This window comes from Mycobacterium shimoidei (genome assembly GCF_900417275.1).
GTDB classification, from domain to species: domain Bacteria; phylum Actinomycetota; class Actinomycetes; order Mycobacteriales; family Mycobacteriaceae; genus Mycobacterium; species Mycobacterium shimoidei.
This window is the reverse complement of sequence record NZ_UEGW01000001.1, coordinates 626,558-740,637: the sequence shown is the minus strand read 5'-3', so window position 1 is coordinate 740,637 and position 114,080 is coordinate 626,558. Positions and strand designations below refer to the sequence as shown.

At 66.1% G+C, this 114,080-nt stretch carries 110 protein-coding genes, 1 tRNA gene and 2 pseudogenes (2 of these 113 running past the window's edge); 66 read left to right on the top strand and 47 right to left on the bottom strand.

All coding sequences use genetic code 11. The features are described 5' to 3' along the window. The 4 genes from MSP7336_RS03670 to MSP7336_RS03655 form a co-directional block, all read left to right on the top strand. Window positions 1–472, top strand: partial view of a cytochrome P450 gene (locus tag MSP7336_RS03670; protein ID WP_113963068.1) — the final stretch only. The gene continues 905 nt to the left of window position 1, outside the view; 472 of the gene's 1,377 nt are visible here — the last part of the coding sequence; its start codon lies off the left edge, out of view; the stop codon is at window positions 470–472. 149 nt (window positions 473–621) lie between these two features. Continuing rightward, window positions 622–2,451: an Hsp70 family protein gene (locus MSP7336_RS03665; RefSeq protein WP_113963067.1), complete on the top strand. Its 1,830-nt coding sequence runs from the start codon at window positions 622–624 to the stop codon at window positions 2,449–2,451. Then, window positions 2,448–2,828 (top strand): hypothetical protein, encoded by a 381-nt coding sequence (locus MSP7336_RS03660; RefSeq protein ID WP_069396028.1) that lies wholly within the window; start codon window positions 2,448–2,450, stop codon window positions 2,826–2,828. Before MSP7336_RS03665 ends, MSP7336_RS03660 begins: the two co-directional genes overlap by 4 nt. Window positions 2,829–2,894: 66 nt before the next feature. Next, a complete protein-coding gene (locus MSP7336_RS03655; RefSeq protein WP_113963066.1) occupies window positions 2,895–3,710 on the top strand; it encodes a glycoside hydrolase family 16 protein in 816 nt (271 codons plus the stop codon). A 1-nt stretch (window position 3,711) separates the two neighbouring features. Here MSP7336_RS03655 and MSP7336_RS03650 read toward each other — a convergent pair whose 3' ends face one another. Next, window positions 3,712–5,223, bottom strand: a complete 1,512-nt coding sequence (locus MSP7336_RS03650; RefSeq protein WP_113963065.1) for a glycosyltransferase family 39 protein — start codon at window positions 5,221–5,223, stop codon at window positions 3,712–3,714. Between the two features lie 36 nt (window positions 5,224–5,259). Between MSP7336_RS03650 and MSP7336_RS03645 the strand changes: the two genes are divergently transcribed. Beyond that, a complete protein-coding gene (locus MSP7336_RS03645; RefSeq protein WP_069396061.1) occupies window positions 5,260–6,126 on the top strand; it encodes a glycoside hydrolase family 16 protein in 867 nt (288 codons plus the stop codon). A gap of 7 nt (window positions 6,127–6,133) precedes the next feature. Here the strand turns inward: MSP7336_RS03645 and MSP7336_RS03640 are convergent, their stop codons facing one another. Further along, the gene (locus MSP7336_RS03640) at window positions 6,134–7,717 is read right to left on the bottom strand and encodes a long-chain-fatty-acid--CoA ligase (RefSeq protein WP_113963064.1); all 1,584 of its coding nucleotides are present in this window, start codon (window positions 7,715–7,717) and stop codon (window positions 6,134–6,136) included. 132 nt (window positions 7,718–7,849) lie between these two features. On the opposite strand from MSP7336_RS03640, the gene MSP7336_RS03635 reads away from it, so the two are divergent. Together MSP7336_RS03635 and MSP7336_RS03630 are read left to right on the top strand one after the other, a co-directional pair. Further along, window positions 7,850–8,494 (top strand): VldE C-terminal domain-containing protein, encoded by a 645-nt coding sequence (locus MSP7336_RS03635; RefSeq protein WP_113963063.1) that lies wholly within the window; start codon window positions 7,850–7,852, stop codon window positions 8,492–8,494. Between the two features lie 237 nt (window positions 8,495–8,731). Further along, window positions 8,732–9,310, top strand: a complete 579-nt coding sequence (locus tag MSP7336_RS03630) for a hypothetical protein (RefSeq protein WP_069396023.1) — start codon at window positions 8,732–8,734, stop codon at window positions 9,308–9,310. A 76-nt stretch (window positions 9,311–9,386) separates the two neighbouring features. Here MSP7336_RS03630 and MSP7336_RS03625 read toward each other — a convergent pair whose 3' ends face one another. After that, window positions 9,387–10,244: a L,D-transpeptidase gene (locus MSP7336_RS03625; RefSeq protein WP_069396022.1), complete on the bottom strand. Its 858-nt coding sequence runs from the start codon at window positions 10,242–10,244 to the stop codon at window positions 9,387–9,389. 157 nt (window positions 10,245–10,401) lie between these two features. After that, the gene (locus tag MSP7336_RS03620) at window positions 10,402–11,154 is read right to left on the bottom strand and encodes an alpha/beta fold hydrolase (protein WP_113963062.1); all 753 of its coding nucleotides are present in this window, start codon (window positions 11,152–11,154) and stop codon (window positions 10,402–10,404) included. A gap of 88 nt (window positions 11,155–11,242) precedes the next feature. Between MSP7336_RS03620 and mtnA the strand changes: the two genes are divergently transcribed. Beyond that, entirely contained in the window at window positions 11,243–12,229 is a 987-nt protein-coding gene (mtnA, locus tag MSP7336_RS03615; protein ID WP_113963061.1) for an S-methyl-5-thioribose-1-phosphate isomerase, read from the top strand. 16 nt (window positions 12,230–12,245) lie between these two features. Here the strand turns inward: mtnA and MSP7336_RS03610 are convergent, their stop codons facing one another. Then, window positions 12,246–12,953: a mycothiol-dependent nitroreductase Rv2466c family protein gene (locus MSP7336_RS03610; protein WP_113963060.1), complete on the bottom strand. Its 708-nt coding sequence runs from the start codon at window positions 12,951–12,953 to the stop codon at window positions 12,246–12,248. Beyond that, window positions 12,950–13,750: a maleylpyruvate isomerase family mycothiol-dependent enzyme gene (locus MSP7336_RS03605; protein WP_069396018.1), complete on the bottom strand. Its 801-nt coding sequence runs from the start codon at window positions 13,748–13,750 to the stop codon at window positions 12,950–12,952. Before MSP7336_RS03605 ends, MSP7336_RS03610 begins: the two co-directional genes overlap by 4 nt. 257 nt (window positions 13,751–14,007) lie before the next feature. On the opposite strand from MSP7336_RS03605, the gene MSP7336_RS03600 reads away from it, so the two are divergent. The 3 genes from MSP7336_RS03600 to MSP7336_RS03590 all read left to right on the top strand — a co-directional run bounded on the left by MSP7336_RS03600 (window position 14,008) and on the right by MSP7336_RS03590 (window position 15,811). Beyond that, window positions 14,008–14,664 carry a LysM peptidoglycan-binding domain-containing protein gene (locus tag MSP7336_RS03600; RefSeq protein ID WP_069396017.1) on the top strand — a complete coding sequence of 219 codons (657 nt, stop codon included), beginning with the start codon at window positions 14,008–14,010 and terminating at the stop codon, window positions 14,662–14,664. A gap of 101 nt (window positions 14,665–14,765) precedes the next feature. Further along, complete coding sequence (locus tag MSP7336_RS03595) at window positions 14,766–15,284, top strand: LysM peptidoglycan-binding domain-containing protein (protein WP_069396016.1); 519 nt, start codon at window positions 14,766–14,768, stop codon at window positions 15,282–15,284. Window positions 15,285–15,325: 41 nt separating this feature from the next. After that, the gene (locus MSP7336_RS03590) at window positions 15,326–15,811 is read left to right on the top strand and encodes a DUF456 domain-containing protein (protein WP_069396015.1); all 486 of its coding nucleotides are present in this window, start codon (window positions 15,326–15,328) and stop codon (window positions 15,809–15,811) included. A gap of 217 nt (window positions 15,812–16,028) precedes the next feature. On the opposite strand, the gene MSP7336_RS03585 is transcribed toward MSP7336_RS03590, so the two are convergent. Both MSP7336_RS03585 and MSP7336_RS03580 read right to left on the bottom strand, forming a co-directional pair. Next, window positions 16,029–17,333 carry an adenylate/guanylate cyclase domain-containing protein gene (locus MSP7336_RS03585; RefSeq protein ID WP_181786535.1) on the bottom strand — a complete coding sequence of 435 codons (1,305 nt, stop codon included), beginning with the start codon at window positions 17,331–17,333 and terminating at the stop codon, window positions 16,029–16,031. Between the two features lie 407 nt (window positions 17,334–17,740). After that, window positions 17,741–17,814 (bottom strand) — tRNA-Gly (locus MSP7336_RS03580). A 77-nt stretch (window positions 17,815–17,891) separates the two neighbouring features. Between MSP7336_RS03580 and dcd the strand changes: the two genes are divergently transcribed. The 6 genes and pseudogenes from dcd (at window position 17,892) to rfbA (ending at window position 23,463) form a co-directional block, all read left to right on the top strand. Continuing rightward, window positions 17,892–18,470, top strand: coding sequence for a dCTP deaminase (dcd, locus tag MSP7336_RS03575; RefSeq protein ID WP_069396013.1), 579 nt, complete (start codon window positions 17,892–17,894; stop codon window positions 18,468–18,470). Window positions 18,471–18,653: 183 nt separating this feature from the next. After that, window positions 18,654–19,886, top strand: a pseudogene (locus MSP7336_RS24045) (DUF7159 family protein); the annotation flags it as partial. Between the two features lie 66 nt (window positions 19,887–19,952). Beyond that, complete coding sequence (locus tag MSP7336_RS03565; RefSeq protein ID WP_232321014.1) at window positions 19,953–21,395, top strand: DUF7159 family protein; 1,443 nt, start codon at window positions 19,953–19,955, stop codon at window positions 21,393–21,395. A gap of 54 nt (window positions 21,396–21,449) precedes the next feature. Beyond that, entirely contained in the window at window positions 21,450–22,205 is a 756-nt protein-coding gene (locus MSP7336_RS03560) for a maleylpyruvate isomerase family mycothiol-dependent enzyme (RefSeq protein ID WP_069396012.1), read from the top strand. 28 nt (window positions 22,206–22,233) lie between these two features. Next, window positions 22,234–22,587: a nuclear transport factor 2 family protein gene (locus tag MSP7336_RS03555; RefSeq protein ID WP_069396011.1), complete on the top strand. Its 354-nt coding sequence runs from the start codon at window positions 22,234–22,236 to the stop codon at window positions 22,585–22,587. A gap of 9 nt (window positions 22,588–22,596) precedes the next feature. Further along, window positions 22,597–23,463: a glucose-1-phosphate thymidylyltransferase RfbA gene (rfbA, locus tag MSP7336_RS03550; RefSeq protein ID WP_069396058.1), complete on the top strand. Its 867-nt coding sequence runs from the start codon at window positions 22,597–22,599 to the stop codon at window positions 23,461–23,463. A gap of 4 nt (window positions 23,464–23,467) precedes the next feature. Here rfbA and MSP7336_RS03545 read toward each other — a convergent pair whose 3' ends face one another. From MSP7336_RS03545 to MSP7336_RS03520, 6 genes are all read right to left on the bottom strand, one after another. Beyond that, window positions 23,468–24,760, bottom strand: coding sequence for a pyridoxal phosphate-dependent aminotransferase (locus tag MSP7336_RS03545; RefSeq protein WP_113963059.1), 1,293 nt, complete (start codon window positions 24,758–24,760; stop codon window positions 23,468–23,470). Window positions 24,761–24,780: 20 nt separating this feature from the next. Further along, on the bottom strand, window positions 24,781–27,537 hold the full coding sequence (locus tag MSP7336_RS03540; RefSeq protein ID WP_425325761.1) for a heterodisulfide reductase-related iron-sulfur binding cluster: 2,757 nt from the start codon (window positions 27,535–27,537) through the stop codon (window positions 24,781–24,783). A gap of 177 nt (window positions 27,538–27,714) precedes the next feature. Next, the gene (locus MSP7336_RS23665) at window positions 27,715–28,164 is read right to left on the bottom strand and encodes a hypothetical protein (protein ID WP_181786530.1); all 450 of its coding nucleotides are present in this window, start codon (window positions 28,162–28,164) and stop codon (window positions 27,715–27,717) included. Between the two features lie 106 nt (window positions 28,165–28,270). Next, window positions 28,271–28,795 (bottom strand): hypothetical protein, encoded by a 525-nt coding sequence (locus tag MSP7336_RS03530; protein WP_113963057.1) that lies wholly within the window; start codon window positions 28,793–28,795, stop codon window positions 28,271–28,273. 27 nt (window positions 28,796–28,822) lie between these two features. Continuing rightward, window positions 28,823–29,752, bottom strand: a complete 930-nt coding sequence (locus tag MSP7336_RS03525) for an LLM class F420-dependent oxidoreductase (protein WP_113963056.1) — start codon at window positions 29,750–29,752, stop codon at window positions 28,823–28,825. Window positions 29,753–29,778: 26 nt separating this feature from the next. Then, the gene (locus MSP7336_RS03520; protein WP_113964756.1) at window positions 29,779–30,333 is read right to left on the bottom strand and encodes a hypothetical protein; all 555 of its coding nucleotides are present in this window, start codon (window positions 30,331–30,333) and stop codon (window positions 29,779–29,781) included. Window positions 30,334–30,508: 175 nt separating this feature from the next. On the opposite strand from MSP7336_RS03520, the gene MSP7336_RS03515 reads away from it, so the two are divergent. Next, window positions 30,509–31,504: an LLM class flavin-dependent oxidoreductase gene (locus MSP7336_RS03515; protein WP_069396005.1), complete on the top strand. Its 996-nt coding sequence runs from the start codon at window positions 30,509–30,511 to the stop codon at window positions 31,502–31,504. On the opposite strand, the gene MSP7336_RS03510 is transcribed toward MSP7336_RS03515, so the two are convergent. Genes MSP7336_RS03510 through MSP7336_RS03495 form a run of 4 tightly spaced genes read right to left on the bottom strand, consistent with a single transcriptional unit; the run spans window position 31,501 to window position 35,798 of the window. Further along, a complete protein-coding gene (locus MSP7336_RS03510; RefSeq protein WP_069396004.1) occupies window positions 31,501–31,989 on the bottom strand; it encodes a (2Fe-2S)-binding protein in 489 nt (162 codons plus the stop codon). The genes MSP7336_RS03515 and MSP7336_RS03510 overlap by 4 nt on opposite strands. Then, window positions 31,982–32,857, bottom strand: a complete 876-nt coding sequence (locus tag MSP7336_RS03505; RefSeq protein WP_113963055.1) for an FAD binding domain-containing protein — start codon at window positions 32,855–32,857, stop codon at window positions 31,982–31,984. The genes MSP7336_RS03510 and MSP7336_RS03505 overlap by 8 nt, the downstream gene beginning before the upstream one ends. Next, window positions 32,854–33,462, bottom strand: coding sequence for an SRPBCC family protein (locus MSP7336_RS03500; protein WP_113963054.1), 609 nt, complete (start codon window positions 33,460–33,462; stop codon window positions 32,854–32,856). The genes MSP7336_RS03505 and MSP7336_RS03500 overlap by 4 nt, the downstream gene beginning before the upstream one ends. Before the next feature lie 14 nt (window positions 33,463–33,476). Beyond that, on the bottom strand, window positions 33,477–35,798 hold the full coding sequence (locus MSP7336_RS03495; RefSeq protein WP_113963053.1) for a xanthine dehydrogenase family protein molybdopterin-binding subunit: 2,322 nt from the start codon (window positions 35,796–35,798) through the stop codon (window positions 33,477–33,479). Between the two features lie 95 nt (window positions 35,799–35,893). Between MSP7336_RS03495 and MSP7336_RS03490 the strand changes: the two are divergent. The 5 genes and pseudogenes from MSP7336_RS03490 to MSP7336_RS03470 form a co-directional block, all read left to right on the top strand. Next, window positions 35,894–36,037: pseudogene (locus MSP7336_RS03490) on the top strand (XdhC family protein); the annotation flags it as partial. Between the two features lie 50 nt (window positions 36,038–36,087). Continuing rightward, window positions 36,088–36,624, top strand: coding sequence for a nucleotidyltransferase family protein (locus MSP7336_RS03485; protein ID WP_113963052.1), 537 nt, complete (start codon window positions 36,088–36,090; stop codon window positions 36,622–36,624). Between the two features lie 44 nt (window positions 36,625–36,668). Further along, a complete protein-coding gene (locus MSP7336_RS03480) occupies window positions 36,669–37,268 on the top strand; it encodes a TetR/AcrR family transcriptional regulator (protein ID WP_113963051.1) in 600 nt (199 codons plus the stop codon). Next, window positions 37,265–37,711, top strand: coding sequence for an MmpS family transport accessory protein (locus tag MSP7336_RS03475; protein ID WP_181786528.1), 447 nt, complete (start codon window positions 37,265–37,267; stop codon window positions 37,709–37,711). The genes MSP7336_RS03480 and MSP7336_RS03475 overlap by 4 nt, the downstream gene beginning before the upstream one ends. After that, a complete protein-coding gene (locus MSP7336_RS03470; protein WP_113963050.1) occupies window positions 37,708–40,608 on the top strand; it encodes an MMPL/RND family transporter in 2,901 nt (966 codons plus the stop codon). The genes MSP7336_RS03475 and MSP7336_RS03470 overlap by 4 nt, the downstream gene beginning before the upstream one ends. 41 nt (window positions 40,609–40,649) lie before the next feature. Here MSP7336_RS03470 and MSP7336_RS03465 read toward each other — a convergent pair whose 3' ends face one another. The 5 genes from MSP7336_RS03465 to MSP7336_RS03445 form a co-directional block, all read right to left on the bottom strand. Beyond that, window positions 40,650–41,321 carry an enoyl-CoA hydratase/isomerase family protein gene (locus MSP7336_RS03465; RefSeq protein WP_113963049.1) on the bottom strand — a complete coding sequence of 224 codons (672 nt, stop codon included), beginning with the start codon at window positions 41,319–41,321 and terminating at the stop codon, window positions 40,650–40,652. Then, a complete protein-coding gene (locus MSP7336_RS03460) occupies window positions 41,311–41,949 on the bottom strand; it encodes a TetR family transcriptional regulator (RefSeq protein ID WP_113963048.1) in 639 nt (212 codons plus the stop codon). Before MSP7336_RS03460 ends, MSP7336_RS03465 begins: the two co-directional genes overlap by 11 nt. Window positions 41,950–41,990: 41 nt before the next feature. Next, window positions 41,991–42,218, bottom strand: a complete 228-nt coding sequence (locus MSP7336_RS24415; RefSeq protein ID WP_113963047.1) for a hypothetical protein — start codon at window positions 42,216–42,218, stop codon at window positions 41,991–41,993. Further along, on the bottom strand, window positions 42,164–43,612 hold the full coding sequence (locus MSP7336_RS03450) for an amino acid permease (RefSeq protein WP_113963046.1): 1,449 nt from the start codon (window positions 43,610–43,612) through the stop codon (window positions 42,164–42,166). Before MSP7336_RS03450 ends, MSP7336_RS24415 begins: the two co-directional genes overlap by 55 nt. A gap of 199 nt (window positions 43,613–43,811) precedes the next feature. Further along, complete coding sequence (locus tag MSP7336_RS03445; protein WP_113963045.1) at window positions 43,812–45,584, bottom strand: hypothetical protein; 1,773 nt, start codon at window positions 45,582–45,584, stop codon at window positions 43,812–43,814. Window positions 45,585–45,937: 353 nt separating this feature from the next. Here MSP7336_RS03445 and dnaK point away from each other — a divergent pair, with 353 nt between their 5' ends. The 4 genes from dnaK (at window position 45,938) to MSP7336_RS03425 (ending at window position 50,099) form a co-directional block, all read left to right on the top strand. Further along, window positions 45,938–47,809, top strand: coding sequence for a molecular chaperone DnaK (dnaK, locus tag MSP7336_RS03440; protein WP_113963044.1), 1,872 nt, complete (start codon window positions 45,938–45,940; stop codon window positions 47,807–47,809). Next, the gene (gene grpE, locus MSP7336_RS03435) at window positions 47,806–48,462 is read left to right on the top strand and encodes a nucleotide exchange factor GrpE (protein ID WP_069395990.1); all 657 of its coding nucleotides are present in this window, start codon (window positions 47,806–47,808) and stop codon (window positions 48,460–48,462) included. Before dnaK ends, grpE begins: the two co-directional genes overlap by 4 nt. A 75-nt stretch (window positions 48,463–48,537) precedes the next feature. Then, window positions 48,538–49,725 carry a molecular chaperone DnaJ gene (gene dnaJ / locus MSP7336_RS03430; RefSeq protein ID WP_113963043.1) on the top strand — a complete coding sequence of 396 codons (1,188 nt, stop codon included), beginning with the start codon at window positions 48,538–48,540 and terminating at the stop codon, window positions 49,723–49,725. Then, the gene (locus tag MSP7336_RS03425) at window positions 49,725–50,099 is read left to right on the top strand and encodes a heat shock protein transcriptional repressor HspR (protein WP_113963042.1); all 375 of its coding nucleotides are present in this window, start codon (window positions 49,725–49,727) and stop codon (window positions 50,097–50,099) included. The genes dnaJ and MSP7336_RS03425 overlap by 1 nt, the downstream gene beginning before the upstream one ends. 1 nt (window position 50,100) lies before the next feature. Here MSP7336_RS03425 and MSP7336_RS03420 read toward each other — a convergent pair whose 3' ends face one another. From MSP7336_RS03420 to MSP7336_RS03405, 4 genes are all read right to left on the bottom strand, one after another. Then, entirely contained in the window at window positions 50,101–51,660 is a 1,560-nt protein-coding gene (locus MSP7336_RS03420) for a B12-binding domain-containing radical SAM protein (RefSeq protein ID WP_113964755.1), read from the bottom strand. Between the two features lie 92 nt (window positions 51,661–51,752). Next, the gene (locus MSP7336_RS03415) at window positions 51,753–52,643 is read right to left on the bottom strand and encodes an aldose 1-epimerase (RefSeq protein ID WP_113963041.1); all 891 of its coding nucleotides are present in this window, start codon (window positions 52,641–52,643) and stop codon (window positions 51,753–51,755) included. Between the two features lie 10 nt (window positions 52,644–52,653). Then, window positions 52,654–53,826: an FAD-binding oxidoreductase gene (locus tag MSP7336_RS03410; RefSeq protein WP_113963040.1), complete on the bottom strand. Its 1,173-nt coding sequence runs from the start codon at window positions 53,824–53,826 to the stop codon at window positions 52,654–52,656. 23 nt (window positions 53,827–53,849) lie between these two features. After that, a complete protein-coding gene (locus tag MSP7336_RS03405) occupies window positions 53,850–54,521 on the bottom strand; it encodes a GAP family protein (protein WP_069395985.1) in 672 nt (223 codons plus the stop codon). A 57-nt stretch (window positions 54,522–54,578) separates the two neighbouring features. On the opposite strand from MSP7336_RS03405, the gene MSP7336_RS03400 reads away from it, so the two are divergent. Together MSP7336_RS03400 and MSP7336_RS03395 are read left to right on the top strand one after the other, a co-directional pair. Beyond that, entirely contained in the window at window positions 54,579–54,947 is a 369-nt protein-coding gene (locus tag MSP7336_RS03400; RefSeq protein WP_069395984.1) for an ArsR/SmtB family transcription factor, read from the top strand. Beyond that, entirely contained in the window at window positions 54,944–55,396 is a 453-nt protein-coding gene (locus MSP7336_RS03395; RefSeq protein WP_113963039.1) for an SRPBCC family protein, read from the top strand. The genes MSP7336_RS03400 and MSP7336_RS03395 overlap by 4 nt, the downstream gene beginning before the upstream one ends. On the opposite strand, the gene MSP7336_RS03390 is transcribed toward MSP7336_RS03395, so the two are convergent. Beyond that, window positions 55,393–55,770, bottom strand: a complete 378-nt coding sequence (locus MSP7336_RS03390) for an Rv0361 family membrane protein (RefSeq protein WP_113963038.1) — start codon at window positions 55,768–55,770, stop codon at window positions 55,393–55,395. The two genes, MSP7336_RS03395 and MSP7336_RS03390, sit on opposite strands and share 4 nt — an antisense overlap. Before the next feature lie 460 nt (window positions 55,771–56,230). Between MSP7336_RS03390 and clpB the strand changes: the two genes are divergently transcribed. The 6 genes from clpB (at window position 56,231) to MSP7336_RS03360 (ending at window position 62,550) form a co-directional block, all read left to right on the top strand. Beyond that, entirely contained in the window at window positions 56,231–58,777 is a 2,547-nt protein-coding gene (clpB, locus tag MSP7336_RS03385; RefSeq protein WP_069395981.1) for an ATP-dependent chaperone ClpB, read from the top strand. 75 nt (window positions 58,778–58,852) lie between these two features. Further along, on the top strand, window positions 58,853–59,689 hold the full coding sequence (gene ttfA, locus MSP7336_RS03380) for a trehalose monomycolate transport factor TtfA (protein WP_069395980.1): 837 nt from the start codon (window positions 58,853–58,855) through the stop codon (window positions 59,687–59,689). Between the two features lie 24 nt (window positions 59,690–59,713). Next, window positions 59,714–60,490: an SDR family NAD(P)-dependent oxidoreductase gene (locus tag MSP7336_RS03375; protein WP_113963037.1), complete on the top strand. Its 777-nt coding sequence runs from the start codon at window positions 59,714–59,716 to the stop codon at window positions 60,488–60,490. After that, window positions 60,477–61,010, top strand: a complete 534-nt coding sequence (gene pyrE, locus MSP7336_RS03370; RefSeq protein WP_181786526.1) for an orotate phosphoribosyltransferase — start codon at window positions 60,477–60,479, stop codon at window positions 61,008–61,010. Before MSP7336_RS03375 ends, pyrE begins: the two co-directional genes overlap by 14 nt. 5 nt (window positions 61,011–61,015) lie before the next feature. Continuing rightward, the gene (locus tag MSP7336_RS03365) at window positions 61,016–61,906 is read left to right on the top strand and encodes a putative periplasmic lipoprotein (RefSeq protein WP_113963036.1); all 891 of its coding nucleotides are present in this window, start codon (window positions 61,016–61,018) and stop codon (window positions 61,904–61,906) included. After that, window positions 61,903–62,550, top strand: coding sequence for a TrmH family RNA methyltransferase (locus MSP7336_RS03360; RefSeq protein ID WP_113963035.1), 648 nt, complete (start codon window positions 61,903–61,905; stop codon window positions 62,548–62,550). Before MSP7336_RS03365 ends, MSP7336_RS03360 begins: the two co-directional genes overlap by 4 nt. On the opposite strand, the gene MSP7336_RS03355 is transcribed toward MSP7336_RS03360, so the two are convergent. Continuing rightward, window positions 62,551–63,516 carry a LysR family transcriptional regulator gene (locus MSP7336_RS03355; protein ID WP_113963034.1) on the bottom strand — a complete coding sequence of 322 codons (966 nt, stop codon included), beginning with the start codon at window positions 63,514–63,516 and terminating at the stop codon, window positions 62,551–62,553. 24 nt (window positions 63,517–63,540) lie between these two features. Here MSP7336_RS03355 and MSP7336_RS03350 point away from each other — a divergent pair, with 24 nt between their 5' ends. The 11 genes from MSP7336_RS03350 to MSP7336_RS24410 are packed head-to-tail and all read left to right on the top strand — an operon-like array spanning window position 63,541 to window position 75,222. Then, window positions 63,541–64,701 carry an XdhC family protein gene (locus MSP7336_RS03350; protein ID WP_069395974.1) on the top strand — a complete coding sequence of 387 codons (1,161 nt, stop codon included), beginning with the start codon at window positions 63,541–63,543 and terminating at the stop codon, window positions 64,699–64,701. Between the two features lie 60 nt (window positions 64,702–64,761). Continuing rightward, window positions 64,762–65,652, top strand: a complete 891-nt coding sequence (locus MSP7336_RS03345) for an FAD binding domain-containing protein (RefSeq protein ID WP_069395973.1) — start codon at window positions 64,762–64,764, stop codon at window positions 65,650–65,652. Between the two features lie 2 nt (window positions 65,653–65,654). Further along, entirely contained in the window at window positions 65,655–66,146 is a 492-nt protein-coding gene (locus tag MSP7336_RS03340) for a (2Fe-2S)-binding protein (protein WP_069395972.1), read from the top strand. Further along, a complete protein-coding gene (locus MSP7336_RS03335; protein WP_069395971.1) occupies window positions 66,143–68,542 on the top strand; it encodes an aerobic carbon-monoxide dehydrogenase large subunit in 2,400 nt (799 codons plus the stop codon). The genes MSP7336_RS03340 and MSP7336_RS03335 overlap by 4 nt, the downstream gene beginning before the upstream one ends. Window positions 68,543–68,561: 19 nt before the next feature. Then, window positions 68,562–69,455 carry an XdhC family protein gene (locus MSP7336_RS03330; protein ID WP_069395970.1) on the top strand — a complete coding sequence of 298 codons (894 nt, stop codon included), beginning with the start codon at window positions 68,562–68,564 and terminating at the stop codon, window positions 69,453–69,455. Then, entirely contained in the window at window positions 69,452–70,039 is a 588-nt protein-coding gene (locus tag MSP7336_RS03325; RefSeq protein ID WP_113963033.1) for a nucleotidyltransferase family protein, read from the top strand. Before MSP7336_RS03330 ends, MSP7336_RS03325 begins: the two co-directional genes overlap by 4 nt. Window positions 70,040–70,044: 5 nt before the next feature. After that, window positions 70,045–70,914, top strand: coding sequence for an AAA family ATPase (locus MSP7336_RS03320; RefSeq protein ID WP_113964753.1), 870 nt, complete (start codon window positions 70,045–70,047; stop codon window positions 70,912–70,914). An 18-nt stretch (window positions 70,915–70,932) separates the two neighbouring features. Beyond that, entirely contained in the window at window positions 70,933–71,538 is a 606-nt protein-coding gene (locus tag MSP7336_RS03315) for an SRPBCC family protein (RefSeq protein ID WP_069395968.1), read from the top strand. Then, window positions 71,535–72,803 carry a vWA domain-containing protein gene (locus MSP7336_RS03310; protein ID WP_113963032.1) on the top strand — a complete coding sequence of 423 codons (1,269 nt, stop codon included), beginning with the start codon at window positions 71,535–71,537 and terminating at the stop codon, window positions 72,801–72,803. Before MSP7336_RS03315 ends, MSP7336_RS03310 begins: the two co-directional genes overlap by 4 nt. Then, window positions 72,740–73,873: a glycoside hydrolase family 76 protein gene (locus MSP7336_RS03305; protein ID WP_069395966.1), complete on the top strand. Its 1,134-nt coding sequence runs from the start codon at window positions 72,740–72,742 to the stop codon at window positions 73,871–73,873. Before MSP7336_RS03310 ends, MSP7336_RS03305 begins: the two co-directional genes overlap by 64 nt. Further along, window positions 73,870–75,222 carry a 3-oxoacid CoA-transferase gene (locus MSP7336_RS24410; RefSeq protein ID WP_113963031.1) on the top strand — a complete coding sequence of 451 codons (1,353 nt, stop codon included), beginning with the start codon at window positions 73,870–73,872 and terminating at the stop codon, window positions 75,220–75,222. The genes MSP7336_RS03305 and MSP7336_RS24410 overlap by 4 nt, the downstream gene beginning before the upstream one ends. Window positions 75,223–75,303: 81 nt before the next feature. Here the strand turns inward: MSP7336_RS24410 and MSP7336_RS03295 are convergent, their stop codons facing one another. Next, complete coding sequence (locus tag MSP7336_RS03295) at window positions 75,304–75,987, bottom strand: VTT domain-containing protein (protein WP_113964752.1); 684 nt, start codon at window positions 75,985–75,987, stop codon at window positions 75,304–75,306. 98 nt (window positions 75,988–76,085) lie between these two features. Between MSP7336_RS03295 and fbaA the strand changes: the two genes are divergently transcribed. Continuing rightward, the gene (fbaA, locus tag MSP7336_RS03290; RefSeq protein WP_113963030.1) at window positions 76,086–77,123 is read left to right on the top strand and encodes a class II fructose-bisphosphate aldolase; all 1,038 of its coding nucleotides are present in this window, start codon (window positions 76,086–76,088) and stop codon (window positions 77,121–77,123) included. Here fbaA and MSP7336_RS03285 read toward each other — a convergent pair. Further along, the gene (locus tag MSP7336_RS03285; protein WP_069395963.1) at window positions 77,120–77,941 is read right to left on the bottom strand and encodes an Rv0361 family membrane protein; all 822 of its coding nucleotides are present in this window, start codon (window positions 77,939–77,941) and stop codon (window positions 77,120–77,122) included. The genes fbaA and MSP7336_RS03285 overlap by 4 nt on opposite strands. Window positions 77,942–78,056: 115 nt before the next feature. Here MSP7336_RS03285 and MSP7336_RS03280 point away from each other — a divergent pair, with 115 nt between their 5' ends. Next, window positions 78,057–78,473 (top strand): DUF3151 domain-containing protein, encoded by a 417-nt coding sequence (locus tag MSP7336_RS03280; RefSeq protein WP_069395962.1) that lies wholly within the window; start codon window positions 78,057–78,059, stop codon window positions 78,471–78,473. Here the strand turns inward: MSP7336_RS03280 and MSP7336_RS03275 are convergent. The 3 genes from MSP7336_RS03275 to MSP7336_RS03265 are packed head-to-tail and all read right to left on the bottom strand — an operon-like array spanning window position 78,470 to window position 80,773. Continuing rightward, window positions 78,470–79,330 (bottom strand): cation diffusion facilitator family transporter, encoded by an 861-nt coding sequence (locus tag MSP7336_RS03275; protein ID WP_244917405.1) that lies wholly within the window; start codon window positions 79,328–79,330, stop codon window positions 78,470–78,472. The two genes, MSP7336_RS03280 and MSP7336_RS03275, sit on opposite strands and share 4 nt — an antisense overlap. Before the next feature lie 48 nt (window positions 79,331–79,378). After that, the gene (locus MSP7336_RS03270) at window positions 79,379–80,158 is read right to left on the bottom strand and encodes a site-2 protease family protein (protein WP_113963028.1); all 780 of its coding nucleotides are present in this window, start codon (window positions 80,156–80,158) and stop codon (window positions 79,379–79,381) included. A gap of 9 nt (window positions 80,159–80,167) precedes the next feature. Beyond that, window positions 80,168–80,773: a peptidase M50 gene (locus MSP7336_RS03265; RefSeq protein ID WP_069395959.1), complete on the bottom strand. Its 606-nt coding sequence runs from the start codon at window positions 80,771–80,773 to the stop codon at window positions 80,168–80,170. A gap of 65 nt (window positions 80,774–80,838) precedes the next feature. Here MSP7336_RS03265 and MSP7336_RS03260 point away from each other — a divergent pair, with 65 nt between their 5' ends. The 7 genes from MSP7336_RS03260 (at window position 80,839) to MSP7336_RS03230 (ending at window position 88,147) form a co-directional block, all read left to right on the top strand. Continuing rightward, a complete protein-coding gene (locus MSP7336_RS03260; RefSeq protein WP_069395958.1) occupies window positions 80,839–82,137 on the top strand; it encodes an adenylosuccinate synthase in 1,299 nt (432 codons plus the stop codon). Then, window positions 82,134–82,769, top strand: coding sequence for a PaaI family thioesterase (locus tag MSP7336_RS03255; RefSeq protein ID WP_069395957.1), 636 nt, complete (start codon window positions 82,134–82,136; stop codon window positions 82,767–82,769). The genes MSP7336_RS03260 and MSP7336_RS03255 overlap by 4 nt, the downstream gene beginning before the upstream one ends. Window positions 82,770–82,778: 9 nt before the next feature. Beyond that, window positions 82,779–84,014: a formate-dependent phosphoribosylglycinamide formyltransferase gene (purT, locus tag MSP7336_RS03250; RefSeq protein ID WP_280524350.1), complete on the top strand. Its 1,236-nt coding sequence runs from the start codon at window positions 82,779–82,781 to the stop codon at window positions 84,012–84,014. 13 nt (window positions 84,015–84,027) lie between these two features. Continuing rightward, a complete protein-coding gene (locus MSP7336_RS03245) occupies window positions 84,028–84,441 on the top strand; it encodes a rhodanese-like domain-containing protein (protein WP_069395955.1) in 414 nt (137 codons plus the stop codon). A gap of 47 nt (window positions 84,442–84,488) precedes the next feature. Next, window positions 84,489–85,703 carry an O-succinylhomoserine sulfhydrylase gene (locus MSP7336_RS03240; protein ID WP_113964750.1) on the top strand — a complete coding sequence of 405 codons (1,215 nt, stop codon included), beginning with the start codon at window positions 84,489–84,491 and terminating at the stop codon, window positions 85,701–85,703. A gap of 60 nt (window positions 85,704–85,763) precedes the next feature. Continuing rightward, the gene (locus MSP7336_RS03235; protein WP_069395954.1) at window positions 85,764–86,894 is read left to right on the top strand and encodes a glycoside hydrolase 5 family protein; all 1,131 of its coding nucleotides are present in this window, start codon (window positions 85,764–85,766) and stop codon (window positions 86,892–86,894) included. A 98-nt stretch (window positions 86,895–86,992) separates the two neighbouring features. After that, window positions 86,993–88,147 (top strand): glycoside hydrolase 5 family protein, encoded by a 1,155-nt coding sequence (locus MSP7336_RS03230; protein WP_113963027.1) that lies wholly within the window; start codon window positions 86,993–86,995, stop codon window positions 88,145–88,147. Here MSP7336_RS03230 and MSP7336_RS03225 read toward each other — a convergent pair. The 4 genes from MSP7336_RS03225 to MSP7336_RS03210 form a co-directional block, all read right to left on the bottom strand. Beyond that, complete coding sequence (locus MSP7336_RS03225) at window positions 88,144–89,532, bottom strand: NAD(P)/FAD-dependent oxidoreductase (protein ID WP_069395952.1); 1,389 nt, start codon at window positions 89,530–89,532, stop codon at window positions 88,144–88,146. The two genes, MSP7336_RS03230 and MSP7336_RS03225, sit on opposite strands and share 4 nt — an antisense overlap. A 4-nt stretch (window positions 89,533–89,536) precedes the next feature. Continuing rightward, on the bottom strand, window positions 89,537–92,326 hold the full coding sequence (locus MSP7336_RS03220; RefSeq protein WP_069395951.1) for an ornithine decarboxylase: 2,790 nt from the start codon (window positions 92,324–92,326) through the stop codon (window positions 89,537–89,539). Between the two features lie 88 nt (window positions 92,327–92,414). Then, window positions 92,415–93,272, bottom strand: a complete 858-nt coding sequence (locus MSP7336_RS03215; protein ID WP_069395950.1) for an SDR family oxidoreductase — start codon at window positions 93,270–93,272, stop codon at window positions 92,415–92,417. A gap of 53 nt (window positions 93,273–93,325) precedes the next feature. Beyond that, a complete protein-coding gene (locus tag MSP7336_RS03210; RefSeq protein WP_113963026.1) occupies window positions 93,326–94,822 on the bottom strand; it encodes a potassium/proton antiporter in 1,497 nt (498 codons plus the stop codon). Window positions 94,823–94,991: 169 nt separating this feature from the next. Here MSP7336_RS03210 and MSP7336_RS03205 point away from each other — a divergent pair, with 169 nt between their 5' ends. Continuing rightward, a complete protein-coding gene (locus MSP7336_RS03205; RefSeq protein WP_069395948.1) occupies window positions 94,992–95,666 on the top strand; it encodes a potassium channel family protein in 675 nt (224 codons plus the stop codon). On the opposite strand, the gene MSP7336_RS03200 is transcribed toward MSP7336_RS03205, so the two are convergent. From MSP7336_RS03200 to MSP7336_RS03180, 5 genes are read right to left on the bottom strand one after another with little or no spacing between them, the layout of a single operon-like run. After that, a complete protein-coding gene (locus MSP7336_RS03200) occupies window positions 95,635–96,285 on the bottom strand; it encodes a TetR/AcrR family transcriptional regulator (protein ID WP_113963025.1) in 651 nt (216 codons plus the stop codon). The genes MSP7336_RS03205 and MSP7336_RS03200 overlap by 32 nt on opposite strands. Continuing rightward, window positions 96,286–97,425, bottom strand: coding sequence for an acyl-CoA dehydrogenase family protein (locus MSP7336_RS03195; protein WP_113963024.1), 1,140 nt, complete (start codon window positions 97,423–97,425; stop codon window positions 96,286–96,288). Continuing rightward, entirely contained in the window at window positions 97,425–98,594 is a 1,170-nt protein-coding gene (locus tag MSP7336_RS03190; protein ID WP_113963023.1) for an acyl-CoA dehydrogenase, read from the bottom strand. Before MSP7336_RS03190 ends, MSP7336_RS03195 begins: the two co-directional genes overlap by 1 nt. Window positions 98,595–98,598: 4 nt before the next feature. After that, the gene (locus tag MSP7336_RS03185) at window positions 98,599–99,327 is read right to left on the bottom strand and encodes an SDR family NAD(P)-dependent oxidoreductase (protein ID WP_069395944.1); all 729 of its coding nucleotides are present in this window, start codon (window positions 99,325–99,327) and stop codon (window positions 98,599–98,601) included. Window positions 99,328–99,339: 12 nt separating this feature from the next. After that, complete coding sequence (locus tag MSP7336_RS03180; protein WP_069395943.1) at window positions 99,340–100,143, bottom strand: enoyl-CoA hydratase-related protein; 804 nt, start codon at window positions 100,141–100,143, stop codon at window positions 99,340–99,342. A gap of 53 nt (window positions 100,144–100,196) precedes the next feature. Between MSP7336_RS03180 and MSP7336_RS03175 the strand changes: the two genes are divergently transcribed. After that, the gene (locus MSP7336_RS03175) at window positions 100,197–100,568 is read left to right on the top strand and encodes a DUF3054 domain-containing protein (RefSeq protein WP_069395942.1); all 372 of its coding nucleotides are present in this window, start codon (window positions 100,197–100,199) and stop codon (window positions 100,566–100,568) included. On the opposite strand, the gene MSP7336_RS03170 is transcribed toward MSP7336_RS03175, so the two are convergent. Next, window positions 100,546–101,334 carry an ABC transporter permease gene (locus MSP7336_RS03170; protein WP_113963022.1) on the bottom strand — a complete coding sequence of 263 codons (789 nt, stop codon included), beginning with the start codon at window positions 101,332–101,334 and terminating at the stop codon, window positions 100,546–100,548. The genes MSP7336_RS03175 and MSP7336_RS03170 overlap by 23 nt on opposite strands. Next, on the bottom strand, window positions 101,324–102,217 hold the full coding sequence (locus MSP7336_RS03165; protein ID WP_069395940.1) for an ABC transporter ATP-binding protein: 894 nt from the start codon (window positions 102,215–102,217) through the stop codon (window positions 101,324–101,326). The genes MSP7336_RS03170 and MSP7336_RS03165 overlap by 11 nt, the downstream gene beginning before the upstream one ends. A 66-nt stretch (window positions 102,218–102,283) precedes the next feature. On the opposite strand from MSP7336_RS03165, the gene MSP7336_RS03160 reads away from it, so the two are divergent. From MSP7336_RS03160 to MSP7336_RS03145, 4 genes are read left to right on the top strand one after another with little or no spacing between them, the layout of a single operon-like run. After that, the gene (locus MSP7336_RS03160; RefSeq protein ID WP_069396051.1) at window positions 102,284–102,781 is read left to right on the top strand and encodes a GNAT family N-acetyltransferase; all 498 of its coding nucleotides are present in this window, start codon (window positions 102,284–102,286) and stop codon (window positions 102,779–102,781) included. After that, window positions 102,778–103,869 carry an LLM class flavin-dependent oxidoreductase gene (locus tag MSP7336_RS03155; protein WP_069395939.1) on the top strand — a complete coding sequence of 364 codons (1,092 nt, stop codon included), beginning with the start codon at window positions 102,778–102,780 and terminating at the stop codon, window positions 103,867–103,869. The genes MSP7336_RS03160 and MSP7336_RS03155 overlap by 4 nt, the downstream gene beginning before the upstream one ends. Beyond that, window positions 103,866–104,999, top strand: coding sequence for an LLM class flavin-dependent oxidoreductase (locus MSP7336_RS03150; protein ID WP_069395938.1), 1,134 nt, complete (start codon window positions 103,866–103,868; stop codon window positions 104,997–104,999). Before MSP7336_RS03155 ends, MSP7336_RS03150 begins: the two co-directional genes overlap by 4 nt. Next, window positions 104,996–106,309 carry an NtaA/DmoA family FMN-dependent monooxygenase gene (locus MSP7336_RS03145; protein ID WP_069395937.1) on the top strand — a complete coding sequence of 438 codons (1,314 nt, stop codon included), beginning with the start codon at window positions 104,996–104,998 and terminating at the stop codon, window positions 106,307–106,309. Before MSP7336_RS03150 ends, MSP7336_RS03145 begins: the two co-directional genes overlap by 4 nt. Here MSP7336_RS03145 and MSP7336_RS03140 read toward each other — a convergent pair. Next, window positions 106,306–106,695 carry a heme-binding protein gene (locus tag MSP7336_RS03140; RefSeq protein WP_069395936.1) on the bottom strand — a complete coding sequence of 130 codons (390 nt, stop codon included), beginning with the start codon at window positions 106,693–106,695 and terminating at the stop codon, window positions 106,306–106,308. The two genes, MSP7336_RS03145 and MSP7336_RS03140, sit on opposite strands and share 4 nt — an antisense overlap. Before the next feature lie 258 nt (window positions 106,696–106,953). Beyond that, the gene (locus MSP7336_RS03135; protein WP_113963020.1) at window positions 106,954–107,694 is read right to left on the bottom strand and encodes an MBL fold metallo-hydrolase; all 741 of its coding nucleotides are present in this window, start codon (window positions 107,692–107,694) and stop codon (window positions 106,954–106,956) included. Between the two features lie 42 nt (window positions 107,695–107,736). On the opposite strand from MSP7336_RS03135, the gene fgd reads away from it, so the two are divergent. From fgd to MSP7336_RS03110, 5 genes are all read left to right on the top strand, one after another. Further along, the gene (fgd, locus tag MSP7336_RS03130) at window positions 107,737–108,747 is read left to right on the top strand and encodes a glucose-6-phosphate dehydrogenase (coenzyme-F420) (RefSeq protein ID WP_069395934.1); all 1,011 of its coding nucleotides are present in this window, start codon (window positions 107,737–107,739) and stop codon (window positions 108,745–108,747) included. A 6-nt stretch (window positions 108,748–108,753) separates the two neighbouring features. Further along, window positions 108,754–110,817 carry a phosphate acetyltransferase gene (gene pta / locus MSP7336_RS03125; RefSeq protein WP_069395933.1) on the top strand — a complete coding sequence of 688 codons (2,064 nt, stop codon included), beginning with the start codon at window positions 108,754–108,756 and terminating at the stop codon, window positions 110,815–110,817. After that, on the top strand, window positions 110,810–111,958 hold the full coding sequence (locus MSP7336_RS03120; RefSeq protein ID WP_069395932.1) for an acetate kinase: 1,149 nt from the start codon (window positions 110,810–110,812) through the stop codon (window positions 111,956–111,958). The genes pta and MSP7336_RS03120 overlap by 8 nt, the downstream gene beginning before the upstream one ends. A gap of 77 nt (window positions 111,959–112,035) precedes the next feature. Beyond that, the gene (locus MSP7336_RS03115; protein WP_069395931.1) at window positions 112,036–113,892 is read left to right on the top strand and encodes a serine/threonine-protein kinase PknD; all 1,857 of its coding nucleotides are present in this window, start codon (window positions 112,036–112,038) and stop codon (window positions 113,890–113,892) included. A gap of 58 nt (window positions 113,893–113,950) precedes the next feature. After that, on the top strand, window positions 113,951–114,080 hold the 5' end (the start) of the coding sequence (locus MSP7336_RS03110) for an endonuclease domain-containing protein (RefSeq protein WP_069395930.1). Its footprint extends 749 nt past the window's final position; only the first 130 of its 879 coding nucleotides appear in the window; it begins with the start codon at window positions 113,951–113,953; the stop codon falls past the right edge of the window.

Genomic DNA, 114,080 nt, shown 5'->3' with positions numbered 1-114,080 from the left:
GGAATCACTGGTGTGGACCCAAGCCGTGGTGTCCGAGACCATGCGGCTCTACCCGCCGGCGTGGACCATCGAGCGCGACGCCGTCGTCGCCGATAACATCGCCGGTGTCGAGGTGTCGCCGGGTGACACCGTGGCTATTTCGCCGTATCTGCTGCATCACCACAGCGAATTCTGGCCCAACCCAGAGGGATTCGACCCGCGGCGCTTCATGCCGGATCAACACCACCCGCGCTACGCGTTCATCCCGTTCGGTGGGGGAAGGCGCATCTGCGTGGGTGCCGGGCTCGCGCAGCTGGAGGCGACGATCGCCCTGGCCACATTGTCCCAGGCGGTCCGCCTCGACCTGGTGCCCGGAACAGTGGTGCGCCCGCGCGCCGACATCACGCTGCATCCGCGCGGACCGGTAACCATGACCGTCGCCCCACCCGTGCGCGCGGCTCACGCGGCGGCTGAGCCCCTTACGGTCGGGTGAGCCAACCTGTCAAGAGGTTCGGCGGTATCACTTCGGTGACACGACCGCATCGACCGGATACCGATCGCTGATCGGCCGGCGTTGGCGGTGGTCAACCGCGGCTATGGTGAACGCTGGCCGCCGACCGTTCTGATGCAAGGTAATCGCTTATGTTCGACCCGTTGGGGTTGTCGATCGGGACCACCAACTTCGTCGCCGTGCGCAATGGCGTCCCGCCAGTGACGCGGCGCGCGTTACTGACTGTTTATCCACACCGCCGCCCAGAAATTGGTTTGCCGCAGCAGAATTCGGGCTCCATCGATACCGGCTCGTTGATGGCCGGCTTCGTCGAGCGAGTCGGCAGCGCAACCCCGCTGACGTCGGCCGGTGGGACCACCCACGACCCGGCTTTGCTTTTGGTCGAGGCGTTGGACGCGATGATCTCCGCGACCGGCGGCGACGCCTCGACGTCGGAGATCACGATCGCGGTACCCGCGCACTGGAAAGCCGAAGCTGTTCGGGCCCTGCGTAATGCGTTGCGCACGCATGCCGGATTCGTCCGAAGTGGCACCGCTCCGATCCTGGTCTCGGATGCCATTACTGCGTTGACGGCGTTGAACTCCGATGCGCGGTTGCCCGCCGAAGGGGTAGTGGCACTGCTGGATTTCGGTGGCAGCGGTACGAACATCACGCTGGCAGACGCCGGCTCAGGCTTTGTGCCGATAACCGAGACAGTCCGCTGCACCGACTTTTCCGGCGATCACCTCGATCAAGCTCTCCTCGTTCACGTCTTGGAACACCTGGGTCCGGCCGGCGGAATCGATCCGGAAAGCACTGCTGTCGTGGCGAGATTCGCACAACTGCGCCAGGAGTGCACCAATGCCAAAGAGCGATTGTCCACCGAGACCGTGACCGAACTGGTTGCCGAGCTGCCGGCCGGTCGCAGCACCGTTCAGCTGAGTAGGGCAGAGCTGGAGCACATCGTCGACGGTCAGCTGAACGCCGTGCTGGCTGCGTTCGACGACATCTTGGCCCGCAACAGCCTCGACCGGCGTGATCTGGCGGCGGTAGCGATGGCAGGCGGGGGCGCCAGTATCCCCCTTGTCGCGCAGCGGCTTTCAGCCGATACCGAGACGCCGTTGGTGACGGCGGATAAGCCTGCGCTGGCGATGGCGGTCGGCGCGTTGATGTTCGACTCCCGCAGGGCAACCGAAGAGCTCGCCGAACAAGTCGAGACGCCGGCGGCGATGGCTGCGCTGGTGGGCGCATCCGTTGGTGCGTCAGCCGGCAATTCCAGCGCGACCACCGACCGCTTCGACGCGACGACGGGCGGTTTCGGATTACCCGACCTCACCGACGACACCTTGTTCGACGACGTCCCGCCGGGCCCGGTTCAACAGTTGGCGTGGTCGGAAGCCGACGAGACCGGCAACGATCCGCTGTTCTACACCGGCGCGCCGTACGAGGACGAGTTTCGCGCCCCTCCGTCGCAGGTGCTTCCGAAAATCGAGCTGCCGCCCACGGAGGTTCCGCAGCGTCGATATCGCTTACCTCAGCTGGCGCTCGGATTGGCCGCATTGGTCGCGATGGTCGCGGTCGGCGGGGTGGCGTACTCGTTGACGAGCGCCACCGGTCCTTCGGCGCCGCCGGCACCGAGCAGCAGCAAGCCCGTGCCTGCGTCGCCGCCGGCCAGCTCGCCGCCGCCGTCGCTGTCACCGAGCCCGTTGGCCCCGCCGCCACCCAGTGCCGCGCCGGCCCCGAGCGAGGANGGGCCGGCCGGTTATGAGGCGGCGCTGGTGGCCGCCACACGCGATGCCCAGGTCACTGTGGTCGACTCCGACGGCATCGGCGGTGCGGCGGGCTTTGGCGGCCGTGTTCCCCCCGAGAACCTCCTCCCCCCCCCCCGGGTGCGCCCCGCGCTACCCCCCGCCCACCCGCCGGGGCTTGCCACCGCCACCGCCGCCGCCACCACCACCGGGACCGTAGGAGGACTGCCATGAGCGAGAACGGTCCGTTCGGATTCGACCCCGACGATTTCGACCGCGTGATCCGCGAGGCGGGGGAGGGGCTGCGCGACGTGTTCGAACGGTTTAGCCGGTTCATCACGGTGCCTGGCGAGCGGGCCGGCTGGTCGGCACTGTTCGAAGATTTGGCACGACGGTCGCGCACCGAGCCGGAAACGGCCGGGGAAGCCGGTGACGGCGTGTGGGCGATCTACCACGTGGATGAGGACGGCGCTGCGCGCGTCGAAGAGGTGTATGCCACCGAACTAGACGCGCTGCGTGCGAACAAGAACAACACTGACCCGAACCGCAGAGTCCGCTTTCTGCCGTACGGGATCGCGGTCAGTGTTCTCGACGACTCCGAAGAAACCTGAGGTGCCGCGCCGGTCATTCAAGTCGCCACGTCGGCCGTGACGTGGAATCATCGACTTGTGCCTCAGATGAATCGGCGGAACGCTATATTGACGCTGGGGGTCGGCGCGCTGACCGCCACGATTCGCCTTCCGGCGGCTGAGGCGAATCCGTCTCCGCCGGCCGCGCCACCCGGCGCGGCTCCCGGAAGCTACATGTTTGCCGACGAGTTCGACGGCCCGGCCGGTCAAGGGCCCAACCTGTCGAACTGGACGGTGCAGACCTGGCAGGACGACGTGTTCCCGCCGGTCGAGGGGATATACCGGGCTCAGAATGTTTTTCTGGACGGCAATTCCAACCTTGTCTTGCTCGCCAACCAGGAAAACGGCGAATACTTCAGCGGCAAGCTGCGGGGCAACTGGAGGGTGCCCATCAACACCACCTGGGAAGCGCGGATCAAGCTGGATTGTTTGTCCACCGGCCTGTGGCCCTCGTTCTGGGCAGTCCAGGAGGATCCGCTACCGGATGGCGAGGTCGACGTCTTCGAGTGGTACGGCAACGGCAGCTGGCCGCCGGGAACGACGGTTCACGCGGCGTCCAACGGGAAAACCTGGGAAGGCAAATCGATCCCCGAGTTGGTCGATGGCGCCTGGCATGTCTGGCAAATGCGGTGGGATGAAGGCGGTTTCAAGTTCTCTCGAGACGGTGCGGAATACTTCAGCGTTCCGCCCAAGCCGATCCACGTCCACGGCGCTCCCCCAGAAGACATGCGGTGGCCGTTCAACAATCCCGGCTATTGGTTGTCTCCGATGTTCACGCTCGCGGTCGGTGGCCCGGGCGGTGGCGATCCCGCCCTGGGTAACTTCCCGGCCCAAATGCTCATCGACTACATCCGCATCTGGTGAGTTAGCGCAGCGCCTTGATGACCTGAACCAGGTTGAACTGCCAGCGCTCGACCAGTCGGAAGCCCAGGTCACGCGGAACGGCGAACGCCGGTGTCGGCCCATAACGTGGTCCGGGGTCCAGCATTGAACCGCGTTGGTGTCGGGGCATCGACTCGTCGGCTTGCGTGATGATCCACACCACCTGGCAGTGGCTCAACGGCGTGGCGACAACTTCCGGGATGAGGTTGGTATCGAAGACGTCGCGGCGGTCCGTCGCCCGCTGCCACAACGTGAGGTCGATCAGCTTGCGGTAGGCGTCCGGGCGTGCCGCCATCAAAGGGCGCATCGGAGCGGGCATGAACGTCACCGTGTCGTTCACCAGCAGACACTCGCCCGGTTTCGCTTGGGCAGTGATCAAGTCCGCCACTTGGCTGTAGTCCATGCCGTATTTCGCATACGGGTTACGTTGGGCACGCACATAATTCGGTGCCGCAGCGACGGCGAAAACACACAGGATCGCCACCGCCATCCAGGGCTTGCTGGCTAGAGCGCCGATACAGACACCCAGGATCACGGCCAGCGCGGGCGCGGTGAACGACAGGTAGCGCGGCGTGTAAATCGGATGAAGCCATGCCGACGCGATCACGACCAGGGTGGTCGGCAGCACGATCCAGCCGATCGCCAGGGCCAATAGCTGGCGATCCGCCGCGGCAAGTCGCGCGGACGTAAAGCGCCACAGGGCAATTGCGGCTGCGACCACAATTGCCGACAACACCGCGAAGGGCGGACTTCTTTCGAAATATTGCTGGACCACCACATCTTCGATTGTTCGGCGCCCAATCGGTGCGATCCAGCTGATCTGGTGGGCTTGACCGACGGCGATGACCATGAATGGCATCAGCGCGCCCACAGTCAAAATCGTGGTAGTGACGAAGGGCACCACTACTTTTCGCCTGCGCAGATAAGCGAGGACGAAGACGATGTGCGCCACCGCCAACAACAGGAGATACATGTCCAGCAGAATCGACATTGTCAGGCCAATCCCGTAAAACACCCAGGCCCAGGTGTTTTCACGGCGTGCGGCATAAATGAGCAGCACCGTGACCCACACGGCAGCCAGCATTGAAAGGGCATAGGGGCGGGCTTCGATCCCTGCCCACGTCGCGCGCGGCAAGATCCCGCAGATGACACCGGCAGCGAGCGCGGTGGTGCGCGACGAGAACTGCTTGCCCAGCACGACCACTGTCGCCGCTGCGCCGCCCACAGCCAGCCCGCTGGGAACACGGGACCAGAATTCGGTCGGCGGGAAAATCTCGAACCAGCCGTGCATCAGCAGGTAATACAGGCCGTGAACTACGTCGACGTGGCCCAGCATCTGCCACAGCTGACTCAGCGAGCGACTGTATGACGCCGAAATGGTCGCGGCCTCGTCGTACCAGAAAGACGGCCGGCCGGCACCGCCCAGGCTCACCGCGGCCGCCAAGACTCCGACGAACAGCGGATCCAGGCCAGCTCGCCGCAACCCGCTGAACACCTCGCCATGGTGCCAGAAGTCGGCTGCTATCGTCCCTTGGTTGTGCCTGAGATGAGTCGACGCAGCATGATGTTGACAATCGGGATCGGCGCAGCGGCTGCCGCGATCCCGGCACCCAAAGCCCGGGCCCACCCGGCACAGCCGACGCCGAGCGCGCCGGCCCCCGGAGCCACCGCCGGGGCGTTCCTGTTCCACGATGAGTTCGACGGCCCGGCCGGCTCGGCCCCCAATCCGGCGAACTGGACGGTGTCGAACCATCGCACCCCGGTCCGCAACCCAGTCGGCTTCGACCGGCCCGAGTTCTGGGGGCAGTACCGCGACAGTCGCGAAAACGTGTTCCTGGATGGCAAATCCAACCTCGTTCTGCGGGCCACCAAAGACGGCAACAGCTACTTCGGCGGGCTGGTCCACGGCAACTGGCGTGGAGCCATCGGGACCACCTGGGAAGCGCGGATCAAGCTCAACTGCCTCACCGGTGGGTGCTGGCCGGCCTGGTGGTTGTCCAATGACTTTCCCGGGCGCGAGGGCGAGGTCGACCTACTCGAGTGGTACGGCAACGGGGAATGGCCGTCGGGGACCACCGTGCACGCGGATCCGTTCGGCACTGCGTTCGAGACCCACCCCATCGGGGTGGACGGCGAATGGCACACGTGGCGGGTCACCTGGAACCCGACGGGCTTCTACTTCTGGGAGGACTACGTCGACGGCGCGGAACCGTACTTCAGCGTTCCGGCGATCGGCATCGAAGACCTCAACGACCCGATTCGCAAGTGGCCGTTCAACGACCCCGACTACACGATGTTTCCGGTGTTGAACCTTGCCGTCGGTGGGTCCGGTGGCGGTGACCCGGCGTCCGGTTCCTACCCGGCGGAGATGCTCATCGACTGGGTCCGCGTCTTCTAGGCCAGCGCTACACCGTGGCCCGGTCGTGCCCTTCCCAATATTGTTTGCGCAGATCCCTTTTCAGGATCTTGCCGGTCGGGTTACGGGGCAGCTCGTCCTTGATGTCCACCGTCTTGGGGCACTTGTAGTGCGCCAGACGCTCCCGTGACCACTCGATCAGCTCGGCTTCGGTCACGTCGCCGTCCACCGTGACGACGGCCTTGACCGCTTCGCCCCACCGTTCGTCGGGCACGCCGAACACCGCGACATCGGTGACCGCCGGATGGTCGGCGAGCACCCGTTCGACTTCGATGGAGTAAATGTTCTCGCCGCCGGAGATGATCATGTCCTTGAGCCGGTCCTCGACAAAGATGTAGCCGTCCTCGTCGACGCGGCCGATGTCACCGGTGCGGAACCAGCCGTCTTCGGTGACGGCCTCAGCGGTCGCGTCGGGTCTGTTCAAGTAGCCCTTCATCAATTGTGGTGTGCGGAACCACAATTCGCCTGGTTGGCCGGTCGGCACGTCGGCGAGGGTGTCCGGGTCGACGACCCGCAGCTCGGCATTGGTGATCAGGGTGCCGGCGCTGACCAGCCGTTCGGGATGGTCGGTGTCGCGGTGCGCGTCGGGCATCAAATGACTGATCACGCCGCATACCTCGGTGAGCCCGTACACCTGGATGAAATCGGTGCTGGGCCAGGCCTCCAGCGCGGCCCGCAGCAACGGCAGCGGCATCGGCGAGGCGCCGTAGAAGAAGGTCTTGAGTTGGCCGAACAGCTTGATCGCGTCCGGGCCGGACTCGAGCACCTTGGCCAGCACCGCCGGCACCAGAAACGTCCGGTTGGCGCCCTGCAGAATCGCACCCGCCAGCGACGCCCCGTCGACCTCCCGGGTCATCACGCTCGGCACGCCGTCGTAGATGCCGAACTGGACATAGGACGATCCGCCGACGTGGAACAGCGGCATCGACACCATGTTCTTGTCGCCCTCGTCGAAGCCCCAGCCCTCGTGTGCATTGATGGTGTGCGCCAGCACATTTGCCTGGGTGAGGGCGACTCCCTTCGGCCGCCCGGTGGTGCCCGACGAGTACATCACCATGCACACGTCGTCGGGTGTGACGTCGGCGCCGCGCGGAACCGGTGCGGCCTGGGCGAGCAGCGCCTCGTATTGGTCGCCGTCGCCGCCCTCTGGGGTGACCTCGACGACGTGCTCGACGGTCTTGAGCTTGTCGCGGATCTTGTCGATGCTGGGCCGCAACTCGGTGCCGACGATCAGCAGCTTGGCCCCGCAGTCGTTGATGACGTAGTCGAGCTCGTCGGCGGCGAGCCGGAAGTTGATGATCGCGTTGGCCGCGCCGATCGAGGCGGCCGCCATCGTCAACTCGACGCACGCCGGGTGGTTCTTGTCGAGGAACGCGACGATGTCGCCGCGCCCGATGCCCCTGTCGGTGAGCGCTCCGGCCAGCCGCCGCACCCGATCGTTCCATTCCCGCCAGGTCCAGGTACGGCCCAACTCGGTGCCCAAATAGGTGAACGCCTCGTCGTCGGGCTTGAGGTCGGCCCAATGGGTCAATCGGTCGTCGAGAAAGCGGGGCTGGAGTCGCGGTTCACTCATGCTTTGAAGGGTGCCAGCTCTTTTATATCCGTGTCCAGTAGCTGGGTAAGTGGGGGACCCGCTGAAGTGGCTGCCAGAGGCAATTAGTTATGATTTCGTGACTATTCCTCCGTTTGCTCGTAAGGTGCTTCCGTGGGCCGTCACCGATTACCCAACGACCGACGCCGGTCATCGGTAGCCCTGGCCGCTCTGGGAGCCCCGGCTGCGGCCGTGTTCTTTACCGTCAGCGGAAGCGCTCATACCTCTCCTGATCCCAGCCGGGTCGGCGGCGGCGATGCGCCGTGCTGCGTGCAGGTTGTGGCCGCCTCGCCGGCCGCGCTGTCATCTGCTCGTGCTGGTCTGAGCGAACCGATGGCGGCGTCGAGAATGCGGGTGGTCCACGAAGAAGCTCCGCAGGCACTACCGCCGGGCAAGGCTCCTGAGCGAGGTCTCCAGGTCAAGACGATCCTGGCGTCGCGCACGATCAGCGCGGTCTTCCCGGAGATCCAAAGTATCGGCGGCGTTCGACCCGACGCGCTGCGCTGGCATCCCAACGGGTTGGCCCTCGACGTGATGATTCCCAACCCCGGCAGTGCCGAGGGCATAGCGCTCGGCAATCAGATCGTGGCCTTCGTGCTCAAGAACGCCGATCGGTTCGGGCTACAAGACGCCATCTGGCGCGGCAGGTACTACACACCGGCCGGCCCGCAAGGATCCGGGTACGGCCACTACGACCACGTCCACATCACGACCACCGGCGGTGGATACCCGACCGGCGGCGAAGTCTACATCCGCTGACGCGCAGCGGAATCATCGATTCGTAGTCGAAGTTGCGTCGAGTTGTGACACCGTCGTGACTCCTTCCGTCCTTGCGGCTCAGTACTTTTTATGGGGTCGGCGTTTCGAACATCACCGTTTGGAAACGGCGCGGTGCGGCGCGTGTCGTGTTTGGCAGTGGTTCTGCTACCAATTGAGTGCATGTTCAACAGGGCCTTGGCCGCCGATGGCCAGGTCCGAGTAGAGGGGTGACGTTTGATGGCGGTCTTCGGTCGATTCGACATCAAAGCAATTGCCGGCGTTGGGTTGTGCGCGGCCGCTGTGGTACTGAGTCCGGACGCGGCGGCGGCCCCGCTGAAAACGGGCGGCGCCGCATGCCTCCATGAAACGTCAGGCGAAGTGGCGGCAGCCGGCGGCGAACTGGCAGCGGCCGGCGGTGCAGCTGCCGGTGGTGCGGCGGCTGGCGCGGGTACGTGCGGAGCGGCTAGCGCTGCGGTCGCCGACATGGCCGGTGTTCCGTTGGCGCTGCCCGGGCCGGTAGGAGCCCCCGTGCCGGCGGGCGCACCGGTGCCGGCAGGGGCTCCTATACCCGCTGGGGCGCCGGTGCCGCTCGGCGCCCCCGTGCCGCTGGGCGCGCCGGTGCCGGCTGGTGCTCCGGTCGCGCCGGTGGTGCCGGCCGGTGCGCCGCTGATCGCGCTCGGAGGGGCTCCGGCGGGTGCTCCACTCGTCGATATGTCCGGAACGTACGCGGGCAAGGATGAGCCGACTGGGCCGCCGCCGTCCGGCGGGCCGGTGCCCGGTGAGCCGGTTGCGCCCGGTCCGGCGGGCGCTAGCTAGCGGCCCATCCACAACCGTAAACAGTTAGTGAAAAGCCTGTGCGCCGAGAGTATTTCGGTGCACAGTCTTTCGCGCGTCAGTTGAATGCCGAGTCTCGCGAAGCCACCCGATGTGGTCGCTCTACTCCTGATTCCTGCACAATCACCGGGTCGCCGATGTTGACCGTGTTGAAGTACCACTCGGCGTCCTCGGGGCTCAGGCCGATGCAGCCATGGCTGACATTCTCCAGCCCAAGTGAATTGACGGCCCACGGAGCTGAATGCACGAAGAGCCCACGGTTGGTGATCCGCACGGCGTAATCCACCGGAAGGTGGTAACCGCTCGGGTCGTCGACGGGGATGCCGACGCTGCTGGAATCCATCACCACCGAGCGTTCTTTGGACAACACCGAATAGACGCCGACCGGCGTCGGGAATTCGGGTCTGCCCATCGAGGCCGGCAGCACGCCCTCTTCTCCCCAGTGGGGTCGATGATGTGGTGCCGGCCGTCGCGGCGGCGGTCCCGTCTCGACGCCGTCGATGCTCACGGTGAACGTGTGATCCGCGATATCGGCAACGCCGACAACCGCAGGGCCCGTTTTGAATTCAGCCGACAGCCCGCTCACCGACAGCTCCACCGTGCTGTGCGCCGGCCAAAACTGGTCGGGAACCCACTGCACCGCCCGATCGTCGAGCCACTCGAATTTGCCGGTCATCGCGGGTGTCGATTTGACGTCAAGGGCACGCTCGACGGCGTGCCGATTGGCGACGGGCGCATCGAACGTCACTACCACGGGGTGCGCCACACCCACGACCTCACCTCGCGTCGGTAGCACCGAGGCGATGGTGAACCCTGAAGGCTGGTTCGTTGCCACCAGGCGTATGTCTGCCGGCCCCGCAACCACACTCGCAGCGATCCCGACAATCGCAAGAACGCACCCAACAGCCGCTCGCATGGCTTCAATCCTTTTTAGTGAACCCTTTTAGTGAACAGAGTTGCAATAGTTGATCGTAGGTGTGTGGTGATGCGTGGAAGCGCAAGGGCGCGTGAGCGATTCGGTCAAGGCTTCGTCACGGTTTGGCTACGGCGAGCCATAGCGCAACTCGATTGCGCTATGCGTACAGTCGGCACCGCGCGACGAGTATGTCGGCCAGTCGCTCGGGTTCGCTGATCATCAGCATGTGACAGGTATCAATCTCGATCAGCGTCTGCACACCACCGAGCGCCGCGATGCACCCGCGTTGAGTTCGTGTTGAGATGGCCCGGTCACGCCGGGTGAGTATCCAGGTGCGTGGCACCTCGTCGGGCATCCCGCTGCGGTCCACGCTTTCCAAGGCGATGGCTGGTGAATCGGGATAGCAATGATCGAGTGTGAAATTGACTTGTGCGGGTGTCATTCCGTTGCAAAAGGCGAACTTCACCCACGCGGTCGGGAGGCGGCCCGCACGGCCCTTCTGCACGTTGCGTTTCGCGGTGCGCCGCGCATACCACCCCAGTGCGCCGGGCAGCGTGTCGACGAGGGCGGCACCGTCCGGTGGTACGAACGCCGTCGCGAGGATCATCTCCAGTACTCGTGTCGAGCCAAGCTTGGTGACGACGGCGGGGACCGTCACGCCCGCATAGGAATGGCCGACGATGATCAGGTCGTCGTCGGGTGCAGCGTTTTCGATATCGGCAACCACCGAGTCAACCCACTCCTCGATGCATGCCGTGATGAGGTTGCCTGGTTTGCCGCGGTGCCCCGGCAAATCGACGGCGAGCACTTTGACCGTCGGATCGGCGCGATGGATCGCATCAATGGTGGGGTCCCAGCAATCGCCGGCGAAGCCGCCTCCATGCACGAGAACCAATGCCGGCAGTGCCAAGCCGAGCCTCCTTCGGCGCAGTACACGCAGGACCGAATGGTAGGAGGCGCGCTACTGCGACACGCAGGATTCACCTAGGTTCGAACCCGTGCGCAGGACCATCGACTGGGACGGCGACGCGGTCACGATCATCGACCAGACCGCGCTGCCCGGCGACTACCGGGTTCTTCGTCTGCGCACCGTCGATGAACTCATCGACGCGATCCGGCGCCTGGCCGTCCGCGGCGCCCCGGCGCTGGGTGCGGCAGGCGCGCTGGGCGTTGTGCTAGCGGCCCGCGAGGGCGGTGACGTACGGGCCGCGGCTGAACGGGTCGCGAAGGCGCGGCCGACTGCCGTCAACCTCAGTTGGGGAGTTGCCCGCGCGCTCGAGAAGCTCGACGAGGGCACCGAAGCCGTGCTCGCCGAAGCCCTGGAAATCCTCGACGAGGACGAACGCCTCAACCGCACCGCATCCGCCCACGCCGCCGAGATCGTCCTCGCGGTATGCGATCGCCGCCCGCTGCGGCTGCTCACCCACTGCAACGCCGGCCATCTGGCCACCGTGGCGTGGGGCAGCGCACTCGGCGTCGTCTGGCACCTTCACGACCGCGGACTCGTCGAGTCGGTGCTGGTGAACGAGACACGTCCACTGCTGCAAGGTGCCCGGCTCACCGCGTGGGAGCTGGCGCAGGCCGGTGTGCCGTACCGGGTGCAGCCGGACGGCGCTGCCGCGGCGGCAATGGCGCGCGGCCTGGTCGACTGCGTGCTGGTCGGCGCCGATCGGATCGCGGCCAACGGCGACGTAGCCAACAAGATCGGCAGCTACGGCCTGGCCATCGCGGCCGATCGTCACAGCGTGCCGTTCGTCGTGGTCGCGCCGTCGTCCACGGTCGACACCTCGATCGCCACCGGCGCCGACATAGCCATCGAGGAGCGGACGCCCGACGAAGTCAGGACGTTCAGCGGTACCGCGATCACCCCCGCGGACGCGGACGTTTTCAACCCCGCTTTCGACGTGACCCCGGCGGAGCTGATCACCGCCGTCGTCACCGAGGACGGCCGCTACCTGCCGACGCCCGGCCCGCCTCGCGCATAGGCGATGTCGCCTCCGGTCATCGCTCGTGCTTTTGGTCGCCGATGGTGATGACCTTGCCGCGGTTGATGGACACCCAGTCGCGGGCTTCCAGGTATGGCCGGAACGTCTCGGCGATGCATTGCTCGTCGGCAGGAGTTTTCGGTCGCTGCAGTTCGTATAAATGCGGAAACTCCGTCCAGGCGACGACGGCGTCCCACAGTCGAACCGCGGCATCGCCGGTGGGCGGATCGATCAACACCGGCCCGAACAGGCATTGCCCGTCAGGGAAGTACAGCGTGGGCACGCCGTAGCCGCCGGCATCGACGACCCGTTGATGGTCGGCCATTACCTCGTCGTGGGTCGTCGGGTCGGCGATCGCCCGGTCGACAAGTCCGGGATCGAAGCCGAGTTCTGAGAGCAGGTGGCGGGCAACGGATTTCTGGTGCGGCTTGTGGCCCTCGACGTGCAGTGCGCGGCCGGCGCGTTCGTACCACGCGTCGACGTCGGCCATCGACTGGCGACGCAGCAGCGCCCCGATGCGCATCATTGACCAGCCGTAGGACCACTCCCGCTCCCATGGATGCTTCTTGCCCTCTTGGCGGTTGATCTCCTCCAGGCTGAAGAAGCGCCAGTTCACCGCGAGGCCTGTCAGCTCTCGCACTTCGCGGATCCACCGAGACGTCTGATAGGCGTACGGGCACATGACGTCGAAGTGGAAGTCGACGGAAACTGGGCGACTGGTCACATCGTGAACCTCAGGTTGCGGGCGGTGCGGTCACCGAGCTCGTCATCGCCCTTCCAGGTGACCGCGCCGGAATCGATTTGAGCCTGCGGGTCGATGCGTCCGCACGCGAGCTGGATGAAGGTTGTGGAGTTGGTGCTCAGCGTCACGTCCGGATTATCAAGGCGTTCAACTTTTTTCGCTCGTCCATCAACGGCGACGTGTAACTGACGCGCGATCGGTCCGGTAAGGTTGAACGTGACGCTCTTTCCGTCGGGCAGGCCCACCTTCTTGCCGACGATGTAGCCGAGGGAGCCAGCTACCTCGGCCAGCGCGATCTCGGCGCTGATACCGGTGTCGTCGGTTTTGCGAGCGAGCGGCGTGGTGATGTCACGTTCGTGTACCCAGAAGTCGAACACCCGGATCTCCAGGAACCGCCCGTAGGTGCCGGGGCCAACCGGCGTCCACGACGGCCGCTGGAGATCGGTCTCCGATAGCGCGGCCAGATCGCTACGCCGGCGGTCATAAACGCCGCGGACCACTCCAAGATAAGCGGCGCCTTCTCGGTTGGCCTCGCGCAAGAAATCCGCCGCCTTGTCGAATGGTGGCGGGGTCTGGTCGTCGTCGGGCAACCACCCCGCCATCACCGCCTCGATGCTGGTGACGTGGTTTACCACATCGCGGACTGTCCAGTCCGGGCATAGAGACTGCGCTCGCCACTCGGCATCGCTGAGGCCGGCGCACAGAGCTTCCATCGCGGCGTAACAGGCCTGCAGAGCGCTGACAATCCTGCTCAGGCTGCCAGCTTCCGGTGTTTCCAACGGTCGTCCTCTCCTCTACACCAGGACTGTAGCCGGGCAGCTAGCCGGGCGACCGCGTGAGTCGCAGCGGGCCCACAGCCGAACGCGGTACGGCTCGCGCAGGGCACGCGCCAGGACGACGGGAGGTCATCGAACGATTCAGCCGGATAACTTGTCGATTGAGGTAGTGCGTTACGCGTGTCGGAGCCTGCGCCGTTCTGCGACACTTTAACTTTGCGTCGCCACGGGGGCGATACATCAGACGCGAAAGGAACGCCATGCCTCCTACCGAATACCAAGTCGTCAGCGGCGACACCCTCTGGGGGCTTGCCGAGCGATTCTATGGAGACGGCAGCCTGTCTGCTGTCATCTCGGCTATCAACCATCTCGCCGACCCCGATCAAATCGACGTCGGTCAAGAATTGTTGATTCCCTACGTCACGTTCCGCCACCAGGTGAGGGTTGAGGACGGGAAAGAGAGTCTGGCGCAACAGTTTTACGGTGATCCTAGCCTCCTCGAGATCATCCCGATCGCCAACCACGCCGCACAACGGGACTTGGTGGTCGGCGAGTGGCTGCTGATCCCCGATCTGGCCAACGCGCACGGTCACCAAGTGGTTTCGGGCGAGACGTGGGAGGTGCTCGCGGAGCGTTGGTACGGCGAGTTCGGTTTGTGGCCGATCATCGCGATCGCCAACCACATGGAGAATCAGGACCCGCCAGTCGGTCAGGCGATAATCCACCCGCGCCTGAATTGGCGGCACACCGTGGTCGCCGGCGACACCTTGTGGCAGCTCGCCGCCAACTATTACGGCGACCCGGGCGATGAGGAGCGGACGAAGACGATGGTGGAAATGGTCGCGGCTGCCAACCACATCCAGGATCCGGACCAATTGCAGGTCGGACAGGTACTTTTCTTCCCGTCGTTCGACTAGTAGAACCGGTATAGGGGTATTCGAGTAGCGCGCTACCCGTGTTCGCCATCCACTCGTGGACCACGATGGACTCAGGCTGACAAGTCGAGAGAGGCCCCAGTATGTCATACTTCGCACGCCTCGCGGTCCGCAGTCCGCAGCCGTTTGACATCGTCGGCGACAGCTTCCTCTTGTGCGGCTTAGGTGGCGCGTTTGAGGGAGTGGTGGGGTCGGCAAGACTGACCGACCGCAACGGCGCAGTGCTGACCGAGATTTCGCCGATGTTTGTGCCAGGCAGCGGCTCTTTGTTCACCCTTTTCGACTTCGCGGTTACGTATGGTGTGCCCGCGACCGCGGAGGGGACATTGACAGTCGACGCGGATAACCCAAGCGGGCTGCCCGAGAATGACTTTCGGGTGACTGTCCCGCTGACGTTCGGACGCCCCCTGTTGGGTTCATCCTATGCCGGATTTTCGCAGCACCTCGTCGTCGCCGGTGACACGCTGTTCGGCATCGCGGAGAACAGCTACGGCGACGGCAATTTGTGGCCGCGGCTGTTCACTGCCAACCGGGACAGGATCAGCGACCCCGACCTGATCGAGGTCGGCGAAGTCTTGCGAATCCCGTTCGAGGGGCCGTAGAACCTGGGCGCAGGCCTTGGCGCTCGAGATACGTTGAGAACATGAGTGCTGCCGGCATCGTCCTCGTCGCACTCGCGATTGCCGTCGGAATTATCGGCATCGTGGTGCCGCTATTGCCGGGCACGTCGCTGGTGTTCGTCGCGATCGTGGTGTGGGCCGTCGTCGAGAACAACATCACCGCGTGGGTGACACTCGGCGTGGTGGCCGCGCTGCTCGGTGTGGCGACATTGATCAAATACATCTGGCCCGTGAAGCGGATGCGGGCCGCCGACGTGCGCAACCTGAGTTTGGCAGCGGGCGCGCTGGTGGGCATCATTGGTTTCTTCGTAATCCCGGTGATCGGCCTGGTGATCGGCTTCGTGCTGGGTGTCTACGTGGCGGAGTTGGCCGCCCGCGGAGACCAGCGAAAGGCATGGACCTCGACGAAGCACGCCGTGAAAGGTGTCGCGTTGTCGATGGGTGTCGAGTTGGCTGCCGCACTGCTCGCCACCGCCGCGTGGGTGTCCGGGGTGTACCTAACCCAGTAGGCGCCGCGCTGAGAGCGTTGTACCCCGAATGGTTTCCAACGACTTCGTGCTCTTCTCGGCGACCAGGCCGCTGACGATCTGTTCGATGGGCGGCGCGTATTTAGTGGTTCCCAGGTGTCCTTGTGGTTGATAGCGGAATCGATCTGGACAGGTGGGGCCAGCAAACAGGTTCGGCGTGAGCATCTGACGGACTGTGGCCGTTCATGCAGCTGCCACCTCATCGAGATCGGATGGCCGGCTGCTTTTCAAAGATCGCCGGCACGATCTCGTCGAAGCCCTTGAGGGCCAAGGGCTCAACGTGCCAACCCGGCTGTTTCTCGACTGCCGTCGCAGTGGATTGGGCCATGACAAGATGACCATCCTCAGCTCTCCCGCAGAGCCGGGACGCGAGGTTCACTGCGCTTCCAACGGCTGTGTACTCGAGTCGTGTCATGGAGCCGATGGCACCAACCGCGCATTCTCCCGAGGCGATCCCGACGCCGACACCGAGCGGGGCGTCGGGTGAGGAGTAACCCGCCATGAGTAGGCCCACTTCGGCGAGGAGATGACGGGCCAAGTCCACGGCGGCGTGGGCATGGTCAGGTCGCGGGAGCGGGGCGCCGATGAGGATGAGGATCCCGTCACCCGCAAAGTCAGTGATAGTGCCGCCGAACCTCCTGGTGATTTCGACGACGATTTCGTAGTACGTCTGCAGGACCTCAGACATGAGGTCCGGGCCCTTGCGCTGGGTGAATGCGGTGAAACCCCGGAGGTCGATGGACAGCGCGCTGAGTGACAGGGTCCTTCGACGAAGGGTCTCGGTCAGGCCACGTTCCCGAATGGTTTCGGCGACCTCGGGGGACAGGAACCGAGCCAGGTTCGCGCGCTCTTCGAACAACGCCTGTCGTTGGCGCTCGATGATGCGCTGGTCGTGATAGGTACGTCGGGTGACCCGCTCGATCGCCAGGGAGACGACGAATCCGGACATGAGGGCGGTCACGGGGATGAACACACCGACGATGAAGTCGTTGAGCGGCATCCGCCCGTCAGCAAACCGCACCACCGCAATGACTTCGGCCAAGGCGATGTAAGGCACCACCGACGCGAAACTCAGCCCGGGAGGCAGCCGGAACAAGGTCATCCCGAAGAACGCGGCGAGTGTGACGCAGCCCGCTGTGATGGCGAAGTTCTCGAACTGGATCGTCATCAGCACGGCCAAAACGCCGCCGAAGAGGTTAATGGTCGCTGTAAAGGGCATAAGCCAAGACAGGAACCGATCCGAGTTGGCGATGGCGGCGCCCAGAAGATGCTGCACGACCGCGACCGCGATGAGAAAGAGTGCCAGCGTCCGCAGTTTCAGGAGCGCGCCGAACGAAACAGCAACGAAGGCGAGACTGGCAGCTAGGGCGCCGCCGTACATGGCAAACAACGTGAACGGCCGAACATGGCGCTTCCGCCACGCTTGATAGTCGAGCTCGACATCGGTACGAGTGAAACGCAGACCGTAATGGTGTGACGCCAGGCTCTGCTCAAATGTGTCCACCAAGACCCCTTTGAGCCGACAGCCCCATCCGACTCGGCCCAGCATCCCAATCAAAGCCATGGTGGGCAACGACCACACAGGCTGTGGCCTCAATAGACGTAGGACAGGCAATCGAGCCGTTGCCCGTCGGCGATTCGAGGTGGTCCACCTTGGAGGAGATCCTCAGTTCGACGGTGGTTGGTTCTCAGCCGTTGGCGGTTGGCTCACTCGTTCCCCCTTTTTGTGGCGTTGACAGGAGCCAAATCTAAGGCGCACAGCGGTTACCTAGTAGCGATTCAGGCAACGCCAGCTAACAATGTTGTGCCGCTCAATCGGTAGCACCGCCCGCAAACACGGGAGCAAGGCGGGAGCGAGTGTCTCGGCGTATTCAGATAGCAGCGCGGAAGCCGAGGCTGACCAGCTAGATGTGGAGCCGATGACGGGAATCGAACCCGCGTTCTCAGCTTGGGAAGCTGATGTTCTGCCATTGAACTACATCGGCAGGATGCTGGCACAGAAGGCTAGCATTTGGCGCCGCGTCGCTCATCAACAACGTTAGGCCAGGGATACGCTCGTCGCGTGCTGCTCTCCGATCGCGACCTTCGGGCCGAAATCGCCGCCGGCCGCCTCGGCATCGATCCGTTCGACGACACGCTGGTGCAGCCGTCCAGCGTCGATGTCCGCCTCGACAGCCTGTTTCGGGTGTTCAACAACACCCGCTACACCCACATCGACCCAGCCCAGCAGCAAGACGAGCTGACCAGCCTGGTGCAGCCCGTCGACGGCGAACCGTTCGTGCTGCACCCGGGCGAGTTCGTGCTCGGTTCGACGCTGGAGCTGTGCACGCTGCCCGACGACCTCGCCGGTCGGTTGGAAGGGAAGTCCTCGCTGGGACGCCTGGGCCTGTTGACCCACTCGACGGCGGGTTTCATCGACCCCGGCTTCAGCGGCCACATCACGCTGGAGCTCTCCAACGTCGCCAACCTGCCGATCACGCTCTGGCCGGGCATGAAGATCGGCCAGCTGTGCATCCTGCGGCTGACCAGCCCGGCCGAGCATCCCTACGGCAGCGCGCGGGCCGGTTCGAAGTATCAAGGTCAGCGCGGGCCGACGCCGTCGCGCTCCTACCAGAACTTCCTCAAGTCCACCCAGATGTGACCACAAGGAGATTCCTTAGGAGTCCCTATGCATAACTGGTCGGCCGGGAGTTCGACGGTAGCCTCGAAGTAGCGGTTCAATCGCGCGGAAGTGCTGCTGCAGCGGTGAACTCACTGGTAGAGGGTGTGCGCGGCAAGCGCCCCCCGGCGCGGTGTGTGTTCAGCTAGCGGATGACTTGGAGGAATGGTGGACACCGTACTCGGTGTGTCGATGGCACCCACGACGGTCCGCTTGGTGCTGGTCGAGGGGGAAAACGCCGACGGAGCCACCGTAGACCAGGAAAACTTCGCGCTGGCCGGTGGTGATGAGGCCGCGGCCAGCGCACCCGATCAGGTGATGTCGGCGATCCTGGGTACCCGGGAAGGCGCCGCCGAAGCCGGTTATGAGCTGGTTTCGATCGGTGTGACGTGGACCGATCAGCGGGCCGCGGCGGTACTGCGGGACGCTCTGGCCGCCCGCAAGATCGAGAACGTCATGCTGGTCTCGGCCTTCCTGGCCGCGGCCGCGTTGGCGCAGTCGGTGGGCAACTCGATCGGTTATCGGCACACCGCGTTGCTGTTCGTCGAGCCGGACACCGCGACGCTGGCGGCCGTGGATAGCACGGACGGGTCGATCGCCGAGGTGCGCCGCGAGGTGCTGCCCGACGACGATGACGAAGCCGTGGCCAAAGTGGCCGAGTTGGCGTCAGGCGCCCAGAACTTGGAAGGCCACCCGGACGGCGTGGTCGTCGTCGGGTCCGGCGTGGATATTCCGTTGATCAAGCCGGTGCTGGAGGCGGCGACTCCACTTCCGCTCAGCGCGCCGGAAGAGCCGGACACCGCGCTGGCGCGCGGAGCGGCATTGGCGTCGGCGAACGCGCCGCTCTTCGCGTCGTCGACCGCGGCGGTGGCCTACGCTCACGATCCGGGCACCGGCAACGTCGATCCGTATCTGCTCGAGCTGGCCTATCGGGCCAGCGCCGACGCGCCCGCCGCCGCAGACACGGGGGAGGGTCTGGCCTACAGCGCGGTCGGGGACGCGGACGCCGGGCCGTTAACCGGGGCGGTAGCCGACGACCTACCGGCCGAGCAGCCGAGCCGCCGGCCATTTCTGGTGGCCATGAGCGTGCTGACGATATTCGTCGTCGGCGTTGTGACGCTGGTGATTTCGCTGGCCGTGAGTATCCGGCCGTCGGTCGAGGATCGGCCCAGCCTCAGCCAAAACGTGATCACCCCACACAAGCAGTCGCCGCCGGCCCCGCTGCCGAAGGCTCACGTGCCACCTCCGCCCGCTGCGGCTGCACCGGCCCCGGCTCCAGCCGCGGCGCCGGTTCCGGCCGCACCCCCCGCGGCGACTCCCGCACCCGTGCAGGTGCCGGCCGCCGTTCCGGCTCCCGCGCCCCCTCCCGTGAATGTGCGGGTCCCGGCGCCGGCACCTGCACGGGTGCGGGAGTCGCCNTCCTAGAGCCAGCGGCCGACTGACGGCGAAGATTTGGGAGGAGTAGTGGACACCGTACTCGGGGTGTCGATGGCACCCACGACGGTCCGGATGGTGCTGGTGGAAGGCCAGGACGGCAATGGCGTCATCGTCGAGCAGGACAACTTCGACGTGCCCGCCACCGCACCGCTGAGCGCATCCGAGCGGGTGATCTCAGCGATCCTCGGCACCCGCGAGGGTGCCGCCGAAAGCGGCTACGACCTGCGATCGACAGGGGTCACCTGGACCGATCCGACCGAGGCCGCCCAACTGCGTGATGCATTGGCCGCGCACAAGATGGAAAACGTCATGCTGGTGTCGGCGTTTTTGGCCGCGGCCGCGCTGGCACAAGAGGTCGGCAACGCCGTCGGCTATAGCCGGACCGGGCTGGTGTTCGTCGAACCCGACACCGCGACGATGGCCATCGTTGAGACGGCTGATGGCTCGATCACCGACGTGCGCCGCGAGCCGCTCACCAGCGGCGATACCGCCACCGAGCTGGCCGCCCTGGTGCGCGATATGCAAACCTCGGCCGCTTCGCCAGACGGGTTGTATCTCGTCGGCTCTGGGGTGGACATCGCACCACTCAAGCCCCGGCTAGAGGCCACCACCCCGCTGCCGGTGACCGTGCCCGAGGAACCGGACACGGCGCTGGCCCGCGGTGCGGCGCTGGCGTCAGCGCACGCGCCGTTGTTCTCGTCGGCTACCGAGGCGCTCGCCTATGCGCGGGATCCGGGAACCGGAGCGATCGACCCGTACGCGGTGGCGCCGGCATACCAACCGGACTTCGACGCGCCCCTCGATGCGGGCGGCGCCGCCCTGGCCTACAGCGCCCTCGCCGATGACGAAGCCGACGCCTACACCGCCGTCGCCGACCAGCAGGATCACGGCACGCGACGGCGCATGCCGGTACCCCTGCTGGTCAGCGCGGTAGCCGCGATATTCGTAGTCGGGGCGGTGGCGCTGGCTGTCGCGCTGGTTGCCACGATGCGCCCGACGCCCGCCGACAATCCCAATCCGGAAAGACAGGTCGTTCCGGGCACTCAGCTGCCGGAGCAAGCAAAGCCACCGGCCCCGCCCGCGGCCCCCACTCCGCCGGAGGCCCCTGCGCCTGCGGAGGTGCCTGCTCGTGCGGAGGCACCCGCACCTGCGCCGGCGGCGCCGGCGCCGGCGGCTCCGGCTCCGGTAGCTCCCGCGCCGGCACCTGCCGCCCCGGCACCCGCGCCAGTGGCTCCGGCCCCGGAGGCTCCGCCGCCGGTGGCTCCCGCGCCGGCACCTCCGCCCGCGGCTCCGGCTCCGGTCCCCATTCCGATTCCGGTCGGTCCCCCAGGACACGGCCCGTTCAACCCTGGTCACGGCGGAGGCGGCTGGGGACCGGGCGGCGGTCACGGCAGCGGCGGCCCCGGCGGTGGCGGCGGCGGTGGCGGCATCCCCGGTCTGCCCAACATCCCGGGTATCCCGGGCCTGTAGCGCAGCGCGGCCCGCAGCGGCGTCCCGTGATTAGCCGGCGCGTAGCCTGACCGCGTGGACTACGCGGCGGCATTTATCGAGCAAAATCGCGCATTCGGACAGGTGATTTGTAGCGCCGACCCGTCAACCCCGGTGCCGACCTGCCCGGGCTGGACACTGGAGCAGCTGTTTCGCCACGTCGGCCGTGGCGATCGCTGGGCGGCGCAGATCATCACCGACCGTGTCGACGAGTTTTTAGACCCGCGCAAGGTCGAGGGCGGCAAGCCCCCACCAGACCGCGACGACGCCATCTCCTGGTTGCACGCCGGCGCGCGGCGGCTGATCGACGCCGTCGAGCAGGCCGGGGTCCAAACACCGGTCTGGACTTTTCTCGGGCCGCGGCCGGCGAACTGGTGGATCCGTCGACGCCTGCACGAGGCCGCCGTGCACCGCGCCGACGCCGCGCTGGCCGTCGGTAGCGACTATGTGCTCGAGCCGCAGTTGGCGGCCGATGGCATCACCGAGTGGCTGGAGCGCGTCGAGGCCCAGGCTGGCTCTGACGACACGCCGCTGCCGATCGAGGGCGACCACACCCTGCACCTGCACGCCACCGACCCGGGGCTCGGCGCAGCCGGTGAGTGGACCATCCGCGTCGACGGCGGCCGGATCAGCTGGTTGCATGATCACGGCAAGGGCACGGTGGCGCTGCGCGGCACCGCGACCGACCTGTTGCTGGCGATCACCCGGCGAGTTGCGGTCGCTGACACCGACATCGCGATGTTCGGCGACGATGCGGTGTGGCAGAACTGGCTCGACCACACGGCGTTCTAGACGGCGCTCACGAGGTACGTTGCACACCATGACCACATCGGAGATCGCCACCGTGTTGGCATGGCACGATGCGCTCAAGGCGGGCGACCTCGACACGCTGGTGTCGCTGTCCAGCGACGACATCGAGGTCGGTGACGCGCACGGCGCGGGGCAAGGCCACGACGCGTTGCGGAGCTGGGCTGCGGCCCGCCCCCAGAACGCCGAACTTGGCCGGATGTACGTCCACGACGGTGTCGTGGTGGTCGAACTCAAGCTCGCCGATTCCACTGCGGCAGCGGCATTTCGGGTGGTCCATGACCGGGTTACCTCGGTATTCCGGCACGATGATCTGCAAACCGCCTTGGCGGCAACCGATTTAACCGAAAGCGACCTCGTCGACTGAGGACTGATGATGCGTGGAATCATTCTCGCCGGCGGTTCGGGTACCCGCCTTTATCCGATCACCATGGGCGTGTGCAAACAGTTGCTACCCGTCTACGACAAACCGTTGATCTACTACCCCCTGTCCACATTGATGATGGCGGGCATTCGCGATATCCAGGTGATCACCACCGCCCATGATGCCCCGTTGTTTCACCGACTGCTTGGCGACGGATCGTCATTCGGCATCAACATCAGCTACGCGGTCCAAGAGCGCCCCGAAGGGCTGGCGCAAGCTTTCGTCATCGGCGCCGACCACATCGGCAACGACTCGGTGGCACTGGCGTTAGGGGACAACATCTTCTACGGCCCCGGGCTGGGCACGAACCTGAGCCGGTTCCAAAACGTCCGCGGCGGAGCCATTTTCGCCTACTGGGTGGCCAACCCGTCGGACTACGGTGTCGTCGAATTCGGCGCCGACGGCATGGCGCTGTCGGTGGAGGAGAAGCCGGCCACACCGAAATCGCACTACGCCGTGCCGGGCCTGTATTTCTACGACAACGACGTGGTCGAGATCGCTCGAGGTCTGCGCCCGTCGGCGCGCGGCGAGTACGAGATCACCGAGGTCAACCAGATCTATCTGAATCAGGGCCGGCTCTCCGTGGAGGTGCTGGCGCGCGGCACAGCATGGCTGGACACCGGGACGTTCGATTCGCTGCTGGACGCCAGCGACTACGTGCGGACTTTGGAGCGCCGGCAGGGTCTCAAGATCGGCATCCCCGAGGAAGTGGCGTGGCGGATGGGCTTCATCGACGACGAAGCCCTGACACAGCGCGCCAACACGCTGCTCAAGTCCGGCTACGGCAGCTACCTGTTGCAGCTGCTGGAAATGCGGTGATCGCCTACTGACGGTAGCTGGCCAGGAAGTTGCCCAGCCGCTCGATCGCGTTCGCCAAATCGCGCGACCACGGCAGCGTCACGATACGCAGGTGATCCGGTGCGGGCCAATTGAATCCGGTGCCCTGGGTGACCAGGATCTTCTCCTGCAGCAGCAGATCCAACACGAGCTGCTCGTCATCCTCGATGTCGTAAACCTCGGGATCCAGCCGCGGGAACGTGTAGAGCGCGCCGGCCGGTTTCACGCAGGAAACCCCGGGGATCTCGTTGAGCTTGGTCCAGGCCACGTCGCGTTGTTCGCGCAGTCGTCCGCCCGGCAGCACCAGGTCTTCGATGCTTTGGTAGCCGCCCAGGGCGACCTGAATAGCATGCTGCGCAGGAACATTCGGGCATAGGCGCATATTCGCGAGCAGATCAATGCCCTCGATGAAGCTACTCGCATGGTCCTTGGGGCCGGTGATTGCCAGCCAGCCGGCTCGGTACCCCGCCACCCGATAGGCCTTGGACAATCCGTTGAACGTCAGGCACAACTGATCTGGCGCCACCGCGGCCATGCTGACGTGCTTGGCATCGTCGTAGAGGATCTTGTCGTAGATCTCGTCTGCGAGCAGCAGCAGCTGATGCTTGCGCGCCAAGTCAGCCATCTGCTCGAGTACTCCGCGACTGTAGACGGCACCCGTCGGGTTGTTCGGGTTGATCACCACCAGTGCCTTGGTGCGTTCGGTGATCTTGGACTCCAGGTCGGCGATGTCCGGCTGCCAGCCTTGGGTTTCGTCGCACAGGTAATGGACCGGGGTGCCCCCGGCCAGAGACGTCGACGCCGTCCACAGCGGATAGTCGGGTGCGGGGATCAGCACCTGGTCTCCGTTGTCCAGCAGCGCCTGCAGGGTCAGCGTGATCAGCTCGGAGACACCATTGCCCAGATAGACGTCGTCGACATCGAATCGTGGGAAGCCCTCGACGAGTTCGTAGCGGGTGACCACGGCCCGGCGTGCCGGAAGGATGCCTTTGGAGTCCGAGTAGCCCTGCGCGTACGGCAACGCCTGAATCATGTCGCGCATGATCACGTCGGGTGCCTCGAAGCCGAATGGCGCCGGGTTGCCGATGTTGAGCTTGAGGATGCGGTGACCCTCGGCTTCCAGCCGTGCGGCGTGCGCGTGCACCGGGCCGCGGATCTCGTAGAGCACGTCCTGCAGCTTCGAGGACTGCGCGAACGTCCGCTGCCGCTGCTGATGCGCGGCCGCATGCCACGGCAGCTGGTGAGTAGTCACGTCAACCATGGTGCCATGGCTGTCCAACAGAAATTTGCCAAACGCCGTTACCGCTTGCCCGGTGGGCGGGCTCCGCGCGCGATACCCAGGCCTTTCACCGGCGGGGCCGGGGGAGCCTCAGCTTCGCTGGCGCCGTCCTTATCGGTGGCTGCGTCCGCGGCCGGGGGCTTCGCTTGCGATTCCGGTTCGCCCTTTGCCTCACCGGTCGCGGGCTGCGCGGCGGCGGTCTTCTTGGCGCCGGGCCGTTTGGCGCCGGCGGCGATCCCGAGCCCCTTGACCGGCGCGGCGGGCTTGGCCTCTTGCGCCTTCGGCTCCGATTGCGCCGGCGCGGCGGCGGTCTTCTTGGCGCCGGGCCGTTTGGCGCCGGCGGCGATCCCGAGTCCCTTGGCTGGGGCAGGAGCCTTGGCTTCCTCGGTCGACGGCGCTTGGGCCGCTTCGGCTTTGGGCGCCGTCTTCTTGGCCCCGGGCCGCTTCGCACCACCGGCGATGCCGAGACCGGTCACGGCTTTGGCGGCCTTTTCTTCGGCGGGCGCGGCAGCCTGTGGCTCTTCGGTTGTCTTCGCCGCCGCGGTCGCAGCCGGCGCCGCAGCCGGCTTCGGGGCGGCCTTGGCGGCCCGCTCGGCCGCGGCACCCTTCTTCGGTAGCGTCACCGTGCTGCGGTCGATGGTGTCCAGCAGGATGTTCGCCACGTCGCGCACATCGACGTCCTCACGGCCGGCCGCCTCGGCGCGGTCGTTGACGCCGTCGCTGACCATCACCCGGCAGAACGGGCAGGCGGTGGCCACCGTGGTGGCGCCGGTGCCCAGGGCCTCGTCGACCCGCTCGTGGTTGATCCGCTTGCCGATGTGCTCTTCCATCCACATCCGCGCGCCGCCGGCGCCGCAGCAGAAGCTGCGCTCTGCGTGCCGCGGCATTTCGGTCAGCGTCGCACCCGATGCGCTGATCAGCTCACGCGGCGCCTCATAGACCTTGTTGTGCCGGCCCAGATAGCACGGGTCGTGGTAGGTGATCGACGGTCCGTCACCGTCGAGCGGCTTGACCGAAACCAGCTTCTTGTCGCGCACCAGCCGGTTGAGCAGTTGGGTGTGGTGCAAGACGGTGTAGTTGCTGCCCAGCTGCTTGTATTCGCGGCCCAGGGTGTTGAAGCAGTGCGGGCAGGTGACGACGATCTTGCGGTCGACGGTTTCCACGCCTTCGAACACCCCGTCGAGTGTTTCAACGGCCTGGGCGGCCAGCTGCTGGAACAAGAACTCGTTGCCCGACCGGCGCGCGGAGTCCCCGTTGCAGGTTTCCCCGGTGCCCAGCACCAGATACTTCACGCCCGCGATGGCCAGCAGCTCGGCGACGGCCTTGGTGGTCTTCTTCGCCTTGTCGTCATAGGCACCGGCGCAGCCGACCCAGAACAGGTACTCGAAGCCGTCGAAGCTGTCGACGTCCTCGCCGTAGACGGGAACGTCGAAGTCGACCTCACTGATCCAGTTGGTGCGGTCCGCGGCGTTCTGGCCCCACGGATTGCCTTTGGTCTCAAGGTTTTTGAACAGCACCGACAGTTCAGAGGGGAACTCCGACTCCATCATCACCTGATAGCGGCGCATGTCCACGATGTGATCGACGTGTTCGATGTCCACTGGGCACTGCTCGACGCAGGCGCCGCACGTCACGCATGACCACAACACGTCGGGGTCGATCACACCGCCCTGCTCTTCGGTGCCCACCAGCGGGCGGTTGGCCTGCTCGGGCCCGGAACCGGGCACCCGGCCGAAACCGGATTCCGGAACGTGGTGCCCCTCGCCGCGACCGGACTCGATGTAGCCGCCTTCGGCGTCGGCCTCTTTATTGCCGAGCAGATACGGCGCCTTGGCCATCCAGTGGTCGCGCAGGTCCATGATGACGAGCTTGGGCGACAACGGTTTTCCGGTGTTCCAAGCCGGGCACTGCGACTGGCAGCGGCCGCACTCGGTGCAGGTGGCGAAGTCCAGCATCGCCTTCCAGCTGAAGTCCTCGATCTTGCCGCGGCCGAATTCCGCGTCGTCCGGCGGGTTTTCGAAGTCGATCGGTTTGCCATCGGATTCGATCGGCAGCAGCGGACCCAGCCCGTCGGGCAGCCGTTTGAAGATGACGTTGATCGGCGCCAAGAAGATGTGCAGGTGCTTGGAGTGCAGCACGATGATCAGGAACGCGAGCATGACGCCGATGTGCAGCAGCAGCGCCACCGTCTCCAGGATCTCGTTGCCGGTGTGGCCGAGCGGACGCAAGATCGTGCCGAACAACTGGGACAGGAACGCGCCGTTGCCGTAGGGCAGCGTCCCGTTGTTGACGGCCGACCCGCGCACCAGCACGTAGGTCCAGATGACGTTGAAGATCATGAACAGGATCAGCCACGCGCCACCGGTGTGTGAGCCGTAGAACCGCGATGTCCGGCCTATTTCACGCGGGCTGCGCATGATTCGGATGACGGCGAACGTCGCGATACCGAGGAACACCGCGGTCGCGAAGAAGTCCTGCAGGAATCCCAGTGCGTCCCATCGGCCGATGATCGGAATGTGGAAGTTGGGCACAAAAAGCAGCCCGTACGCCTCGATATAGACGGTCAGCAGGATGAAAAAGCCCCACATCGTGAAGAAGTGGGCGAGACCGGGGATCGACCATTTCAACAGCCGACGCTGCCCGAACACCTCGGAGAGCTCGACCCAGATCCGGCCGACGATATTGTCGGTGCGGCCGCTGGCGGGCTGGCCGGACAGCACCAGTCTGGCGAGCCAGCTGACCCGCCGCAGGGCGAACAACCCCACGATGGCCGTCATGCCGAGCCCGACTACCAGTCTGATCAGCGTCTGCGTCTCCACGGAGTCTCTCCAATTCTGAAGTTACTGATCGGTAACTCAATTCTGGTTACTAGCCGGTAACTTAACTGCTAGGCGTGCTCATAGTGTCACCTTCGCGGCGCTGACCGCGACAAAGGCTGTCCTAAGTTGACCCATCTAGTGATTGAAGCGATGGCCCGGGATGTGGGGCACGTATTCGCGCCAACGGTGGCGATGGGACGGCGGCGGGGGGACCGGCGCTTCGGTGCCCAGCGGTGGTTCGGCTGGTCCCGCGCTCGTGGTGGGCTCGACCGTGGTGGTTGTCGTTGTTGTCGTTGTTGTCGTTGTTGTCGTGGTGGTGGTCGACGTCGCGGTCGATTGGGTGGTGGTCGGCGAGGTGGTACTCGCCGGTGCGCTTCCGCTGCTGTCGTTGGCCAGGATCACCAGCCCGGAGATGATCACCGCGATCAGAATCGCGACTAGTAGGCCCCAGCCCGTCAGCGCCCAGGGTTTGAGATACCACGGCGACGGTGTTTCGGTGCGGGCGAACAGCTCGTACGTATTGCTACCGGCGCCCGAACCGTCTGAGTAGTCGTCGTCGTGGTCTGGTCGTTGGCTGCCCACCACGGGGAGCGATCGTAACGCTTCTGCCGCCGCCCGGCAGGCCGGCGCTGCTGCCACAACTCATACTGAGGCCGCGATTCTCAGCAGTTACCTTTCGGCGCAATCTTTTTCAGAAATGCGGCGGCAGTGTGATGACGGTCGGTACGTGCGGAATGGTGATCGTCGGCGGCAGCGGCGGCAGCGGCGGCAACTTGGGCAGGCGTGGCGGCTCATGCACGGGAGGGTGCCCGGCCGGCGGCTGGGCAGGGGCGTTGGTGTTCGCCGGCGGTGGCGGCGGTGGCGGTGCCTCTTCGGTCGAGCTCGACGGAGCAGTGGTGGCAGTCGTGGTGCTGGTCGTCGACGGGGTGGTGGTGGTCGTGGAGCTCGGCGTCGTCGACGTGGTGGGCGAGGGCGCGCCGCCACCGCCGGTGGAAATCTCGACGATGCCGTAAGCGATCAGGGCGATCAGGATGGCGACCAGCAGCGCCCAGGCGGCCACCAGCGAGCGTTTGCGATACCACGGGGCCGGTGGCCGGTCCGGCTCGGGTGGTGGGCCTGGCTGCGCACCGGCGGGGGGTTGTTGTCCGGCCGCGCTGTAGTCGGCCATCCTGGTCGGCTGCTTGCTGGGGTCCTCCGGCGGGCCGTAATTCGCCACGGACCCGATGGTACGCAGCGTCCAGCCTCAGAGCTGCCGTTGCACCTCGGCGGCGAACAGCTCCAGATGGTCCAGATCGGACAGGTCCAGCAATTGCAGGTACACCCGCTGCACGCCGACTTCGGTGAATGGCCCTAACCGGTCGACGATCTCGTTCGGTGTGCCCACCAGCGGAGAGTTGGTCCGCAGCTCGTCGAGCTCGCGCCCGATGGCCGACGCCCGGCGAGCGATTTCTGCGGTGTCTCGTCCGGCGCACACCACGAAGGACGCGGAATAGACCATCGAATCCGCGGACCGTCCGACAGACTCGACTGCGCTGCTGACCCGCTCGAATTGAGTGCGCACCGTGTCCAGCGAAGCGAACGGCACGTTGTACTCGTCGGCGAACGTCGCGGCCAGCGCCGGAGTCCGTTTGGCGCCCAACCCGCCGACGACGATCGGCGGGTGCGGACGCTGCACCGGTTTGGGCAATGCGGGCGACTGGGAGATCGCGTAGTGGGTTCCGGCGTAGTCGAATGTTTCACCGATCGGCGTGGTCCACAGCCCGGTGATGATCTCAAGCTGCTCGGTGAGCCGGTCGAATCGCTCGCCCAGCGGTGGGAAGGGGATGGCGTATGCCCGGTGTTCGGGCTCGAACCAGCCGGTGCCGATACCGAAATCGATTCTCCCGCCGCTCATGTCGTCGACTTGGGCGACCGAGATGGCCAGCGGTCCGGGGTGTCGGAAGGTCGCTGACGTGACCAGGGTGCCCAACCGTATCGACGAGGTCTCCCTGGCGATCGCGCCCAGCGTCACCCAGGAATCCGTCGGGCCGGGCAGGCCGTCGCCGCTCATCGCCAGGTAGTGATCGGAGCGGAAGAATGCGGAGTAGCCCAATGATTCGGCGGTCTGCGCGACGACGAGCTGCGTGCCGTAACTGGCGCCTTGTTGCGGTTCTACGAATACCCGAAAGTCCACGCCCGACAGAGTAGGCCGTCGGACGTTTAATACGTTTCCACCCTCTCGATGCTGACGAACATGCCGTGGTCGGTGTGGCTATTGGTGAAGCGGGTGCCGCTTTGGGTAGCCACGATCGTCCAGCCCTGCGCGTCGTAGGTGCGATAGTCGATTGTGACGGTGGGAATGTCGCCGAGATTGCCCAAGATCCAGTGCACCTCTCCGTCCGCGGTGATGCTCACGCCGTTGGCGTGCTCACCGTCCTGCATCGGGGAGTTGGTGAACGGCGCTTCGCACCCGACGCTTTCGGTGTTGATCTGGCAGCGGGTCTGCCCGGATTTGGTTTCGATGAAGACATAGCCGTTGTGATCGGGCGGCAGCGAAACGGCGCCGGGGGGCGCCTGCGGCCGCGTCGGGCTCGGCGGTGGCGACGGCTTCCTCGTCGGCGGCGGCGGTAGCGTCGGCTTGGCCCTGGGGTAGGACGGTTCGGTCGGGCCGGCGCCCGGGAGTGCTTTCGGCGTGCCGTCGACCGTCGAACTGCACCCGGCGATCAGCGTTGCGCCCGACAGCAGGCTTGCTAGTGCTATCTGCGATAGCCGCACGTACGCCAGCGTACTGACGAAGTGACGCAAGTGACTGCAGTGACACGCTTCGCCGGCGTGCTCGCGAGAGTGCAACTGGCGACGGTCTGACTCGGGAAACGTGTCGGTAGCTGCACTCTCGCGATAGATGGTGCCACGCAATCGGATTCGGTCAGCGATTCAGTAGTGTCGGCCAATGGACATTTCATGTGCGTTCGCAACCTCATCCGACACGCCCGGGCATGTGGAGTTGGCTGAATCCCTCGGTTACCAGCGGGCCTGGCTCTACGATTCGCCCGCTCTCTATCCGGATGTGTGGATGGTTCTCAGCCGGTGCGCGGAGCGCACGTCGCGGATCGGCCTGGGACCCGGTGTGCTGGTGCCCAGCCTGCGCCATCCGATGGTGAACGCCGCCGCCATCGCCGAGCTGGTCGGTCAGGCACCTGGCCGGGTCGCGGTGGCGATCGGTTCGGGCTTCACCGGCCGGTTCGCGCTCGGCCAGCGGCCCATGGCGTGGCGGCGGGTCGCCGAGTACGTCCGCTGCTTGCGGGCTCTGCTCGCCGGCGACACCGCGCAATGGGAGGGCGCCGTGATCCGCATGCTGCACTTGCCGGGCTTCGGCGCGAAGCCGCCGATCGATGTGCCGATCCTGATCGGCGCCGACGGCCCAAAGGGTTTGGCCGTCGCGGGCGAGCTCGGCGACGGCGTGTTCTCCGCGGTCGTGCCGCAGCCCGACGCGGTGAAGGCAGCCGACTGGCGGGCGTTGTTGGCGTTCGGCACCGTGCTCGACGAAGGAGAGGAGCTGACCTCCGCGCGTGTCGCCGATGCCGCGGGGCCCGCGGCGGTGGTGCTGTATCACGCGATGTACGAACGCGGCGGCGCTGACGCGGTCGATGCCCTACCGGGTGGGCGGGCATGGCGCGAGGCGATCGAAACCTGTCCGGATAACGAGCGGCATCTAGCCATCCACGCCGGACATCTGGTGAAGGCCAACCCGCGCGATGAGCCGCACGTCGCCGAGCTCATACCGTTGGCCAGTTCGACGGCGCTGACCGGCACTCCCGAGCAAGTCGGCGAGAAGATCGGGCGACTGGCCGCGGCCGGCGTCACCGAGGTCGTCTACCAGCCGGCCGGCTCCGACATCGCGCGTGAGTTGCGCACTTTCGCGTCCGCTGCCGGTCTTTCGGGCTAGTCGGCTGCCGCACCCGACATCGCCTCTGCGGCGCGGTGTACGGCGTTGACGATGCCCTGATAACCGGTGCATCGGCAGAAGTTGCCGGACAGCCCTTCACGGATCTCAGCGTCGGTGGGTGTCGGGTTGTCACGCAGCAAGGCGGTGATCGACATGACGAAACCCGGTGTGCAGAACCCGCATTGCAGCCCGTGGCATTCGCGCAGCGCAGACTGCACCGGCGAGAGTTGACCGTCGGGGGAGGCCACGCCTTCGACCGTCGACACTTCCATGCCGTCGGCCTGCACGGCGAAGATCAGGCACGAGCGTATCGCCTGGCCGTCCAGCAGCACCGTGCAGGCGCCGCATGCGCCGTGCTCACAACCCAGGTGCGTGCCGGTCAGGCCGCAACGCTCGCGCAGGAAATCGGCCAGCGTCATGCGCGGTTCGACGTGTGCTTCGGTGTCGTGACCGTTGACGGACAGCCGAACCAGTTGTTCATGCATTGAGTGCCTCCGTGCTGGCCTGGGTCCACGCTCGTGCCACCATCGCGGCGCCAACCTTGCGCCGGTATTCGGCCGAGCCCTGCAGGTCGGTCGGAACGTCGTCGAGTCCGCTCATGGCGAGTTCGCCGACGTCCGTGGGGGTCAGCTCGCGCGCCGGTGTACCGACAACGGCGCGCTCGGCCGCCGATGCCCGCAACGGTGTTGAGCCCAGCCCCAGCAGCCCGATCGCGCAGCGAGACACCCGGTCCTCGTCGTCGACCTGCACGGCCAGCACTGCACCGGCGATCGCGAAATCGCCATGGCGCCTTGCTAGTTCGTGCACCGAATAGCCGCAGCGGCCAGTCCACACCGGAAACCGGACCGTCGTCAGCATTTCGTCGGACGCCAGCGAGGTCTGCCACAGCCCGGTGAAGAACTCCGCGGCGGGGATCTGGCGCCGCCCGCGCGGCGACAGCGCGTCCATCTGCGCATCCAGCGCCAGCGCGACTGCGGCGTACTCCGCGGCCGGATCCGCATGTGCGATGGCGCCGCCGAGCGTTCCCCGGGCGCGGATCTGAAAGTGCCCGATGTACGGGGTGGCCAGCGTCAGCAGCGGTACCGAGTCCGCCACCTCGTCGTCCATGCCGACGAAGGCGTGTGGGGTCGCGGCGCCGATCCGCACTTGGCCGTCGTCGAGTTCGATGTTGCGCAACTCGTCGAGCCGCGAGATGTCGATCAGATTCTCGAAGTGGGTGAGCCGCATCGCCAGTAACGGGATCAGGCTTTGCCCACCGGCGAGGATCTTGGCGTCATCGCCGTACTCGCCGAGTAGTTTGACCGCCTGTTCGACCGTGTCGGGGCGGTGATAGGCGAACGGCGCGGCTTTCATCGGCGTCGGCCCAGCGCGAATCCGACGATGACGCCGAGGGCTATCCCGGCCAACACCGGCGCCGCGCGCTTGGCTAGCGGAAGTGCGGCCACCTTGAGCAGGTTGACCGAGTCGGTATCGGCTGGCTGTACGGGAGTGGTTGCCGCAGCAGAGGTTTCCGCCGAGCCGAGCAGGTCGGCCTCGAGGCGCTTGGCAAACTGGTCGATCAGGTTGGTGGCAACGTCGGCCAGCACGCCGCGGCCGAACTGGGCGGCCTTACCGGAGATGGTCAGGTCGGTAGTGATCGCCACTTTGGTATTGCCGCCCTGGTCTTCGAGTTGGGCGGTCACCACCGCGGCGGCGTTACCGCTGCCGCGGGTTTCCTTGCCGTCGGCCTTGAGCACCACCCGCTGCTTGTCGGCGTCTTTTTCCAAGAAAGACGCTATCCCCTTGTAGGACACCGTGATCGGCCCGACTTTGACCTTGACAGCACCGGTGAACTCGTCGCCGTCGACGCTGAGCAGGGTGGCCCCGGGCAGGCACGGGGCCACGCGCTCGACGTCGGTGAGCACCTCCCAAGTCTTAGCGGGGGGCACCGCGACACGAAACTCGTTGTTGAACTCCACGTTTTCGAGTGTCCTTACTGTTGAGCCTGTTCGAGCAGCGACATGATCGACGCGGGACTGGCCGGCAGCCGGGTGAGCGTGACACCCAGCGGTGCCAGGGCGTCGTTGATCGCGTTGATCACCGCCGGCGCCGATCCGATGGCCCCGCCTTCGCCGACACCCTTGTAGCCACCGACGCCGGGACCGGGAATCTCGACGTGGCCGAATTCGATGGGCGGCACTTCGGTGGCCGTCGGCAACAGGTAGTCGACGAACGTCGACGACAGCGGGTTGCCGTCGTCGTCGTAGACCAGGTTCTCCATCAGCGCGCCGCCGATGCCCTGCACGGTGCCGCCGGCGATCTGACCTTCCACCACGTTCGGATTGATCATCGGGCCGACGTCCTCACTGACGATGTAGCGCGTCAGCCGAACCTGCCCGGTTTCGATGTCGACTTCACACGTGCAGGCGTGGGTGGCGTTTGCCCAGTGGATCGGCGCCTGGGAGGTAAAGCGTGCGGTGGCCTCCAGCGTCGCTGATGTGCCCGGCGGCAGTTGCTGCGGCTCGTAGTACGTCCGGTAGGCCAGGTCGGCGAAGCTGACACTCTTTTCGCCGGCGCTGGCCCGCGAATTCGCCAGTTCCACCTCGGATTCGGCGACCCCGAGGTAGTGCGCCGCGATCGCCACGATCTGCTTGCGTAACATCGCGCCGGCCTCGTTGACCGCCCCGGCCGTCATCGGGGCGCTGCGGCTGCCTTGGGTGCCCGCGCCGTACGGGGTGACCGCGGTGTCGCCCTGGATGGTGGCGACGTCGTCGATGGCGGCGCCCAGCGCGTCGGCGGTCAACTGCACGACGGTGGTCTCGATGCTGTTGCCCGTCGAACCGCCGTTGACGTAGACGTTGATCTTGCCGGTCGGTTCCATCCGGATCGTCGCGCCCTCGGTGGCCAGGTGGCCGGTGGCCGCGCCGGTCGGCTCGATGTAGGCCGAAAAGCCGAGCCCGATATAGCGTCCCTGTGCCAGCGCGTCGCGCTGCTCCTTGCGAAAGCCTTCGTGGTCAAGGATTTTCACGGCCTGCTCGAACGTCTCGTTCGGCGCCACGTGGTCATAGGGCATCCCGTTGGCATTGAAGTAGGGCATCTCGTCGCGGCGCAGCAGGTTTTTTCGGCGCAGTTCGACGGGATCCATTCCCAGCTTGCGCGCGGCGATGTCGAGCACGATCTCGCGGGCCAGCGTTTCGTACTGCCACGGGCCGCGGTAGGCCGCCAATCCGGCGGTGTTCGAGAACACCGTCTTGTAGTTGAAGCTGGCCTTGGGCACTCGGTACGGGCCGGGGAAGAACATCCCGATCGCCGCGGTGGTCAACACCGGGTACGGCGTCGGATAGGCCCCGACGTCCTGGATGAAGTCGATGTCGGCGGCCAGGATCGTGCCGTCGTCGTCGAAAGCCATTCTGGCCGTGCCGTTTACATGCCGTGCCTGCCCGGCCGACATCAGGTTCTCACGGCGGTCCTCGATCCACTTCAGCGCGGCCGGCACCTTGCGGGCGGCAAGCAGGATGCACATGTCCTCGCGCATCGGCACCACCTTCTGGCCGAAGCCGCCACCGGTGTCGCGCATGATGACCCGGACACGCTGCGCTGGAATTCCCAGCAGCCGCGCGGCGAACGCACGTAGCTCATGCGGTGTCTGGGTGGACGCCCAGATCGTGAGTTCATCTGCGGCGGAGGACCATTCGACGACGATGCCGCGGGTTTCGATCGGCACCGGCAGGTAGATCTGCTGGGAGATGTTCTCTGCGACCACGCACGCTGCTGACGCAAACGTCTCCTCGTCCGGCGGAGCGCCCGCCATACCGCCGGCGACGTTGTCGGGATAGGCGTCGTGCACGACCACGTCGGAGCCCACCGACTTGGTGAAGTCGGCCACCGCCGGCAACGGCTGATAGTCGACCTCGACCAGCTCGACCGCGTCCTCGGCGATGTAGCGGCTGTCGGCCACCACCAGGGCGACCGGGTCGCCGACGAATTTGACCTCACCCTCGGCCAGCGGCGGGCGCGGGGTGTCCGGCACGTCCTTGCCGGCCACCGCGTGCCAGGCCTCTTGCACGTCGGGGTTCAGGTCCGCGGCGACGAACACCGCGCGCACCCCGGCCAGGCCGAGCGCGGCGGAGGTGTCGATGCCGTTGATGCGGGCCCGGGCGAACGGACTACGCACAAAACAGCCATGCAGCATCCCGGGCCGTACGACGTCGTCGACGAATGTGCCCCGGCCGGTGAGCAGCCGGGTGTCTTCCACCCGCTGGACCCGGGTCCCAGCGTAACGCGGTGCGACGGTCGCTCGGGCCAGGTCAGCCATGCTTTCGCTCCATCTCGAACCAGCACGGTTATCGCGATATGAGAAGTGCAATGCCATCATATGAGAGTGCGGTTATCACCGTCGACAGGCCCACGATGCGTGACGTCCTGGCTGAGCTGACCGAGATCTGGCGCACCGGACCCACCGCTGGTCTGGCCACCGCGGTCCGCACCATTGCGTCCTCGCCGCGGCCGCCGGGCGCGGCGATGATCATCGCCCGCTCCTGGGGCGGCGGTTGCCATCCGTTGACCGAACTCGACGGGCGCATTCACCACGACAGGACACCGGGGTGACAACCGTCGGGGTGCTTCTTGCCGCCGGGGCCGGACGGCGATACGGGAAGCCGAAGGTACTCGTCGACGGCTGGCTGGGCATCGCGCTGCAGGCGCTGCGCGACGGCGGGTGCGACGACATCGTGCTGGTGTTCGGGGCCGCCGACGTTGCGGCCCCGCCCGGCGTCGTCGTGGTCACCGCCGGCGACTGGGACACCGGGTTGAGCGCGTCGGTGCGCGCGGGGCTGGCCCGGGCCGAGCGGATGCAAGCCGACTACGCGGTGCTGCACGTCATCGACACCCCCGACGTCGGTGCAGCCGTCGTCAGCCGGGTCATCAAGTGCGCGTTGGTATCTCGCAGCGGGCTGGCCCGCGCCTATTTCGGTGACCGGCCGGGTCATCCCGTCGTTGTGGCCCGGCGGCACTGGCCCGAGGTGTTGGCCAACATCAGCGGCGATCATGGTGCGGGCGCCTACCTGCGCAGCCGCGACGACGTCGAGCACGTCGAGTGCAGTGACCTGGCCACCGGCCGCGACATCGACGAGAGCGTGTGAGTTAGCGGTACGGTACTGGACAGTACTGTACGGATGGCTTTAGGGTGAGCCTCGTGTCTTGCTCACCGTGGTCGCCCCGGGAAGCCGAGTTGCTATCGGTGACGCTGCAGCTGCTGCAGGAACACGGGTATGACCGGCTGACGGTGGACGCCGTCGCGGCCACCGCCCGGGCCAGCAAGGCCACCGTGTACCGGCGCTGGCCGTCGAAAGCCGAACTGGTGTTGGCGGCGTTCATGGAAAGTGTCCGGCAGGCCGCGGTTCCGCCCGAAACCGGCACCTTGCGAGGCGATCTGCTGCGCTTGGGAGAAACGGTGTGCCAGGAGGCGCGCGAGCGTGCCAGCACCATTCGCGCGATTCTGGTGGAAGTGTCGCGCAACCCCGCGCTCAACGAGGTTCTGCAGAAACAGTTCATCAAGCAGCGAAAAGCATTGATCGACCACGTCTTAGCGCAGGCCGTCGATCGCGGTGAGATCGAGGAAGCCGCCATCAACGACGACCTGTGGGACCTGCTGCCCGGCTATCTCATCTTCCGGACCATCATGCCCACCCGGCCGCCCACTCGTCGCACTGTGCAGGGGCTCGTCGACGACGTCCTGCTACCCAGTCTGACCCGGAAGGTGAGCTGTCGAAAGGCCGGCGGGTGAAGCGGTTTTCGCTTACTCGTCTGCTGGGGCGCTGGTGGATAGTGGTGGTGACCGTCGCGGTGGTGGCGCTGGCGGGGTTCGCCGTTTTTCGGTTACACGGCATCTTCGGGTCGAACAACGACACGTCCACGCCAACCGGCGTGCTGAATGACAGCGTTCCGTTCAATCCCAAACGGGTGGTCTACGAGGTCTTCGGCGATCCGGGGTCGGTGGCAACCATCAACTACCAAGACATCCATGCGGCGCCGCAACGGGTGGACCACGCGCCGCTGCCGTGGAAGTACGAGGCCATCACCACAGACCCCGCCGTCATCGCCAACCTGACCGCGCAAGGCAACAGCAGCACACTTGGCTGCCGCATCATCATCAACGACGAGGTCAAGGACGAGAGGACGGTCAACGCAGTGAACGCCTACACCTTCTGCCTCGACAAATCCGGATGAGCACCCACCACGCCCCGCGAAACCGCTTGCCGCACACCATCCGCCGGCTCGCGGTGCCGATCATTCTGTTCTGGCTCGGCGTAACCGTCGTCACAAATGTCGCGGTGCCACGACTCGAGGCCGTCGCCCAGGCGCATCAGGTCGGCATGAGTTCGCCGAGCGCGCCGAGTTTTCAGGCGATGAAACACATCGGCAAGGTGTTTCAACAGTTTGACTCTGACAGCGCTGCGATGATCGTGCTGGAGGGCGACAAGCCGCTTGGCGACGATGCCCACCGGTTCTACGACACCCTGATCCGCAAGCTCCAGCAGGACAAGAAACACGTCGAGCACATCCAGGATTTCTGGGGCGATCCGCTGACGGCATCGGCTTCCCAGAGCAACGACGGCAAGGCCGCGTTGGTTCAGGTTTACCTTGCCGGTAACCAAGGCGACGCGTTAGCGGGCGAGTCCGTCGACGCGGTCCGCGACATCGTCGACCACACGCCGGCGCCGACGGGGGTCAAGGCGTATGTCACCGGCGCCGCGCCGCTGATCACCGACCAGTTCGAGGTGGGCAACAAGGGAATCCTCAAGGTCACGCTCATCACCTTTTTGGTGATCGTGATCATGTTGGCCTGGGTCTACCGTTCCGCCATCACCACGCTGGCGGTGCTCATCACGGTTCTTGTCGAGATGGCTGCGGCCCGCGGAGTTGTGGCCGTTCTGGGCAACCTGGATTTGATCGAGCTGTCGACCTTCTCGGTCAATATCTTGACATTGCTGACGATCGCCGCCGGGACAGACTACGCGATATTCGTCCTCGGCCGGTATCACGAGGCACGGGCAGCTGGCGAAGACCGAAACACGGCCTTTGACACCATGTTTCACGGCACCGCGCATGTCGTCTTGGGCTCGGGCCTGACCATCGCCGGGGCGGTATTTTGCCTGAGGTTCGCCCGCCAACCGTACTTCGAATCGATGGGCATTCCGGCCGCGGTGGGAATGCTGGTGTCGGTGCTGACTGCGCTGACTTTGGCGCCGGCCGTGCTTGCGGTGGGTAGTCGCTTCGGTTTGCTCGAGCCAAAAGTCACGATGCGCACGCGGGGATGGCGACGCATCGGCACCGCCATCGTGCGGTGGCCGGCGCCGATTCTTGCCGTGACGATGGCAGTCGCGCTGATCGGTTTGCTTGCCCTGCCCGGATACAAGACCAGTTACGACTCCAAGCCCTACTTACCGGCGGCCACCCCCGCCAAGGTTGGATACGCTGCCGCCGAGCGCCACTTTTCGCAAGCCCGGCTGAATCCCGAGCTGCTGATGATCGAGGCGGACCATGACCTGCGCGACCCCGCCGACATGCTGGTCTTGGAGCGGGTGGCCAAAAACGTCTTCCACACCCCCGGCATCGCGAAGGTGCAGGGGATCACGCGACCGTTGGGGACGCCGCTCGACCACAGCTCGATACCGTTTCAGCTGAGCCAGCAAAGCGTTGGTCAGGTCATGAATCTGCAGTACCAGAAAGACCGCGCATCGGACCTGCTCAAGCAGGCGGATGAGCTAAGAAAGACAGTGGGGATTCTGCAGCAGCAATATGCGCTCCAACAACAAAGTGCCGCAGCGACACACGACCAGACCCAAAGCTTCCACGACACGATCGCCGTCATCAACGACCTGCGAGACAAGATCGGGAACTTCGACGACTTCTTCCGGCCGATTCGCAGCTACTTTTACTGGGAGAAGCACTGCTACGACATCCCGGTCTGCTTTGCGCTCAGGTCTGTCTGGGATGCCATCGACGGCATCGACGAACTCACCGACCAGTTTCAGGCCATCACCGCGTCGTTGGACAAGCTGGATGCACTCCAGCCGCAACTGGTTTCGCTGATCCCACCGCAGATCGAAAGCCAGATGACAAATCTGGCGTTGACGCTCACCAACTACGCGACCAACTCCGGGATCAACAACCAGGCGGCATACGCCAACGACAACCCGGCTGCGATGGGGCAAGCCTTCGACAAGGCCAAGATAGACGACACCTTCTACCTGCCGCCGGAGGTCTTCTCCAACCCCGACTTCAAGCGCGGCGTGAAACTCTTTATGTCGCCGGACGGCAAGGCCGCGCAAATGATCATCACCCACGAAGGTGATCCCGCCACCCCCGAGGGCATCAAGCACGTCGACCTGATCAAGAACGCGGCAAAAGAGGCGGTAAAGGGAACTCTGCTGGAGGGCTCCCATATCTATCTCGCCGGAACGGCGGCGACGTACAAGGACATTCACGACTCGGTCAAGTACGACTTGATGATCGTCGGAATCGCCGCGCTGAGCCTGATTCTGCTCATCATGATGATCATCACCCGAAGCCTGGGCGCCGCGATCGTCATCGTCGGCACCGTGGCGCTGTCGTTGGGAGCCTCGTTCGGACTGTCCGTGCTGGTTTGGCAGGACATTCTCGGTATCCAGTTGTATTGGGTTGTGTTGGCGCTGGCCGTCATTCTGCTGCTGGCGGTCGGATCCGATTACAACCTGCTACTGATCTCCCGGTTCAAAGAGGAGATCCACGCCGGGTTGAAGACCGGCATCATTCGCGCGATGGCCGGCTCAGGTTCGGTGGTCACGTCCGCCGGCCTGGTGTTCGCCGCGACCATGTCGTCGTTTGCCTTCAGTGCGTTGGTGATTCTTGCCCAAGTGGGCACCACCATCGCGCTGGGGCTGTTGTTCGACACGCTGATCGTGCGATCGTTCATGACGCCGACGATCGCGACCCTGCTCGGACGCTGGTTCTGGTGGCCGCTGCGGGTGCGCCCGCGTCCGGCCAGTCAGATGCTGCAGCCCTACGGATCACGTCCGGCGGTTCGCCAACTGCTGCTCTGGGACGACCCCGAAGACGAGGCCGTCGCGGTGGGTTCCCGCTGAACCGAGTGTGAATCCACGGCGCCGAAGTCGGAGCCAAGGATTCACTCTCGGTGGCCGGCCGTATCCGCGGTCAGCGCCTGCACCGCGGGGCCGAACATGGTGTGCTTGATGGCCCCCAACGTGCCGGGATCCTTGCCGGCGAGCGGACGCATCAGGTCCACCGCGGCGGCCGTCACGGCACCCTCGGGTGCCGTCGCGTCGACCAGGCCGTGACTTTCGGCATCGCCGCCGCCGAAACGCCGGCCCGTCGTCATCGAGGCGACCGCGGCCTGCGGGGTCAGTTTGGACTGGATCAGTGCGGCCATGCCGGGAGTGAACGGGATGCGGATGTCGGCTTCGGGGAAGCAGAAGTAGCCGCGGTCGGTACGCATCACCCGAAAGTCGTGCGCCAGCGCCAACATTGCGCCGGCACCGAACGCGTGGCCGACGATCGCGGCCACCGTGGGAACGGGCAACGTCAGCACTCGGGCCAACATGGCTTGCACCCGTCCGACATACCACTGCGTCTGGTCACCATGTGCCGCCAGCCAATCCAGGTCGAGGCCGTTGGTGTAGAACTTGCCGCCGGCGGTGGTCACCAAGCCTTGCGCACCGTTGACGACCTCGTCGAGGTGGGCATCCATCTCGTCGAGAAAGCTTGGTGAGAAGCGGTTTTCATCGTCACCGAGTTCGAGAATTGCGATCTTCTCCTCATAACGCAGGCTAATGGCCATGATTCTTTCCCTTTCCGAGAGGTGGTGGTCCGACCGCCAAGACCGCTCGAACAGCGGCGCGCAGATGCTCGCGTGCTGTCGCGCTACCCAGGCGATCCCGGCGCAGCAGGATGGCGGTCGGCAAGTCGACGACGCAAGTGGTGATGACGTCAACGGCGCGGGCGTCTTTGCGCTCCCACAGTGCGGCTGCGAGTCGAATCAGCAACCCGACCAGCGATTGGTCCAGATCTTCTAGCTCGGCGGCGATCTCGTCGGGTAATTCCTCGCTGAGCAATTCTTCGCGACGCACGGTCAAGAGCAGTTTGGAAGAATTCGGATACTGCTCGGCGAACAGCACTGGCACCTCGGCCGCGGCCACTACCGCCTCGACGGCGGCCGGCGAGCCCGGGGTCGACAGCGCCTCATCGACAGATGTGGTTTGCACGGTGAGGAATCGACGTCCGGCACGCAGCCAGGCTTGCCCGATCAGGCCGGCGCGCGATCCGAACGTGTGGTAGACCGCGCCGTTGGAAACCCCGACGGCCGCACTGATCGCGCGGATCGTCACGGCGGCCGGGCCGGACGCCACGGCCAGTGACTCGACGGCGTCGAGCACCCGGTCCGGGTCGTACACGCGAGGGCGCGGCATCGCCCCACAATAACAGAGCGTCTGCTCTGTTACAAAGCCGGCTAGTCGCGGAATGCCAGCGCAGAGCCCGCTGTGGCAATGACCGCGGCGAGGCTGTAGCCGACGAGCGACAACCAGCCAGCGCGCAAATAGGCGGTGACGGTGACGATCGCGATCGCGAGAAAGACCAACACCACGCCGTACAGCGGCGGTGTCGCGGCATATCGGTTGCGGCTTATCGGCGTGCCCGCAAGTCGTTGGCCATCACCCGGTGCCGGACCAGATACCATCCCCCGATCAGGGCTGGGAGGCCCAACACCAGCGTCGCGATGATCCACGGGCCGCGCCGATGGTCGCAGATCATCAGTACCAGCACCGCCGCCAAAAACAGCAGCGTGGCGTAGCCGCTGTACGGGGCCCATGGCATCTGGAATCGCGGCCGCTGCATTGTTCCGGCCTTGGCCAGCTGGTAGAGCCGGATCTGCGACGCCACAATCGAGGCCCAGGCCGCGATGACGCCCAGCGCGGCGATGTTGAGCACGATTTCGAAGGCTTGCCCCGGTCGGACGGCATTGAGCACCACACCGAACAGGCCGATCATGCTGGTCAACAGGATTCCGCCGTAGGGCACACCATTTTTCGACATCCGCGCGGTGAACTTCGGTCCGCTGCCGTTGATTGCCAACGACCGCAGGATTCGGCCGGTGGAATACAGCCCCGCATTTAGACTGGAAAACGCTGCGGTCAGCACGACGACGTTCATAACGGTGCCGGCGCCGCCGAAGCCGATCTTGGTAAAGAACGTCACGAACGGGCTTTCATGTTCTTTGTATTCGGTATACGGCAACAGCAGCGCCAACAGTGCGACCGATCCGACGTAGAAGATCGCGATGCGGGCCACCACCGAATTGATGGCGCGCGGCATGACCTTTTCCGGCTCGGCTGTCTCCCCGGCCGCCGTGCCGACCAGTTCTACTGCGGCATAGGCGAATATAACGCCGGAGGTGACGAGTACCAGCGGTAGCAAACCGGCCGGGAAGAATCCGCCGTGGTTGGCCCACACACTCAATCCGGTGTCGTGGCCGTCGATCTGGAAGCGGCCGGCCAAGAAGATCGTGCCGACGACCAAGAACGTCATCAATGCCGCCACTTTGATCAGTGCGGCCCAGAATTCGAATTCACCGAAGAGCTTGACCGAGATCATGTTCACCGACACCACCGCCACCAACGCGATGAGCGCCAACGTCCACTGCGGGATGGCGTGAAACGCCGTCCAATAGTGGAAGTACTTGGCGATCGCGGTGGAGTCCACGATCCCGGTCATCGACCAGTTCAAGAAATACATCCAGCCGGCGACGAAAGCCGCCTTCTCGCCGTAGAACTCGCGGGTGTAGGACACGAACGAACCCGACGACGGGCGATGCAGGACCAGTTCGCCGAGTGCCCGCAAGATCAAGAACACGAAGCCGCCGCAGATCGCGTAGGCGAGGAACAGGCCGGGGCCGGCGGACTCCAGCCGCCCTCCGGCGCCCAGGAACAGCCCGGTCCCGATGGCACCGCCGATGGCGATCATCTGCAGCTGCCGGGGCTTGAGATCGTGGTGATACCCCGCGTCTTCTCGGGTGAGCGCCTCCCGGGCGGTGTCACGTGCCGCCGGAGTGGGCGCGTCGGGCAGCGGTGGCATCGCGTTCCTATCTTCGTGGCCGGGTGCATCGCCGCGACGCGGGCACCAACTGATGCAAAAGGGCTGGTGATCAGGGTATCCGACGGCTCCGGGCGGTGTCGTCGCCCCTCATTGTGGAGCGTGGGGACGAGCCTGTCGGCGGCGTCACGGTAGCGCCGAGTAGCCCGGGCCGCCGGTGGCCCGGGCTACTCGATGAACCTCAGAAACCGAGGAACGCCAGCGGATCCATGGCCGAAACCGCGGCCGCCAGGCCATCGAGACCCGCGAAGGCTTCACCCGGGTCGAGCGGGTTGGCCGCGTTGAAGCTGTCGAACAGCGCACTCAGGTCGATGTTGCCGAACGGCGTCACGAAGGTGTCGATGACCGTGCCGTCGGCCCCGGGGGTGGCGATGTAGATGTTCTCCCAGCCGTTGCCCAGGTTGAACACGTCGTAGACCGTTCCCACCGTCGGCAGGTTCGCGTCGGCTTCCCCGGTTGCCGAGGTGACAGTCGCGACGGTGAACTCGGTGTTGGCCAGGCCAAACAGGTTCGACACATTGTTCAGGTTGCTGGTGATGGTCGCGACCTCTGCCCCGCTGCTGTCGTAGACGGTGAAGTTCTGGGTATCGATGGGCAGACTCGAACCCAATAAGGAGACCGTGCCGCCGCCGATGTTCAGGAACGGCGCAGCACCAAGGAGCGAGTGGATCGGGTTGAAGCCTTCGGTCGCGGGGCTCGCGTTGGTGCTGGGGTCAAAAATGAAGCCGCCGAGGGCGAAGGCGTGGTCACCGAGGTCGGTGTCGTCGGCCAGCAGACCGGTGAAGGCCGCACCCGGATCGAGGGCATCGGCCGCGTTGATGCCGCCGAACAGTGCACTCAGGTCCATGTTGCCGAACGGCGTCACGAAGGTGTCGGTGACGGTGCCGCTGGTGTCTCCGATGGTCGGCGTCGCGACGTAGATGTTCTCCCAGCCGTTGCCCAGGTTGAACACGTCGTAGACCGTTCCGCCTACCGGCAGCGCCGCTGTCTCGTCAGCCGTGTTACCGGCTTCGGGGGTGACGGTGTCGACGGTGAACTGGGTGTTGGTCAGGCCAAAAAGACTCGTCACGTCCTCACCGGTGGTGATGCTACCGATCAGGGTGGCGCTCGATCCGGTGCCGGTGTAGACGTCGAAGGCTTGAGGAGCAAGGGACAAAAAGCCTGTGAGCGGGGACTCGCCGCCGGCGTCGCCGAAGATCGTGCCGCCGCCGAGGCTCAACAGCGGCGGCACACCGACGAGGGGGCTGACAGGGTCGAAGCCCTCGGACCCGGCGGCCGTCATCGGGTCGAAGGTGATGTTGCCGATGGTGAAGGCTTCATCGCCGATGACGCTGTCGCCCTGCAAACCGGCGAAGGCGTCGCCTGGCTGCAGCGGGTTCGCGGCATTGACGCCGGCAAACAGCGAGTCCAGGTTGACGTTGCCGAAGGGGGTCACCAGGGTGTCGGTGACGGTGCCGTCGGCACCCGGGGTGGCCGTATAGACGTTGTAGGTGCCGTTGCCGAGGTTGAGGACGTCGTAGACCGTTCCCACCGCCGGAAGCCCCGAGGCGTCCACACCGGAGACCGGCGTGACCTCGGTGACGGTGAACTCAGTGTTGGGCAGTCCCAACAGGTTCGCGGCGACGACCCCGGTATTGATGCTGCCGAGGCCGGTGGCGCTTGACCCGCTGCCGCTGTACACGTCGAAGCTCTGCGGAGCGGTGTTGAGGGACTGACCGAACAGGGTCACTATCCCGCCGCCCAGGGTCAACAGCGGCGGAGAAGTGTTGAGCGCGTCGACCGGATTGAATCCCTCGCCGTCATCCAATGTCATGGGATCGAAGGTGAAGCCGTCGATGGTGAAGGCGTCTTCACCGGGAGCGGCAGTGGCGACAGCCGCCTGCAGCAACGCGGCGGTCAGCATGCCCGTCCCGGTCACGGCGGCAACAGCGGCTGCGTAGATACGACGATTCATCGGGGCACCTCCCAAACTGTGCAGCCGACTAAGGAATTACCCACCCTACTTTCAAGTAACTTACGGGCCGTAAGTTACTCGGCTGCTCTGCGTTGTCAACCCGTTCACAGAAAATTTTTGGATTTTGCAATTGAAGGCATTGGCGGCGCAAAACGTTGGCACAGAAGAGCCCAACAAGTGCATCAGTCGGCCCGGGAACAAACCTGTCGGCGGTGCCGTTAGGATGAACGATAACTTGAGTGGATCAGGCTCAACCCTAGCTTGACACCGCTGCGGCGACGCAGGCAGTCTTGAGCCGGGTTCACTCAGCAGTGTAGTGCCCCACAAAGCTCGTCTATCAGGGAGGATTCATCATGGCTCGTGCGGTCGGCATCGACCTCGGGACCACCAACTCCGTCGTCTCAGTGCTGGAGGGCGGTGACCCCGTCGTCGTCGCCAACTCCGAGGGCTCCCGGACCACCCCGTCGGTCGTCGCGTTCGCGCGCAACGGCGAGGTGCTGGTCGGCCAGCCCGCAAAGAACCAGGCGGTGACCAACGTCGACCGCACGGTGCGGTCGGTCAAGCGACACATCGGCACCGACTGGAAGATCGAGATCGACGGCAAGAAATACACGGCGCAGGAGATCAGCGCTCGCATTCTGATGAAGCTGAAGCGCGACGCCGAAAGCTACCTCGGTGAGGACATCACCGACGCCGTGATCACCGTCCCGGCGTACTTCAACGACGCCCAGCGCCAGGCAACCAAGGAAGCCGGCCAGATCGCCGGCATGAACGTGCTGCGGATCGTCAACGAGCCGACCGCGGCCGCGCTCGCTTACGGCTTGGACAAGGGTGAGAAAGAGCAGACCATCCTGGTGTTCGACCTCGGCGGCGGCACGTTCGACGTCTCGCTGCTGGAAATCGGCGAGGGTGTTGTGGAGGTGCGCGCCACCTCGGGTGACAACCACCTCGGTGGTGACGACTGGGACGACCGGATCGTCAACTGGCTGGTGGACAAGTTCAAGGGCACCAGTGGGATCGACCTGACCAAGGACAAGATGGCCATGCAGCGGCTGCGTGAAGCGGCCGAGAAGGCCAAGATCGAGCTGTCCAGCTCGGCCAGCACGTCGATCAACCTGCCCTACATCACCGTCGACGCCGACAAGAACCCGCTGTTCCTCGACGAGCAGCTGACGCGCGCGGAGTTCCAGAAGATCACCCAAGATCTGCTGGATCGCACTCGCCAGCCGTTCCAGCAGGTGATCAAGGACGCCGGCATCTCGGTGTCCCAGATCGACCACGTCGTGCTGGTGGGCGGTTCCACCCGTATGCCCGCGGTGACCGACCTGGTCAAGGAGCTCACCGGCGGCAAGGAGCCCAACAAGGGCGTCAACCCCGACGAGGTGGTGGCCGTGGGTGCCGCGCTGCAGGCCGGTGTGCTCAAGGGCGAGGTGAAAGACGTTCTGCTGCTTGACGTTACGCCGCTATCGCTGGGTATCGAGACCAAGGGCGGCGTGATGACCAAGCTGATCGAGCGCAACACCACGATCCCGACCAAGCGGTCGGAGACCTTCACCACCGCCGACGACAACCAGCCGTCGGTGCAGATCCAGGTCTATCAGGGTGAGCGCGAAATCGCCGCGCACAACAAACTGCTCGGCTCCTTCGAGCTGACCGGTATCCCGCCGGCGCCGCGTGGCGTGCCGCAGATCGAGGTCACCTTCGACATCGACGCCAACGGCATCGTCCACGTCACCGCCAAGGACAAGGGCACCGGCAAGGAGAACACGATCCGCATCCAAGAGGGCTCCGGCCTGTCCAAGGAGGAGATCGAGCGGATGATCAAGGACGCCGAGGCGCACGCCGAGGAAGACCGCAAGCGGCGCGAGGAGGCCGACGTCCGCAACCAGGCCGAGACGCTGGTCTACCAGACGGAGAAGTTCGTCGCTGAACAACGGAGTGCAGCGTCCGAGGGCGGTTCGAAGGTGCCCGAGGACACGCTGAACAAGGTCGACGCCGCCGTCGCTGACGCGAAGAAGGCGTTGGAGGGCACCGACATCGGCGCCATCAAGTCGGCCATGGAGAAGCTCGGCCAAGAGTCGCAGGCGCTGGGTCAGGCCATCTACGAGGCGACCCAGGCTGCGCAGGCCGCCAGCGGCGCCGGCCCCAGCGGCGATGGAGCAGCCGGCGGTGCCGACGACGTGGTGGACGCCGAGGTGGTCGATGACGATCGGGAGGCCAAATGACCGAAGGCAACCCACACGAACAGGTAACAGTCACCGACAAGCGGCGGATTGACCCCGAAACCGGCGAAGTGCGCCACGTGGCGTCCGGGTCGGCCCCCAGCGGGCCGGCGCCGCACGCCACGGCGCCGCAGGGGTCGGAGACCGCCGACAAGGTCGCCGAGTTGACCGCCGATCTGCAGCGGGCGCACGCCGACTTCGCCAACTACCGCAAGCGGGCGCTGCGCGACCAGCAGGTGGCGGCCGACCGCGCCAAGGCCACTGTGGTCAGCCAATTGCTGGGCGTGCTCGACGATCTCGACCGGGCGCGCAGCCACGGTGACCTGGAGTCGGGGCCGCTGAAGTCGGTCGCCGACAAGCTGATCAACGTCTTGTCCGGTTTGGGCTTGGCTGCGTTCGGCGCCGAGGGCGAGGACTTCGACCCGGAGTTGCACGAGGCCGTCCAGCATGAAGGTGACGGGGCCCCGGGCACCAAGCCGGTGATCGGCAACGTCATGCGGCGGGGCTACAAGCTCGGCGATCAGATCCTGCGGCACGCCTTGGTCAGTGTCGTCGACACTGTCCCGGAGGAGGCCGACGCTCCAGCGGTGGGCGGCGAGGCGGCCGAAGCGGCCGATAACGACACCGAGACCGATGAGCAGAACGCAGAATCGTAAGGCGCCGGGAAGTTGAAGTTGAAGAGGATCTAGAAACGCACAGTTACCCAGGAAGGTGAGAGGGGGTGACGCGACATGGCCCAACGCGAGTGGGTCGAAAAGGACTTCTACAAGGAGTTGGGCGTCTCCCCTGACGCCAGCCAAGACGAAATCAAACGGGCCTACCGAAAGCTGGCTGCCTCACTGCATCCCGACCGGAACCCGAACAACCCGAGCGCCGCGGAGCGGTTCAAGGCCGTCTCCGAAGCCAACAGCGTGCTGTCGGACCCGGAGAAGCGCAAAGAATACGACGAAACCCGTCGGCTGTTCTCCGGTGGCGGATTTGGTCGCCGGTTCAACGGCGGCGGTGGTTTCGGCGGCTTCGGAATGCGCGGCTACGGCTCCGACGGCGTCGAATTCGACCTCAACGATCTGTTCGACGCCGCGGGCCGCACCGGCGGCACCAACATCGGCGACCTGTTCGGCGGCTTGTTCGGCCGTGGCGCCTCGCCGCGCCCGAGCCGGCCACGGCGCGGCAACGACCTGGAGACCGAAGCCGAGCTGAGCTTCCTGGAGGCCACCAAGGGCGTGGCGATGCCGCTGCGGCTGACCAGCCCGGCGCCGTGCACCAACTGTCATGGCAGCGGAGCCCGGCCGGGCACCAGTCCCAAGGTGTGCGCCACCTGTAACGGGTCGGGCGTAATCAGCCGCAACCAAGGCGCTTTCGGATTCTCCGAGCCGTGTACGGATTGCCGTGGCAGCGGGTCGATCATCGAGCACCCGTGCGACCAGTGCAAGGGAACCGGTGTCACCACCCGCACTCGCACCATCAACGTGCGGATCCCGCCGGGTGTCGAGGACGGACAACGGATCCGGCTGCCCGGACAGGGTGAGGCCGGGCTGCGGGGCGCCCCCTCGGGTGACCTTTACGTCACCGTGCACGTGCGCCCGGACCCGGTCTTCGGACGCGACGGCGACGACCTGACCGTGACAGTACCCGTGAGCTTCTCCGAATTAGCTTTGGGCACAACGCTTTCAGTGCCAACGCTGGACGGTCGGGTCGGTGTCCGGGTGCCCAAGGGCACCGCCGACGGCCGCATCCTGCGGGTGCGGGGGCGCGGCGTGCCCAAGCGCAGCGGCGGTGCCGGCGACTTACTCGTCACTGTGAAGGTCGCCGTCCCACCGGACCTGAAAGGTGCCGCGAAGGAAGCGCTCGAGGCCTACGCTGCCGCCGAGCGGGCCAGCGGCTTCGATCCGCGGGCTGGATGGGCAGGTAATCGGTGATGGCTAAGAAAAAGGAAAGCGCCCGAACGTTTCTCATCTCGGTGGCCGCCGAGCTGGCCGGGATGCACGCCCAAACGTTGCGTACCTATGACCGGCTCGGCTTGGTCAGGCCGAAGCGCAGTGCCGGTGGCGGGCGGCGGTATTCCGAACACGACGTGGAGTTGCTGCGCGAGGTGCAGCGGCTCTCCCAGGATGAGGGCGTCAACCTCGCCGGCATCAAGCGCATCATCGAGTTGACCAACCAGGTCGAGGCGCTGCAGGCGCGGGTGGCCGAAATGGCCGCCGAGATCGAGGCACTGCGCGCCAACCGGCGCCGCGACCTCGCCGTCATGCCCAAGAGCACCGCCGTGGTGGTCTGGAGGCCGCGGCGCTAGCTCAGAACGTGTTGACCAGGCTCCGCTGCTCGAGCATCTGACGGGTCATCGTGTAGTGGTGGTAATGCATCGCGCACTTGATCACGCAGATGAACAGCAGCTGCGGGTCCGGCCGCCGCAGGGCCATGGTGGTCATGCGACGGCGATAGATCCGGCGCAACTCTGGGTCGGGAATGTTTTTCATCAGCCGTAGGAACAAGCCGACGGCCAGCAGAGCATCGAGGGACTGCGACTTCCATTTCCGCCATGGATGCCGGCGCCAGTAGGCTTCGCGCGCGCGGGCCCACTTGAATTCGCGTGTGAGGAACAAATTCTCGAGCCGCTCAAAGTAGAAGTCCGGCTCGTACAACTCCTGCATCAGGCCGATGTACCCGTCGCGTAACTCGTCGCGAGTCATGCCCAGCGGAATGACGTTCGTGCCGAACGTCTGTTCGTCATCGAGATCGAGGCGCCCTTCATCTTTCAGCCGGGCGTAAAGCGGTGTCTTCGGGATGGCCGACAGCATGCCGACCATCGCGTGCATGATGTCGGTCTGACGCACGAACTCGTGCTGCGCCTTGAAGATCCGGGCATCGTCATGGTCGAAGCCGACGATCATGCCGCACCAGACTTCGATTCCGGAGTCCTGCACCTTGCGAACGCGGTCGACAATCGACCCGCCTTTGCGAACGTTTTGATACTTCTTGGTCTCTTTCAGAGAATCTTCGTTAGGGCTCTCGATGCCGATGAAGACGGTCACGATGTTGGCCGCGTCCATCAACTGCATCAGCTCGTCGTCTTCGGAGAGGTTGAGCGACGCCTCGGTGAAGAACGTGAACGGGTATCCCTCGGCAGCCTGCCAGTCAGCGATATCGCGCAGCAACTTCTTCACCGCGACCTTGTTGCCGATCAGGTTGTCGTCGACGATGAAAGCGATTTTCAGATGCTGCTTGCGCATCGCCTCCAACTCGGCGATCACCTGTGCGCTCGTCTTCAGCCTCGGCCTACGGCCGAACATGATGATGATGTCGCAAAACTCGCACTGGAACGGGCAGCCGCGGCTGAACTGGATGCTGCCGAACAGGTAGTCCTTGACCCTGAGCAGGTCGTAGCGCGGGACCGGCACCTTGGTCATGTCGGTCGCTTCGGGTTGCTCGTAGCGGCGTTGATGCCGCCCCTGCGCCCACTCTTGGAGAAACTGCGGCCAGCTTGTCTCGGCTTCGCCGACGAAGATCACGTCGGGCAAGCCCTCAAAGTAATCTTCCCGCACGCTGACCCAGGGGCCGCCGACGACGGTGAAGACCCCACGGGCTTTGAGCTCACGCAGAATCTCGCGCATGCGATGGCGCTGGACGATCATGCCGGTGAGTCCCACGATGTCCGCCCGCGCCAGCCGGTCGTAGTCGAGCGGCTCGACATTCTCGTCGACGATCGTCACCGAATGCTCGGGCGGCGTCAGCGCGGCCAGCAGCGGCAAACAGGCGGTCGGCAGGTTGCACTTTTTGCCCAGCACGGGAAGTGCATGTTCGAGTCCCCAGTACGACACCTCGAACCGGGGATTGACGAAAACGATATCGGTCATCATCGCCTACCTCGACGAAAGTGGTGGATCGTGATGCTCCACCGAACGGCACCCCACCTACTGGCGGCAGTCTAACAGCGTTTCGGTGCCGATCAGACCCGGATCGAGAACTGGGCGACCGCCGAGTCACCCGGACGGGCGAGCGGGTAGTCGCCGCGGCGCAGCGCGTCGGTGGGTGCGGCCATCGGTTCGAAGCACACCACATCTTCGCCCGGTGGCGCGAAGATCTGCGCCGCCGGATAACCGCGATCGAAATGCACCTCGATACGACGCCCGCCTCCGGAGACCGCGAACACCGCGCCGTCGGCGACCTCGTCGTATCCGTCGTCAAAAGCCTTGTCGCCCAATGGTTCAACAGCAGCCTGTTGACGAGAGGCTTGCCCGGTGGGCAGTCCACGCTCGTCGAGGGCCAGATGTCGCAGCGGTGGCGTCTCGATAACCCACTGGCTGCGTGGCACGTCCGGCAACTGCAGATAGGGGTGAAACCCGAAACACGACGGGACCGCTTTGTCTGCGGTCGGTGTCACCGCGGTGCGCACCGTCAGTGTCCGGTCGGCGAGTCGCACGCTCACCGCCAGCAGGTGTGGGAACGGGAAGCTGGCCAGCAGTTTGGGATCCGCGCCGAAATCGAGTTCGGCGGTGATCTCGTCGGCCGACTCGGCCAGGACCCGCCAGTTCGGATAGCCGGCCAGCACGCCGTGGATCGGGAGCCCGTTGGCATCGGCGCGCACGCCGCCTTGGCCCGGAACCAGCGTGACCGTCTTCCCGTGGGCGGTATAGGTGTTGTCGCCCAAGCGGTTTGCCCACGGATACAGCAGCGGGATACCCATGGTCTTGGCGTCGGCGATGTAGGCGTCCAGTCCGCGACGCTGACCGAGCAGTTCCACGCCGTCGTCGGTGAGCGACGTGCCGATCATCCCGGTGTCGGGAACGAACTGCGCCGCCACCGGCGACGACGCGTCGCGCAGCGTGACTATGTGCACAGCGGCCAGCCTAGCCCGACAGTGGGTCGTGCTGAATCTGTTCGGGCGGAGCCCCTTTGGCGATCAGCGCCGCCTTGGTGGCACGAACCATGTCCGGTCCGCCGCAGATCAAGATTTGGCGGTCGCTCCAGTTGCCGTACTTGGTGACCACGTCCGCAAGCCGTCCGGTCTGTCGGACATGCAGCCCGCGCGGCGGTGTCACGTCCGGATAATCGCCGGCCCACGCCGGGTCGCTGGTGTACTCCGAAACCGGCGACACCGACAGCCAGGGATTGTGTGCGGCGATCTGCCACAGCGTTCGCAAATCGTACAGTTCGCACGGGTAGCGGCCGCCGAAGAACATGTGCACCCGCGGGTTATGCGCCCAGCGGGCCAGATCCATGACGATCGAGCGCAGCGGCGCCAGACCGGTGCTGCCCGCCACCATCAGCACGTCGCCGCCGTCGCGGTCGACCTGCATCGCGCCGTGCGGACTCGACAGCCGCCACCGGTCACCGGGCCGGGTTTCCCCGACGATGGCGTTGCTCACCAGCCCACCGGGAACCGCGCGCACATGGAACTCGATCCCGCCGCTCTCGTCCGGCGGGATAGCGGGTGTGAGGTAGCGCCACCTACGCGGGCATTGCGGGATCGCCACGTTGACGTACTGGCCGGGGTGATAATGCAGCGCGCGGTCGAGTTGCAGCCGGATCACCGCGAGGTCGCGCGACACTCGCAGGTGTTCGATCACCGTGCCGTCCCACCAGGCCGGCCCCTCGTCGGCGTCGGCGGCGCCACTCATCACCCCGGTGATGAGATTCAGCGACTGTCGGGCGGTTTCGTCGACCGCGTCGGTCCAGGCCTCGGCAAGCTCGTCGCGCAGCGTGGTGTAGAGCGCCTGATGCAACGTCTCGTAGTGCTTCGGGGCGACCCCGTACTTGCGGTGGTCGCGGCCCAGCTGGGCCAAAAACGCCACCGGCGCCTGAGCGCGCTGCGCCAGCAGTTCGCCGTACACCCAGTTCAGCGCGTGGGCAAAGGCCGCCCGCTGGCGGGCCATGTCCGGTGGGAACAGGTCGCGCAACGCGACGTCAAGGGAAAACCAGCGGGTGTAGAACCGCCCGACGAAGCTGTCGGCGTCGCGCGCGGCCTCCTCGTCGAAGGCAGCGCGCAACAGCTGCAGCGCGTCCCGGTTCTCCAGCCCCACGGGCGCCGATTTTATGCGCGGCCTCAGACGTGGCGAATTCCCTTGTACAACACCACCACACCGATCACGATCAGGACGACGGCAACCATGGCGGCGTGGTGGCGCTCCATCCACGTTTTCAGCCGGTTCAGCGGTTCGTCGAGGCGATCACCCGCGGCGGTGTAGGCGAGCACCGGGACCGCGACCGTGGATGCCGCGATGCCCACGAAGTAGGCGGCCCCTATCCACACTCGGTCCGTGCCCGCTCCCGCACTGCCGATCGCCAAACCGGCTGCCGCGCAAACAAATAACACTTCGGGTCGTATCACGGCCAGTACCGCGGCCAGCACCCCGGCGCGCGGCGGGGTGACGGTGGTGAGCGAGCGCATCCAGCCCGGCATCTCGGTATGGCGTTCCCGGGTCAGCCACTGATAAATGCCGAACACGACCAGTGCTGCACCGGCGACGATCCGCAGCCACGACGCCCAGACCGGCGGCGATTTCTGCAACCCGCCGAGCAAACCCGAGACCGCGATGGCCAAAGCGGTGAGCGCCGCCAAGGCGACGACCCAGCCGGCCAGAAACGCCAGGCTGGTCGCCCGCGGCCGCGGTGTGCTCAAGACCAGCACGGCCGGGATGACGGACAGCGGGGAAAGCGCGACAACCAGCGCGAGCGAGCCGAGTCCGGTGAGTTCTGAGAGCCAGCTGATCGCCACGGGAGAACGGTAGCCGATAGTTGACAGGTAGGAAAAATCCTACCTAATATCTGGGCTGTGCCGCAGCGCGCCAAGGTCAACCGCACCGACTCGATCTTTGCCGCATTGGCCAACCCGACCCGCCGCGACATTCTCGACATGCTGCTCGACGGCGAGCGCACCGTGGCAGCGATCTCCGAGCGCTTCGATATGGCTCGCCCCAGCGTGTCCGAACACCTGAAGATGCTGCGCGAGTGCGGACTGGTCGCCGAGGAGAAGCGGGGCAGGTTCCGCCACTACCGGGTCAACGCCGAACCGCTGCAAGAGATCTCGGCCTGGCTGAGCCCATATGAGCGGTACTGGCGCGAGCGGTTGACCGCGCTGGGTGAGGTGCTTGACGAAATGGCCGGACCACCACCCGCTTGCGGGGGAGAGGAAGATTCATGACAGACACCACCGCTGACCCGCAGGTCATCGAGGCCGACCAGTTCTATGCGCATCCACCCGAACGGGTGTGGCGGGCGCTGACCACGCCGGAGCTGATGGCGCGGTGGCTGATGCAACCCAGTGGCTTTGCGCCGGTTGTCGGCACCCGTTTCACGTTTCGGGGCCAACCAATGCCGTCGGTGGGCTTCTCCGGTGACATCGCGTGCGAGGTAATCGCGGTGCAAGAGGGCAAGCAGCTGACCATCAGCTGGGCCGATGCGGCATCCGGCCAACCCGCGACGTGGATGGTCTCCTGGACTCTGTATCCCGAGGGCCATGGCACCCGAGTCATCCTGCGGCACACTGGCTTTGACCTCGATGACGTCGTTCAGCGACGTTCCCGCGACATCATGGGCAAAGGCTGGGTTCGGATTGCGGCCCAGCTGGGCAAGCTGCTAGACGGCGGCTAGAGGCAAAGCTTCCATTCGCCGCGTTCTTTGCGGAACGTCATCTGGGCGTCACGGGTTCTGCCGTGGTTGGTGTTGGCGATGGTCGCAGTGGCTTTGTCACCGTCGATCTCGATGGATTTGACGGTGATTTGACCGCGCGATTTCGATGGGGGCTCGGGCAAGGTGGGGTGGAATTGCTGTACCTGATCGATGACGCGCTGGATCTTGGCGCACCATAGCTCGCGGAACTCGCTGAGGTCGGAGCTGTTGGTGGTTGTCGCCTTGGCGATCAGGGCGCGGATCTGCGCCTCATCGGATTTCGGCTTGGGGGCCACCTGCGTGAGCAGCACCGCGGTGACGACCACCGCCGTGATAAGCGCGACGGCTCCGGCCACGATCCACGCGGTCAGCTTTCGCCGTGGCGGCCCCGGCGGCGGCGCGGGCCAGCCGGCAGGGCCCGGCGCCCAGCCCGGTGCCGCCCCGGGCGGCGGAGGCCATGCGCCGCCCGGCTGCCAGCCCGGCGGCGCATGGCCNCGGGGGCGGGGGGTAGGGACCCGGCGGCGGGGGCGGCGGCCACTGGTCGGGGTAAGGCTCCCACGGTGGCTGCGCCCCCTGCGGCCCCGGCCCCGGGGGCGGGCCCGGCGGCCCCAAGGGCGGCATCGACGGTGGATAGCTCGACATAGCGCTCCATTCTGTGACATTGCTTGCGCCGCGTCGCGAAGGCTCACGTATCGACGCCTAACTGTCATACTGCCGAAAATTTTTAACTTGAGCGGAACAGACTCAACCTTGACGGCGTTAGACATCCCGAGAAGCATTTTTGACAACCCCTTGTGACCCCGAACGGAGGTCGTCGTGGACTCGTTCAACCCGACAACCAAGGCGCAGGCCGCGCTGACTTCGGCCCTGCAGGCGGCTTCGGCGGCCGGCAACCCGGAGATCCGGCCCGCGCACCTGCTGTTGGCGCTGCTGACACAGAAAGACGGGATCGCCGCGCCACTGCTGGAGGCTGTCGGTGTCGAGCCCGCCACTGTGCGCGCTGAAAACCAGCGCCTGCTCGACGCGCTGCCGCAGATCACCGGGGCCAGCTCGCAACCGCAGCTGTCCCGTGAATCGCTGGCGGCCATCACCACCGCCCAGCAACTGGCCACCGAACTCGACGACGAGTACGTCTCCACCGAGCACCTGATGGTCGGGCTGGCCACCGGCGACTCCGACGTCGCCAAGCTGCTGACCGGCCACGGCGCATCGCCCCAGGCGCTGCGGGAGGCTTTCGTCAAGGTGCGCGGCAGCGCCCGGGTCACCAGTCCCGACCCCGAGGCCACCTACCAGGCGCTGGAGAAGTACTCCACCGACCTGACCGCTCGCGCGCGGGAAGGCAAGCTGGACCCGGTCATCGGACGTGACAACGAGATTCGTCGCGTCATCCAGGTCCTGAGCCGTCGCACCAAGAACAACCCGGTGTTGATCGGTGAGCCCGGCGTCGGCAAGACCGCGATCGTGGAAGGTTTGGCGCAGCGCATCGTCGCCGGCGATGTACCGGAAAGCCTGCGCGATAAGACGATCATCGCGCTGGACCTCGGCTCGATGGTGGCCGGCTCGAAGTACCGCGGCGAGTTCGAGGAACGGCTCAAGGCGGTCCTCGATGACATCAAGAACGCCGCCGGGCAGATCATCACGTTCATCGACGAGCTGCACACCATCGTGGGTGCCGGCGCCACCGGCGAAGGCGCAATGGACGCCGGCAACATGATCAAGCCGATGCTGGCCCGCGGCGAGCTGCGGCTGGTCGGCGCGACCACGCTCGACGAGTACCGCAAGCACATCGAAAAGGACGCCGCCTTGGAGCGGCGTTTCCAGCAGGTATACGTCGGTCAGCCGTCGGTGGAGGACACCATCGGGATCCTGCGCGGGCTGAAGGACCGCTACGAGGTGCACCACGGTGTGCGGATCACCGACTCGGCGCTGGTGGCAGCGGCCACGTTGTCCGACCGGTACATCACCTCGCGCTTCCTGCCGGACAAGGCCATCGACCTGGTCGACGAGGCCGCCAGCCGGCTGCGCATGGAGATCGACTCGCGGCCCGTCGAGATCGACGAGGTCGAGCGGCTGGTGCGGCGCCTGGAGATCGAGGAGATGGCGCTGGAAAAGGAGGAGGACGAGGCCTCCAAGGAGCGCCTGGAGAAGCTGCGCAGCGAGCTGGCCGACCAGAAGGAGAAGCTCGCCGAGCTGACCACTCGCTGGCACAACGAGAAGAACGCCATCGATACCGTCCGCGAGCTCAAAGAGCAGTTGGAGACGCTGCGCGGCGAGTCCGAGCGCGCCGAGCGGGACGGCGACCTGGCCAAGGCCGCCGAGTTGCGCTACGGCCGCATCCCGGAGGTGGAGAAGAAACTCGAAGCCGCACTGCCGCAGGCGCAGGCCCGCGAGGCCATGATGCTCAAGGAAGAGGTCGGTCCGGACGACATCGCCGACGTGGTCTCCGCCTGGACGGGGATCCCGGCCGGGCGGTTGCTGGAGGGCGAGACCGCCAAGCTGTTGCGGATGGAAGACGAGCTGGCCAAACGCGTCGTCGGCCAGAAGAAGCCGGTGCAGGCGGTGTCCGATGCGGTGCGCCGCAGCCGGGCCGGCGTGGCCGATCCCAACCGGCCGACCGGAGCGTTCATGTTCCTCGGTCCCACCGGTGTCGGTAAGACCGAGCTGGCCAAGGCGCTGGCCGACTTCCTGTTCGACGACGAACGGGCGATGGTCCGCATCGACATGAGCGAGTACGGCGAGAAGCACTCGGTGGCCCGCCTGGTCGGTGCGCCACCCGGCTACGTCGGCTACGAGCAGGGCGGCCAGTTGACCGAGGCGGTGCGACGGCGGCCCTACACGGTGGTGCTGTTCGACGAGATCGAGAAAGCTCACCCGGACGTGTTCGACGTGCTGCTGCAGGTCCTCGACGAGGGCCGGCTCACCGACGGACAGGGCCGTACGGTCGACTTCCGCAACACCATCTTGATCCTGACCTCCAACCTCGGGGCCGGCGGCAGCGAGGAACAGGTGATGGACGCCGTGCGCGCCACGTTCAAGCCGGAGTTCATCAACCGCCTCGACGACGTGCTGATCTTCGAGGGCCTCAACCCCGAAGAGCTGCTGCAGATCGTGGACATCCAGCTGGCGCAGCTGGGCAAGCGGCTCGCGCAGCGACGGCTGACCCTTCAGGTGTCGCTTGCCGCCAAGCGCTGGCTGGCCCAGCGCGGCTTCGACCCGGTCTACGGGGCGCGCCCGCTGCGGCGGCTGGTTCAGCAGGCCATCGGCGACCAGCTGGCCAAGATGCTGCTGGCCGGCGACGTGCACGACGGCGACACCGTGCCGGTCAACGTCAGCCCCGACGGCGAGTCGCTGATCCTCGGCTGAGCTCGGCAGACGTGACGGGGTTGTGACCTGCAAGCAATCGTGATTCTGGGTCACTAGCAAGTAAGCTTGCGCCCAATGGTCCCGCTCTGGTTCACGCTTGCCGCGCTGTGCTTCGTCGGTGCGGTGGTGCTGCTGTACGTCGACATCGATCGGCGTCGGGGGCGGGGCCGCCGGCGCAAATCGTGGGCGCGTTCGCACGGATTCGACTACGAACCCGAATCCGCCGACATCGTCAAGCGCTGGAAGCGCGGGGTGATGTCGACCGTCGGCGACGTCACGGCCCACAACGTCGTCCTCGGCCAGATCCGCGGCGAAGCCGTCTACATCTTCGACCTCGAAGAAGTCGCGACGGTCATCGCCTTGCACCGCAAGGTCGGCACCAACGTCGTCGTCGACTTGCGGCTCAAGGGCCTCAAAGAGCCGCGGGAGAACGACATTTGGCTGCTGGGCGCGATCGGGCCGCGGATGGTGTACTCCACCAACCTGGACGCGGCCCGGCGGGCGTGCGACCGGCGGATGGTCACCTTCGCCCACACCGCACCGGAGTGCGCCGAGATCATGTGGAACGAAGAGAACTGGACGTTGGTGAGCATGCCGATCTCCAGTACTCGCGCGCAGTGGGACGAAGGTTTGCGCACGGTGCGTCATTTCAACGACCTGTTGCGGGTGCTGCCGCCGGTGCCGCAGCAGACCCCGGGGCCGGGCGCGCGCCGCAACGCGGCGCCGAGCCGTCCGCTGGCCCCGGCCGCGCGGGCGGAAATGCCGCCACGGCGTGCCGATACGGCGGCACGACCGGAGCCGCCGCGCCGCGCCGCAGCGGAGCCCGGACGGCGTGAGAGCGGCCGCACCGGAGCCGTCCGGCGTCCGCCGCCGGGCCGTAACGGTTACCAGGCCACGCATTACCAGCGCTGATCGGCCGCAGTTACGCTGTCGGTCATGGCTCGTCCCGTTGCCCTGATCACGGGGCCCACGTCCGGGATCGGTGCCGGCTTTGCCCGGCGTTACGCCGCCGACGGTTACGACCTGGTCTTGGTGGCCCGCGACGTCGACCGGCTCGCCCAACTGGCCGGCGAGCTGCGCGACCAGGCGGGGCGCTCCGTCGAAGTGCTGCCCGCCGACCTCGCCGACGCCGCCGACCGCGCCAAGGTCGCCGACCGGCTGGCCACCGGGGTGCGAGTGCTGGTGAACAATGCCGGTTTTGGCACCTCGGGCGAATTCTGGACCGCCGATCCCGCGCTGCTGCAGGCTCAGCTGGATGTCAACGTCACCGCGGTGATGCAACTGACCCGCGCCGCGTTGCCGGCCATGCTGGACGCGGGGGCGGGCACCGTCATCAACGTGTCCAGCGTTGCCGGGCTGCTGTCGGGTCGCGGGTCGACCTATTCGGCATCCAAGGCGTGGGTGGTGTCGTTCACCGAAGGTCTCGCCGGCGGGCTGAAGGGCACCGGCGTTGGTGTTCACGCGGTGTGTCCGGGCTACGTACACACCGAGTTTCACAGTCGCGCCGGGATCGACATGTCCTCGCTGCCGTCGTTTATGTGGCTCGAGGTCGACGACGTGGTCCGGGAAAGCCTGGCCGACATCGCCAAGGGCAAGGTGATCAGCGTTCCCGGCGTGCAATACAAGGCGCTCACTGCCGCCGTGCGCCTGCTGCCCCGAAACTTGGCCCGCCTCACCACCAATCGACTGGGCCAGGGCCGTGGCCGAACGTGACCAACTGGCCGAGCTGGTGCGCACACTGTCGGTGGTGCACGGCCGCGTCACGCTGTCGTCGGGCAAGCAGGCCGACTACTACGTCGATCTGCGCCGCGCCACCCTGCATCATCGGGCCGCCCCGCTGATCGGCCGGTTGATCCGCGAGCTCACCGCCGACTGGCAGTACGCCGCGGTGGGCGGCCTGACCCTGGGCGCTGACCCGGTCGCCACCGCCGTCATGCATGCGCCGGGCCGTCCGATCGACGCATTCGTGGTGCGTAAGTCAGTGAAAACCCATGGCATGCAACGACTTATCGAAGGTCCAGACATCGCCGGACGGCAGGTGCTGGTGGTGGAGGACACCAGCACCACCGGGGCCTCGGCGCTGACCGCGGTGCGCGCTGTGCGTGAGGCCGGCGGTGACGTGGTCGGGGTGGCCACGGTGGTCGACCGTGCCACCGGCGCGGCTGAAGCGATTGAGGCCGAGGGCCTGCCATACCGCAGCGTGCTGGGGTTGTCGGACCTGGGACTGCGTTAGAAACCGTGCGGACTCTGATCGCGATGGTGGCGACGCTCGCGCTGGTCACCGCTTGCTCGGGGCCGAAAACACCTGCGCTCATATATGGCGCCCAATCCGCCCGGCTGGGCGAATCGCTGGCGGTGCTGGGCTGGAACGTTTCAATATCGAACCTGCGCTGGAACGCCGACCATGTCGTGGTCGACGTCGACGCGGCAGCGACGGATCCGGCGGCGCCGCACGCCAAACCCGGCGACCTGCGCTTCGGGCTCTACGGCGCGCTGGCCCACCCGATGGAGGCCACCGGAATCGGCAGCTGCGATAGCGCGAAAAATATTGTGATACAGGGACTTTCATCGGCATCACCGGACCGGCTCAGCGGCAGCGTGTGTTTGGGCCCGCTCAAGGACCGCAGCGCGGTGCGCGGGGTATACCTGTATTCGCCCCGGGACCGGATCGCCGGCACCGCGGCGGCCTATCCGGCCACCTTTCCGGTCGGAATGCTGCCGACGAAGGAGAACGACATCGGCATGGTGGTCAAGACCACCAGCGTGTCGGCGTTTCGCGCCGACGGCCGGCAGCTGGGCCGGCAGTCGCTGGGCGAGCCGGGTGTGTTCACCGGCAACGGCTACATGCTGCTGAGCCTGGCGGTCAACGCCGTCGCAGAACGCTACCGTGACGAGTCCGCCGCGCGCGGCGGACCGATGATGCTGGTGGCCGCACCGACGCTGCCGCCACCCGGGCTCAGCGTTGCCTGCTCGACATACGGGTCCTCGGCGCTGCTGCTGCCCGAGGCGTCGCTAGACGCCGTGCACGTGGAAACCTCGCTGTGCACCCAAGGCGAGATCAACCAAGCGCTGCTGTATGCAACCGTCGCGGTCGTGGGCACCCACGCCGCCGTCTGGACCACGCAATGAGCGAGCACCCCGGCCCCACCGAATGGGGCACTTCGTCCGGTGGCGTCGGCCCCTGGGAGGGAGAACTTCCCGACGACCCCCGGTATGACCCGGCCCTGCTGCGCGATGGCGATACCCGCAACGTCGTCGACGCCTACCGCTACTGGACCCGGGAGGCGATCATCGCCGACATCGACAAGCGCCGACACCCGCTTCATGTGGCGATCGAGAACTTCGGCCATGACGCCAATATCGGTTCGGTGGTGCGCACCGCCAACGCCTTCGCCGTCGACACGGTGCACATCGTGGGCCGTCGCCGCTGGAATCGCCGCGGCGCCATGGTCACCGACCGCTACCAGCGGCTGCGCCATCACGACGACGTCGCCGGCCTGTTGGAGTTCGCGGCGGACGCGGGCCTGACGGTGGTTGCCGTCGACAATGTGCCCGGCGCGGCGCGCCTCGAGCGGACACCGCTGCCGCGCAACTGCCTGTTGGTGTTCGGCCAGGAAGGACCCGGCATCAGCGACGACGCCCGCGCCGGTGCGGCGCTGACCGTATCGATCGCCCAGTTCGGCTCGACGCGCAGCATCAACGTCGCGGTCGCGGCCGGCATCGCCATGCACGCGTGGATCACCCGGCACGGAAACATCGACCAGGCGTGGTGATCAGCTCCACAGCGTGACATGCACCTTGGGGCGGAACCGTGTCACGCCGACGCCGCTGCCCCGGATCATCGCCTGGGTGCAGCGCGGAGTGGTGATGAAGCGCACCAACTCCGAGACCGCGGGCTGGCGCGCCGACGGCGACAGTGTCGCCGCGCACCATTCGCCGGACTCCTGCAGTCCTGGCCCGGTCACGTGCGTCAAGCGACCCGCGGCAAGGTCTTTGGCGACCGCGAAGCCGATCGTCAGCGTCACACCACCGGCGCGCTGCACCTCCTCGAGGGCGGCGGCATCGCTTTGGAAAATGCGCTGCTGGGACTCCGGAATCGCCAAATTCCGCAGAATCGTGGCGATCTCACCGTCCGCGCTGCCCGCCGACGGACCGAGCATCCACTGCTGCTCGCGCAGCAGGGCGGGGGTCGGGGCGCCGACGGCCAGCGGGTTGTCCGGCGAGGCCACCGTGATGATCTGATACTTCAGAAACGGCCGCACCACGATCGAGCCGTCGATATCGGCCGGGTTGCGGTGAATCGGCCCGAGCGCGATATCGACGGCGCGCGAAGAGATCAGCTCGGCGAATCGGCTTGTCGGGTGCACGCTCAACTCGACGGACAGGTCGTCGGCGCGCGAGGAAAACAGCTCGATCAGGCCGGGCGCGGCGTGTTCGGCGAACGTGTTGGACGCGGCGATACGCAGTAGCCTGCGCCCGTGCGCCGCCTCGGTCACTTCGATCGCGGTTTGCTGTTGCAGGCCGAGGATTTCGACTGCCCGGCTGGCCAACCGAAGCCCGCCGGGCGTGAACGCCAGACCGGCGGCGGTCCGGTTGAACAAGGGGTCGTCGAGTTCCTTGCGCAACGCGGCCACGTGCATCGACACATTGGCGTCGGAGACACCCAGTTCCTCGGCCGCCGCCCGGACCGAACCCAGGCGCACCACGGCCGAGTAAGCCCGAAGTTGAGCCGGGGTCATGGGTTTGAGCCTACGTTGGAATGCGTGCGTGACGTGCTCGCCGATCTGATGTCGATCTGGCGCGCCGGCGGCACCGCCGGAATGGGGACCGTAGTGCGTACATTCCGGTCGGCGCCGCGCCCGCCCGGCGCCTCGATGGTGGTGGCGCCGAACGGGTCCGTGAGCGGGTCGGTGTCGGGTGGCTGCGTGGAGGGCGACGTCTATGAACGCGCCACCGAGGTGGCGCGCACCGGGATACCGCAGCTGCAACGGTACGGGGTCAGCGACGACGACGCCTTCGCGGTGGGCCTGACATGCGGCGGCATCATCGATGTCTTCATCGAGGCGGTGTCGCAGGCAACGTTCCCCGAACTCGCCGCGGTGGCCGACGACATCGAGGCGCACCAGCCGGTGGCGATCGCGACCGTCATCGCCCATCCGGACGCCGGGTGGGTGGGGCGGCGGCTCGTCATCCGTCCCGACTCGGTGGCGGGATCGCTCGGTTCGCCGCGAGCCGACGCCGCCGTCGCCGACGACGCACGGGGTCTGCTCGCGGTGGGCCGCAGCGAAGTCCTCACCCTCGGCCCGGACGGAGAGCGTCTCGGCGACGGCCTGGAAGTGTTCGTGTCGAGCCAATTCCCGCGTCCGCGGATGCTGGTGTTCGGCGCGATCGACTTCGCCACCGCTCTCGCGCGGCAGGCATCGTTCCTCGGCTACCGCGTCACGGTCTGCGACGCCCGACCGGTCTTCGCGACGTCGGCCCGGTTCCCGACCGCCGACGAGGTCGTCGTCGACTGGCCGGACCGGTATCTGGCGGCGCAGGCCGAGGCCGGCGCGATCGATCGGTACACCGTGATCTGCGTGCTGACCCACGACCCGAAGTTCGACGTCCCGGTGCTCAAGGTGGCGCTGCGGCTGCCCGAGGTCGGCTATGTGGGGGCGATGGGATCGCGGCGAACCCACGACGACCGGGTGGCCAGGCTGCGGGAGGCCGGGGTGAGCGACGCCGAGCTGGCCCGGCTGGCCAGCCCGATCGGGCTGGATCTCGGCGCCCGCACACCGGAGGAGACGGCGGTCTCCATCGCGGCGGACATCATCGCCCGGCGCTGGGGCGGTGGGGGCCAACGGTTGGCTGAAATCGGTGGGCGGATCCACCATGACCAGGAGGTGGAAGGCAAGTTAAGCGATCCCTTAACTCGCTATTGACGCCCGTTCAGCACCGATCGACACTGAGGATCCATTCGATGGATTGTGAGGTCGATCACAATGCAAGTTCCCGGCCCTTTCGAGTACGAACGTGCGTCCAGCGTCGACCACGCGATCGGGTTGCTGGATCGGCTGGGTGACGGCGCGATGATCGTCGCCGGCGGCCACAGCCTGCTGCCGATGATGAAGCTGCGCATCGCCAACCCCGAATATCTCGTCGACATCAACGACCTGGCGCCCGAACTCGGCTACGTGATCACCGACCCGACCCTGGTCCGCATCGGTGCGATGACCCGGCACGCCGCTGTGCTGGAATCAGACGACTTGGCCGCGGTGTGCCCGATCTTCCGCGACGCCGAACGGGTGATCGCCGATCCGGTGGTCCGCAACCGTGGCACGGTCGGTGGGTCGCTGTGCCAGGCAGATCCGGCGGAGGACCTGGCGACCGTGTGCACCGTGCTCAACGCCACCTGCCTGGCCCGCGGGCCGTCGGGTGAGCGCGAGATCGCGATCGACGACTTCTTGCAGGGCCCCTACGAAACTTCGTTGGCCCACAACGAGATTCTGGTCGAGGTTCGGATCCCTGTGCGGCACAAGACTTCCAGCGCATACGCGAAAGTCGAGCGCCGAGTCGGGGACTGGGCAGTCACCGCGGCCGGCGCCGCGGTCACGCTCGACGGTGACGCCATCGCCGCCGCCCGGGTGGGTCTGACGGCGGTCAATCCGGATGCAGCCGCGCTGGCCGCGCTGTCCGAGTCACTTGTCGGCAAGCCGGCCACCGAAGAGGTGTTCGCCGAAGCCGGTGCCGGCGCCGCCGAGGCGTGCGAGCCGGTGACCGATGTGCGCGGCACCGCCGACTACAAGCGTCACCTGGCCGCCGAACTGACCACCAGAACGCTGCGAACCGCGGTCGAGCGAATTCGCAATATGCCTGAGCCAGAGGGGAACTAGCTATGCAGGTGAATATGACGGTCAACGGCGAGCCAGTCAGCGCCGATGTCGAACCACGGATGCTGCTGGTCCACTTCCTGCGGGACCAGTTGCGGCTCACCGGAACCCACTGGGGCTGCGACACCAGCAACTGCGGCACCTGCGTGGTGGATGTGGACGGGGTGCCGGTGAAGTCCTGCACGATGCTGGCCGCGATGGCCAGCGGACACAGCGTCCGCACCGTGGAGGGACTGGAGGTCGACGGTCAGCTCGACCCGGTCCAGGAAGGTTTCATGCAATGCCATGGGCTGCAATGCGGTTTCTGCACGCCCGGCATGATGATCACCGCCCGCGCCCTGCTCGACAAGAACCCCGACCCGGATGAAGACACCATCCGCGAAGCCATCTCCGGGCAGATCTGCCGCTGCACCGGATACACCACGATCGTGCGCTCCATCCAGTGGGCTGCGAAGCATCCCATGGCCGGAGTGGAGTCAGCGGAGGTCACGTCATGACAACTCTCGAGTCTCGGCCGCCGTCGCCGGAAGATCTGGCCGACAACGACCAAAAGCCGTGCGGCCACGGGCGCATGCTGCGCAAAGAGGATCCCCGATTCATCCGCGGCCGCGGCACCTACGTCGACGACGTGGTGCTGCCCGGCATGCTGCACCTGGCGATCTTGCGCTCGCCGTATGCCCATGCCCGTATCGCGAGCATCGATGTGACTGCGGCGCAGGCGCACCCGAAGGTCAAGGCCGTGGTGACCGGTGCCGATCTGGCCGAGAAGGGCCTGGCCTGGATGCCCACCCTGTCCAACGACGTCCAGGCGGTGCTGGCCACCGACAAGGTGCGGTTCCAGGGCCAGGAGGTGGCGTTCGTCGTTGCCGAGGACCGGTATTCGGCCCGCGACGCCCTGGAATTGATCGACGTCGACTACGAACCGCTGGTCCCCGTCGTCGACGCGCGCAAGGCGCTGGACCCCGACGCCCCGGTGATCCGCGACGACCTCGACGGCAAGACCGACAACCACATCTTCGACTGGGAGACCGGTGACGCCGCGGCCACCGAGGCGGTATTGGCTAAGGCCGACGTCGTCGTCAAGCAGGAGATGGTCTACCCCCGCGTGCATCCGGCGCCGATGGAAACCTGCGGCGCGGTCGCCGATCTGGACCCGGTCACCGGCAAGTTGACGTTGTGGACCACCTCGCAGGCGCCGCACGCCCACCGCACGCTCTACGCCTTGGTCGCCGGCCTGCCCGAACACAAGATCCGGGTGATCTCACCGGACATCGGCGGCGGCTTCGGCAACAAGGTGCCGATCTACCCCGGCTACGTCTGCGCGATCGTCGGTTCGCTGCTGCTGGGCAAGCCGGTCAAATGGGTGGAGGACCGCAGCGAGAACCTGACGTCCACCAGCTTCGCGCGGGACTACATCATGGTCGGCGAGATCGCCGCCACCAGTGACGGCAAGATCCTCGCACTGCGGTGCAATGTGCTGGCCGACCACGGTGCATTCAACGGCCAAGCCGCGCCGGTCAAGTACCCCGCCGGGTTCTTCGGCGTGTTCACCGGCAGCTATGACCTCGAGGCGGCCTACTGCCACCAGACCGCGGTCTACACGAACAAGGCGCCCGGCGGGGTGGCCTACGCCTGCTCGTTCCGCATCACCGAGGCGGTGTACTTCGTGGAACGATTGGTGGACTGCCTGGCCTATGAGCTGAAGATGGACCCGGCCGAGCTGCGACTGCGAAACTTGTTGCGGCCCGAGCAATTCCCATACCGCACCAAGACGGGTTGGGTGTACGACTCGGGCGACTACGAAACCACCATGCGCAAGGCCATGGACATGATCGGCTACGACGCACTGCGCGCCGAGCAGAAAGAAAAGCGCGAGCGCGGCGAGCTGATGGGCATCGGCATGGCGTTCTTCACCGAGGCCGTCGGGGCGGGGCCGCGCAAGGACATGGACATCCTGGGCCTCGGCATGGCCGACGGCTGTGAGCTGCGGATACATCCGACCGGCAAAGCCGTGCTGCGGCTTTCGGTTCAGACCCAGGGCCAGGGCCACGAGACGACGTTCGCGCAGATCGTCGCCGAGGAGCTGGGCATCCCTCCCGACGACATCGAGGTCGTGCACGGCGACACCGATCAGACCCCGTTCGGGTTGGGCACCTACGGCAGCCGGTCGACCCCGGTATCGGGTGGGGCCGCGGCGCTGGTCGCCCGCAAGGTGCGCGACAAGGCGAAGATCATCGCCTCGGGCATGCTCGAGGTTTCGGTCGCCGACTTGGAGTGGGAGAAGGGCACTTTCAGAGTCAAGGGTGACCCGTCGGCGTCGGTGACCATGGCCGACATCGCGATGCGCGCGCACGGTGCCGGCGATCTGCCCGAGGGCATCGAAGGAGGCCTGGACGCCGAAGTCTGCTACAACCCGTCGAACCTGACCTATCCGTACGGCGCGTACTTCTGCGTGGTGGACGTCGACAAGGGCACCGGCGTGGTGAAGGTGCGTCGCTTCCTGGCCGTCGACGACTGCGGCACGCGGATCAACCCGATGATCATTGAAGGCCAGGTGCACGGCGGAATCGTCGACGGCATCGGCATGGCGCTGATGGAGATGATCGCCTTCGACGAGGAAGGCAACTGTCTGGGCGGATCGCTGATGGACTACCTCATCCCCACCGCCGTGGAGGTGCCGCATCTGGAGACCGGCCACACCGTGACGCCGTCGCCGCACCACCCGATCGGCGCGAAGGGCATCGGCGAATCCGCCACCGTCGGCTCCCCACCCGCGGTGGTGAATGCGGTGGTGGATGCATTGGCGCCGTTCGGGGTTCGGCACGCCGACATGCCCTTGACACCATCGCGAGTGTGGGAGGCCATGCAGGGCCGCGCGGGACCCCCGATCTAGGACTTAAGGACAAACAGCTGTGACGGTTAACGAGCGGGTTGCTCAGCTGCTGCGGACACGGACACCGTTCGTGCACGCAACGGTGGTGCGCGCCCAGCCGCCGACCTCAGCACAGCCGGGCGACGAGGCGATCCTGTTGCCCGACGGGACGATTGAAGGGTTCGTCGGAGGCCAGTGCGCGCAGAACTCGGTCCGCAAGGCAGCGCTCGGTGCGCTGCAGGCGGGCGAAAGCGTGCTGCTGCGCGTGCTTCCCGACGGTGACGTCCACTTTCCGGAGGCCCGCGGCGCGCGGGTCGTCGTCAACCCGTGCCTGTCCGGTGGTGCGCTGGAGATCTATCTGGCCCCCCGGCTGCCCGCGCCGCTGATCCGGATCTGCGGGGCAACGCCGATAGCCGACGCGCTCGCGCAACTGTGTTCGGTCCTCGGCTATGAGGTGGCCCGCGACGACACCGATGAGCTGGCCGGTGCCACCGCGGTGGTGATCGCCACCCACGGCGGCCCGGAAGCCCAAATCATCCGGGGCGCACTGGCTGCCGGCATCGGATACATCGGCCTGGTGGCCAGCAAGGTGCGGGGCGCGTCGATCCTGGACGGGCTAGAGCTCACCGACGCCGAGCGCGCCCGGGTGCATACTCCGGTCGGCTTGCCGATCGGCGCCAAGACGCCCGCCGAAATCGCGGTGGCGATCCTCGCCGAAGTCATCGAACAAATCCGGGTCGCCGGTCTGCCGGTGTCCCGGGCGGCGGAGGAAGCGCCGAGCAATGCCAAGCCCGAACAGGCCGTTGACCCGGTGTGCGGCATGACCGTGCCGATCGGGCCCGATACCGAGCATCTGCGCCTGCACGACGAGGACTACTGGTTCTGCGGTGCGGCATGCCGGAAGTCGTTCGCGGCCGAGAAAGCCGGCGCATGACCGCGCATCAGGCAACCGGTGTCGTGCTGGCAGCCGGGCGATCCAGACGACTCGGTGCACCCAAACAGCTTCTCCCATACCGGGATACGACTGTGCTCGGCGCTACGCTCGACGTCGCCCGTCGTTGTGGTTTCGACCAGATCGTCGTCACCCTGAGCGCGGCGGCGCCCGCCATCGGCGATGCGGTACCGCTGGACGGGCTCGACGTGGTGGTCGTCGACGACATCGGCGACGGGTGCGCGGGGTCGCTGCGCGTCGCGCTGGGCCGGGTGCACCCGGATGCCGCGGGGATCGTGCTGATGCTGGGCGACCAGCCCGGGATCGACCCGGCGGTGGTACGGCGACTGCTCGACGAAGGATCGGCAAGCCCGGTCACCGTATGCCGCTACGCCGATGGCCTCGGTCACCCGTTTTGGTTGAGCCGCAGCGTATTCGGTGAACTCGCTCAACTACACGGTGACAAGGCGATCTGGAAGCTGATCGATTCGGGTGATGTTGTAGCCCACGAAATCACGGTCGACGGCGCCGTTCCGCTCGACGTCGACACCTGGGACGACTACCAGCGACTACTGGAATCGGTGTGACGGTGATGCTGTTTACCGACGTCGATGACGTGATCCGCCGGTTCGACGCCAAAGATTTCCTACTTGACATGGGCACCGCGTCGGCGATCTTTCTGGCGGTCAGGATCGGCAGACCACTGCTGCTGGAGGGTGAGCCCGGAGTCGGCAAGACCACAGCGGCGAAAACCCTTGCCGCGGTGCTAGGTACGCCCCTGGTGCGCCTGCAGTGTTATGAAGGGCTGACCGCGCGTGAGGCGCTCTACGACTGGAACTACCAACGCCAGCTGCTGAGCATCAAGCTCGCCGAGGCGCGTGGCACCAGGATCGAGGAATCGGACCTCTACAGTGAGCGGTACCTGGTGGACCGGCCGATACTGCAGTGCGTGCGCCATCGGGGACCCACCGCACCGGTGCTGCTGATCGACGAGATCGACCGCGCCGACGACGAATTCGAGGCGCTGTTATTGGAATTCCTCGGCGAATCCACCGTCACGGTCCCGGAATTGGGCACCTTCGCGGCCGAATTCCCACCGATCGCTGTGCTGACATCCAACCGCAGCCGCGATCTGCACGACGCACTGCGGCGGCGTTGCCTGTACCACTGGATCGACTATCCGGCGCCGGACCGGGCCGCCGCGATCGTCCGCCGGACGGTGCCAGGGGCGACCGTGCCGCTGATCGACAACGCCACCCAATTTGTCGGTCGCACACGCGATCTCGATCTCGACAAGCCTCCGGGGGTTGCGGAGACCATCGACTGGGTCGCCGCCCTGGTCTCGCTCGGCGTAGCGGATCTGGTCGACCCGGATACACTGGCCACCCTGGGCGCGCTGGCCAAGACACCCGACGACCGTGCGCTGATCCACGACGCCTTTGCCGAGTACAGCAACACCTGATCACGAAAGCATGCAGCGATGAAGATAGCCAACGAATTCACCGTCAACGCACCGATCGAGCGGGCCTGGGACGTGCTGACCGACCTCGAGCAGGTGGTCCCGCTGATGCCCGGCGCGGCGCTGGTCGGCCGTGACGGCGAGGAATACCTCGGCACCGTGAAGGTCAAAGTCGGCCCGGTGACCAGCGAATTCAGCGGCAAGGTCCATTTCGTCGAGCGCAGCCGCGACCAGCACCGCGCGGTCATCGACGGCAAGGGCAAGGAGGCCAGAGGGACCGGCAATGCCGCGGCCACGGTCATCACCCAACTGCACGACGAGGGCGAGCGCACCCGCGTCACCGTCGACACCGACCTGAAGATCGTCGGCAAGCTCGCCCAGTTCGGCAGCGGGATGTTGCAGCAAGTGTCGGAGAAGCTCTTGGCCCAGTTCGTCGACTCACTGGAAGCCAAGTTGTCCGCCACCAGCCCCGAACAGGCGCCGGCCGGCGAAAGCGCTGCCGCCGAGCCGGCTCCCATCGACCTGCTCGAACTCACCGGCGCGAACAGGTTCAAAAAGTACTCTCCGCTGCTGCTGCTCGCGCTGGCGCTGGGCGCGCTGGTGTGGGTCATTCGCCACCGGCGATGAACAGCGCCGGGCTGCTGCGGGGAGTGGATGCAGCGGCATTCGCGACGGCCCTGGCGGCGCGGCTGCGTGGCGTCGGCGTGCTGGTGTCGCCCAGTGGCCCGGCGAATTTCGTGCAAGCGCTGCGAGAATTGTTGCCGCACAGCCGCTCAGAGCTGTATTGGGCGGTGCGCTTGACCCTGATCAACCGGATGGAGGATCTCGCCGCGTTCGACGCGGTATTCGAGGCCACCATCGGCGACCCCGTCGTCGGCGATCCGCCCGCGCCGCAGCGGACGCGGCGCACCGAACAGGCCCACGCCGAAAGCCGAGACAGGGCAGGCAGCCCATCCGCCGCCGCCCTGCCCTGGGCCACCCGAGCCTCCGGAACCACACTCGACCGAACCGACCCCAGCCCCTCGCTACCGGAGCTGTTGCCCAGCCGCTTCGCCACGCGGGCCGACGAACCGTTCGATCAATTCGACCGCGACGACCTCCGCCGGCTCGGATCCTGGCTGGAAGCGTCGGTGGCGCGCTGGCCCCGGCGGCACAGTCTGCGGCACGAGCCGAGTCCGCTCGGCAAAGCGATCGACTTGCGCCGCACGATGAACGCGTCGCAGCTGACCGGCTGGGAACCACTGATCCTGGCCCGCACCCGGCGGCGTCGCCGACACCGGCGGGTCGTCCTGGTCTGCGATGTCAGCCGGTCGATGCGGCCCTACACGACGGTCTACCTGCATTTGATGCGGGCCGCGGTGCTGCGCCGGGCCGGGATCCGGCCCGAGGTGTTCGCGTTCTCGACATCGCTGACCCGGCTCACGGCCGTGCTATCCCACCGCTCGCCCGAGGTGGCACTGGAGCGGGCCAACGCCAAGGTCACCGACCGCTACAGCGGCACGCACATCGCACGCAGTCTCGGCGCCCTGTTGACCGCGCCGCACGGCAACCTGCTGCGCGGCGCGGTGGTGATCGTCGCCTCGGACGGCTGGGACAGCTATCCCCCTGACCTGCTCGCTCATGCGCTGGCCCGGGTACACCGGCGCGCCGAGCTGCTGGTCTGGCTCAATCCGCGAGCCGCGCAACGTGACTTCCAGCCGTTGGCCGGATCGATGGCCGCCGCCCTGCCCTATTGCGATCTGTTCTTGCCGGCGCATTCGCTGACCGGGCTGCAGCAACTGTTCCTGGCGTTGGCTTCCGCTCAACCGGCAGGGCAGGATCGGTTCCCATGGATCAGGTATGGGCCAACCGGGCGGTCAGCTCCGAAGCCGCCGTCACGAGCCGGCATCTGAAACGACTCTGGGCGCTACCGGGCACCCAATTGGGCGTGGTGGCCTGGCCACCGACCCGACGCGACCGCTGGTTCGGCGGCTGGCACTACTGGTGGCAGGCCCATCTGCTGGACTGCTTGATCGACGCGGAGCTGCGCGACCCGCAACCCGAGCGGCGCAAGAAAATCCGGCGGCAGATCCGCTCACACCGACTGCGCAACAACGGATCCTGGGTCAACAACTATTACGACGACATGGCGTGGCTGGCGCTGGCGCTCGAGCGGGCCTGCCGGGTCACCGGCATCGACCGGCATCGGGCACTGGACAAGCTGATGGACCAATTCGTCAAAGCCTGGGTGCCCGAAGACGGCGGCGGCATCCCGTGGCGCAAGCAGGACCAATTCTTCAATGCTCCCGCCAACGGCCCGGCCGGGATCTTTCTGGCGCGCTACGGCGACCGGCTCGAGCGCGCCCAAAAAATGGCCGACTGGATCGACGCCACGCTGATCGACCCGGAAACGCACCTGGTGTTCGACGGCATCAAGGCCGGTTCGCTGGTCCGCGCCCAGTACACCTACTGCCAGGGCGTGGTGCTGGGCCTGGAAACCGAACTGGCCGTGCGCACCGGCGCCGAGCGGCATGCCCAGCGGGTGCACCGTCTGGTCGCGGCCGTCGCCGAGCACATGGCGCCGTCCGGTGTACTGCGGGGCGCGGGGGGCGGTGACGGCGGCCTGTTCGCCGGGATCACCGCCCGCTACCTGGCGCTGGTGGCCACCACATTGCCGGGGGACAGCCCCGAAGATGCCGCGGCCCGCGAAACCGCCGGCGATCTGGTGCTGTCGTCGGCGCAGTCCGCGTGGGACAACCGGCAGACCGTCAAGGGGCTGCCGCTGTTCGGCGCGTTCTGGGATCGGCCCGCCCAGCTGCCCACCGCGCTGGGCAAGCAGGCCGAATTCGTCGACGGGGCAGTGAGCGGCTCAGAGGTGGCCGAGCGCGATTTGTCGGTGCAGCTGTCCGGCTGGATGCTGATGGAGGCCGCATATGCTGTCAGCGCGGCGGAGGCACCGGACCAGGAGAGGACCAATCTGTGAGTAAAGTCCACCGCGACGCCCAGTCCGCTCTGCAGGGCCTACTGAAGGACGGCATAACCATCGCGGCGGGCGGCTTCGGTCTGTGTGGCATTCCGGAGAATTTGATCCAGGCCCTCGTCGACAGCGGCGTCAAGGACCTCACGATCGTCGGAAACAACGCCGGTGTGGACGATTTCGGCATGGGCCTGCTGCTCAAGGCGCGGCAGGTGAAGAAGGTGATCGCCTCCTATGTCGGCGAGAACAAAGAGTTCGAGCGGCAGGTGTTGTCCGGCGAGCTGGACCTCACCCTCACCCCGCAGGGAACGCTGGCGGAGAAGTTGCGCGCCGGCGGCGCCGGGATTCCCGGTTTCTACACCCGCACCGGCTACGGCACCACTCTCACCGAAGGCAAAGACACCCGGGTCTTCGACGGCACCGAATACGTTCTGGAAGAAGGCATCCGCGCCGACGTGGCGATCATCAAGGCGTGGAAGGGTGATCCGGCCGGAAACCTCGTCTACCGCAAAACGGCGCGCAACTTCAATCCGATGATCGCGACCTGCGCCGCGGTGACAGTCGCCGAGGTGGAAGAGCTGGTGGAGCTCGGCGACCTGGATCCCGACCTGATCCATACCCCCGGCATCTACGTCGACCGCATCATCGAGGGAACCAACTACGAGAAGCGCATCGAGTTCCGCACCACCAGCAACGGCGCCGCGCTCAAACACGACAGCCCTATCCGCGAGCGGATGGCCCAGCGCGCCGCCGCCGAACTGCGCGACGGCTATTACGTGAATCTGGGCATCGGCATTCCGACGTTGGTGGCCAACTTCATTCCCGACGACATCAACGTGACGCTGCAGTCGGAGAACGGTCTGCTCGGCATCGGCGCCTACCCGACCGAAGACGAGGTGGACCCCGATCTGATCAACGCCGGCAAGCAGACCATCACCAGCATCCCCGGCTCGAGTTTTTTCTCCAGTGCCGATTCCTTCGCCATGATCCGCGGCGGCCATATCGACCTGTCCATCCTCGGCGGCCTACAGGTTGCCGAGAACGGCGACCTGGCCAATTGGATGGTGCCCGGCAAGATGGTCAAAGGACCCGGCGGCGCAATGGATTTGGTGTCAGGTGTCAAACGAGTGATCGTCGTGATGGATCACGCGGCCAAGGACGGCAGCCCCAAGATCCTCAAGCAATGCACATTGCCGCTGACCGGCAAGGGCGTGGTCGACATGATCATCACCGACCTGTGCGTCTTCGACGTCGAGCCGGGAAAAGGACTTGTGCTCAAGGAATTACATCCGGGGGTGACGGTCGAGGAAGTGCGCGCCAAGACGGGCTGCGATTTCACCGTCGCCCTGCGCTAGTTACGTCGCGTTATTTCGCGCGAGATCGACACCAGCGCGCAAAAGTGCGAGTAGACGTCGCGCCAACGTCGATCTCGGTGCTCATTCGGCGACCGGCAGCTGCTCGCGAGGCTCCTCCGGTGTCCGTCGGCGCCGCAGCCACACCCGCGCCGCCGAGATCAACGCGGGCAGCAGTGAGATGAACAGGATGCTCAGGATGATCTTTTCCAGGTTCTGATGCACGAAGCTCACATTCCCCAGGAAGTAGCCGGCCAGCGTGGCGCCGGCACCCCAGGCGATACCGCCGATGATGTCGAACCCTAAAAACACCGGGTAACGCATGTAGGACACCCCGGCGACCACCGGGGTGAATGTGCGCACGAACGGCATGAACCGGGCCAGGATGATGGCCATCGGCCCGTACTTTTCGAAGAACGCGTGCGACTCGGTGACGTAGTGCCTCTTGAAAAAGCGGGAATCTTCCTTTTTGAACAGGGCCGGGCCGATCCGGCGCCCGATGAGATACCCGGTCTGATCACCGAGGACCGCGACCACGGCAACGCAGGTTGCCAACACCTCGATGCTGACCGGCGGATGGGCGCTGGCCGCCAACAGACCCCCGGTGAACAGCAGCGATTCACCTGGCAACAGGGGAAACAGCAGACCGGTCTCGATGAAGACGATGATCAGGATGCCCGGTAGCACCGCGTGCCCGAACACACCGTCGGCGCCCAACCAATACATCGGGTCGAGCAGATTGGGCATTGCGGCCAGGGTGGTAGTCATATCGTTTCCCAACATACCGGCGGGTCCTGGGCGCTCTGTCGACGCCGGGCCGCTGTTGGGATACTTAGCCGCACACGGTTGCCGAGGAAGGAAGCCTCATGCCCATCGCAACGCCCGAGGTGTACGCAGAGATGCTGCGGCGCGCCAAGGAGAACTCCTATGCCTTCCCGGCCATCAACTGCACGTCCTCGGAGACCGTTAACGCCGCGATCAAGGGTTTTGCTGACGCCGGCAGTGACGGCATCATCCAGTTCTCCACCGGCGGCGCCGAGTTCGCTTCGGGCCTGGGCGTGAAGGACATGGTGACCGGGGCGGTCGCCCTGGCCGAGTTCGCCCACGTCATCGCCGAGAAGTATCCGATCAACGTCGCCCTGCACACCGACCACTGCCCCAAGGACAAGTTGGCCGGCTACGTCCGGCCGCTGCTGGCCATCTCGTCCGAGCGGGTGGCCGCCGGCAAGAACCCGCTGTTCGGATCGCACATGTGGGACGGTTCGGCGGTGCCGATCGACGAGAACCTCGACGTCGCCCGCCAACTGCTCAAAGAAGCCTCAGCCGCCAAGATCATCCTGGAGATCGAGATCGGCGTGGTGGGCGGCGAAGAGGACGGCGTGGCCAACGAGATCAACGACAAGCTCTACACCACCCCGGAGGACTTCGAGAAAACCATCGACGTGCTCGGCGCCGGTGAACACGGCAAGTACCTGCTGGCCGCGACGTTCGGCAACGTGCACGGCGTCTACAAGCCCGGCAACGTCAAGCTGCGCCCGGACATCCTGGCCCAAGGGCAGAAGGTGGCGGCGGCCAAACTCGGGTTGCCCGACGGCGCCAAGCCGTTCGACTTCGTGTTCCACGGCGGCTCGGGATCAGAGAAGTCGGAGATCGAAGAGGCGCTGCGCTACGGCGTGGTGAAGATGAACGTCGACACCGACACCCAGTACGCGTTCACCCGGCCGGTCGCCGCGCACATGTTCACCAATTACGACGGCGTGCTCAAGGTCGACGGCGAGGTGGGCAACAAGAAGGTCTACGACCCGCGCAGCTACCTGAAGAAAGCCGAGGCCTCAATGACCGAGCGGGTCATCGAGGCGTGCAACGACTTGCACTGCGCCGGAAAGTCGGTCAGCTCAAACTAGCCGGTACTGGACTGGCAGATCTTCCACTGGTCGTCGCGGTACTGCAGGTCGAAGCTGCGGGTCGAGCGGGTCTGCGGGGCATAGGCCATGAACGCGGTGACGTTGGCCTCGGCGTGGCCGTCGTCGACGACGACCTGATCGATGCTGGCGACCACCGGATACTGCTTGGCCGCGGCGACCCGCTGGTAGGTCTCCTTCCAGGCCTTCTCGTCGTAACTGACATAGCCGTCGCGGATGTCGCCGCAGGTCAGACTGCGCAGTGTGGCCAGGTCGCCGTTTTGCACCGCGACGTCGAAGCGCTGAATAGTGCTGCGGACCATCTCCTCCTGTGAGGCGGCCTTCCGTTTGTGGCCGTGGGTCAGCAGCACGGTCGCCATCACGGCGATGGCCGCCAACGCCAAGATGATCAGGATCAGCGCCAGCACCCAGCCCCAACTACGGTGGGTGGACGGTAGTTTGACCCCCAGCCGAGGTGGAATCGCTTGCGGCATAGCGGTTCTCGGCGATTGCTGCCCTTGCTCGAACACCTCGGTGGCCGGATCCGCCGGCGTGTCGATCACGGTCGTCTCTTTGGCATCGAAACCCGGTGCGGTGAAACGGCGTTCGCGCTGCTGCCGCTGCGGTCCCGAGCTGTCCTGCTCGCGGTCTGGGGCCTCGGCGATCACCTCGGTCGCCGGCTCAGCGTCCGACGGCGCCCTTCGGTAGGGCTCGGTGTCCTCCTCACCGGGGCCGGCGTTGGCCTGGGCGGAATCGGCGTCGTCTGGACCGAATCGGGCCGCGGTCCTGTCATCGCGGTCAGGCCCTGGTGGGTTGGGCATGGTCGCTACTGTCCTCCCCGTTTTTGATTCCGTATTTGGAGCTTAGCGATCTCCCGCCGCGCCCGGTGCCGCCACGCTTGCGATCGCCACCGCACAGCACGGCACAATGAACCCTATGACGCGGATGGGCGATCTGCTGGGACCGGATCCGATCTTGCTGCCGGGGGACAGCGCCGCCGAGGCTGAGCTGCTCGCCGGCGAGAAACCCGCAATCGTCGCCGCTGCGCACCCCGCGGCCTCGGTGGCCTGGGCGGTGCTGGCCGAAGATGCGCTGTCCGACGACCAGGCCGTCACCGCCTACGCCTATGCCCGTACCGGCTACCACCGTGGCCTGGATCAGCTGCGGCGCAACGGCTGGAAGGGGTTCGGCCCGGTCCCTTATTCGCACGAGCCGAACCGGGGCTTCCTGCGCTGCGTGGCCGCCTTGGCGCGCGCCGCCGAGGCCATCGGGGAGACCGACGAATTACAGCGCTGCCTGGACCTGCTCGACGACTGTGACCCGGCCGCGCGGCCGGCCCTCGGGTTGAGTTAGCAGCTCGTCGAGCAGTCGCTGGACGTTTCGATCTGGATGGTGGCGTGCCGCAATCCGTAGGCGCTCAACGCCGCACGTGCGTCGTCGAGCACCCGGGCGGCATCGCCGCGGCTGCTCAGATGCGCGGTGATCATGTCCCTGCCGGGCGCCAGCGTCCACACGTGCAGATCGTGCACGCCGGTCACACCGTCGACGGCGCGAAGCGCCGCACGCAGCTCGTCGACATCGAGGTGGCTCGGCGAGGTTTCCGACAAGATGCGCAGCGCGTCGCGGGCGAGCGACAGCGCTCGAGGCAGCACCCACAACGCGACGACGACGGCCACCACGACGTCGGCGTAGGGCCAGTGCGTCGTCACCGTGACCAGCCCGGCGGCAAGCACCCCGATGGTGCCCACGGTGTCGGCGATCACCTCCAGGTAGGCGCCCTTGACCGCCAGGCTGCCGGTGGCGTGGGAGCGCAGCAGCAGTGCGACCGCCAGGTTGGCGCCCAGCCCGACCAGCGCCACCACGATCATCGGCACACCCGGCACCGCCGGCGCATTACCGATCCGCTTGATCGACTCGTCGAGGATCACCGCCGCCACCCCGATCAACAGCACGGCGTTGGCCACCGCGGTGAACACCTCCGCGCGATGCCATCCGTAGGTGCGAGCAGCTGATGAGCTGCCGCGACGGGCCATCAGCAGGGCGATCAGGCCGATGACCGTCGCGACCACGTCGGTCAGGATGTGTCCGGCGTCGGCCAGCAGCGCCATCGAGTCGATGGTCAGCGCGGTGATCACCTCGACGGCGAAGAATGCCGTCAGGATCGTCGCCGCGATGAGCATCCTGGACACTCGGCTGCTGCTCACAGGCATTCCACAAATATATGCGCATGTACGCATATATTGCAACCCGTCTGTGGGTCAGACCCAGGCGCTCCAGAACCGGGTCAGCCGGCTGCCGGTCCCGGCCAGCGCGGACGGTACCCCCGACAGCCCGTAAAACCAGTCGACGATCCCGAAGAACCACAGATTCAGTGCCGGCGCCACCAACAAGACAACGAGGAACAACCAGCCGTACTGCTTGAACGGTTCGGCCGCGCGCTGGGTCTGCGGGCTCAAATACGGTTCCATCGCGGCGTAACCGTCGAAGCCCGGGATGGGCAGCAGGTTCAGCAGGACCGCGGTGACCTGCAGAAACCCCAAGAACGCGATGCCGGCCCACAGCACCGGGTGCGCCGGGTCGAAAAACAACCGGGTTGCTACCAGCAACACGACGGCCAACACCAGGTTGGCCGACGGTCCGGCCAGGCTGACGATCGTGCGCCGGGCCGCCGGCATGAACGAGGTGCGCAGATACACCGCGGCGCCCGGCAGCCCGATGCCCCCCAGCGCGATGAACAGCATCGGCAACCCCAGCGACAGCAACGGGGCGCTGTACTTGCGCGGATCCAGCGTCAGATAACCCCGCACGGCGACGTCACGATCACCGAAACGCCAAGCCGTCACCGCATGGCCGAACTCGTGCAGACACAGCGACACCAGCCAGCCGGCGATCACCAAGATGAACACTCCGATGTAAGCCAGCGCCCCGAGGTCAGCGCCGTCCCACCACGCCAGCACCCCGCCGGCCAAGGTCAGGCCGACGAACGCCAAAAAGATCGGGCTGGGTCGCACCGATTGATGCAGGTTGTCGATGCTCACGTCACGACGCTACTGGACCAGCAGCCAGCCCTCGGTGTGGCGGTAGAAGGTCGACCGTCGCACCGGCCGCGCCGCCGGCACCCCGTCGCGGATCACCGTCGCGCCGGTGGTGCCCAACTGTGCCGCTCGACCGGTCACCCAGCGGCCCCGCCCCACCCGGGCCCGCAGCCCGGGCAGCGCCGCCGTGGGCTCGACCCGCACCGCGGCGACATCGCCATCGAACAGCACGGTGTCGTCGACAACCGCTTCACCGTGCAGCACCCGACCGTCGGCGGGCCGCCACTCGGCTGAGCCCACCACGACGGTGCCGGTCTCATCGCGGATCAGCGGCACCCGCTGTGCGGTGCCGCGCCGCGCCCGCCGGGCCGCCCGCCACCTCGTCGCCAACCGATAAGCCCGGGTGGCGGGGGATCGGCGTCGCGAGACGTAGGCCACCTCGACGTCGAGCCGGTCGGCGCGCAACAGCCGGGTCAGCACCCCGGCCAGGTCGGCATCCGAGCCGACCACGATCAGCCGCCGGGCGGTTTCCACCGCGGAGTCGACCTGCGCGACCGGCAACCCCCGCAGCGCACGCGGCAGCCGTCCAGCCCCGAACACCAGGACGGTCGTATTCAAGACGCTCCTCGCAAACCACTGAGCTAGTGTGAGTCACCGGCTGGACCACAATAAACAGGAGAACCATGCCGGCAATCGTCCTGATCGGCGCCCAATGGGGCGACGAGGGCAAGGGCAAGGCCACCGATCTACTCGGCGGCCGCGCCCAGTGGGTGGTGCGCTATCAGGGCGGCAACAACGCCGGGCACACCGTCGTCTTGCCCAGCGGCGAGAACTTCGCGCTGCACCTCATCCCGTCGGGTGTGCTGACACCCGGCGTCACCAACGTCATCGGCAACGGGGTGGTGGTCGATCCGGGCGTACTGCTCGACGAGCTGAAGGGGCTCGAGGAGCGCGGTGTCGACACCTCCCGGCTGCTGATCTCGGCCGACGCCCATCTGCTGATGCCCTATCACGTGGCCATCGACAAGGTGACCGAGCGCTACATGGGCAGCAAGAAGATCGGCACCACCGGTCGCGGCATCGGCCCGTGCTACCAGGACAAGATCGCCCGCATCGGCATTCGGGTGGCCGATGTGCTCGACCCCGAACAGCTGGCGCACAAGATCGAAGCCGCGCTGGAACTCAAGAACCAGATCCTGGTCAAGGTGTACAACCGCAAAGCGCTGGAGCCCGAGCAGGTGGTGCAAACCCTGCTGCACCAGGCTGAGAGCTTCAAGCACCGCATTGCCGATACCCGGTTGCTGCTCAACACCGCGCTGGAAGCCGGGGAGACCGTGTTGCTGGAAGGCTCGCAGGGCACCCTGCTCGACGTCGACCACGGCACATATCCGTATGTGACGTCGTCGAATCCGACCGCGGGCGGCGCGGCCGTCGGCTCTGGAATCGGACCGACCCGAATCACGACCGTGCTGGGAATCCTCAAGGCGTACACCACCCGGGTCGGGTCCGGCCCGTTTCCCACCGAATTGTTCGACGAGCACGGCGAATACCTCTCCAAGACTGGCGGCGAGTTCGGCGTGACAACCGGACGGCGCAGGCGCTGCGGTTGGTTCGACGCGGTCATCGCCCGCTATGCCACCCGGGTCAACGGCATCACCGACTACTTCCTGACCAAGCTCGACGTGTTGTCCAGCCTGGAAACGGTTCCGGTGTGCGTCGGTTATGAGATCGACGGTAAGCGCACCCACGACATGCCGATGACCCAAAGCGACCTGTCCCGCGCCGAACCCATCTACGAAGAACTGCCCGGCTGGTGGGAAGACATCTCCGATGCGCAGCAGTTCGACGATCTGCCCGCCAAAGCGCGCGACTACGTGCTTCGATTGGAAGAGCTTGCCGGAGCGCACATTTCGTGTATCGGCGTGGGTCCGGGGCGAGACCAGACCATTGTGCGCCGCGACATTCTGCAGGCGCGCCCGTGACGGAGGACGCAGAGCAACTCGATCCTGAGTATCAGCATCACGGCGGCTTTCCGCGGTATGAGGCCGCAGAGCCGGGCGCGGGTTTCGTCAGGTTCGTCACCGCGATGCGGCGCTTGCAGGACCTCGCGGTGTCCGCCGATCCGGACGAAGCCACCTGGGACAGCGCGGCCGAGCGGGCTGAAGAACTGGTCAAGCTGCTCGACCCGTTCCAGGCGCCGGAAGGAGTCGCTCCGGCCGGTCGGGTTCCGTCGATGCCCGGCCTCGGCAGTCTGCTGATGCCGCCGTGGAAGATGACGAAGTTCGGTCCCGACGGCGTCGAAATGCGCGGAGAGTTCAGCCGGTTCTATGTGGGCGGCAACATGGCCGTACACGGCGGGGTGTTGCCGTTGCTGTTCGACTGGGTGTGCGGCATGGTGGTCGTCGCAGCGGGGCGCCCGATCAGCCGAACCGCGTTCCTGCACGTCGATTACCGCAAGGTCACCCCGATCAACACTGAACTGGTGGCGCGCGGACGAGTCGACACCGTCGAGGGCCGTAAGGCGTTCGTGTCCGGTGACTTGCGTGACACCGACGACACGGTGTTGGCCGAGTGCAACGCCCTGATGGTGCGCCTGTTGCCCGGCCAGCCCTAACCTGTGGTCGTGACCCCCGACGAGCCGGCCTCCGACCAACCTCCCGACGACGACGCTGCGCGAACCACGGTGATGCTGCTGGGCTCCGACGAGTTCAGCCGGGAGCTGGCGATCGTGTTTCAACGGCTGGGCACCGAGGTGATCGCCGTCGAGCGGCACGCCGACGCGCCCGCGCACAAGGTGGCAGACCAGTCGGTGGTGATCGACATGACCGACACCGACGAGTTGGCGGCGCTGATCGGGCGGCTGCAACCCAACTATGTGGTGACGGTCTCCGACGCGGTCGCCGCCGATGCATTGACGGCCGCTGCGGAAACGGGTTTCGCGCAAGTGTTCCCGACTGCGCGCAGCGCTCGGCTCACCGCCGACCGCGAAGGTCTGCGCCGGCTGGCCGCTGAGCAACTCGGGCTGCCCACCGCGCCGTTCTGGTTCGCCGGATCGCTCGATGAACTCAGCGCCGTCGCCGAGCACGCCGGATACCCGCTGCGTATCCAGCCGGTGGCCGGTCCGGGCGGATCCGTGGCATCCAACCCGCACGAGCTGGAAGGCGCCTGGCAGCGTGCGGTGTCGGCCGGTGGCCCGCACGCCCGGGCACGGGTGTTGGCCGAGGCCGTCGTCGAAGTCGACTTCCACGTGACACTGCTCACGGTGCGCAGCGACGGTCCGACCGGCCCGGGGATCGAGTTCTGCTCGCCGATCGGGCACAGCCGGGCAACGAACGACGCGGTGGAATGCTGGCAGCCGCAGGAGATGAGCCGAGTGGCTCTGGATGCCGCCAAGTCGATCGCGGCGCGCATCGTCAAAGCCGTCGGCGGGCGGGGGCTGTTCGGCGTGGAACTGATGGTCCGCGGCGACGAGGTGTACTTCTGCGGCGTCAGCGCGCGGCCGTATGAACACGCGTTGCTGACACTGCGCACTCAGCGGCTTTCGGCGTTCGAGCTGCAAGCCCGGTCGGTCCTGGGCCTGGGCACCGACACCATCATGATTTCCCCGGGAGCGGCGCAAGTGCTCTACTCAAGCCGCCGGACCCGCGACGACGCCGCCGACAACACCGGGCCCATCGGCGGTGTGCTCGGCGAAGCGCTGGCGGTGCCCGAAAGCGACGTGCGGGTGTTCGGCTCAGACAGCGCCGCCGAGGGGCAGCGCCGGCTCGGGGTTGCCGTAGTCACTGCGGCCGATGTGCCCACCGCGCGCGACCGCGCCCGGCAGGTGGCGGCCGCGCTGCGCAAGCTTTGGAAGCCGTGAAAGACTCTTTTAGGTGAGCTACGCAGGAGATATCACGCCGCAGCAGGCATGGGAGCTGCTCAGCGAGAATCCGGATGCCGTGCTGGTTGACGTGCGCACAGATGCCGAGTGGCGTTTCGTCGGGGTGCCCGACTTGTCCGGCCTGGGTCGTGAGGTCGTGTACATCGAGTGGAACCGCACCGACGGGAAACGCAACGACAACTTTGTCGCCGAGTTGCTGGACCGGGTTCCGCCGCGCAGCGATCGGCCGGTGGTATTCCTGTGCAGATCCGGAAATCGCTCGATCGGTGCGGCCGAAGTCGCCACCGAGGCCGGTATTACGCCGTCCTACAACGTGCTGGACGGATTCGAAGGACACCTCGACGAGAACGGCCACCGCGGTGTCACCGGATGGCGGGCGATCGGTCTGCCGTGGAGGCAGTCGTGAGCGCCAGCGACGGTGCAGATCGCAGCGATGAGGAGACGCGGCGCGCATTGACCGACTCGATTCGCATTCCACCACCGCTGCCCGACGGTGTGGGTCCGGCCACCACCGGCGTGCGCGGCGGGGTGCTGCGCTCGCAGTTCGAGGAGACCGCCGAGGCGATGTACCTGTCCTCGGGCTACGTCTACCCGTCCGCCGCTGACGCCGAGCAGGCGTTCACCGGCGAGGTGGATCGCTACGTGTACTCGCGCTACGGCAACCCGACCATCACCATGTTCGAGGAACGGTTGCGCCTCATCGAAGGGGCGCCGGCGGCCTTCGCCACCGCGAGTGGCATGGCGGCGGTATTCACCTCGCTGGGCGCGCTGCTGGGGGCAGGAGACCGCCTGGTCGCCGCGCGCAGTCTGTTCGGCTCGTGCTTCGTGGTGTGCAACGAGATCCTCCCGCGCTGGGGAATCCAGACGGTGTTCGTCGACGGCGACGACCTCTCGCAATGGGAAGAGGCGCTGTCGGTGCCCACCCAGGCGGTGTTCTTCGAGACGCCGTCGAACCCGATGCAGTCGTTGGTCGACATCGCCGCGGTCACCGAGCTGTCGCACGCCGCGGGGGCAAAGGTGGTGTTGGACAACGTCTTTGCTACACCGGTGCTGCAGCAGGGTTTTCCGCTCGGTGTCGACGTGGTGGTGTACTCGGGGACCAAGCATCTCGATGGGCAGGGCCGGGTGCTGGGCGGGGCGATCCTCGGCGACAAGGAATACATCGACGGCCCGGTCCAAAAGCTGATGCGGCACACGGGTCCGGCGATAAGCGCGTTCAACGCCTGGGTGTTGCTCAAAGGTCTTGAGACTTTGGCGGTCCGGGTCAACTATGCCAACAGCTCGGCGCAGCGCATCGCCGAGTTCCTCGAGGGCCATCCCGCGGTGCGCTGGGTGCGCTACCCGTTTTTGCCGTCGCACCCGCAGCACGATTTGGCGAAGCGTCAGATGACCGGCGGCGGCACGGTGATCACCTTCGAGCTCGACGCCCCGGACAGCGCAGCCAAGGGGAGGGCCTTCGAGGTACTCGACAAGTTGCGGCTGATCGACATCTCCAACAACCTGGGCGACGCGAAGTCACTTGTCACTCATCCGGCGACCACCACGCACCGGGCGATGGGACCCGAAGGCCGGGCGGCGATCGGGCTGGGCGACGGGGTGGTGCGGATCTCGGTCGGGCTCGAGGACACCGAGGACCTGATCGCCGATCTCGATCAGGCGCTGGGCTAGCCGCCCAGGCAGGTAGCGAATCTCGCCGCGAAAGCGAGCTGATCGGCAATACTGAACCGCGTGTACCGTCGAACGGTGCTGAAGCTACCGCTGCTGCTGGCAGCGGGCGTCGCGCTGGCCAAAAAACCTCGTGCTGCCGCGGCCGAAGCGGGTCGCTGGTCGGCCGATCGGGCCAACAACTGGTACCAGGGGCAGGACTACCTCGTCGGCGCAAACTACATCACCTCCAATGCGATCAATCAGCTCGAGATGTTTCAGGCCGACACCTTCGATCCGCGGCGCATCGACACCGAACTGGGCTGGGCCCGCTCCTGCGGGTTGAACGCCGTCCGGGTCTTCTTGCACGATCAGCTGTGGGCGCAGGATCATCGCGGCTTCCAGCGGCGCCTGGCACAGTTCGTCGGGATCGCGGCGCGGCACCGCATCAAACCACTTTTCGTCCTTTTCGACTCCTGTTGGGATCCACTGCCGAAACTCGGTCCACAGCGCGCACCGAGGCCCGGGGTACACAATTCCGGTTGGGTGCAAAGTCCCGGCGCCGAACGGCTCTACGATGGTCGCACCCGACTCCTGCACGACTACGTCACGGGCGTGCTGACCCAATTCCGTAACGACGACCGCGTTCTGGGCTGGGATCTGTGGAACGAGCCCGACAACCCCGCCCGCGAGTACCGCGACGTCGAACTGACCGACAAGCAGGAGCGTGTCGCAGACATGCTTCCCCGGGTATTCCGATGGGCGCGCGAAGTTGATCCTCGTCAACCGTTGACAAGTGCTGTTTGGGACGGCAACTGGGGAGATCCGGCGAGTCGCAGCACAATCGTCGGCATTCAATTGGACAACTCCGACGTGGTCAGCTTCCATTGCTATGACAAGCCGGCGGACTTCGAGTCGCGGATCGCCGAGCTTGCCCCGCTCGGACGGCCGATGTTGTGCACCGAGTATCTGGCCCGCACCCGCGGCAGCACTGTTGACGGAATTTTGCCGATTGCCAAGCGTCACAACGTTGCCGCGATCAACTGGGGTTTGGTCGCCGGCAAGACGCAGACCTACTACCCTTGGGACTCCTGGGATCAGCCGTACACCACCATGCCGAAGGAATGGTTTCACGATCTGCTGCTGCCTGATGGGCGGCCCTATCGGAGCGCTGAGATCCAAAAGATCCGCGGTTTGGTCGGCGGTGACGGTTAGATAACACGCGGTAGCCCGGGCGCGCCAAGGATAACAATTCAGCGCGACGCGCTGGGCAAATGCCGGGGTCCTCGGCTTTGCCAACATATCGTCAAATCGTGTACCGCCGAACGGTCCTCAAGCTGCCGCTGTTAGTGGCCGCAGGAGCTGCAATGGCCCCCGTACCCCGTGCCGCCGCGGCACCGCCGCGCGCCTCCGCGGAAGCGAATCGGTGGTCGCCCGAGCGCGCCAACCGCTGGTATCAAGCGCAGGGCTGGCCCGTAGGTTCAAACTTCATCACCTCCAACGCCATCAACCAACTGGAGATGTTTCAGCCCGGCACCTACGACCCCCGCCGCATTGATACCGAATTGGGTTGGGCACGCTATCACGGACTCAATTCGGTGCGTGTCTTTCTTCATGATCAATTGTGGGCACAGGATTCTCGCGGCTTCCAGATGCGTCTGGCACAGTTCGTCAACATCGCCGCACGCCACCGGATCAAGCCGATGTTTGTTCTGTTCGATTCCTGTTGGGACCCTTTCCCCCGAGCCGGACGGCAGCGGCCACCCAAGCCTGGAGTGCACAACTCCGGGTGGGTGCAAGCCCCCGGGGCTGAACGACTCGACGACCGCCGCTACCTCCCCACGATGCAAGCCTATGTCACCGGCGTGTTGACCCAATTCCGCAATGACGACCGAGTGTTGGGTTGGGACCTGTGGAACGAGCCCGATAATCCCGCACCGCAATACCGATCGGTGGAACGGAAAGACAAACTGGAACTTGTCGCCGATCTACTTCCCCAAGTGTTCGCGTGGGCACGCGCCGTCGACACGAGCCAACCACTGACCAGTGGCGTATGGGACGGGGAGTGGGGAGATTCCGCGAGCCGCAGCACAATTGCAGGCATCCAGCTCGACAATTCCGACGTGATCACATTCCACTCCTATGCCAGGCCGGCGGCTTTCGAGAACCGAATCGCCGAGCTGACTCCGCAGGGACGCCCGATTCTGTGCACCGAGTACATGGCGCGGACGATGGGCAGCACGATCGACGGAGTCCTACCAGTTGCCAGGCGGCACAACGTTGGTGCCTTCAACTGGGGTTTGGTCGCCGGGAAGACCCAGACCTATTTTCCGTGGGATTCGTGGAATCATCAGTACACGGCGATTCCCCGGGTGTGGTTTCACGATTTGTTGCGTCCGGATGGACGGCCGTTCGCCGACACTGAAATTCACACGATTCAAGCGCTGAACGCCGGCCAGACGTCCTAGCCGGCCTGCTGTTCGGCTCGTTCGGCTTGTTCGGCGGCTTTCAAGGTCTCTTGTGTGAGGTTATTCGCTCTGCTCATCGCCAACCTGGCGTAAACCATCTGACTGGTGATGGCCATTTGGCTGCGACTGCGGCCCATGAAAGTGATGAACCAGTGGATCAGGGTGGTGAAGCGGTTCTGGAAGCCGACCAGATAGACCAGGTGCAGCCCCAGCCAGGCCAGCCACGCGATGAAGCCGCCGAACTCCAGCTTGCCGATCTTCGCCACGGCGCTGAACCGGGAAACGGTCGCCATGCTGCCCTTGTCGAAATACTGGAACGGGCTGCGGCCGGCCGGGTCATCGTGGCCCTTGAGCGACCGCTTGATGCATTTGCATGCATAACGCGCACCCTGGATGGCTCCTTGAGCCATCCCCGGCACACCGGGCACCGCCATCAAATCACCGACGACGAACACGTGTGGATGCCCCTTGACGGTGAGGTCTGGTTCCACTAAAACCCTTCCAGCACGGTCGATTTCGGTTCCGTCAGACTGCTCGGCGACCATCTTGCCGAGCGGACTGGCCTGCACACCGGCTGCCCACACCTTGCACGCGCATGGGATGTGGCGTTCGGTGCCGTCTTTGTCCCGGACGGTGATGCCCTGGTAGTCAACGTTGGTCACCATGGCGTTGAGCTGAATCTCGACACCCATCTTCTCGAGCCGGCGTTGCGCCTTGCGGCCCAGCTTCGCACCCATCGGGGGCAACACCGCAGGTGCGGCGTCGAGCAGGATGACCCGGCAATCGCTGGGCCGGATGGTTCGAAACGCCCCAGCCAGGGTGCGCTCGGCGAGTTCGACGATTTGTCCGGCCACCTCCACACCCGTTGGGCCGGCACCGACCACCACGAAGGTCAGCCGGCGTTCCCGCTCGGCGTGGTCGGTGGCGACCTCGGCTGCCTCAAAGGCGCCCAGGATCCGGCCGCGGAGTTCCAGTGCGTCGTCGATCGTCTTCATGCCCGGTGCCCAGGTGCCGAAATGGTCGTTGCCGAAGTAGGACTGCTGCGCGCCGGCCGCGACGATGAGGCTGTCGAATGGTGTCACGGTGGTCATGCTGATCAGCCTGGAAGTCACGGTCTGCGCGTGCAGGTCGATGGCCTCGATCTCTCCCAGCAACACCCGGACGTTCTTTTGCCTGCGCAGGATCAGCCTGGTCGTCGGCGCGATTTCGCCGACGGACAAGATGCCGGTGGCGACCTGATACAGCAGCGGCTGGAACAGGTGGCTGGTCGTCTTGGAGATCAAGGTGATCTCGACGTCGGCCCGCTTCAACGCCTTGGCCGCAGTCAGGCCGCCGAAACCCGATCCGATGATGACGACGCGGTGGCGTTGGTCCGGCATGCTCATCCTCTCAACCGATCTCAGCGGCGGACGAACTGGCCCGACCCAACCTGCTCCACGGGCGCACGCTCGCTTCCGCCATCTCCATGGCTTTCGTCGTGAACACGCGAAAGCCCAGATGTGGCTTGAATCCATGAATCTCGCGGGTGTCCAGCGCACGCATGAAAGCCAGTATCTGCGGGCTGAAAACTTGTCCGGGAACCAGGATCGGAAAACCCGGCGGATAAGGGGTGACGAACGTTGCCGAGACCACCTGCTGGCCGGACTCCATCCGTTCCTCTACTTCGTCAGCGGTCAGATATTCGCAGAAGCTGTCGTCGTAGCCCAGATAGAACGCCCGTCGTATATCGCCGTCAGGGGTTGACGGGCCGCCATTGTCGTTGTGTTCGACGAAGCACGAATGGAATTCGCTGAAATCCGGTAGCGGCGTCGACGGGCTGGTCAGGCGCAGCACTGCCCGCTCGTGATGGGCCCGCTCGGTCAGGCTCATGTCGGCGATTCGGTCGTCGAGCTCTTGGGCGAGGTTCACCAGGACCTCCACCAGATAGGCCACCGAGCTGCGAGTGGTCCCGATGTTGGTCATGAACAGCACCGTGTTTCGGGACGTCTTGTTGATCTGCACGCCGTAGCGGTCCATCAGGTGCGCACGTTTGAAAGTGTCGCCGTCGATCCCGGTGTTGCCGATGTACAGCGTGATGCGGCTGGGATCGAGGACGAATTCGTCTTGCTCCCAGGCGGTGGCCATGTTGCGCAACCCGGTGCGCAACGGCTGGTCGAGGCATGCGGGACGGAATTGTTCCGGGATCATCTCCGCCGTGGACAAGCAATGCATGTAGCGGCTCAGCAGCGGATGCTTGTCGATCGCGTCGCGCAGCTGCATGGCGTTCTCCACCTGCTTTTGCACCAGCTCCACGCCTTCCAAGTCGGCTTGGCGCCGACCGATGTCCAGCGAGGCGAGCACTTGATAGTTCGGCGAGGTGGAGGTGTGCGCCATGTAGGCCTCGTGGAAGGGCTCTTCCACCTTCTGATCGAAATCCTGGTCGTAGACGTGGATCATCGATCCCTGCCGCAGCGAAGTCAGCGTCTTGTGGGTGGATTGCGTTGCGTAGACGCGGACACGAGCGCGCGCGGGGTCGGGCATCAGGCGACGGGTGAGCAGGGTCGCGTCGTCGGCGCCGGCGAGTTCTTCGGCGTAGTCTCGATAAGCCTGGCGATACTCCGGTGACCGCAGCCGCTCACGGATCTTGGCCGCCGCGTGCATGGCGGTGCGTCTGCGGTAGACATGGTGGAACCTGGCGAACGCGAACCACGCTTCGTCCCAAAGGAATATGAGGTCGGGCTTGATGGCCAGGCATTCCTCCATGACCCGCTGGACGTCGTAGACGATGCCGTCGAAGGTGCAGTTGGTCAGCGTCAGCAGCTTGACCCGGTCCAGCTTCCCCGCGGCCCGCAACGCCAGCAGCCGCGACTTGATCTCCCGCAGCGGAACCGCCCCGTACATCGAATACTGGTTGAGCGGGTAGGCATCCAGGTAGGTGACCTGAGCACCGGCCATCAACAGCCCGTAATGGTGCGACTGGTGGCAGTTGCGGTCGACCAGCACGATATCGCCGGGTGCGACCAGCGCCTGCTCGACGATCTTGTTGGCGGTCGAGGTGCCGTTGGTGACGAAATAGGTGTGCCGCGACCCGAATGTGCGCGCCGCCAACGCCTGCGCCTCGCGCAGCGGCCCGGTGGGCTCGAGCAGCGAGTCCAGCCCGCCGCAGGTCGCCGAGGTCTCAGCCAGAAAGACGTCGAGCCCGTAGAAATCGATCATGTCGGAGATCCAGTGCGAGCTGACGATCGACTTGCCCTGCGAAATCGGCAGTGCGTGAAAGACGCCGGTTGGGCGGTGACTGTATTCGCGCAGCGCGGAGAAGAACGGCGTCCGATACCGCGCCGCCACCCCCTCCAACAAGGTCAGGTGCTGATCGAGGCCGGCTTCGCCGCCGTGGAAGACCCTGCGGAAGTGGTGGCCGAGCCGGGCGGCGACATCTTCGACCTCGAGTTCGGTGATCAGGTACATGTCGATCTCGGGGCGGCTGTCTTTGATGGCTTCAGCCAAGATCGCGGCCCGCTCCTCAGGAGAATGATCGGCCAAGTCCTCGGCGATGTGTGCATCCACGAAGTGCTCCAACGCCGAAAGGTCTCGACGGGACCGATGGGCGAATCGCCGTGTTATCGCGCACGCCTGCACGCTGGCGTTGAGTCGGGCGGCGATAATCGCCTCGTCGCCGCTGCCGACCACGACGATTTCGTAGACGAAGGCATCGTCTGGGCGGCGACGACTGTGAATCTCCTTGCGCAGCGCAGCTTCCTGCGCTTCGGTCATGGTCGCGACGATCAGCAGTTCGAAGTACGGGCGGCCGGAACGGTGCAGGCCGAGTACCTCCAGGGCACCCTCGTCCGAGCCGAGCGCATCGGTGTCACTTTCCAGCGGTGACGCGTCCGCCCCGCTGCGGTAGGACTCGGTTACCAGGGCCCGGTTGATCTTCGACACCGTTCGGCCGAACATTTCGTAGGCACCGGTGGCGAACAGGCGGTGCGTCTGATTGAACACGTGGATACCGGGAAAAGCCCAATATCGTTCGAACGGACGCAGCTGGGACAACAGCCGGTCGACCAATTCGACGAGCTCGGTGAGATCGGTTCCGCGGGCGGCTGCGGTTGACAGTCGGCGGCTGGCTTCTTCCAGCCGGCACCAGGCGTCGGCGCGGAACTGCCATGCGGTGTTGTACGCGTGCGGGTTTACGTCAGCCATCTCGAGCCTCCAGCCGCTCTGGCTTTCAGGCTAGGCCGATACCGCACTGCAAGCGCGGTTTTTAAGGGTCGATTTACCCGGGACCGCGCTATTCCCGATGCTCGACGACACCGGTGGCGTGTTGCGCGCGGTCTTCGTAGGCGGCTCGGGCCGTGGCGTCGAAATTGAGGAACACGGTGTCGGTGCCCGTCTTCTTGCCGAGCCAGCGCCGGGCCCGCGACGGCAGCACCATTGTCAGGATGCCGATCAGGCGCGACGAACCGGGAACCGACACTTGGGCTTTGGGCTTGTCGAGCACCTTGACGATGGTGGCTGCGACGTCCTCGGGCTGCACCGGCTTCGTCGCGGCGGTCGTGACGGTGCCGGAAATCAGCTCGGTGTTGGTGAATGTCGGCAGCACCGCGGTGACATTGACGCCCTGCGAAGCGAACTCGTCGGCCATCGCGGAAGTAAGCCCGACGACCGCGAACTTCGTCCCCGCGTAGACCACCTGGCCCGGGACCGCCACCATCCCGGCCATCGACGCGATGTTGACGATATGTCCGCTGCGGCGTTTGACCATCTCGGGCAGCACCAGCTGACAACCGGTGAGTACGCCGTAGAAGTTGACTTCGATCGACGAGCGGATCGCCTGCTGGGACTGCTGCAGGAACGGCCCGACCGGCATCACCCCGGCGTTGTTGATCAGCACGTCGATGTGCCCGCCGCCGTCGGCGCGCGCCTTGTCCAAAAAGGCGGCGAAAGACTCCCGGTCCGTCACGTCGAGCGGATGACCCGACACCGGGCCCAGGCTGCTCAGGCCGGCGACAGCTTTCTCGAGCACGTCGAGATCACGATCGCCGATGACCACTCGCGCCCCCCGCGCCAGCAGCGCCTTGGCGGTTGCGTACCCGATGCCGCGGGCTGCTCCGGTGATGACGACGGTCTTTCCCCTGATGTTGTCCATGGACCGCGACTTTACAGGTGTCAAGTTTGATGCGGGGAGTGCCCTTTCGCGGCTCAGTCTTGTTCCCCGTACTCGCCGAACCAGTAGGCGAGCTTGCCGCGGCGGCTGACCGCGCGCAGTCTGCGTTCCGTTGCCGCCCGAGTCTTGGCGGTGGTGACGATGAGCAGCTCGTCGCCGGCTTCGATCCGGGTTTCCGGCTGGGGGACAAACGTGCTGCCGTCCCGAATGATCAGCGTGATCACGCTGGGTTCGGGGAGGCGCAGTTCGAGCAGCGAGACGTTGTGCAGTCGGGACGCCTTGGAGACGGTGATCGTCAACAATTCAGCCTCCAGCACGTCCAGCGGGGCCGATTCCACCTGGATTTCCCGCGTGGCGTCCCGGGAGATCAGCGTCATCCGGTTCGCGATCAGCCGCAGGCTGGGACCCTGTACCAGGGTGAACACCACCACCAGGATGAACACGATGTTGAGCAGGCGGTAGCTGTCCGGTACGCCTTCGACGATCGGAAATGTCGCCAACACAATCGGGACCGCACCGCGCAGCCCGGCCCACGACAGGAATACCTGCTCGCGCAACGGGACCCGGAACCACGACAGCGAGGCGATGACCGAAAGCGGTCGGCCGAGCAGCAACAACACGGCCCCGGTGACGATTGCCGGAACCAGCTCACCGGACAACTGGCTGGGACTGACGAGAAGTCCCAGCAGGACGAACAGGCCGATCTGGGCGAGCCAACCCAGCCCTTGTGCGAATGACCGGGTGGCTGAGCGGTGCGGCAACCCGGAGTTCGCCAGTACCACCGCGGCGAGGTAGGCGGCCAAGAATCCGCTGGCGTGGACGCTGCCGGCCGCGGCAAAGGCCACCATGCCCAGCCCGAACGTCGCCAGTGGATACAGTCCGGAGGCCGGCAGCGCCGCGCGGCGCAACGCGATGGCGCCGAGCAGCCCGCTGGTCAATCCGATCGCGGCGCCCACACTGAGCTCGTAGAGCAGGCTTGCGGTGGCGGGACCTGCCGGAAACGTCAGCGGCGTGGCGCTGAGCATCAAGACCAGAATGGCGCCCGGCGCATCGTTGAATCCCGATTCGGCCTCCAGCAGACCGGCGACCCGCCGGGGCAACGGCAGGACCCGCAAAATGGAGAAGACCGCCGCGGCGTCGGTGGGGGACACGATCGCACCGAGCAGCAGCGCGAGTTGCCAGTTGATGCCGAGCAAAAGGTGCGCGCCCGCCGCGGTGACCAGCATGGAAACCGCGACGCCGAAGGTGGCCAGGACGCCGGCGGGTGCCAGCACGTCGCGGATATCGGCGAACCGGGTAGTCAGACCGCCCTCGATGAGGATGACGGCGAGCGCCGCCGTGCCGAGATCGCTGGCGAGTTGGACGTCGCTGAAATCCAGCCCCAGCCCGTCGCTACCGAGGGCGACGCCGACCGCGAGGAACAGCAACAGGCTCGGCAACCCGACCCGGGCGGCAAACCGCGTGGCGACGATGCTGGCCAGGAGCACCACACCGCCGACCAGCAGCGCGACGTACAGCTGCTGCAGGGTCATGTCATCCTCGTCCGGAGGCCGGTGCAGGTGAGACGGAAAACGCCGTCCTACCGGGTGCAGCAACGACCGTCGGAGTTGCGTTCAGGCCGGTAAATTCAGTACCAACGCTAGTGAAGGCCGTGGTAGGCGCGTACCACCACCCCGGCCGACGGCTGTGAGGAGACGACAGATGCGGATCGGGATCGCCGGCGCAGGGGCGGTCGGGCGATCCGTCGCACTGGAACTGCTCGAGGACGGCCACAAAGTCCTGCTGATCGAGCGGGACCCCAGGCACTACGTGCCGCACACCGTTCCCGCCGCGGAGTGGTTGCTTGCCGACGCCTGTGAGCTGGCCTCGCTCGAAGAGGCCGGGATCGAGATGTGCGATGTCGTCATCACCGCTACCGGCGATGACAAGGTGAACCTCGCGGCGGCGCTGCTGGCCAAGACGGAGTTCGGCGTGGCCAGGGTGGTGGCCCGGGTCAACGACACGCGCAACGAGTGGCTGTTCAACGACGCCTGGGGTATCGATGTAGCGGTCTCCACGCCGAGCGCGTTGGTCGCCGCCGTGGAGGGCGCCATCGATGTCGGCCACCTGGTGCGGCTGATGGGGCTCAGCCAAGGTCGAGCCAATCTGGAAAAGCTGACGCTACCCGCCGACAGCCCACTCGTCGGGCAGCAAGTACGGGACTTGGCATTGCCGGACAACACCGCGCTGATCACGGTGCTGCGCGGCGACAAGATCATCCTTCCGGAGCCCGGCGATGTGTTGGCGGCCGGCGACGAGATGTTATTCGTTGCCGGCAGTGCCGTCGAGAATCAAATCCGGGCCGTCATCCAGGGTTTGGACACAGCAGCGAGTTGAGCACGTGGCGCGTCTGTAATCGGATGTAGTCGTCGAGGCTGTAGTTGGGTCCGAAATGCCAATGCTTCAACGCCCATCCGTGCGCGAGCAACATGATGTCGAAGACCACCAGGCCGACGTCGGTGTCGTGGAATGTGCCGTCGGCAATACCCTTTTCGATTGCCGCGCGCAGCGGTGCGGCCGTCGCGATCTCGAGTTCTTTGATCTGGGCGCGCCCCGACGCGTTCAAAGTGCGGCTTTCCCGGTAGGTCAGCACCACCGCGTCGAGGTTTTCGTCGACGATCTCGATGTAGCGCCTGATGCCGGCGGTCAACTGCGCGGTCGCGTCGTCACCGGCGGCGGCCATCACCGGAGCCAGCTGGTCACGGAACGCATCCTGGATGCGCACGATCGTGGCCAGCAGCAGGTCCTCCTTGCCGCCGAAGTACTTGTAGATGAGGCCGACGCTGACCTTGGCCTCGGCCGCCAGGTCCTGCATGGACATCTGGTGAAAACCCTTCTGCCCCATGACCTTCACTGCTGCGTCGAGTAGCTGACGACGTCGCGAGCTGGTGCGGGCGGCGCGGACCGCCTCCTCGACGGGCAGGTCAGCGAAGTCACTGCCGAACGAGGCTGTCATCTACAGGCCCAGGTCCTTGGCAATGATCGTCTTCATGATCTCGGTTGTGCCGCCGTAGATGGTCTGGATACGGGCGTCGACGAACGCCCGCGACACCGGATACTCCCGCATGTAGCCGTATCCGCCGTGCAATTGCAGACAGCGGTCGGCGACGCGCACCTGCAATTCGGTGGTCCACCATTTCAGTCGGGCCGCCCGCGCCGCGGTCAGCCCGCCGGCCAGGTGTTCGGCAATGCAGTCGTCGAGATAGGTGCGGGCGACGTCGAGTTCGGTGGCCAGCTCGGCGAGCAGGAATTGGGTGTTCTGCAAGCCGGCGATCGGTGAACCGAATGCCTGGCGCTCACGGACATACTCGAGGGTTTCGGCCAGCACCCCTTCCGCGGCGGCGACTGCACCGACGCCCAGCGAAAGGCGTTCCTGTGGAAGGTTGTTCATCAGCTGATAGAAGCCGCGGCCCTCTGCTTCGAGCAGATTCTCGACAGGCACCCGCACATCGTCGAAGCTCAATTCGCTGGTGTCCTGCGCGTGCAGCCCGATCTTCTCCAGGTTGCGCCCGCGGCTGAAACCGGGTGTGTCCGGGTCGATTACCAGCAGCGAGAGACCCTTGTGCCGATCCGGTGCGGTGCGCACCGCGACGACGAACAGGTCACCGATTTGTCCGTTGGAGATAAAGGTTTTCGCGCCGTTGACGACGTAGTGGTCGCCGTCGCGCACCGCAGTGGTGCGGATCCCGGCCAGATCGCTGCCGGCGCCCGGCTCGGTCATCGCGATAGCGAGGATGGTCTCGCCGGTCACCACCCCCGGCAACCAGCGTTGCTTTTGCTCCGGCGTCGTCAGGTGGGTGAGATAGGGCAGCACGATGTCGTTTTGCAGCGAGAAGGCGACGGCTTCGGCCGCGGCGCCGGCCCGCTGGAGTTCCTCGACGAGGATCGCGTTGTAGCGGAAGTCGTCGACGCCAGGACCGCCGAACTCCTCGGGGACCGAAAACCCGAGCAGCCCAAGCTTTCCGGCCTCAGTGAACAGGGAGCGATCGACGCGGCCCGCTTTCTCCCAGCGTTCGTGGGCCGGGACGACGGTCTGTTGCACGAAGTCGCGTACCAGTTCCCGGAACTGGTTGTGCTCGGGGCTGTAGTCCAGCATCAGCGGAAAGCGTCCTCGCCGGTGAGGGCCTGACCGAGCACCAGCTGATGCATCTCGGCGGTGCCCTCATAGGTCAGCACCGACTCCAGGTTGACCATATGCCGGATCACGGGGTACTCCAGCGATATCCCGTTGCCGCCCAGAATTGTCCGTGCGGTGCGGCAGATCTCGATGGCCTCGCGGGTGTTGTTGAGCTTTCCGAAGCTGACCTGCTCGGGACGTAGGCCGACGCTGTCCTTGAGTCGCCCGAGGTGCAGCGCCAGAAGTTGTCCCTTGTGTAGTTCGACGGCCATGTCGACGAGCTTGGCCTGGGTCAGCTGGAATCCGGCGATCGGCCGGCCGAATTGGGTGCGATGCGTCGCGTAATCCAGCGCGGACTGCCAGGCCGACCGCGCCGCGCCCATCGAACCCCAGATGATGCCGTAGCGCGCCTCGGACAGACAAGACAGCGGCCCCCGCAGGCCGGTCGCTTCGGGCAGCATCGCGTCGGCGGGTAGCCGAACGTCGTCGAGCACCAATTCCGAAGTGATCGAGGCGCGTAACGACAACTTGTGGTGAATGGTGTTGGCGGTGAATCCGGGCGTGTGGGTGGGGACGATGAATCCCCGGATGCCGTCGTCGGTGGCAGTCCACACGATCGCAACGTCGGCGACCGTGCCGTTGGTGATCCACATTTTGCGGCCGTTGAGGACCCAGTCCGAACCATCCCGTCGGGCACGGGTTTTCATGGCCGCAGGATCGGAGCCGGCGTCGGGCTCGGTCAACCCGAAACAGCCGAGCAGTTCACCGGCGGCCATGCCGGGCAGCCACTGCTGCTTTTGCTCCTCGGATCCGAATTTCGCGATCGCGAACATCGCCAGCGAGCCCTGTACCGACACCAGCGACCGGACGCCTGAGTCCGCGGCTTCTAGTTCCAGGCAGGCCAGCCCGTAGTGCACGGCCGACGCTCCGCCACAGCCGTATCCCTTCAGGTGCATGCCCAGTAGCCCGAGCGCACCGAACTGCTTGGCAAGTTCGCGGACCGGAAGGTCGCCGATTTCGAACCAGTCCGCGATATGCGGGATCACATGTTCGGCGCAGAACTGCCGGACCGTGTCACGCACCGCGATCTCGTCGCCGGACAGCGACGCGTCCAGGCTCAGCGGGTCGAGGGGATCGAAGGTGCTCATTGGCTCATCCTGCCATGGTGAGTCCGCCGCTGACGCTGATCACCTGGCCGGTGATGAACGACGCGGGATCGGAGGCGAAGAACAGCACCGGTGCGGCGACCTCCTCGGGGCGGGCCAGCCGTCGAAACGGAATCGCTTTGACCAGTGCCTCTCTCAGCTTCTCCGGTTGCGCTGCGAACAGCGGGGTGTCGGTAGGTCCGGGGCACACGCAGTTGACGGTGATCGCGTAGCGGGCCATCTCCCGGGCCAGCGACTTGGTGAGTGCGATGACGCCGCCCTTGGCGCCGGCGTAGATGGTTTCGCCGGCGCTGCCGACCCGTCCGGCGTCGCTGGCCAGGTTGATCACCCGTCCGCCGCCGCCGGCCTCGATCATGCCCGGCAGGAAGGCGCTGCAAATGTGTACCGGGCCGAGATAGTTTATGGCGACCACCTTCTCAGCGAATTCCGTTGTGGCGTTGAGGAATTGGTCGGTACGGTCCCACCCGGCGGCATTGACCACCACGTTGGGCACGCCGACCTCGCTGTGTGCGCGGTCGCGCAGCGTGTCCACCTGCGCGCGGTCGGCCACATCGACCGGCAGCGCGGTGATCAACTCGGGGTGCGCTTGCGCGGTGGCCTTTGCCGCGGCCTCGTCGATGTCGGCGGCAATGACCCGGTCACCTCGCGCCGCGAATCCCAGCGCTATCGCCTTTCCGATACCGGATCCGGCACCGGTCACCAGTGCGAGCTTCATCGGCGGTTCCCCTCAGGCCGTGACGTAGCGGGCGAAATCTGCGGGACGCTTCTCGGCGAACGCCTGCGCCCCTTCCTTACCTTCGTCGGTGTGGGTGAAGATCTCCAGCGCCGACATGGCCAGATTGGACAGCCCGGCCTGATGGTCGGTGTCGGCGTTGAAGGACTGTTTGAGGAAACGCAGCGCGGTCGGACTCTTCTGGCCGATCTCGGCGGCAATCGCCTTGGCCTCGGGCAGCAGCCGTTCGGCGGGAACCACGTAGTTCACCAAGCCCCACCGTTCGGCGGTGGCGGCGTCGTAGCGACGGCATAAGAACCACATCTCCCGCGCCCGCTTCTCGCCGACCACGCGCGCCAGATACGCCGATCCGAACCCGGCATCGAACGACCCCACCCGGGGTCCGGCCTGGCCGAATGTCGCGTGCTCGGCCGCGATCGACAAGTCGCACAGCACGTGCAGCACGTGCCCGCCGCCGACCGCGATTCCGTTCACCGCGGCGATCACCGGCTTGGGCACGTCGCGGATCAGCTTGTGCAGGTAGCCGATTTCGAACATGCCGCTGTCGGTGGGGCCATAGTCGCCGGTCTCGGCGCGTTGCTTGACATCGCCGCCGGTGCAGAACGCCTTGTCACCGGCGCCGGTCAGGATGATCGCCGATACTCCCCTGTCGGCCCACGCCGAGCGGAAGGCCTTGACGAGTTCCTCGACGGTCTTGCCGCGGAAGGCGTTGTAGCGCTCCGGCCGGTTGATCGTGATGACCGCGACGTGCGAGTCGATCTCGTAGGTGATGTCCTCATATGGTGAATCAGTATTCATTGCCGACGAATCTAGATTCATTTACCGGTGGCGTCAACGGGTAGTCTCGCGGCATGCAACGTGTGGCGTGGCTGGGCTGGCTGGGCTGGGACGTCGGCTGCGTGCTGGTGTTCTGTGCTCTCGGCCGACGCAGCCACGACGAAGGCCTCGACATCGCCGGGGTAGCGGCGACGGCGTGGCCGTTTGTGACCGGCACGATGCTGGGCTGGCTGGTCTCGCGCGGTTGGCGGCGCCCGACCGCCGTCGCGCCGACCGGGGTGATCGTGTGGCTGAGCACGGTGGTGGTCGGAATGCTGTTGCGCAAGGCAACCTCCGCCGGGGTCGCGGCCAGCTTCGTCGTGGTCGCGTCCGTGGTCACCGCACTGCTGTTGCTGGGCTGGCGGGCCGCGCTGGGGTGGCGTGTCAGTGCACGTCGAGTCGGTTGAAAGCGATGGTGCCGGCCACCGCAAACGCCAGGGTGGCGACTGCAAGGACGCCGGCCCACGCCGGTGGCAGGCCGTTCTGCAGTTGGTGGTCACCGACGGCGTAGAAAAACGGCGACGCGTAGCGGGCCGGCCGAAGCCAATCGATCAGGGGCGCAAGCGAATTGACCAGGTAGGCGATCGCGGCCATACCCGAAGCGAGACCAAGTGCCACTCCTCGGCTGCCGGTGGCCGCACCGAGGAACAAAGCGAGGCTGCCGAACAGCAGGCCGAGCAGGGTCACTCCGGCGGTGACGCCCAGCAGCGACCCGATGTTGACGGTCAAATCGAACCAGCGACCGGCCAGCACGCACAGCGCGGTGACGATCGGTACCGGCAGCGCCTGCACGACCAGCGCGGCGAGTTTGCCCCCGGTGATGGTGCGTCGGGCCAGCGGAAGCGTCGCGATCAGTGCGAGCGTTCCGTCCTCGTCTTGTCCGGCGATCGCGGCCGCGCCGTAGCCGATTGTCGCCATCAGCACGATCAACGGGACGAAGTTCCCGTACAGATTGGCCGTCAGCCAGCCCGGCGATGAAGTGAGCGGGCCGACCGCACCGAACAGCGCTGCGACGGGGGAACCTTCCTCGGTGAGGCTGTTGAGACTGGTGGCGTTCTTGAACGACGGGTAGAGCGCGACGACGACGGTGGCGTAGGCGGTCATGCCGATCGCGTATCCGATGATCAGCCGGCGCCGCAGCCGCAGATCCAACCGCGCGATCTCACCGGTCATGGCGGTAGTAGCTCAAAAAGAGTTCGTCGAGATCGGCCGGCCGCGCGGTCATGTCGACGGGCTCGAGGTCGGCGGCCACCCGCAGCAGCGGGCCGACCGGCCCGGCAACCGACAGCTGAATCCGGGTGGTGTCATGGGATAGCACCCGCACCCCGTCGAGACGGTCGAACTGCGCAGGATCAACCCGGTTCGCGAAGCGGAAGTCGACGGTCTTGGGGGCATTTGCGCGAAGGTTCTCCACGGTGTCGGTGACGATGATCCGGCCCTCCTTGATGATGGCGACGTGGTCGACGAGGCGCTGCACTTCGTCGAGGTCGTGCGACGAGAGAAAGACGGTCCGGCCTTCGCCGGCGGTTTCGCGCACCAACCGGCTGAATTCGTCTTGCAGCAGCGGGTCGAGCCCGGAGGTGGGCTCGTCGAGAATCAGCAGCTCGGGCCGATGCGCGAACGCGAAAAGCAGGCCGATCTTCTGCACGTTGCCTTTGGACAAGGTGTGCACCGGACGATCGAGCTCGATTCCGAATCGTTCGACGAGTTCGTCGCGATAGCGGTGATCGATGTGGCCGCGGATGCGGGCGGCCCGGTCGACGATGTTCCGGCCGGTCAGCCGGGGATACAGGGCGAGCTCGCCCGGCAGGTAACCGACCCGGCGATGCACCTCGACACTGTCCCGGCAGGGGTCGAGGCCGAACACCGTCGCGCGGCCGGAACTGGGCCGATAGAGCCCGAGCAGCAGCCGGATGGTTGTCGACTTCCCGGCACCGTTGGGACCCAGGAACCCGAAGACCTCCCCATCGGTGACCGTGATGCTGACGTCGGTGATGCCGCGACGGCGACCGAACCTGCGGGTCAGTCCCTCGGTGGTTACCACGTGCGATGGCATGTCACCTCCGGCCCGATTGGCCGGCCCCGGAATAAGGCCGCGTGGTCCACGGTAGACAGTTAGATGATGCCCCAGCCTGATCAACTGACTGCGCTCCGGTTCGTTTGGGCTGCGCTGGACGACCCGCTGGCGCAGCCATTACTGACCGGGCTGGCCGCCGAGTACGCGCAGCGCTATGGCAGCACCGAGCAAGTCGTCCTGGGATGGCTGCGCGACCACACGGCGGCCGAATTCGCACCGCCGGACGGCGGCTTGCTCATCGGGCTGCTGGACGGTGTCGCCGTCACCGGTGGCGGATTCTGCCGCTTCGATGCGCAAACCGCTGAGCTGAAACGAATTTGGACCGACGACGCCCATCGCCGACGGGGTTTCGCGGCCGCCCTGCTGGGCGAGCTCGAGGCGGAGATCGCTGCGCGCGGGTATCGCCGGGTCTACCTGATGACCGGCGACCGCCAACCCGAGGCCGAGGCGCTGTATCACGCCACCGGCTACACCCGGCTGGCCGAGCCGTTGCCGTCGACGGGGCCGGTCTTCCCGGTCGCATTCGTCAAGGAGCTGCCGTGACTTCGCAGCTGCACCTGGCCGTCGCGCTCGACGGTTACGGCTGGCACCCATATGCGTGGCGAACCACGCTGGCTGCTGACCCGGCCGCGGAATCGGTGCTGTCCGGCCGATACTGCGCCGCGCTTGCTGCCACCGCCGAGCGTGGACTGCTCGACTTTCTCACCATCGACGACACGCTGATGCCGCAACCGGGGCGCCGCGAAGAGATTTCCCCGCGCCGGCTGGCCGGACGGGCGGATGCCGTGCTGGTCGCCGCCCGCGTCGCCCCCACCACCCGGCATATCGGGCTGATCCCGGTGGCGACCGTCACCCACACCGAGCCTTTTCACGTCTCCAAGGCCATCGCCACGCTTGATTTCGTGTCGCACGGCAGGGCCGGCTGGCAGCCGCGGGTTAGCTCAACCGCTCACGAAGCCGCGTTGTTCGGGCGGCGCGACGCCTCCCAAGACGCCGACGAACTATTCGACGAGGCAACCGATTTCGTCGAGGTGGTGCGCCGGCTCTGGGACAGCTGGGAAGACGACGCGGTGATCCGCGACGTCGCCACTGGGCGCTACATCGACCGCGACAAGCTGCACTACATCGACTTCGCCGGGAAGTACTTCTCGGTCAAAGGCCCCTCGATCACCCCGCGTCCACCGCAGGGCCAGCCGGTGGTGGCCGCGCTGGCACACGCATCGCGCATCTACCAATTCGCAGCTGACAGCGCTGATCTGGTTTTCATCACACCGACCGACGAGGATGGGCTGCGCGCTATCCTCAGCGAGCTGGACGGACGATTGAAGGTCTACGCCGATATCGTGGTGACGTTCGGTGGCGACACCGAGTTCAAGTCCGACGCTTTGGTGTTCGACGGCAGCGCAGCCGATTTGGCTGATCTGTTGCTGGAGTGGCAGCGGTTGGGCATCGACGGTGCGCGGCTGCGGCCGGCCGTCAACGCCACCGATCTCCCGGTCATCGTCGACGAGCTGGTGCCGCTGCTGCAGCAGCGCGGTGTGTTCCGCACCGGCTACCGCGACGACGAGACATTGCGACAACGTCTCGGCCTACCGGTCGCCGTCAACCGGTACACGGCGGTGCGCCAATGATCCCGCTGTCGGTCCTCGACCTGGCCCCGATCAGCGCCGGCAGCGACGCCGCGACGGCGCTGCGCAACACCATTGATCTGGCCCAGCACGCCGAACAATGGGGGTATCGGCGGTTCTGGGTCGCCGAGCACCACTTCGTCGCGGTTGCGAGCGCGGCACCTGTGGTGCTGGCCGGCCAAATTGCGGCCGCCACCAACACCATTCGGGTTGGAACCGCTGCGGTGCAGCTCAGCCACACCACCGCAGCCGCGGTGGTCGAGAGCTTCGGCATGCTCGAGGCATTCCACCCGGGCCGCATCGACCTGGGCATCGGCCGATCCGGGCAGCGTCGCCTTACCCCGGGCAAACCCCGCAAGCCGCGGCCGAAGACCGAACTGCCCCAGGAATGGCGCGAGATCGACGGTGTGGTGATCCCGCCGCCGTTCGACCTGCGCACCGTGCTGAACAAGGACCGAGTGCAGGCCACCATGGCGATCTTGCAGCAGCCCGAAGCTGTCGCGCCGGATTTTGCCGAGCAGCTCGGCGACATCCTGGCGATGCTCGACGGCAGCTATCAGGTCGACGGGTTCGACGTGCACGTCGTCCCGGGCGAACGAAGTGGGTTGACGCCGTGGATCTTCGGCAGCAGCAAGGGCAAAAGCGCACAGGTGGCCGGCGCCCTTGGGCTACCGTTCGTCGCCAGCTATCACCTCACGCCTGCCACCGCGCTGGACGCGGTCGACGCCTACCGCGCGGCGTTCGTGCCCTCGGAGACCTTGGCGGAGCCCTACGTGGTGATCTCGGCCGACGTGGTCGTGGCCGACGACACCGCCACCGCCCGGCATCTGGCGTCCAGCTACGGCCACTGGGTGTACTCCATCCGGGCCGGCGACGGCGCGATTCCCTACCCGGACCCCGACGACTGCCCCCCGTTGACCGACGAGCAGCTGGCGGTGGTAACCGACCGGCTGGCAACACAATTCGTCGGCAATCCCGACGAGGTGGCCGAACGACTCGCGGCGCTGCAGCGGGTCAGCGGCGCCGACGAACTCGTCATCACCTCGGTGACCCACCGCCACGAGGACCGGCTGCGCTCACACGAGCTGATCGCGCAGCGCTGGTTCGAACGAAGCCGGGGGTTGGACAGATGAAGCAGATTCACTTGGCTGTGCATTTTCCCGGTGTCAACAACGCCACGGTGTGGGCGGACCCGACGGCCGGCAGCCAGATCGCCTTCGAGTCGTTCGTACATCTGGCCCGCACCGCCGAACGCGGGCTGTTCGACTTCTTCTTCCTGGCCGAGGGACTGCGGCTGCGCGAACATCGCGGCCGGATCCATGATCTCGACGTCGTCGGTCGCCCGGACACCTTCACCGTGCTGGCCGCGCTGGCCGGGGCCACCGACCGGATCGGCTTGACCGGCACCATCAACACCACGTTCAACGAGCCCTTCGAAGTGGCACGGCAATTCGCCACGCTGGATCATCTGTCCGAGGGGCGCGCCGGCTGGAACATCGTCACCTCGTCGGATGCCTTCACCGGGGCGAACTTTCGCCGTGGCGGATTCTTGGACCATGCGGACCGCTACCGTCGCGCCGAGGAGTTCCTGGCGGTGGCTCGTGGCTTCTGGGACAGCTGGGCCGCCGATGCCGTGGTGGCCGACGTAGACACCGGCATTTACGTCGACCCCAGCCACATCAAAACCGTGGAGCACTCCGGCCCACAGTTTCAGGTGCGGGGGCTGGCGACGCTGCCCGCCGGGCCGCAGGGCCGGCCGGTGCTGCTGCAGGCCGGTGACTCCGATGAGGGCCGCACGTTCGGAGCCCGGCACGCCGACGCCATGTTCACCCTGCACGGCTCGCTGGAGAACGGGCAACGTTACTACGCCGACGTCAAGGCACGCGCGGCTGCCGCCGGCCGAAATCCCGACGAGCTCAAGGTCTTTCCCGCCGCGACGTTCGTGCTCGGAGACACCGCCGATGAGGCCGCTGAAAAGGCGGAGTACATCCGTCGACAGCAGGTCAGCGGCCCGACCGCGATCACGATGCTCGAGCAGGTGTGGGGCCGCGACCTGTCGGACTACGATCCCGACGGCCCGTTACCCGACGTCGAACCCACCGGTGACACCAGCATCACCCAGGGCCGGGTGCGCCACGGCGATCCGGTTGCACTCGCACACCGGTATCGGGAACGCGCCGCAGCAGAAGGCCTTTCGATCCGAGAGTTGGTCATCGCCGTCACCAGCCGACAGCAATTCGTCGGAACCGCAACGCACATCGCCGACGAAATCGACCGCTACGTGCAAGCCGACGCATGCGACGGTTTCATCATGGTGCCGCACCTGAACCCGCACGGGCTGGACGAATTCGTCGACCAGGTGGTGCCGCTGCTGCAGGAACGCGGTCTCTACCGCGCCGAATACACCGGCCGCACACTCAGGGAGCATCTGGCAAGCGACTAGCCGGCCATGAATTCGTCGTAGGCCGACTGGAGCTCGGGCGAGAGCACCGTCGTGTTGCACTGCCGCTGCGTGTCACCGATCGGCGCCAAGATGCCCCGCAAGTCGTAGTACTCCTGCGGGTGACTGGTGAAGTAGTTGCGCAGATCCGCCGCCGCCTGCGGACGAGGCTTGCTGAACGCCCCGGTGACCGCCGCGTCGGCGCCCGGGTGTGTGCTGAGGTACTGGCGGGCCGAACCGGTCGCCGCGTTGACGGTGTTCTGCACACTGGCCGGGCTGCAATCGGGTGCCGCGGACGCGATGGGCGCCGCGATCGTCGTTGCGGCCAGACCGCCGAACACACACAAACCAGCGGCCTGCCGGCGCGCTGTCATACGAAGGTTTTTCATCGTGGTTGCTTTCTTGCTCGCAAATATCGATCAGGGGTTGCCGAAGCCCGCAGCCCAAGGTAGCCCGAAGCTGACTGGACGCAAGCGTGCCCAAAGCGGCGGAACACGGTGCGACAGAAGCGTTTCAGGAATCACACGTGAGCTCGGTCTCAAAAACGACGTTTTCGGTAAATAATCGTTCAGAGCCGAGCCGCAATCATGAGAGTTCTTAACCCGTCGTGACATTCGGCGTAATCGAATTGTGACTTTAACTGGCCTTCAACTGGCCAGAGCAGTGGCCCGCTCGGTGGCGTCGCGGATCGGGCCACGCCACAGGTCGCCGTGCCCCGGCGCCAGGATCTCGGTGTCCAGCAGCGCCAGCGCGGCCAGGCTGCGTATGCAGTCGTCCTGGTTGTGGCTGAACACCGCCGGCAGCAACTGCGGCCCGCTGCGGGCCAGCAGCGGATGGCCGGTGACCAGAGCGTCGCCGCTGGCCAGCACGCCGTCGACCAGATACGAGCAGTGTCCGCCGGTGTGCCCGGGAGTGGGAATTGCCATCGGTTGACCGGGCAACTCCGCGGCCACCTCCGAAGTCAACGGCTGCGCGGACGGGATCCCCTCGCGGGTCAGCCCGCCATTGGACACCACATGCACGGCCCAGATCGCCCAGCGCGGCCGCCAGACGCGTAGCGCGACATCCAGCGGCGATGCTTGCTCCAGATATTCACGCTTGACGTGGCCCACCTCGTCGGCGTGGCAGTACACCGGGGTGCCGTGGGTCTTCGCGAACCAGATCGCCGATCCGAGGTGATCGACGTGGGCATGGGTGAGCAGGATCGCCCGCACGTCGTCGGGCGCATATCCCAGCTCGCGCAGCGAGGCGAGCACATCGTCGCGGTCGCCCGGGTAGCCGGCGTCGATGAGCATGACCCCGTTGTGATCGGTGACCACCAGCCAGTTGACCGCGTCGCCCTGAACGAGGTGCACCTTTTTGGTGATGGCCGTCAGCGCCGGTGCCATGACCGCGAGCTTAGCTATCCGGGGTGGAGTAGAAACGACAGCGTGGCTGAACTCAAACTGGGATACAAGGCGTCGGCGGAGCAGTTCGCGCCGCGCGAACTCGTCGAGCTGGCCGTCGCCGCCGAAGCGCATGGCATGGACAGCGCAACCGTCAGTGACCATTTCCAGCCCTGGCGGCACAAGGGCGGGCATGCCCCGTTCTCGCTGTCGTGGATGACCGCTGTCGGTGAGCGCACCAAGCGGATCACGCTGGGCACCTCGGTGCTCACCCCGACCTTCCGATACAACCCCGCCGTCGTCGCCCAGGCGTTCGCCACCATGAGCTGCCTGTACCCGGGCCGGATCTTCCTGGGTGTGGGCACCGGGGAAGCGTTGAACGAGATCGCCACCGGATACGAGGGCGAGTGGCCGGAGTTCAAGGAGCGGTTCGCCCGGCTGCGCGAATCGGTGCGGCTGATGCGCGAGCTGTGGCGCGGCGACCGCGTCGACTTCAACGGCGACTATTACCGGCTCAAAGGCGCCTCGATTTACGACGTGCCCGAGGGCGGGGTGCCGATCTACATCGCGGCGGGCGGCCCGGCGGTGGCCAAGTACGCCGGGCGGGCCGGCGACGGCTTCATCTGCACCTCCGGCAAGGGCGAGGAGCTATACCGCGAGAAACTCATGCCGGCCGTGCAGGAGGGTGCCAAGGCGGCCGGGCGCAACGTCGACGACATCGACAAGATGATCGAGATCAAGATCTCCTACGACCCCGACCCGGATCTGGCGCTGGAGAACACCCGGTTCTGGGCGCCGCTGTCGCTCACCCCCGAGCAAAAGCACAGCATCGACGACCCGATCGAGATGGAGAAGGCCGCCGACGAGCTGCCGATCGAGCAGGTCGCCAAACGCTGGATCGTCGCGTCGGACCCCGACGAGGCCGTCGAGAAGGTCGGTCAGTACGTGACCTGGGGGCTCAACCATCTGGTGTTCCACGCCCCCGGGCACGACCAGCGGCGGTTCCTCGAGCTTTTCGAGAAGGACCTCGCTCCGCGGCTGCGGCGCCTAACCTGACGGGGCATGCCCAGCATCTACATCGCCGCGCCGGAGGGCGACACCGGCAAATCGACGATTGCGCTGGGCCTTTTGCATCGACTCGCCGCCACGACACCCCGGGTCGGCGTGTTCCGTCCCATCGCACGACGAGGCGACGACCGCGACTACATCCTGGACCTACTGCTGGCCCACGCCACCGCCGGACTGCCCTACGAACGCTGCGTCGGCGTGACCTACCAGCAACTGCACGCCGACCTTGACGCCGCCATCGACGACATCGTCGAGCGATACCACGCGGTGGCCGAGCAGTGCGACGCGGTGATCATCGTCGGCAGCGACTACACCGATGTCACCAGCCCCGCCGAGCTCTCCGTCAACGCGCGCATCGCGGTCAACCTGGGCGCACCCGTGCTGCTGGCGGTGCGGGCCAAGGGGCGCAGCGCCGAGCAGGTCGCGCAGGTCGTCGAGGTGTGTCTGGCCGAGCTGGATGCTCAGCACGCCCATACCGCGGCGGTGGTGGCCAACCGTTGCGAGCCGGCGCAACTGACCGCGGTCACCGAGGCTTTGCGCGGGTTCGGCCCGCGGACCTATGCATTGCCCGACGAGCCGCTGCTGGTGGCGCCGACGGTGGCCGAACTGCAGACCGCGGTGAACGGGACACTGCGGTCCGGCGACGCCGAGCTGATGGGCCGCGAAGCGATGGGTGTGGTGGTCGCCGGGATGACCGCCGACCATGTGCTGGAACGATTGGGCGAAGGCGTCGCGGTGATCACTCCCGGTGACCGTTCGGACGTGGTGTTGGCGGTGGCCAGCGCCCATGCCGCCGAAGGGTTTCCGTCGCTGTCGTGCATCATCCTCAATGGCGGACTGGAGCTGCACCCGTCGATCGCGGCGCTGGTGGCCGGGCTGGGACTGCGGCTGCCGATCATCGAGACCGCACTGGGCACCTACGAAACCGCCAGCGCGGTCGCCGCCACCCGCGGGCGGGTCACCGCGACCTCGCAGCGCAAAATCGACACCGCCCTGGAGCTGATGGAACGCTACGTCGACATCTCAGATCTACTGGCGCAGTTGGCCATTCCGATCCCAAAGGTGACCACGCCACCGATGTTCACCTATCAGCTGCGCGAGCGGGCCCGTGCGGATCGTAAGCACATCGTGTTGCCCGAGGGCGACGAAGACCGCATCCTGCGCTCGGCAGGCCGGCTGCTGCAGCGCGGTATCGCCGAGCTCACCCTTCTCGGCGACGAAAGCCAAATACGGGCCCGGGCAGCCGAACTCGCGGTGAACCTCGACGACGCCGTGGTCCGCGACCCGCGCACCAGCGAAATGTGCGATCAGTTCGCCGAGCAGTACGCGCGTATGCGGGAGCACAAAGGCGTGACCGTCGAGCAGGCCCGGGAAATCATGCACGACGTCTCGTATTTCGGGACCATGCTGGTGTACAACGGCGTGGTCGACGGAATGGTGTCGGGTGCCGCGCACACCACCGCGCACACCGTGCGGCCCGCGTTCGAGATCATCAAAACCGCACCCGGTATCTCGACGGTGTCCAGTGTCTTCTTGATGTGTCTACCGGATCGGGTGCTGGTTTATGGCGACTGTGCGATAGTGCCCGACCCGACCGTCGAGCAGCTCGCCGACATCGCGATCAGCTCGGCGCACACCGCCGCGCAGTTCGGCATCGAACCCCGGGTGGCCATGCTGTCGTACTCCACCGGTGAATCGGGTGCCGGCACGGACGTCGACAAAGTACGTGCGGCAACGGAATTGGTCCGCATCCGGGCGCCGGAGCTGCTGGTCGAAGGACCGATTCAATATGACGCCGCGGTGGATCCGTCGGTCGCGGCGACCAAGCTGCGGGACTCGGCTGTCGCCGGTCGCGCGACGGTGCTGATCTTCCCGGACCTCAACGCCGGTAACAACGCCTATAAGGCGGTGCAGCGCAGCGCCGGCGCGATCGCGATCGGTCCGGTGCTGCAGGGCTTGGCCAAGCCGGTGAACGACCTGTCCCGCGGGGCGCTGGTCGAAGACATCGTCAACACCGTTGCCATTACCGCGATCCAGGCGCAGAACAGCAATGAGTGACCCCACTGTGCTGGTGATCAATTCCGGCTCGTCCTCGCTGAAATACCAACTGGTACAGCCTAATTCCGGTGCATCGTTGGCCGACGGCCTGGTCGAGCAGATCGGCGAGCCCGGGTCGAAGGTTCCCGATCACGACGCCGCACTGCGCTCGGCGTTCGAACACCTGGCCTCCGAGGGTTTCGATTTGAAGACGTGCGGGCTCGTTGCCGTCGGGCACCGGGTGGTGCACGGTGGACAAAGCTTCTACACGCCCACCATCGTCGACGACGCGGTGATCGCCAAGCTCAAAGAGCTCGCCCCGCTGGCCCCGCTGCACAATCCGCCGGCCATCAGCGGCATCGAGGTGGCGCGCAAGATGCTGCCCGACCTACCGCACGTCGCGGTATTCGACACCGCGTTTTTCCACGACTTGCCCGCCGCCGCTGCTACGTACGCCATCGACCGCGAGTTGGCCGAAAAGTGGCGGATCCGCCGGTACGGGTTTCACGGCACCTCACACGAATACGTCAGTGCGCAGGCCGCCGAGTTCTTGGGCCGGCCGCTGGTGGAACTGAACCAGATTGTGCTGCATCTGGGTAACGGCGCCTCGGCAGCCGCTATCGCGAAAGGCCGCCCCGTCGACACCTCGATGGGCCTGACCCCGTTGGAGGGGTTAGTGATGGGCACCCGCAGCGGTGACATCGATCCGGGCACCGTCGGCTATTTGTGCCGGGCGGCGCAGATGACGATCGACGACATCGAGTCGATGCTCAACCACCACGCCGGGGTTCTGGGGCTGGCCGGCGTGAACGACTTTCGCCGGCTGCGCGAGATGATCGAATCTGGAGACAGCTCCGCGCAACTCGCCTATGACGTGTTCATTCATCGGTTGCGTAAGTACGTCGGCGCGTATCTGGCGGTGCTGGGCCGCACCGACGTCATCAGCTTCACCGCCGGCATCGGCGAGAACGACGCCTCGGTGCGCCGCGACGCGCTGAGCGGGCTGGGCGCGCTGGGCATCGAGATCGACGACCAGCGCAACTCGCAGTCCATGACCGGGGCGCGCCGAATTTCGACCGACCGCTCGCCGGTCGCCGTGCTGGTGATCCCGACCAACGAAGAGCTCGCCATCGCTCGCGATTGCTTGAGCGTCACCACCTGAACTGGAGGTTACAGTTCGGGTCAGGCCAGCGGCACGGCCGACCAGGCCGTCGTAACGTTGAAATAGGGGACACCGTGATGGGGCAGCAGCCCGACCGAGCACGAGTCGGGACTCAGTTCGGCCGCTACCGGATAGGGGCTCTGCGTGGCCAGGCCGGATCGGAGCGCGTCTACGAGGCATTCGACACGGTCGACAACCGCGCCGCCGAGCTGACCCTGCTGCCGCCGACGGCGGATCGCCAGCGCTTTTTCGCAGAGATGCGCATCGCCTCACGGCTGACCCACCCCCACCTCGTTCCGGTGCATGACTGGGGCGAAATCGACAACGTGTGCTACGCCGCGACCCGGCTGATACCCGGACAGACGCTGCAGTCGCTGGTGGGCACCTTCGGCCCGCTCGCCCCGTCGCGTGCGGTGGCGATCATCGAACAGATCGCCGCCGCACTCGACGCCGTGCACGCCGATCGGCTGATCCATCGAAATGTCAAGCCGCAGAACATTCTTGTCGCCGATGACGGTGCCGCCTATCTGCTCGGATTGGGCATCGCCGATCCCGACCTGGATGCAGCCAGACCGACGGCGGATTCCTATGCGTATATGGCGCCGGAGCGATTCGACAACCGCCCGCCGACCAACCGCGCGGACATTTATTCGCTTGCCTGCGTGCTGGTCGAAACGCTCACCGGCGCCAGACCCTATCCGGATGCGGTGACGGTGGGGCAGATGATCAAGGCACATTTGACTGCGCCGCCACCGAAGCCCAGCTTGCTTCGGCCTCATGTCATCTCGCCCCGATTCGATGCCGTCATCGCGCGCGGGATGGCGAAGAATCCGCAGCAGAGGTTCGTATCCGCCGGCGACCTTGCTCGCGCGGCGCGCGATGCGGCGTCGGCGAGCAGCCAAGACGCCCCCACGATGGTGCGTCGGCGTAGCGAACTCATCGGGCTGATCGCGCGCCGCCGTCCCCGGGGGCGCACCGTGGAACCGGACACCGAAATGGTTCCCTACCAGGACTACCCGGACGACGCCGCTCCGTCGGCACGGTGGCATCCCACGCTGATGCCGCTGGCGATCGCTGTGGCGGTGCTGGTGCTCACCGCCGTTGGCATCATCGTGTGGCGGGTCGGCGCGGCGGGCGATGCAAATCAGCCCGCCCATACGCCGGCCGTTGTCACGCCGTCCAGCTACCGACCCGAGGTGCTGCCCTTCACCGGCCTCACCGGACCAGAGGGCGTGGCGGTCGACAAGTCAGGCAACGTCTACGTCAGCAATATCGACAACGATCGGGTGATGAAGCTTGCGGCCGGATCGACCAAACAGACCGTGCTGCCCTTCACCAACTTGAAGGAACCGTACGGCTTGGCCGTGGACAGCCAAGGCAGTGTCTATGTCGCCGACACCGACGACGATGAAGTGGTGAAGCTCGAACAGGGGGCGACCAGGCAAACCGCGCTGCCGTTCACCAAGCTCAACCGCCCACAGGGCTTGGCCGTGGACGCGTCGGGGACCGTTTACGTCGCCGATACCGGCAACAACCGGGTTCTCAAGCTCGAGGCCGGCTCGACGAACCAGACCGAGCTGCCGTTCGACGGGCTGGAACGGCCCAAGGGTGTGGCGGTGGACGGGTCGGGCGCTGTCTATGTCGCCGACACCGGCAACAATCGCGTGCTTCGGTTGGCGGCGGGGTCGACGACTGAGGAGGTGCTGCCGTTCACCGGTCTCAAAGACCCTTCCGGTCTGGCAGCGGACGGGGCGGGCACCGTCTACCTGACCGACGGCAGCAGGGTGGTGAGGCTGGCGGCGGGGTCGAACAAGCAGACCATCCTGCCCGTCACCAACCTCAGCTACACCAGGGGTGTGGCGGTGGATTCGTCGGGCAACGTGTACGTGACCGACTACGGCAACGACCAGGTCGTGAAGCTGGTGGCGAACTGACGGCGCCTGTGGATCCTGTGGATCCTGTGGATGTGAACACGCGCGCTGCCCGACCCTCATGCGATGCTCCGCGATTGTGGGGGAACCGTTCATCGCTAGCGAGGTCTTGGCTTGCGGCGTATTGAGCCGGCATCAGTTGCGGACACGCTATCGGGCGCTGTTCCCGAACGTGTATCTGCCGAGGCGGA

Excerpts from the sequence above, each read along its gene's own strand:
- MSP7336_RS03145 (WP_069395937.1), top strand. The coding sequence starts at position 104,996 with ATGAAGCAGATTCACTTGGCTGTGCATTTTCCCGGTGTCAACAACGCC.
- MSP7336_RS03165 (WP_069395940.1), bottom strand. The coding sequence starts at position 102,217 with ATGCCATCGCACGTGGTAACCACCGAGGGACTGACCCGCAGGTTCGGT.
- MSP7336_RS03510 (WP_069396004.1), bottom strand. The coding sequence starts at position 31,989 with ATGCATGAACAACTGGTTCGGCTGTCCGTCAACGGTCACGACACCGAA.
- MSP7336_RS03375 (WP_113963037.1), top strand. The coding sequence starts at position 59,714 with ATGGCTCGTCCCGTTGCCCTGATCACGGGGCCCACGTCCGGGATCGGT.
- MSP7336_RS03470 (WP_113963050.1), top strand. The coding sequence starts at position 37,708 with ATGAGCACCCACCACGCCCCGCGAAACCGCTTGCCGCACACCATCCGC.
- MSP7336_RS03210 (WP_113963026.1), bottom strand. The coding sequence starts at position 94,822 with ATGACCCTGCAGCAGCTGTACGTCGCGCTGCTGGTCGGCGGTGTGGTG.
- MSP7336_RS03295 (WP_113964752.1), bottom strand. The coding sequence starts at position 75,987 with ATGACTACCACCCTGGCCGCAATGCCCAATCTGCTCGACCCGATGTAT.
- ttfA (WP_069395980.1), top strand. The coding sequence starts at position 58,853 with ATGGTCCCGCTCTGGTTCACGCTTGCCGCGCTGTGCTTCGTCGGTGCG.
- MSP7336_RS03325 (WP_113963033.1), top strand. The coding sequence starts at position 69,452 with ATGACCGCGCATCAGGCAACCGGTGTCGTGCTGGCAGCCGGGCGATCC.
- MSP7336_RS03315 (WP_069395968.1), top strand. The coding sequence starts at position 70,933 with ATGAAGATAGCCAACGAATTCACCGTCAACGCACCGATCGAGCGGGCC.
- MSP7336_RS03135 (WP_113963020.1), bottom strand. The coding sequence starts at position 107,694 with ATGGCACCGGCGCTGACGGCCATCACCAAAAAGGTGCACCTCGTTCAG.
- dnaJ (WP_113963043.1), top strand. The coding sequence starts at position 48,538 with ATGGCCCAACGCGAGTGGGTCGAAAAGGACTTCTACAAGGAGTTGGGC.
- MSP7336_RS03630 (WP_069396023.1), top strand. The coding sequence starts at position 8,732 with ATGGCGGTCTTCGGTCGATTCGACATCAAAGCAATTGCCGGCGTTGGG.
- MSP7336_RS03205 (WP_069395948.1), top strand. The coding sequence starts at position 94,992 with ATGCGGATCGGGATCGCCGGCGCAGGGGCGGTCGGGCGATCCGTCGCA.
- MSP7336_RS03305 (WP_069395966.1), top strand. The coding sequence starts at position 72,740 with ATGGATCAGGTATGGGCCAACCGGGCGGTCAGCTCCGAAGCCGCCGTC.
- MSP7336_RS03450 (WP_113963046.1), bottom strand. The coding sequence starts at position 43,612 with ATGCCACCGCTGCCCGACGCGCCCACTCCGGCGGCACGTGACACCGCC.
- MSP7336_RS03395 (WP_113963039.1), top strand. The coding sequence starts at position 54,944 with ATGACAGACACCACCGCTGACCCGCAGGTCATCGAGGCCGACCAGTTC.
- MSP7336_RS03540 (WP_425325761.1), bottom strand. The coding sequence starts at position 27,537 with ATGACGGCCATCGTGGGGTTGTTCGCCCTGCGGCGGGTCAGCTGGCTC.
- MSP7336_RS03275 (WP_244917405.1), bottom strand. The coding sequence starts at position 79,330 with ATGCCTGTGAGCAGCAGCCGAGTGTCCAGGATGCTCATCGCGGCGACG.
- MSP7336_RS03115 (WP_069395931.1), top strand. The coding sequence starts at position 112,036 with ATGGGGCAGCAGCCCGACCGAGCACGAGTCGGGACTCAGTTCGGCCGC.
- MSP7336_RS03190 (WP_113963023.1), bottom strand. The coding sequence starts at position 98,594 with ATGAGCACCTTCGATCCCCTCGACCCGCTGAGCCTGGACGCGTCGCTG.
- MSP7336_RS03505 (WP_113963055.1), bottom strand. The coding sequence starts at position 32,857 with ATGAAAGCCGCGCCGTTCGCCTATCACCGCCCCGACACGGTCGAACAG.
- MSP7336_RS03360 (WP_113963035.1), top strand. The coding sequence starts at position 61,903 with ATGAGCGAGCACCCCGGCCCCACCGAATGGGGCACTTCGTCCGGTGGC.
- MSP7336_RS03660 (WP_069396028.1), top strand. The coding sequence starts at position 2,448 with ATGAGCGAGAACGGTCCGTTCGGATTCGACCCCGACGATTTCGACCGC.
- MSP7336_RS03120 (WP_069395932.1), top strand. The coding sequence starts at position 110,810 with ATGAGTGACCCCACTGTGCTGGTGATCAATTCCGGCTCGTCCTCGCTG.
- MSP7336_RS03280 (WP_069395962.1), top strand. The coding sequence starts at position 78,057 with ATGACGCGGATGGGCGATCTGCTGGGACCGGATCCGATCTTGCTGCCG.
- MSP7336_RS03425 (WP_113963042.1), top strand. The coding sequence starts at position 49,725 with ATGGCTAAGAAAAAGGAAAGCGCCCGAACGTTTCTCATCTCGGTGGCC.
- MSP7336_RS03355 (WP_113963034.1), bottom strand. The coding sequence starts at position 63,516 with ATGACCCCGGCTCAACTTCGGGCTTACTCGGCCGTGGTGCGCCTGGGT.
- MSP7336_RS03640 (WP_113963064.1), bottom strand. The coding sequence starts at position 7,717 with ATGAGTGAACCGCGACTCCAGCCCCGCTTTCTCGACGACCGATTGACC.
- MSP7336_RS03555 (WP_069396011.1), top strand. The coding sequence starts at position 22,234 with ATGACCACATCGGAGATCGCCACCGTGTTGGCATGGCACGATGCGCTC.
- MSP7336_RS03195 (WP_113963024.1), bottom strand. The coding sequence starts at position 97,425 with ATGCTGGACTACAGCCCCGAGCACAACCAGTTCCGGGAACTGGTACGC.
- MSP7336_RS03340 (WP_069395972.1), top strand. The coding sequence starts at position 65,655 with ATGCAGGTGAATATGACGGTCAACGGCGAGCCAGTCAGCGCCGATGTC.
- dnaK (WP_113963044.1), top strand. The coding sequence starts at position 45,938 with ATGGCTCGTGCGGTCGGCATCGACCTCGGGACCACCAACTCCGTCGTC.
- MSP7336_RS03285 (WP_069395963.1), bottom strand. The coding sequence starts at position 77,941 with ATGCCCAACCCACCAGGGCCTGACCGCGATGACAGGACCGCGGCCCGA.
- MSP7336_RS03170 (WP_113963022.1), bottom strand. The coding sequence starts at position 101,334 with ATGACCGGTGAGATCGCGCGGTTGGATCTGCGGCTGCGGCGCCGGCTG.
- fbaA (WP_113963030.1), top strand. The coding sequence starts at position 76,086 with ATGCCCATCGCAACGCCCGAGGTGTACGCAGAGATGCTGCGGCGCGCC.
- MSP7336_RS03180 (WP_069395943.1), bottom strand. The coding sequence starts at position 100,143 with ATGAATACTGATTCACCATATGAGGACATCACCTACGAGATCGACTCG.
- MSP7336_RS03175 (WP_069395942.1), top strand. The coding sequence starts at position 100,197 with ATGCAACGTGTGGCGTGGCTGGGCTGGCTGGGCTGGGACGTCGGCTGC.
- MSP7336_RS03225 (WP_069395952.1), bottom strand. The coding sequence starts at position 89,532 with ATGAGCATGCCGGACCAACGCCACCGCGTCGTCATCATCGGATCGGGT.
- MSP7336_RS03495 (WP_113963053.1), bottom strand. The coding sequence starts at position 35,798 with ATGGCTGACCTGGCCCGAGCGACCGTCGCACCGCGTTACGCTGGGACC.
- MSP7336_RS03460 (WP_113963048.1), bottom strand. The coding sequence starts at position 41,949 with ATGCCGCGCCCTCGCGTGTACGACCCGGACCGGGTGCTCGACGCCGTC.
- MSP7336_RS03590 (WP_069396015.1), top strand. The coding sequence starts at position 15,326 with ATGAGTGCTGCCGGCATCGTCCTCGTCGCACTCGCGATTGCCGTCGGA.
- MSP7336_RS03200 (WP_113963025.1), bottom strand. The coding sequence starts at position 96,285 with ATGACAGCCTCGTTCGGCAGTGACTTCGCTGACCTGCCCGTCGAGGAG.
- MSP7336_RS03320 (WP_113964753.1), top strand. The coding sequence starts at position 70,045 with ATGCTGTTTACCGACGTCGATGACGTGATCCGCCGGTTCGACGCCAAA.
- MSP7336_RS03140 (WP_069395936.1), bottom strand. The coding sequence starts at position 106,695 with ATGAAAAACCTTCGTATGACAGCGCGCCGGCAGGCCGCTGGTTTGTGT.
- MSP7336_RS03220 (WP_069395951.1), bottom strand. The coding sequence starts at position 92,326 with ATGGCTGACGTAAACCCGCACGCGTACAACACCGCATGGCAGTTCCGC.
- MSP7336_RS03625 (WP_069396022.1), bottom strand. The coding sequence starts at position 10,244 with ATGCGAGCGGCTGTTGGGTGCGTTCTTGCGATTGTCGGGATCGCTGCG.
- MSP7336_RS24415 (WP_113963047.1), bottom strand. The coding sequence starts at position 42,218 with ATGGTATCTGGTCCGGCACCGGGTGATGGCCAACGACTTGCGGGCACG.
- MSP7336_RS03595 (WP_069396016.1), top strand. The coding sequence starts at position 14,766 with ATGTCATACTTCGCACGCCTCGCGGTCCGCAGTCCGCAGCCGTTTGAC.
- MSP7336_RS03445 (WP_113963045.1), bottom strand. The coding sequence starts at position 45,584 with ATGAATCGTCGTATCTACGCAGCCGCTGTTGCCGCCGTGACCGGGACG.
- MSP7336_RS03345 (WP_069395973.1), top strand. The coding sequence starts at position 64,762 with ATGCAAGTTCCCGGCCCTTTCGAGTACGAACGTGCGTCCAGCGTCGAC.
- MSP7336_RS03185 (WP_069395944.1), bottom strand. The coding sequence starts at position 99,327 with ATGAAGCTCGCACTGGTGACCGGTGCCGGATCCGGTATCGGAAAGGCG.
- MSP7336_RS03420 (WP_113964755.1), bottom strand. The coding sequence starts at position 51,660 with ATGACCGATATCGTTTTCGTCAATCCCCGGTTCGAGGTGTCGTACTGG.
- MSP7336_RS03260 (WP_069395958.1), top strand. The coding sequence starts at position 80,839 with ATGCCGGCAATCGTCCTGATCGGCGCCCAATGGGGCGACGAGGGCAAG.
- pta (WP_069395933.1), top strand. The coding sequence starts at position 108,754 with ATGCCCAGCATCTACATCGCCGCGCCGGAGGGCGACACCGGCAAATCG.
- grpE (WP_069395990.1), top strand. The coding sequence starts at position 47,806 with ATGACCGAAGGCAACCCACACGAACAGGTAACAGTCACCGACAAGCGG.
- MSP7336_RS03310 (WP_113963032.1), top strand. The coding sequence starts at position 71,535 with ATGAACAGCGCCGGGCTGCTGCGGGGAGTGGATGCAGCGGCATTCGCG.
- MSP7336_RS03335 (WP_069395971.1), top strand. The coding sequence starts at position 66,143 with ATGACAACTCTCGAGTCTCGGCCGCCGTCGCCGGAAGATCTGGCCGAC.
- MSP7336_RS03160 (WP_069396051.1), top strand. The coding sequence starts at position 102,284 with ATGCCCCAGCCTGATCAACTGACTGCGCTCCGGTTCGTTTGGGCTGCG.
- MSP7336_RS03655 (WP_113963066.1), top strand. The coding sequence starts at position 2,895 with ATGAATCGGCGGAACGCTATATTGACGCTGGGGGTCGGCGCGCTGACC.
- rfbA (WP_069396058.1), top strand. The coding sequence starts at position 22,597 with ATGCGTGGAATCATTCTCGCCGGCGGTTCGGGTACCCGCCTTTATCCG.
- MSP7336_RS03150 (WP_069395938.1), top strand. The coding sequence starts at position 103,866 with ATGATCCCGCTGTCGGTCCTCGACCTGGCCCCGATCAGCGCCGGCAGC.
- MSP7336_RS03600 (WP_069396017.1), top strand. The coding sequence starts at position 14,008 with ATGCCTCCTACCGAATACCAAGTCGTCAGCGGCGACACCCTCTGGGGG.
- MSP7336_RS03465 (WP_113963049.1), bottom strand. The coding sequence starts at position 41,321 with ATGGCCATTAGCCTGCGTTATGAGGAGAAGATCGCAATTCTCGAACTC.
- MSP7336_RS03515 (WP_069396005.1), top strand. The coding sequence starts at position 30,509 with ATGGACATTTCATGTGCGTTCGCAACCTCATCCGACACGCCCGGGCAT.
- MSP7336_RS03215 (WP_069395950.1), bottom strand. The coding sequence starts at position 93,272 with ATGGACAACATCAGGGGAAAGACCGTCGTCATCACCGGAGCAGCCCGC.